The sequence below is a fragment of the Shinella sp. HY16 genome, assembly GCF_028534175.1.
Taxonomy (GTDB): domain Bacteria; phylum Pseudomonadota; class Alphaproteobacteria; order Rhizobiales; family Rhizobiaceae; genus Shinella.
In genome coordinates this window covers 220,907-332,807 of record NZ_JAHYXL010000001.1, presented here as the reverse complement: position 1 = coordinate 332,807, position 111,901 = coordinate 220,907, and the positions used below count along the sequence as shown (strand labels likewise).

105 protein-coding genes, 3 tRNA genes, 1 other RNA gene and 1 pseudogene (2 of these 110 cut by a window edge) are annotated in these 111,901 nt (G+C 64.5%); 40 read left to right on the top strand and 70 right to left on the bottom strand.

Features of this window, described 5'->3' with window-relative positions:
* From cheB to K0P03_RS01625, 14 genes are all read right to left on the bottom strand, one after another.
* Positions 1-1,014, bottom strand: partial view of a protein-glutamate O-methylesterase CheB gene (gene cheB / locus K0P03_RS01690; protein WP_037407012.1) — the 5' portion only. The gene continues 45 nt to the left of window position 1, outside the view; 1,014 of the gene's 1,059 nt are visible here — the first part of the coding sequence; its start codon is at positions 1,012-1,014; its stop codon lies off the left edge, out of view.
* Positions 1,011-1,916 (bottom strand): protein-glutamate O-methyltransferase CheR, encoded by a 906-nt coding sequence (gene cheR, locus K0P03_RS01685; RefSeq protein WP_023513412.1) that lies wholly within the window; start codon positions 1,914-1,916, stop codon positions 1,011-1,013. Before cheR ends, cheB begins: the two co-directional genes overlap by 4 nt.
* Complete coding sequence (locus K0P03_RS01680; protein ID WP_023513411.1) at positions 1,913-2,380, bottom strand: chemotaxis protein CheW; 468 nt, start codon at positions 2,378-2,380, stop codon at positions 1,913-1,915. Before K0P03_RS01680 ends, cheR begins: the two co-directional genes overlap by 4 nt.
* 6 nt (positions 2,381-2,386) lie before the next feature.
* A complete protein-coding gene (locus tag K0P03_RS01675) occupies positions 2,387-4,666 on the bottom strand; it encodes a chemotaxis protein CheA (RefSeq protein WP_130516311.1) in 2,280 nt (759 codons plus the stop codon).
* 25 nt (positions 4,667-4,691) lie between these two features.
* Positions 4,692-5,057: a chemotaxis response regulator CheY1 gene (cheY1, locus tag K0P03_RS01670; protein ID WP_024270516.1), complete on the bottom strand. Its 366-nt coding sequence runs from the start codon at positions 5,055-5,057 to the stop codon at positions 4,692-4,694.
* Positions 5,054-5,353: an STAS domain-containing protein gene (locus tag K0P03_RS01665; RefSeq protein ID WP_272788742.1), complete on the bottom strand. Its 300-nt coding sequence runs from the start codon at positions 5,351-5,353 to the stop codon at positions 5,054-5,056. Before K0P03_RS01665 ends, cheY1 begins: the two co-directional genes overlap by 4 nt.
* 141 nt (positions 5,354-5,494) lie before the next feature.
* Positions 5,495-7,096: a globin-coupled sensor protein gene (locus tag K0P03_RS01660; protein WP_272790437.1), complete on the bottom strand. Its 1,602-nt coding sequence runs from the start codon at positions 7,094-7,096 to the stop codon at positions 5,495-5,497.
* A 493-nt stretch (positions 7,097-7,589) separates the two neighbouring features.
* Positions 7,590-8,951, bottom strand: coding sequence for an FGGY-family carbohydrate kinase (locus K0P03_RS01655; RefSeq protein ID WP_272788741.1), 1,362 nt, complete (start codon positions 8,949-8,951; stop codon positions 7,590-7,592).
* 4 nt (positions 8,952-8,955) lie between these two features.
* The gene (gene rhaM / locus K0P03_RS01650) at positions 8,956-9,270 is read right to left on the bottom strand and encodes an L-rhamnose mutarotase (protein WP_272788740.1); all 315 of its coding nucleotides are present in this window, start codon (positions 9,268-9,270) and stop codon (positions 8,956-8,958) included.
* A 3-nt stretch (positions 9,271-9,273) separates the two neighbouring features.
* Positions 9,274-10,272: an ABC transporter permease gene (locus tag K0P03_RS01645; protein ID WP_272788739.1), complete on the bottom strand. Its 999-nt coding sequence runs from the start codon at positions 10,270-10,272 to the stop codon at positions 9,274-9,276.
* Positions 10,265-11,251, bottom strand: coding sequence for an ABC transporter permease (locus tag K0P03_RS01640; protein WP_272788738.1), 987 nt, complete (start codon positions 11,249-11,251; stop codon positions 10,265-10,267). The genes K0P03_RS01645 and K0P03_RS01640 overlap by 8 nt, the downstream gene beginning before the upstream one ends.
* Positions 11,248-12,744, bottom strand: coding sequence for a sugar ABC transporter ATP-binding protein (locus K0P03_RS01635; protein WP_272790436.1), 1,497 nt, complete (start codon positions 12,742-12,744; stop codon positions 11,248-11,250). Before K0P03_RS01635 ends, K0P03_RS01640 begins: the two co-directional genes overlap by 4 nt.
* A 217-nt stretch (positions 12,745-12,961) precedes the next feature.
* Entirely contained in the window at positions 12,962-13,951 is a 990-nt protein-coding gene (gene rhaS, locus K0P03_RS01630) for a rhamnose ABC transporter substrate-binding protein (RefSeq protein WP_272788737.1), read from the bottom strand.
* 34 nt (positions 13,952-13,985) lie between these two features.
* Positions 13,986-14,798, bottom strand: a complete 813-nt coding sequence (locus tag K0P03_RS01625; RefSeq protein WP_272788736.1) for a DeoR/GlpR family DNA-binding transcription regulator — start codon at positions 14,796-14,798, stop codon at positions 13,986-13,988.
* A gap of 200 nt (positions 14,799-14,998) precedes the next feature.
* On the opposite strand from K0P03_RS01625, the gene K0P03_RS01620 reads away from it, so the two are divergent.
* The 3 genes from K0P03_RS01620 (at position 14,999) to K0P03_RS01610 (ending at position 18,744) form a co-directional block, all read left to right on the top strand.
* On the top strand, positions 14,999-17,092 hold the full coding sequence (locus K0P03_RS01620) for a bifunctional rhamnulose-1-phosphate aldolase/short-chain dehydrogenase (protein WP_272788735.1): 2,094 nt from the start codon (positions 14,999-15,001) through the stop codon (positions 17,090-17,092).
* A gap of 12 nt (positions 17,093-17,104) precedes the next feature.
* On the top strand, positions 17,105-18,394 hold the full coding sequence (gene rhaI, locus K0P03_RS01615; protein ID WP_272788734.1) for an L-rhamnose catabolism isomerase: 1,290 nt from the start codon (positions 17,105-17,107) through the stop codon (positions 18,392-18,394).
* A 95-nt stretch (positions 18,395-18,489) separates the two neighbouring features.
* Complete coding sequence (locus K0P03_RS01610) at positions 18,490-18,744, top strand: GlsB/YeaQ/YmgE family stress response membrane protein (protein ID WP_024270520.1); 255 nt, start codon at positions 18,490-18,492, stop codon at positions 18,742-18,744.
* A 56-nt stretch (positions 18,745-18,800) separates the two neighbouring features.
* On the opposite strand, the gene K0P03_RS01605 is transcribed toward K0P03_RS01610, so the two are convergent.
* Both K0P03_RS01605 and K0P03_RS01600 read right to left on the bottom strand, forming a co-directional pair.
* Entirely contained in the window at positions 18,801-19,832 is a 1,032-nt protein-coding gene (locus K0P03_RS01605; RefSeq protein WP_050745472.1) for a hydroxyacid dehydrogenase, read from the bottom strand.
* Positions 19,833-19,886: 54 nt separating this feature from the next.
* Entirely contained in the window at positions 19,887-20,165 is a 279-nt protein-coding gene (locus K0P03_RS01600; protein WP_130516329.1) for a hypothetical protein, read from the bottom strand.
* A gap of 111 nt (positions 20,166-20,276) precedes the next feature.
* Between K0P03_RS01600 and K0P03_RS01595 the strand changes: the two genes are divergently transcribed.
* From K0P03_RS01595 to K0P03_RS01585, 3 genes are read left to right on the top strand one after another with little or no spacing between them, the layout of a single operon-like run.
* Entirely contained in the window at positions 20,277-20,903 is a 627-nt protein-coding gene (locus K0P03_RS01595) for a ribonuclease D (RefSeq protein WP_272788733.1), read from the top strand.
* 43 nt (positions 20,904-20,946) lie between these two features.
* Positions 20,947-21,783 carry a DUF817 domain-containing protein gene (locus tag K0P03_RS01590; RefSeq protein WP_272790435.1) on the top strand — a complete coding sequence of 279 codons (837 nt, stop codon included), beginning with the start codon at positions 20,947-20,949 and terminating at the stop codon, positions 21,781-21,783.
* 51 nt (positions 21,784-21,834) lie between these two features.
* Positions 21,835-23,082: a hypothetical protein gene (locus K0P03_RS01585; protein ID WP_272788732.1), complete on the top strand. Its 1,248-nt coding sequence runs from the start codon at positions 21,835-21,837 to the stop codon at positions 23,080-23,082.
* A 3-nt stretch (positions 23,083-23,085) separates the two neighbouring features.
* Here K0P03_RS01585 and K0P03_RS01580 read toward each other — a convergent pair whose 3' ends face one another.
* Both K0P03_RS01580 and K0P03_RS01575 read right to left on the bottom strand, forming a co-directional pair.
* Positions 23,086-23,421: a DUF6665 family protein gene (locus tag K0P03_RS01580; RefSeq protein ID WP_272788731.1), complete on the bottom strand. Its 336-nt coding sequence runs from the start codon at positions 23,419-23,421 to the stop codon at positions 23,086-23,088.
* Positions 23,422-23,478: 57 nt separating this feature from the next.
* The gene (locus tag K0P03_RS01575) at positions 23,479-24,861 is read right to left on the bottom strand and encodes a nicotinate phosphoribosyltransferase (RefSeq protein WP_272788730.1); all 1,383 of its coding nucleotides are present in this window, start codon (positions 24,859-24,861) and stop codon (positions 23,479-23,481) included.
* Positions 24,862-25,268: 407 nt separating this feature from the next.
* Here K0P03_RS01575 and K0P03_RS01570 point away from each other — a divergent pair, with 407 nt between their 5' ends.
* Positions 25,269-26,819 (top strand): hypothetical protein, encoded by a 1,551-nt coding sequence (locus K0P03_RS01570; RefSeq protein ID WP_272788729.1) that lies wholly within the window; start codon positions 25,269-25,271, stop codon positions 26,817-26,819.
* A 70-nt stretch (positions 26,820-26,889) separates the two neighbouring features.
* On the opposite strand, the gene rpsA is transcribed toward K0P03_RS01570, so the two are convergent.
* The 3 genes from rpsA to aroA all read right to left on the bottom strand — a co-directional run bounded on the left by rpsA (position 26,890) and on the right by aroA (position 30,809).
* On the bottom strand, positions 26,890-28,596 hold the full coding sequence (rpsA, locus tag K0P03_RS01565; protein WP_024270000.1) for a 30S ribosomal protein S1: 1,707 nt from the start codon (positions 28,594-28,596) through the stop codon (positions 26,890-26,892).
* Positions 28,597-28,738: 142 nt separating this feature from the next.
* The gene (gene cmk, locus K0P03_RS01560; RefSeq protein ID WP_272788728.1) at positions 28,739-29,368 is read right to left on the bottom strand and encodes a (d)CMP kinase; all 630 of its coding nucleotides are present in this window, start codon (positions 29,366-29,368) and stop codon (positions 28,739-28,741) included.
* 85 nt (positions 29,369-29,453) lie between these two features.
* Positions 29,454-30,809, bottom strand: coding sequence for a 3-phosphoshikimate 1-carboxyvinyltransferase (aroA, locus tag K0P03_RS01555; RefSeq protein ID WP_272790434.1), 1,356 nt, complete (start codon positions 30,807-30,809; stop codon positions 29,454-29,456).
* Between the two features lie 270 nt (positions 30,810-31,079).
* On the opposite strand from aroA, the gene K0P03_RS01550 reads away from it, so the two are divergent.
* Together K0P03_RS01550 and K0P03_RS01545 are read left to right on the top strand one after the other, a co-directional pair.
* Positions 31,080-31,469 carry a TIGR02300 family protein gene (locus K0P03_RS01550; RefSeq protein ID WP_023513807.1) on the top strand — a complete coding sequence of 130 codons (390 nt, stop codon included), beginning with the start codon at positions 31,080-31,082 and terminating at the stop codon, positions 31,467-31,469.
* Between the two features lie 146 nt (positions 31,470-31,615).
* A tRNA-Ala gene (locus tag K0P03_RS01545) sits at positions 31,616-31,691 on the top strand.
* Positions 31,692-31,719: 28 nt separating this feature from the next.
* Here the strand turns inward: K0P03_RS01545 and K0P03_RS01540 are convergent.
* Positions 31,720-31,974 (bottom strand): annotated as a pseudogene (locus tag K0P03_RS01540) (DUF2934 domain-containing protein); the annotation flags it as partial.
* 181 nt (positions 31,975-32,155) lie between these two features.
* On the opposite strand from K0P03_RS01540, the gene K0P03_RS01535 reads away from it, so the two are divergent.
* Both K0P03_RS01535 and K0P03_RS01530 read left to right on the top strand, forming a co-directional pair.
* Positions 32,156-33,331, top strand: a complete 1,176-nt coding sequence (locus K0P03_RS01535) for a TMEM43 family protein (protein ID WP_272788727.1) — start codon at positions 32,156-32,158, stop codon at positions 33,329-33,331.
* Positions 33,332-33,368: 37 nt separating this feature from the next.
* Positions 33,369-34,160: a YdcF family protein gene (locus tag K0P03_RS01530; RefSeq protein ID WP_272788726.1), complete on the top strand. Its 792-nt coding sequence runs from the start codon at positions 33,369-33,371 to the stop codon at positions 34,158-34,160.
* A gap of 3 nt (positions 34,161-34,163) precedes the next feature.
* Here the strand turns inward: K0P03_RS01530 and K0P03_RS01525 are convergent, their stop codons facing one another.
* The gene (locus K0P03_RS01525) at positions 34,164-34,637 is read right to left on the bottom strand and encodes a hypothetical protein (protein ID WP_023513600.1); all 474 of its coding nucleotides are present in this window, start codon (positions 34,635-34,637) and stop codon (positions 34,164-34,166) included.
* 137 nt (positions 34,638-34,774) lie between these two features.
* Between K0P03_RS01525 and K0P03_RS01520 the strand changes: the two genes are divergently transcribed.
* Positions 34,775-35,410 (top strand): trimeric intracellular cation channel family protein, encoded by a 636-nt coding sequence (locus K0P03_RS01520; protein ID WP_023513601.1) that lies wholly within the window; start codon positions 34,775-34,777, stop codon positions 35,408-35,410.
* A 15-nt stretch (positions 35,411-35,425) separates the two neighbouring features.
* Here K0P03_RS01520 and irrA read toward each other — a convergent pair whose 3' ends face one another.
* Entirely contained in the window at positions 35,426-35,845 is a 420-nt protein-coding gene (irrA, locus tag K0P03_RS01515; RefSeq protein WP_024270001.1) for an iron response transcriptional regulator IrrA, read from the bottom strand.
* A 316-nt stretch (positions 35,846-36,161) separates the two neighbouring features.
* On the opposite strand from irrA, the gene fabA reads away from it, so the two are divergent.
* The 3 genes from fabA (at position 36,162) to fabI (ending at position 38,793) form a co-directional block, all read left to right on the top strand.
* The gene (gene fabA, locus K0P03_RS01510; RefSeq protein WP_023512507.1) at positions 36,162-36,677 is read left to right on the top strand and encodes a 3-hydroxyacyl-[acyl-carrier-protein] dehydratase FabA; all 516 of its coding nucleotides are present in this window, start codon (positions 36,162-36,164) and stop codon (positions 36,675-36,677) included.
* A gap of 80 nt (positions 36,678-36,757) precedes the next feature.
* The gene (gene fabB, locus K0P03_RS01505; protein ID WP_023512506.1) at positions 36,758-37,981 is read left to right on the top strand and encodes a beta-ketoacyl-ACP synthase I; all 1,224 of its coding nucleotides are present in this window, start codon (positions 36,758-36,760) and stop codon (positions 37,979-37,981) included.
* A gap of 5 nt (positions 37,982-37,986) precedes the next feature.
* Complete coding sequence (gene fabI / locus K0P03_RS01500) at positions 37,987-38,793, top strand: enoyl-ACP reductase FabI (RefSeq protein WP_023512505.1); 807 nt, start codon at positions 37,987-37,989, stop codon at positions 38,791-38,793.
* Between the two features lie 44 nt (positions 38,794-38,837).
* Here fabI and K0P03_RS01495 read toward each other — a convergent pair whose 3' ends face one another.
* A complete protein-coding gene (locus K0P03_RS01495; protein ID WP_023512504.1) occupies positions 38,838-39,065 on the bottom strand; it encodes a hypothetical protein in 228 nt (75 codons plus the stop codon).
* A 66-nt stretch (positions 39,066-39,131) separates the two neighbouring features.
* On the bottom strand, positions 39,132-39,731 hold the full coding sequence (locus K0P03_RS01490) for a LysE family translocator (RefSeq protein WP_023512503.1): 600 nt from the start codon (positions 39,729-39,731) through the stop codon (positions 39,132-39,134).
* A 129-nt stretch (positions 39,732-39,860) separates the two neighbouring features.
* Between K0P03_RS01490 and K0P03_RS01485 the strand changes: the two genes are divergently transcribed.
* Positions 39,861-40,319, top strand: a complete 459-nt coding sequence (locus tag K0P03_RS01485; protein WP_023512502.1) for an Lrp/AsnC family transcriptional regulator — start codon at positions 39,861-39,863, stop codon at positions 40,317-40,319.
* A 3-nt stretch (positions 40,320-40,322) separates the two neighbouring features.
* Here K0P03_RS01485 and K0P03_RS01480 read toward each other — a convergent pair whose 3' ends face one another.
* From K0P03_RS01480 to rimP, 11 genes are all read right to left on the bottom strand, one after another.
* The gene (locus K0P03_RS01480; protein ID WP_037405168.1) at positions 40,323-41,339 is read right to left on the bottom strand and encodes a class I SAM-dependent methyltransferase; all 1,017 of its coding nucleotides are present in this window, start codon (positions 41,337-41,339) and stop codon (positions 40,323-40,325) included.
* Between the two features lie 138 nt (positions 41,340-41,477).
* Positions 41,478-43,619: a polyribonucleotide nucleotidyltransferase gene (gene pnp, locus K0P03_RS01475; protein WP_272788725.1), complete on the bottom strand. Its 2,142-nt coding sequence runs from the start codon at positions 43,617-43,619 to the stop codon at positions 41,478-41,480.
* A 352-nt stretch (positions 43,620-43,971) separates the two neighbouring features.
* Positions 43,972-44,241 (bottom strand): 30S ribosomal protein S15, encoded by a 270-nt coding sequence (gene rpsO / locus K0P03_RS01470; RefSeq protein ID WP_024270002.1) that lies wholly within the window; start codon positions 44,239-44,241, stop codon positions 43,972-43,974.
* Positions 44,242-44,392: 151 nt separating this feature from the next.
* Positions 44,393-44,722: an SH3 domain-containing protein gene (locus tag K0P03_RS01465; RefSeq protein WP_272788724.1), complete on the bottom strand. Its 330-nt coding sequence runs from the start codon at positions 44,720-44,722 to the stop codon at positions 44,393-44,395.
* Between the two features lie 43 nt (positions 44,723-44,765).
* Positions 44,766-46,502 carry a sensor histidine kinase gene (locus tag K0P03_RS01460; RefSeq protein ID WP_272788723.1) on the bottom strand — a complete coding sequence of 579 codons (1,737 nt, stop codon included), beginning with the start codon at positions 46,500-46,502 and terminating at the stop codon, positions 44,766-44,768.
* 144 nt (positions 46,503-46,646) lie between these two features.
* A complete protein-coding gene (gene truB / locus K0P03_RS01455; RefSeq protein WP_050742547.1) occupies positions 46,647-47,582 on the bottom strand; it encodes a tRNA pseudouridine(55) synthase TruB in 936 nt (311 codons plus the stop codon).
* Positions 47,583-47,594: 12 nt separating this feature from the next.
* Entirely contained in the window at positions 47,595-48,005 is a 411-nt protein-coding gene (gene rbfA, locus K0P03_RS01450) for a 30S ribosome-binding factor RbfA (protein WP_023513549.1), read from the bottom strand.
* A gap of 72 nt (positions 48,006-48,077) precedes the next feature.
* The gene (gene infB / locus K0P03_RS01445; protein WP_024270003.1) at positions 48,078-50,738 is read right to left on the bottom strand and encodes a translation initiation factor IF-2; all 2,661 of its coding nucleotides are present in this window, start codon (positions 50,736-50,738) and stop codon (positions 48,078-48,080) included.
* A 104-nt stretch (positions 50,739-50,842) separates the two neighbouring features.
* A complete protein-coding gene (locus K0P03_RS01440; protein ID WP_023512370.1) occupies positions 50,843-51,499 on the bottom strand; it encodes an RNA-binding protein in 657 nt (218 codons plus the stop codon).
* A 75-nt stretch (positions 51,500-51,574) separates the two neighbouring features.
* Positions 51,575-53,173, bottom strand: a complete 1,599-nt coding sequence (gene nusA, locus K0P03_RS01435; RefSeq protein WP_023512371.1) for a transcription termination factor NusA — start codon at positions 53,171-53,173, stop codon at positions 51,575-51,577.
* 133 nt (positions 53,174-53,306) lie between these two features.
* Positions 53,307-53,918 (bottom strand): ribosome maturation factor RimP, encoded by a 612-nt coding sequence (rimP, locus tag K0P03_RS01430; RefSeq protein WP_272788722.1) that lies wholly within the window; start codon positions 53,916-53,918, stop codon positions 53,307-53,309.
* Between the two features lie 257 nt (positions 53,919-54,175).
* Here rimP and K0P03_RS01425 point away from each other — a divergent pair, with 257 nt between their 5' ends.
* Positions 54,176-55,804, top strand: a complete 1,629-nt coding sequence (locus K0P03_RS01425; protein WP_272788721.1) for an MFS transporter — start codon at positions 54,176-54,178, stop codon at positions 55,802-55,804.
* 57 nt (positions 55,805-55,861) lie between these two features.
* Here K0P03_RS01425 and K0P03_RS01420 read toward each other — a convergent pair whose 3' ends face one another.
* Entirely contained in the window at positions 55,862-57,118 is a 1,257-nt protein-coding gene (locus K0P03_RS01420; protein WP_272788720.1) for a lytic murein transglycosylase, read from the bottom strand.
* A gap of 9 nt (positions 57,119-57,127) precedes the next feature.
* Complete coding sequence (gene recR / locus K0P03_RS01415) at positions 57,128-57,733, bottom strand: recombination mediator RecR (RefSeq protein WP_023512375.1); 606 nt, start codon at positions 57,731-57,733, stop codon at positions 57,128-57,130.
* Between the two features lie 60 nt (positions 57,734-57,793).
* Here recR and K0P03_RS01410 point away from each other — a divergent pair, with 60 nt between their 5' ends.
* Entirely contained in the window at positions 57,794-58,405 is a 612-nt protein-coding gene (locus K0P03_RS01410; RefSeq protein ID WP_272790433.1) for an MOSC domain-containing protein, read from the top strand.
* Here K0P03_RS01410 and K0P03_RS01405 read toward each other — a convergent pair whose 3' ends face one another.
* The 4 genes from K0P03_RS01405 to ffs all read right to left on the bottom strand — a co-directional run bounded on the left by K0P03_RS01405 (position 58,406) and on the right by ffs (position 61,493).
* Positions 58,406-59,017: a LysE family translocator gene (locus K0P03_RS01405; protein ID WP_023512377.1), complete on the bottom strand. Its 612-nt coding sequence runs from the start codon at positions 59,015-59,017 to the stop codon at positions 58,406-58,408.
* 34 nt (positions 59,018-59,051) lie between these two features.
* A complete protein-coding gene (locus K0P03_RS01400) occupies positions 59,052-59,375 on the bottom strand; it encodes a YbaB/EbfC family nucleoid-associated protein (RefSeq protein WP_023512378.1) in 324 nt (107 codons plus the stop codon).
* A 76-nt stretch (positions 59,376-59,451) separates the two neighbouring features.
* Entirely contained in the window at positions 59,452-61,335 is a 1,884-nt protein-coding gene (locus tag K0P03_RS01395; protein WP_272788719.1) for a DNA polymerase III subunit gamma/tau, read from the bottom strand.
* Positions 61,336-61,395: 60 nt separating this feature from the next.
* Positions 61,396-61,493: signal recognition particle sRNA small type (ffs, locus tag K0P03_RS01390), an RNA gene on the bottom strand.
* Positions 61,494-61,564: 71 nt separating this feature from the next.
* Here ffs and K0P03_RS01385 point away from each other — a divergent pair.
* Together K0P03_RS01385 and nudC are read left to right on the top strand one after the other, a co-directional pair.
* Positions 61,565-62,020 carry an HIT domain-containing protein gene (locus tag K0P03_RS01385; protein WP_050742552.1) on the top strand — a complete coding sequence of 152 codons (456 nt, stop codon included), beginning with the start codon at positions 61,565-61,567 and terminating at the stop codon, positions 62,018-62,020.
* Positions 62,017-62,991 carry an NAD(+) diphosphatase gene (gene nudC, locus K0P03_RS01380; protein WP_050742553.1) on the top strand — a complete coding sequence of 325 codons (975 nt, stop codon included), beginning with the start codon at positions 62,017-62,019 and terminating at the stop codon, positions 62,989-62,991. Before K0P03_RS01385 ends, nudC begins: the two co-directional genes overlap by 4 nt.
* A gap of 4 nt (positions 62,992-62,995) precedes the next feature.
* Here the strand turns inward: nudC and K0P03_RS01375 are convergent, their stop codons facing one another.
* From K0P03_RS01375 to K0P03_RS01365, 3 genes are all read right to left on the bottom strand, one after another.
* Complete coding sequence (locus tag K0P03_RS01375) at positions 62,996-63,262, bottom strand: hypothetical protein (protein WP_272788718.1); 267 nt, start codon at positions 63,260-63,262, stop codon at positions 62,996-62,998.
* Between the two features lie 70 nt (positions 63,263-63,332).
* On the bottom strand, positions 63,333-64,184 hold the full coding sequence (locus K0P03_RS01370) for a prephenate dehydratase (RefSeq protein WP_272788717.1): 852 nt from the start codon (positions 64,182-64,184) through the stop codon (positions 63,333-63,335).
* Positions 64,185-64,196: 12 nt separating this feature from the next.
* Positions 64,197-64,952, bottom strand: coding sequence for a 3-deoxy-manno-octulosonate cytidylyltransferase (locus K0P03_RS01365; protein ID WP_272788716.1), 756 nt, complete (start codon positions 64,950-64,952; stop codon positions 64,197-64,199).
* A gap of 151 nt (positions 64,953-65,103) precedes the next feature.
* On the opposite strand from K0P03_RS01365, the gene K0P03_RS01360 reads away from it, so the two are divergent.
* Positions 65,104-65,856: a c-type cytochrome gene (locus K0P03_RS01360; RefSeq protein WP_272788715.1), complete on the top strand. Its 753-nt coding sequence runs from the start codon at positions 65,104-65,106 to the stop codon at positions 65,854-65,856.
* A 71-nt stretch (positions 65,857-65,927) separates the two neighbouring features.
* Here the strand turns inward: K0P03_RS01360 and K0P03_RS01355 are convergent, their stop codons facing one another.
* Entirely contained in the window at positions 65,928-66,872 is a 945-nt protein-coding gene (locus tag K0P03_RS01355) for an AEC family transporter (protein ID WP_272788714.1), read from the bottom strand.
* A 514-nt stretch (positions 66,873-67,386) separates the two neighbouring features.
* Here K0P03_RS01355 and K0P03_RS01350 point away from each other — a divergent pair.
* Positions 67,387-72,837 carry an alpha-2-macroglobulin family protein gene (locus tag K0P03_RS01350; RefSeq protein WP_272790432.1) on the top strand — a complete coding sequence of 1,817 codons (5,451 nt, stop codon included), beginning with the start codon at positions 67,387-67,389 and terminating at the stop codon, positions 72,835-72,837.
* A 24-nt stretch (positions 72,838-72,861) separates the two neighbouring features.
* A complete protein-coding gene (gene pbpC / locus K0P03_RS01345) occupies positions 72,862-74,946 on the top strand; it encodes a penicillin-binding protein 1C (protein WP_272788713.1) in 2,085 nt (694 codons plus the stop codon).
* Between the two features lie 169 nt (positions 74,947-75,115).
* On the opposite strand, the gene K0P03_RS01340 is transcribed toward pbpC, so the two are convergent.
* From K0P03_RS01340 to K0P03_RS01295, 10 genes are all read right to left on the bottom strand, one after another.
* Entirely contained in the window at positions 75,116-75,916 is an 801-nt protein-coding gene (locus tag K0P03_RS01340) for a crotonase/enoyl-CoA hydratase family protein (RefSeq protein WP_272788712.1), read from the bottom strand.
* Between the two features lie 35 nt (positions 75,917-75,951).
* Positions 75,952-76,812: a hydroxymethylglutaryl-CoA lyase gene (locus K0P03_RS01335; protein ID WP_272788711.1), complete on the bottom strand. Its 861-nt coding sequence runs from the start codon at positions 76,810-76,812 to the stop codon at positions 75,952-75,954.
* A complete protein-coding gene (locus tag K0P03_RS01330) occupies positions 76,809-78,794 on the bottom strand; it encodes an acetyl/propionyl/methylcrotonyl-CoA carboxylase subunit alpha (protein ID WP_272788710.1) in 1,986 nt (661 codons plus the stop codon). The genes K0P03_RS01335 and K0P03_RS01330 overlap by 4 nt, the downstream gene beginning before the upstream one ends.
* Before the next feature lie 49 nt (positions 78,795-78,843).
* The gene (locus K0P03_RS01325; RefSeq protein WP_023515558.1) at positions 78,844-79,227 is read right to left on the bottom strand and encodes a RidA family protein; all 384 of its coding nucleotides are present in this window, start codon (positions 79,225-79,227) and stop codon (positions 78,844-78,846) included.
* Positions 79,228-79,240: 13 nt separating this feature from the next.
* Positions 79,241-80,848 carry a carboxyl transferase domain-containing protein gene (locus K0P03_RS01320; RefSeq protein WP_272788709.1) on the bottom strand — a complete coding sequence of 536 codons (1,608 nt, stop codon included), beginning with the start codon at positions 80,846-80,848 and terminating at the stop codon, positions 79,241-79,243.
* On the bottom strand, positions 80,848-81,996 hold the full coding sequence (locus K0P03_RS01315; protein WP_272790431.1) for an isovaleryl-CoA dehydrogenase: 1,149 nt from the start codon (positions 81,994-81,996) through the stop codon (positions 80,848-80,850). The genes K0P03_RS01320 and K0P03_RS01315 overlap by 1 nt, the downstream gene beginning before the upstream one ends.
* A gap of 96 nt (positions 81,997-82,092) precedes the next feature.
* Complete coding sequence (locus tag K0P03_RS01310; protein ID WP_272788708.1) at positions 82,093-85,554, bottom strand: indolepyruvate ferredoxin oxidoreductase family protein; 3,462 nt, start codon at positions 85,552-85,554, stop codon at positions 82,093-82,095.
* Positions 85,555-85,718: 164 nt separating this feature from the next.
* The gene (locus K0P03_RS01305; protein ID WP_024270192.1) at positions 85,719-86,171 is read right to left on the bottom strand and encodes an Lrp/AsnC family transcriptional regulator; all 453 of its coding nucleotides are present in this window, start codon (positions 86,169-86,171) and stop codon (positions 85,719-85,721) included.
* A 16-nt stretch (positions 86,172-86,187) separates the two neighbouring features.
* Positions 86,188-87,345, bottom strand: a complete 1,158-nt coding sequence (locus tag K0P03_RS01300) for a fumarylacetoacetate hydrolase family protein (RefSeq protein WP_272788707.1) — start codon at positions 87,343-87,345, stop codon at positions 86,188-86,190.
* 128 nt (positions 87,346-87,473) lie between these two features.
* Complete coding sequence (locus K0P03_RS01295) at positions 87,474-88,664, bottom strand: MFS transporter (protein ID WP_272788706.1); 1,191 nt, start codon at positions 88,662-88,664, stop codon at positions 87,474-87,476.
* Positions 88,665-88,743: 79 nt separating this feature from the next.
* Between K0P03_RS01295 and K0P03_RS01290 the strand changes: the two genes are divergently transcribed.
* Positions 88,744-89,772, top strand: a complete 1,029-nt coding sequence (locus K0P03_RS01290; protein ID WP_272788705.1) for an AraC family transcriptional regulator — start codon at positions 88,744-88,746, stop codon at positions 89,770-89,772.
* On the opposite strand, the gene K0P03_RS01285 is transcribed toward K0P03_RS01290, so the two are convergent.
* Positions 89,751-89,825, bottom strand: a tRNA-Thr gene (locus tag K0P03_RS01285). The two genes, K0P03_RS01290 and K0P03_RS01285, sit on opposite strands and share 22 nt — an antisense overlap.
* A 149-nt stretch (positions 89,826-89,974) precedes the next feature.
* Between K0P03_RS01285 and K0P03_RS01280 the strand changes: the two genes are divergently transcribed.
* From K0P03_RS01280 to K0P03_RS35665, 12 genes are all read left to right on the top strand, one after another.
* Complete coding sequence (locus tag K0P03_RS01280) at positions 89,975-90,175, top strand: hypothetical protein (protein ID WP_023514846.1); 201 nt, start codon at positions 89,975-89,977, stop codon at positions 90,173-90,175.
* 168 nt (positions 90,176-90,343) lie between these two features.
* A complete protein-coding gene (gene murA / locus K0P03_RS01275) occupies positions 90,344-91,636 on the top strand; it encodes a UDP-N-acetylglucosamine 1-carboxyvinyltransferase (RefSeq protein WP_023514847.1) in 1,293 nt (430 codons plus the stop codon).
* A gap of 161 nt (positions 91,637-91,797) precedes the next feature.
* The gene (locus K0P03_RS01270) at positions 91,798-92,235 is read left to right on the top strand and encodes a DUF2948 family protein (RefSeq protein WP_272788704.1); all 438 of its coding nucleotides are present in this window, start codon (positions 91,798-91,800) and stop codon (positions 92,233-92,235) included.
* A gap of 46 nt (positions 92,236-92,281) precedes the next feature.
* On the top strand, positions 92,282-93,580 hold the full coding sequence (hisD, locus tag K0P03_RS01265; RefSeq protein ID WP_272788703.1) for a histidinol dehydrogenase: 1,299 nt from the start codon (positions 92,282-92,284) through the stop codon (positions 93,578-93,580).
* 3 nt (positions 93,581-93,583) lie between these two features.
* A complete protein-coding gene (locus K0P03_RS01260; RefSeq protein WP_023514850.1) occupies positions 93,584-94,060 on the top strand; it encodes a UPF0262 family protein in 477 nt (158 codons plus the stop codon).
* Positions 94,061-94,064: 4 nt separating this feature from the next.
* The gene (locus tag K0P03_RS01255) at positions 94,065-94,526 is read left to right on the top strand and encodes an arsenate-mycothiol transferase ArsC (RefSeq protein WP_037405840.1); all 462 of its coding nucleotides are present in this window, start codon (positions 94,065-94,067) and stop codon (positions 94,524-94,526) included.
* Between the two features lie 145 nt (positions 94,527-94,671).
* On the top strand, positions 94,672-94,890 hold the full coding sequence (gene infA, locus K0P03_RS01250) for a translation initiation factor IF-1 (protein WP_004435948.1): 219 nt from the start codon (positions 94,672-94,674) through the stop codon (positions 94,888-94,890).
* Between the two features lie 81 nt (positions 94,891-94,971).
* On the top strand, positions 94,972-95,592 hold the full coding sequence (locus K0P03_RS01245) for a Maf-like protein (RefSeq protein WP_130516373.1): 621 nt from the start codon (positions 94,972-94,974) through the stop codon (positions 95,590-95,592).
* Between the two features lies 1 nt (position 95,593).
* Positions 95,594-95,803, top strand: a complete 210-nt coding sequence (yacG, locus tag K0P03_RS01240; RefSeq protein WP_272788702.1) for a DNA gyrase inhibitor YacG — start codon at positions 95,594-95,596, stop codon at positions 95,801-95,803.
* A gap of 174 nt (positions 95,804-95,977) precedes the next feature.
* A tRNA-Phe gene (locus K0P03_RS01235) sits at positions 95,978-96,053 on the top strand.
* A 302-nt stretch (positions 96,054-96,355) separates the two neighbouring features.
* On the top strand, positions 96,356-96,949 hold the full coding sequence (locus K0P03_RS01230; RefSeq protein ID WP_272788701.1) for an alpha-ketoglutarate-dependent dioxygenase AlkB: 594 nt from the start codon (positions 96,356-96,358) through the stop codon (positions 96,947-96,949).
* Between the two features lie 824 nt (positions 96,950-97,773).
* Complete coding sequence (locus K0P03_RS35665) at positions 97,774-98,070, top strand: transposase (protein WP_367182553.1); 297 nt, start codon at positions 97,774-97,776, stop codon at positions 98,068-98,070.
* Here K0P03_RS35665 and K0P03_RS01225 read toward each other — a convergent pair.
* Positions 98,067-98,630, bottom strand: coding sequence for a dual specificity protein phosphatase family protein (locus K0P03_RS01225; protein WP_272788700.1), 564 nt, complete (start codon positions 98,628-98,630; stop codon positions 98,067-98,069). The genes K0P03_RS35665 and K0P03_RS01225 overlap by 4 nt on opposite strands.
* A gap of 210 nt (positions 98,631-98,840) precedes the next feature.
* Here K0P03_RS01225 and K0P03_RS01220 point away from each other — a divergent pair, with 210 nt between their 5' ends.
* Positions 98,841-100,007, top strand: a complete 1,167-nt coding sequence (locus K0P03_RS01220; protein ID WP_272788699.1) for a pyridoxal phosphate-dependent aminotransferase — start codon at positions 98,841-98,843, stop codon at positions 100,005-100,007.
* 6 nt (positions 100,008-100,013) lie between these two features.
* Here K0P03_RS01220 and K0P03_RS01215 read toward each other — a convergent pair whose 3' ends face one another.
* The gene (locus K0P03_RS01215; RefSeq protein WP_272788698.1) at positions 100,014-100,541 is read right to left on the bottom strand and encodes an AAA family ATPase; all 528 of its coding nucleotides are present in this window, start codon (positions 100,539-100,541) and stop codon (positions 100,014-100,016) included.
* A gap of 113 nt (positions 100,542-100,654) precedes the next feature.
* Between K0P03_RS01215 and galE the strand changes: the two genes are divergently transcribed.
* On the top strand, positions 100,655-101,647 hold the full coding sequence (gene galE / locus K0P03_RS01210) for a UDP-glucose 4-epimerase GalE (RefSeq protein ID WP_023515460.1): 993 nt from the start codon (positions 100,655-100,657) through the stop codon (positions 101,645-101,647).
* A 3-nt stretch (positions 101,648-101,650) separates the two neighbouring features.
* On the opposite strand, the gene K0P03_RS01205 is transcribed toward galE, so the two are convergent.
* The 10 genes from K0P03_RS01205 to K0P03_RS01160 all read right to left on the bottom strand — a co-directional run bounded on the left by K0P03_RS01205 (position 101,651) and on the right by K0P03_RS01160 (position 110,524).
* The gene (locus K0P03_RS01205; RefSeq protein ID WP_050742571.1) at positions 101,651-101,950 is read right to left on the bottom strand and encodes a chorismate mutase family protein; all 300 of its coding nucleotides are present in this window, start codon (positions 101,948-101,950) and stop codon (positions 101,651-101,653) included.
* Positions 101,951-102,316: 366 nt separating this feature from the next.
* Positions 102,317-103,321 (bottom strand): cytochrome d ubiquinol oxidase subunit II, encoded by a 1,005-nt coding sequence (cydB, locus tag K0P03_RS01200; RefSeq protein ID WP_272788696.1) that lies wholly within the window; start codon positions 103,319-103,321, stop codon positions 102,317-102,319.
* Positions 103,311-104,729: a cytochrome ubiquinol oxidase subunit I gene (locus tag K0P03_RS01195; RefSeq protein WP_272788695.1), complete on the bottom strand. Its 1,419-nt coding sequence runs from the start codon at positions 104,727-104,729 to the stop codon at positions 103,311-103,313. Before K0P03_RS01195 ends, cydB begins: the two co-directional genes overlap by 11 nt.
* 226 nt (positions 104,730-104,955) lie before the next feature.
* Positions 104,956-105,216: a hypothetical protein gene (locus tag K0P03_RS01190; RefSeq protein WP_023514984.1), complete on the bottom strand. Its 261-nt coding sequence runs from the start codon at positions 105,214-105,216 to the stop codon at positions 104,956-104,958.
* 55 nt (positions 105,217-105,271) lie between these two features.
* The gene (locus K0P03_RS01185) at positions 105,272-105,526 is read right to left on the bottom strand and encodes a hypothetical protein (protein ID WP_272788694.1); all 255 of its coding nucleotides are present in this window, start codon (positions 105,524-105,526) and stop codon (positions 105,272-105,274) included.
* Positions 105,527-106,159: 633 nt separating this feature from the next.
* A complete protein-coding gene (locus K0P03_RS01180; RefSeq protein ID WP_272788693.1) occupies positions 106,160-107,329 on the bottom strand; it encodes a M20 aminoacylase family protein in 1,170 nt (389 codons plus the stop codon).
* A gap of 1 nt (position 107,330) precedes the next feature.
* On the bottom strand, positions 107,331-108,149 hold the full coding sequence (locus K0P03_RS01175) for an ABC transporter permease subunit (RefSeq protein ID WP_272788692.1): 819 nt from the start codon (positions 108,147-108,149) through the stop codon (positions 107,331-107,333).
* Positions 108,149-108,877 carry an ABC transporter permease gene (locus tag K0P03_RS01170; RefSeq protein WP_023513577.1) on the bottom strand — a complete coding sequence of 243 codons (729 nt, stop codon included), beginning with the start codon at positions 108,875-108,877 and terminating at the stop codon, positions 108,149-108,151. The genes K0P03_RS01175 and K0P03_RS01170 overlap by 1 nt, the downstream gene beginning before the upstream one ends.
* A gap of 62 nt (positions 108,878-108,939) precedes the next feature.
* Positions 108,940-109,722, bottom strand: coding sequence for a transporter substrate-binding domain-containing protein (locus tag K0P03_RS01165; RefSeq protein ID WP_023513576.1), 783 nt, complete (start codon positions 109,720-109,722; stop codon positions 108,940-108,942).
* 28 nt (positions 109,723-109,750) lie between these two features.
* Positions 109,751-110,524, bottom strand: a complete 774-nt coding sequence (locus tag K0P03_RS01160) for an ABC transporter ATP-binding protein (protein WP_023513575.1) — start codon at positions 110,522-110,524, stop codon at positions 109,751-109,753.
* Between the two features lie 212 nt (positions 110,525-110,736).
* On the opposite strand from K0P03_RS01160, the gene K0P03_RS01155 reads away from it, so the two are divergent.
* Both K0P03_RS01155 and K0P03_RS01150 read left to right on the top strand, forming a co-directional pair.
* A complete protein-coding gene (locus K0P03_RS01155; RefSeq protein ID WP_023513574.1) occupies positions 110,737-111,615 on the top strand; it encodes a dimethylarginine dimethylaminohydrolase family protein in 879 nt (292 codons plus the stop codon).
* 10 nt (positions 111,616-111,625) lie between these two features.
* On the top strand, positions 111,626-111,901 hold the 5' end (the start) of the coding sequence (locus K0P03_RS01150; RefSeq protein WP_023513573.1) for a TetR family transcriptional regulator C-terminal domain-containing protein. The gene runs 363 nt beyond the window's last position; 276 of the gene's 639 nt are visible here — the first part of the coding sequence; the start codon lies at positions 111,626-111,628; the stop codon falls past the right edge of the window.

Sequence of the window (111,901 nt, the reverse complement as noted above, 5' to 3'; positions counted from 1 at the left end):
CTCCCCGATGGAGGAGAGCGGAAACTGGTGTTCTACGGCGCCAAGCTCGAAAGCCACTCTCGGCATTCCATATACGACGCAGGTTTTTTCGTTCTGGCCGATGGTCCGCGCCCCTGCATGACGCATTTTCAACAGGCCGCTTGCCCCGTCCCGGCCCATGCCGGTGAGGATGACGCCGACGGCGTTCCGGCCGGCAAGCTCGGCCACCGAATCGAACAGCACATCCACCGAAGGGCGGTGGCCGTTGACCGGATCCCGTTCCACCAGCCGGCAGCAGGGCGCATGCGGGTTGGCGATCTGGAGATGGCGTTCACCACCGGGAGCCAGATAGATTTTGCCGATCTCGAGCCGCGCACCGTCCGTCGCTTCCTGCACCACGGGAGCGCAGAGCCGGTTCAGCCGGTCGGCGAAGCTCTTGGTGAAGGTCGGCGGCATGTGCTGCGTGATCACCGTCGGCGGGCAGTTGACCGGGAACTTCTGCAGCACCGCGATCAGTGCCTCCACACCACCCGTCGATGCACCGATGGCGATCACACGCCGGCCGGGCTTGTAGGCGGCGACCGGATTGACGTTGGCAGCGGTCGGCGCGAGCGGCGGCACATCCGTACGGACCTGGCGGCGCTGCGAGCGGGCGGCGGCCTTCACCTTTTCGGCAAGGTCGCCGAAGGGACGGGCATCGCCCGGCTGCGGCTTGCCGACGCAATCGAACGCACCGATCTCCAGCGCCATCAGCGAGGCTTCGGCACCGCGATGGGTGAGCGTCGAGACCATGATGACCGGCATGGGCCGGAGCTTCATGATCTTGTCGAGGAATTCGAGCCCGTTCATGTTCGGCATCTCGATATCCAGCGTCACAACGTCGGGATTGAGCTGCTTGATCGCGTTGCGGGCTTCCATGGCGTCGCCGGCCTGCCCGATGACGTTAACGTCCGGGTCGGCATTGAGCACGGCCGTGATCAGGCCGCGCATGGTCGGCGAATCGTCGACAACGAGTACGCGCGCGGGTGCCATCATACGCTCCTCCTGTGCTTGCCGGTGTAGCGGTAGGTTGTGATACCGATATTGTCGAACTGGTTCTTCGCCTCGCCCGAGACGCGCTCGGAATGGCCGATATAGAGGTGGCCGTTGTCGCCCAGCATGCCGGCGAAGCGCGACCAGATCTTCATCTGTGTCGGCTCGTCGAAATAAATGACGACGTTGCGGCAGAAGATGACGTCGAACGGCCCCTTGAACGGCCATTGGGCCATCAGGTTCAGCTCGTTGAAGGTGATGAGCCGCTTGACGCGGTCGTCGATCTGCCACTTCTGCCGGCCGGCCGCATCCGTTTCGCGGAAGAACTGCTTGCGCATGGCGGGGTTGACCGTTTCCAGCGCATTGGCGTCGTAGGCGCCGGCCCGGGCAATGGCGAGGATCTTCGGATCGATGTCCGTCGCGAGGATGCGGAAATCGTAGTCGGCGACGTTCGGCATCAGCGAGAGCACGGTAAGTGCGATCGAATAGGGCTCCTGCCCATCCGAACAGGCCGCCGACCAGATGCGCACGCGGCCGCCATTTCGGGCGCGGGCAAGAAGATCCGGCAGGACCTCGCTCTTCAGATGGTCGAAATGGTGGTTCTCGCGAAAGAAGCGCGTGAAGTTGGTCGTCAGGTGCGACAGCATTTCCTTGCGCGGACCGGCACCGGCCGGCGAGGAAACAAGCGCGCAATATTCCCGGAAACCCTTCAGGCCGAGCTGGCGAATATGCTTCGACAGGCGCGAATAGACGAGCGAGGCCTTGGTCTCGTTGAGGTAGATGCCGGCGTCCGCATAAATCATCGCCGCAATCTCGGAAAGGTCCTTGCGCGTCAGCGGGTATTCGCCGCTTGCCAGGCACTCATCGGGAGACTGCCGCGTGTCGATGGCCGAAGAATAGGTCATGCGGCTTCACTTTCCGTATGCGGGAACAGGGCGTCGAGTTCGATGAGGCAGATCATGCGCCCCTCGATGGCGAGGATGCCGCGGGCATAGGCCTTTGCCGCCTCGTTGGCGATGTCGGGCGTCGGCTGCATGTTTTCGTCGGTCACAGTCAGGATGTCGGAGACCGCATCCACGAGCAGGCCCACCACCCTCGCCCCGACCTGGGCGACGATGATGACATGCCGCACGGTCGGCTCGGCCGCCTTCATGCCAAGACGCAGCGACAGATCGACGATCGGCAGCACGGCGCCGCGCAGGTTGATGACGCCAAGCACATAGGACGGCGCATGCGGCATCGACGTCGCCGGGGTCCATCCACGGATCTCCCGGACAGACATGATGTTTACACAGAACTCCTGGTCACCGATCCTGAAGGCGATCAGTTCACGTCCGTGCGAAAGGTTCTTTACCGCGTACGTCGTCATGGCGTCTTAACCGGTGGCAGCAAGCGAGATGTCTTGTCTCAAGGACTGGCCGCGCGAGGCGGCAACCACCGCATCGACGTCCAGGATGAGGGCCACGCGGCCGTCGCCGAGAATGGTGGCGGCGGCGATGCCGGGCACGTGGGTGTAGTTGGCCTCCAGGCTCTTGATGACCACCTGACGCTGGCCCTGGATGGCATCGACCATGAGGGCGCGCTGGCCGCCGCCTTCCGATTCGACGAGCAGAGCGACGCCCTCGATCGGATTGGCCTGCGTGGCGCGGAAATTGAGAATCCGGCCGACATCCACCAGCGGGCAGAAGGAATTGCGGATCGAGATGAGCCGCTGCGAGGCGCCGAAGGAGTGGATGGCCGAGGCTTCCGGCTGCAGTGTCTCGACGATGGCCGTCAGCGGCACGACGAGCGTCTGGCCGGCGACCGTGACCACCATGCCATCGAGCACGGCGAGCGTCAGTGGCAGGCTCATGGTGAAGACGGAGCCCTGCCCCGGCTTCGAGGAGATCGAGATGCGGCCGCCGAGCGCCTGGATGGAGCGCTTGACGACGTCCATGCCGACGCCGCGGCCGGACAGGTCCGATACCTTGTCGGCGGTCGAGAAACCGGCGTGGAAGATCAGGTTGTCGATTTCCTCGTCCGAGAGATTTGCATCGGCGGCGATCAGGTCGTTGTCGATGGCCTTCTGGCGCACCTTCTCACGGTTGATGCCGGCGCCGTCGTCGGCAAGCTCGATGACGATGCGGCCCGAGCGGTGTTTTGCCGTGAGGCGAACCGTGCCTTCCGGGTTCTTGCCGAGCGCTTCACGCTTCTCCGGCATTTCGAGGCCGTGATCGACCGCGTTGCGGATCATGTGCGTCAACGGTTCCGCCAGCTTGTCGATGACGGTCTTGTCGACTTCGGTGTTCTCGCCCTCGGTGATAAGGCGGACCGACTTTCCGGTGATGTCGGCGATTTCGCGGACGGTACGCGCCATGCGCTGGAAGACCGGCTTCACCGGCTGCGCGCGGATGGCCATCACCGAATCCTGGATCTCGCGGGTGAGCTGCTGCAGCTCCTCGAGACCCATATTGATGGAGGACGTGCCGTTGGTGTCGTTCTCCACGACGCTCTGCGAGAGCATCGCCTGGTTGATGACGAGTTCGCCGACGAGGTTGATCAGGCGGTCGACGCGGTCGAGATCGACGCGGATCGTCTGGCCGGCAGCGGCGGCCTGATTGGCTTGCGCAGCGCTGGCTGCCGACGCGGCGGCTGCCTTGGCGTTTTCGGCGGCGCGGCTAGCGACCTGCGAGACCTTGGTTGCGGTCTCTGCGGCGGCAACAGCGGCGGCGGCATCGCTTTCCATCACGGCCGGCTCTTCGGTAGCGGCAGAGCCACTTTCGTCGAGGATCGAGAGATCGAAGGGAACCGGCTGCATCGGCAGTTCTTCGTCGTCGGCGGCATCGCCGACCATTTCTTCCTCGATCGTGTGGATGTCGAGGTCGCAATCCCATTCGGCGAATTCGAAGACAGAGCGCACACCGTCTTCACCCTTGTCCGTCGTGACCGAGATCTTCCAGGAGAAGTAGGCTTCCTCCGGGTTCATCTTGTCGAGCGGCGGCAGGCTGTCCATGTCGCAATAGACACTCATCTCGCCGAGGCGGGAGACGTCGCGCAGGAGGAGCACGGCCTCGTTGCCCTTGGCGTAGAGATCCTTCTTCGGCTTGAAGACGACCTGGCAGGTCGGCACGTAGTGATCGGCCGGCTCGTCGTCGAAATCACCGAAGGAGAAGGGGATCGGCTGGAAACCTTCGTCGTTGACCGCCGGCTTTTCGACGACCGGCGCCGGCGCGGCCGCCCTGGGAGCAGCGGCTGCGGGTTTTGGCGCAGGCGCTTCGGCAGCGGCCGGGGCTTCGCCATGGGCAAGCGCCTCGAGTTCGCGGATGAGGGTCCGGCTGCGGGCCTCGTCGACGCTTCCGCCGTCACGCGCCGCATTGGTCAGGTCCGCCAGGACATCGGCGGACTTCAGCATGACCTTCAGGACGTCCTGGGTGGGCTCCAGCTTGTTGGATCGAACGCAATCCAGTGTCGTCTCGAACACATGGGCGAAGGAGACGAGATCGTCGAGGCCGAAGGCACCGGCACCGCCCTTGATCGAGTGCACGGCGCGGAACACGGCATTCACCGTTTCCGGGTCGCGGTCGCCGTCGTTCAGCTTCAAGAGGCCTGATTCCAGTTCCGCGAGCTGCTCCTCGCACTCCTGGAAAAAGATCTCTTTGATTTCGTTCATATCCATCGGGAGCAATCCTGGATTCGTGAATTTAGGCGGTTACGCGCTCAATTGCGTCGATCAGCTTGGTCGGATCGAAAGGCTTGACGATCCAGCCCGTGGCACCGGCCTGGCGTGCGCGGTTCTTCTTCTCGGCATCGCTTTCGGTGGTCAGCACGAGGATCGGGATCGCCCGGTACTTCTCGTTGCGGCGCACACCCTCGATGAAGCCGAAACCGTCGAGGCGCGGCATGTTGATGTCGGTGACGATGACGTCTGGGTTGGCGTTTTCCAGCACTTCCAGACCCTCGACGCCGTCTTCGGCCTGGATGGTCTCGAAGCCTGCATTGTTGAGCGTGACCAGAAGCATGTTCCGGATCGTCCGGGAATCATCCACGGTCAGGACTTTTTTCTTCATTGCCTAGCCTCCTGTGCCAGCAAGTGATCAATACTTACACCGATAAGTTGCATTGTCTTCATGAAAGGGTCGGACACCTTGCCGAAGGTGAAAGGCTGCCTGTCCTCTTCCCAGCTCTTGGCGCCAGCCATCAGCACCTGGGCGCAGAGCGCGCCGACGCGCTCGACCGCCGAGGCGTCGATGACGAGCGGACTGCCCTTGAGGCCCATGAGCTGCTGGTGCAGCGCCGTCGCCTCGTTGAGATCGAGAACGGGGGCAAGGCTTAAACTTTTCTGAGCGGCTTTCTTGCTCGCCATTACCGTGTTCCTTGTTTGAAACAGTCTCTGCGTCTCACCAAAATCGCCGCTCCGCTGTCCGGAGCGACGGGCGGATGACTTCCTTCCGAAATCCGGCTGCGCGCCGTCGAAAACCAGTGCCGTGGCCGTCTTGCCGCCATCTCAACCTCCAAAGCCGACGGCGCGGGCCGTCAGAAATTCGAGGGGAGAGGTCTCCGTCTCGCCGCGTTCCGGTACCGCGCGCGTTTGCGCGGAAACAGGCTGTACCGGACGGCGCAGATCACGCTGCGCGGAAACGTGGAACTCGCGGACCGTGCGGCCGAGTTCGAGAATGACCTTGTGCAGGTCGCCACCGGCGTTGCCGACGCGGCCCGCATCCGCGGCATCCGCCTCAAGCGCGCGGCCGGCACGACCGATATCGGCCGTTACGCCGTCGAGCCCTTCGGCATCGGCCGCACTTTCACGCACGATGCCGGTAATGGCTTCGTTGATGCCCTCGACCTGGCGCACGATGTTGCCGATCGCATCCTGGGTGCGATGTACATGCTCGACGCCAGTTTCGACCTGCGCCTTGGTGCCTGTCACGAGCTGCTTGATCTCGCGCGCCGCATCCGCCGAACGCTGGGCAAGCGCCCGCACTTCCTGTGCGACGACGGCAAAGCCGCGGCCGCTGTCGCCGGCGCGCGCGGCCTCGATGCCGGCATTGAGCGCCAGAAGATTGGTCTGGAAGGCGATCTCGTCGATGACGCCGATGATCTGGCCGATCTTTTCCGCCGAAGCCTCGATATCCGCCATGGCCGACATCGCCTCGCCGACGATGCTGCCGGAAAGGGCCACTGAAGCCTGCGTGGAGGCGGCGGCGGACTGCGCCTTGCGCGTCTCGCCGAGCGTCTGGCGCACGCGCTCGACGATGGTGCCGAGCGCATTGGCCGTCTCGATCAGGTTCGCCGACTGCTCAGCCGAGCGAGCCGAGAGCGCGCCGGCACCGGAGGCGAGCGTGCCGACGAGACGATCGCTTTCGCTCGCCCGGTCGGCGGCGGACGTGAGGCGGGACTGGATCTCGTCGAGCGCGCCGTTCAGCGTCTCGGCCATGTCGCGCCAGGCATCCGGCATCTCGCCGGAAACGCGGGCGGAGAAATCAAGTGCGGAAAGGCTGCGGATCGTCTCGCCGAAGACGCGGTCGAGTTCGGCGCGGTCCTGCTGTCTTTGTTCACCGAGGGCGCGGTGGTGGGCGTGGCGCAGCTCGTTGAAACGCAGCGAAACGCCGATCTCCGCATCGACCATCGCCGTGCGGAGAAAAGCGGAGATGAGGTCGGTCAATTCCTGCCGGCGGGCTTTTCCCGCACCGGGCAGGATGGATTTCGGCCAATATTCCTCGATGAGGCCGTTGACGACCGTCTCGACGACGATCGAATGGCCGGCGATGCGCCAGCGCGGGTCAAGGCCCATCTGGCTTTCGCTGTCAGCGAGGACTTTCACACGCTCTGCATAGAGGCCGTCGAACCGCGCGTCGGTCAGGACGCTCCAGTGGGAACTCTGGAGGTCATGCAGCCGGTCGATCTGGCGCTCGCTCTGGAAATGGCGGGCGGCATCGGGAAAGGTCTGGAAACGCTGGAAGAGGTCGCGGAGCGCCGTTTCGACATGCCGTTCGAGCGTCTGGCGATGGCGGCGGAGGGTATCGCCCTGGGCGGCCTCGACGCCAGCAAAGCGCAAACGGTCGCGCAGGCTGGCCGCCTGTCCCGTTCGAGCCTGTTCTGCCGGCATTTCCTGCACGCGTATGCTCCCAAACCCATGACGCCCGGCAGCCCTTGGGGCAGCCGCTGAACTTTCGCATGGAGAGGCGGTGGCCGAAGCCGTGGCCAGCCGACGATCCATGATCGAATTCTGTGAAACTCGAATACCGGCTCAGATCCGGTACGGCGGTTCGGCATCATGCCTGGGTGAGAAACGGCGAATTTCCCATTCCGACGTGTAGTCCCAATGTTTATGGTTAATTCCTTGCCTGAAGGTTAATGGTTCATGGCCTGCTTATGGCTTTGCTAAAATTAAAACGATCCGACGTAGCGTCAGACTCACGCAAGCTCGCGCGCGTAGGGTGGAAGCATAGACTGACAATGACGTCAGGAGGAACGGACAATGATTGTTCTGGCACTGGGCGCCATCGTGATTGCTTCCGCAACGCTCGCCGCCATCTACCTGCTGCTCGATATCGATGCGGGCCGCGCGCCGGCCAAGGTCCGGGTTTTCTGAGCGGTCTTCACCCTTCGCAAGCGAGCCTGCGCCAGCGCGCCGCATAATCCCCCGCGCCCTCGGGCAAATTGTCCTCTGCCGACGCCAGTGCGGACTCCGGCGCCCTGCCCGCGGCAAGGCAGGCCGCGCCGACACTCGTGCCCGTCGCGCTGCCGCCGGAGAGCACCGCGCGCCCCGTTGCCACCTTCAGCATCACCAGGAACGCCCGGTTGGCCGCAAACGGCCCCTCGACGATGACAGGGCCTTCCGCGCCGATCAGGTCGAGGCAGGTCGCCGTCATCAGGGCGAGGTGAAAGGCGATGACGGCCTGGGCCGCATCCTCGCCCAGATCCTCGCGCGGCACGGTCCAGGTTGCCTTGCGGCCGCGGAACGGGCCGGATTCCTCCGGCAGCGACGGCAGCAGCATGGCGCCGCGCCGGAAAACCTCGGCGATGGCAGCGGGCGGCAGATCGCCCAACTTGCCGCCGAGCAGGGAGAACGCCCGGCCGCCCATGAAGCGGGCGGACGGCACCGGATCGCCGAGTGCGTTGACGTTGATCAGCGTATCGCGTGCCTCGTCCAGCACGACCGGCCGCGCGCCGATCGCCATCACCACCACCCAGGTGCCGGTGGAGACGACGGCATAGGGCCCCTTGCGGGTCAGCACGTAGGGCAGCAGCGAGGCGTTGGAATCATGGATGCCGCAATGAACGGGCACATCCGGCCGAAGCCCCGTCGCCACCGCGATCTCCGGAAGGATCGGGCCGAGCACATCGCCGGCTCTGCGTACCGCCGGCATCAAGCGCGTCCAGCCCTGGCTTTCCACAAGGCTGGAGAAGCGGCCGTTCCGCGGTTCCCAGAGATCGGCGTGGCAGCCGAGCGACGTTACCTCGCTGGCAGCGATGCCGGTGAGGCGGAAGGACCAGTATTGCGCATACATCAGCAGCCAGCGCGTTTTGGCAAAAGCGTCCGGAAACGCCTTCGACTGCCAATAGACTTGCAGGCCGGCGTTGAGCCCAACGGGCAGGACAGGCGTCCCGCTGTCTTCGAAGCGCGGGCGGATGGCGCGGTAGTCCTCTGCCATCGCCTGCGGGCCGTCATGCTCGTAGTCCAGCACCGGCAGGACGAGGTCGCCGTCCTCCCCGACCAGCGCGACGGTCGCGCCATGCGTGGTGACCGAGATGGCGTCGACCGGGCGCTCGCGGCCCAGCGCGGCAAAACTTTCCAGAAGAAAGGCCCAGAGCTTTTCCGTGTCGAAATGCGGATAGGGCGCGGCGTTCACCACGCCGTTCGGCATGGTGCGGGCAGCGACCTCGCGAAAATCCGCGCCATCGACGAGCACCACCTTGGCGTTCGTCTTGCCAATATCAACGACGGCGATGGTCTTCATCGGCTCATTCCATGTGGAAAACGGTGACGAGCGGCACGGCGACGGGCTCGTTGTCCGGCCTCGTCTCCATGATATCGGCCATGTGCGCCCACCAGCGCTGCATGACGGGATGGTTGGGCAAGTCCGCCATCGCGTGGTCGTCGCGCCGCCAGAGCACGCCGAAGAGCAGGTTCGTCTCCTCATCGAGGTGGATGGAATAGTCGGAGACGCCAGCCTCCTTCAAAAGCGCTGACAGTTCCGGCCAGATCGCATCGTGCCGCGCCCTGTATTCGGCTGCCATGCCGGGGTTCAGCCGCATGCGAAACGCATATTTCTCCATGGCTCAACGGCTCCCGCGAAAACGCCGGTAGAGGATCGGCAGCGCGATGACGGAGATCAAGAGCAGGCCGATGAAGATCGACATGACGATGCCGGGCACATTGAGCAGGCCGAAGCCGAAGGTGACCATGCCCATGATCAGCGCCGCCAGCACCACGCCGGGGATGGTGCCCGAGCCGCCAAGGATGTTGACACCGCCGAGCACGACCATCGTCACCACCTCCAGCTCCCAGCCGAGCGCGATGGAGGGGCGCGTCGAGCCGAGGCGCGCGGTGAGGCAGATCGAGGCGATCGCCGCCATCAGGCCGGTCAACAGGAAGAGCACGAACTTCACCCGGCCGACGCGCACACCGGAGAACAGCGCAGCCGTCTGGTTGTTGCCGATGGCGTAGACGGCGCGGCCGAAATTCGTCTTGTGCAGCACCACGCCATAGATGACGGCAAGTGCCGCGAAGAGGCAGAATTCGAAGGAGAAGACCCACCAGACATAGCCTTGCCCGAACCAAGAGAAACCCGCCGGATAGCCCGTAAAGGCCTGGTCGCCGAGGATGACGAAGGAGAGGCCGCGAAAGAGGCTCATCGTGCCGATGGTCACGACGATGGAGGGCAGGCCGAGGCCGGTGACGAGCAGGCCGTTGAACGCGCCGCAGAGAAGGCCCGTCGTAAGGCCGACCAGAACCAGGGCGGGCGTATCGAAGCCGAGCTGCACGGCATAGCCCATCACGGTGGAGGTGAGCGCGATGATCGAGGCGACGGAGAGGTCGATCTCGCCCGAGATGATGACCAGCGCCATGGCGAAGGCGATAATCGCCTTTTCGGTGAAGTTGAAGGTCGCGTCGGACAGGTTCCACGGATCGAGGAAATAGGGCGAGGCGAAGGAATTGACGAGGAAGATCGCCAGTGCCACGGCGACGAGCAGCGTTTCCCAGCTTTTCACCAGCCGCGCGCCGCGGCCTTCCAGCCGGTCGGGGATGTGGCGCGCGATCATCTGCGTCTCAGCCATGGGCCGCCTCCGCTTTCCTGAGGATCACCCGGCCCTTGCGCTTTTCGGCGCGGGCGTTCACGGCGACGGCGATGATGATGACCGTGCCTGAAATCGCCATCTGGGCGAAGGGCGAGATGTTGATGACGGGCAGCGCATTCTTGATGACGCCGAGGAACAGCGCGCCGAGCACCGCCCCGCCGACCGAGCCGATGCCGCCGGCAATCGACACGCCGCCGATGACGCAGGCCGCGATGATATCGAGCTCGAAGCCGGCTGCGATATCGACATAGGCGACCGCATAACGCGAGACCCAGAGATAGCCGGACAGGCCGGCGAGCGTGCCGGACAGGCAATAGGCGAAGAAGCGCGTGCGGCCGACATCGATGCCGGTATAGACCGCCGCATGCGGATTGCCGCCGACGGCGAAGAAGGCGCGGCCGAGCGGCGTCAGGCGCATCACCACGAGCATCAGCGCGACGATGACCAGCGACAGCCAGGAGAGCAGCGGAAAGCCGAGCAGCGCCGTGCGCGGCAGCGCCTTGAAGGCGTCGCTCATCTGGTGCGCATTGATCCAGGCGCCGCCGGAGAGGAGGAAGATCAGGCCGCGATAGATGGTCAGCGTGCCGAGCGTGACGACGATCGGCGGGATGTCGAGCTTCCAGACGAGCAGGCCGTTGATCGAGCCGAGCAGTGCGCCGAGCATCATCGCGATGAGGATGATCAGCGGGATCGGCAGGCCGGGCATGGCGGCGTTGAGCATGGCTGCAACCATGCCGGACAGGGCAAGGTTCGCCGCCATGGAGAGGTCGATGCAGCGCGTCAGGATGACGGCCATCTGGCCGAGCGCCAGGATGATCAGGATCGACGTGTCATTATAGACATTGGCAAGATTGCCCGGCGTCACGAAGGGCGGGAAACGGAGGGCGATCAGCGTCACCAGCGCGAGGATCGCGACGACCAGCAGCATTTCGCGGTTCTTCAGCAAAAGCTTCATCACGCGGCCTCCTCGATGCCGGCGGCGGCGCGCACCAGCTTTTCCGCCGTCAGGTCCGCGCGCTCGAAACGGCCGGCGATGCGACCCTCGCGCATGACGATAACCCGGTCCGCCATGCCCATGATCTCCGGGATTTCCGAGGAGACCATGATGACGCTGAGGCCCGAGGCGGCCAGTTCGCTCATGAAGGAGTGTACGGCGGCCTTGGAGCCGATGTCGATGCCCTTGGTTGGCTCGTCGAGGATGATGACTTTCGGCCGCGTGGCGAGCCACTTGGCGATCACCACCTTCTGCTGGTTGCCGCCGGAGAGCGTGCCGACATCCTGGTCGAGCGAGGCGGCGCGCAGATCGAGCCGCGCGGTGTATTCCCGCGCCAGGGCGAATTCCGCCGCCATGCGCAAAAAACCGGAGCGCGAGGTGCGCGAGAGCGAGGGCAGCGTGACGTTCTGGAAGATCGGCAGGCCGATGATCGCACCCTGCCGGCCGCGCTCCTCCGGCACATAGACGATGCCGGCTTCGATCGCTTCGGCCGGCGAGCGGATGACCTTGATCTCGCCATGCAGTCTTATCGCGCCGGCCGACGGTTTCGTGACGCCGATCAGCGCCTGCATGAATTCCGAACGGCCCGCCCCGACAAGACCGTAGAAGCCAAGGATCTCGCCGCGACGCAGCTCGAAATTGATGTCCTCGAATTCGGTCGGGTGGCGGTAGCCGGAAACGGTGAGAACAGGCTCGCCTATGGCGACATCCTGCTTCGGGAAAACCTGGCCGACGTCGCGGCCGACCATCTGGCGCACCAGATCGTCCTGCGTCACCTCCGAAATCAGCCCCTCGCCCACCATGCAGCCATCTCGAAACACCGTGTAGCGATCGGCGATGCGGAAAATCTCGTCGAACTTGTGGCTGATGAAGAGGATCGCCTTGCCGTCGGCCTTCAGCCGGTCGACCAGGTCGTAGAGTTCGTGGATTTCCTTGTGCGAAAGGGCCGCCGTCGGCTCGTCCATAATGACGACGCGGGCGTCGATGGAAAGCGCGCGGGCGATGGCGACGAGGTGCTTGCTGGCGATGCCGAGATCGCGCAGGCGGATCGACGGGTCGAGATCGGCGCCGACACGGGCAAGCAGCGCGCGGGCGTTCGCGTTCATCGTCTTCCAGTCGATGAGGCCGAAGCGGGTGCGGGGGGCATGGCCCAAAAAGATGTTCTCGGCGACCGACAGTTCGTCGAACAGCACGGTTTCCTGATGGATGGCGGTGACGCCGGCTTTCGCCGCCGCGTTGGCGGTCGGGAAATGGGTTTCCGCGCCGTCGACGCGGATGGTGCCCTCATCGGGCTGGTAGATGCCGGTGAGGATCTTGACCAGCGTCGACTTGCCCGCCCCGTTCTCGCCGACGAGCGCGGTCACCGAGCCCGGATAGAGCGACAGCGAAACCTCGGCGAGCGCGCGCACGCCGGGGAAGGATTTCGAAATCCCCTCCAGGGCGATGGCGGGCTTCATCCGCGATGTGGTCGTGTCCTGCAGCAAGTCTCGGTCCACCGGTTGGGTTATGGGCTCGATCGCGAGTGATGCGGGCGGGGCTGCCCCTCACCCTAGCCCTCTCCCCGCCTGCGGGGAGAGGGAACAGAGGCGTTGCGGCTCGGTTTCCTTCTCCCCGTTTACGGGGAGAAGGTGGCCGGCAGGCCGGATGAGGGGCGCATTCAATTGAGACGCCAGATCAAAAGATCTTGGCGAATTCCTCGACGTTCTTGGCATCATAGACGAACGGGTCGGCCATGGCGCCTTCGTTGTTGTCGTCGAGCTTGACGGCGCCCATGCGGCCCATCTTCAGTTCCGCGCCGGGCTTGGCTTCCGCGCCGCCGATCAGGTCATAGGCGATCATCGTCGCGGAATAGCCGAGATCGATCGGGTTCCAGATCGCGAAGGATTTGGAGGCGCCGGATTTCACATGGCCGGCCATTTCCGAGGGCAGGCCGAGGCCGGTGACGTTGATCTGGCCGATCTTGCCGGCATCGGTGACAGCCTGTGCGGCGGCGACGATGCCGACGGAGGTCGGCGCGATGATCGCCTTCAGGTTCGGATGCGACTGGATGAGGCCTTGAGTCTCGCGATAGGACTTGTCGGCAAGGTCGTCGCCATAGACGGTGGCGACCACGTTGATGCCCTTGTAGTTGCCGAGCACCTTGTTCATCTCGGCGATCCAGGTGTTCTGGTTCGTCGAGGTGGCGGTCGCCGAGAGCACGGCGACATCGCCGCCCTCGGGCAGGTTGTCGGCGGCGAGCTTGATGATCATGTTGCCGATCAGCGGGTTCGACGACGGGTTGAGGTGCATCGAGCGGCCCTCGGGCGCGACGCCCGAATCCCAGGAGATGACTTTGATACCGCGGTCCATCGCCTTCTTGAGGGCGGGCACCAGCGCATTGGTGTCGTTGGCCGAAACGGCGATGGCGTCGACCTTCTGGGCGATCAGCGAATTGATCACCTCGATCTGGCCTTCCGCGGTCGTCGTCGTCGGGCCGGTATAGATGACCTCGACGTCGCCGAGTTCCTTGGCGGCTTCCTGGGCGCCCTTGTTGGCCGCCTCGAAGAAGCCGATGCCGAGCGCCTTGACGACGAGGGCGATCTTTTTCGTTTCCGCCTGCGCGGTGTTGGCGATCAGCGCGACCGAAACGGCCGCCGTCACGAGCAATGTCTTCAGAATTTTCACGACTTCTCCTCCCAGTGAAATCAAAACTCCGGCCTCACGCCGAAGAGGGTGCATTCCCAGTCTTGGTGTCGGCCTGGACATTCGCAACGATCAGGTTGACGCCGGCCTGCTCCAGCATCGCGGCGTCCCTGTCCTCGATGCCCGAATCCGTGATAATGGTGGCGATGCGCTTCAGCCCGCACAGGATGAGGCTGGAGCGTTTTCGGAATTTCGTGGAGTCGACCAGCACGACCAGCTCGTCCGCCTGGTCGATCAGTTTCTGCTCCGCCTGGATGAGCAGCGGGTCGGCCTCCATCAGGCCGAGAGGCCCGAGGCCCTGCGCGCCCATGAACATGCGGCGCGCATAGAAATTGCGCGTCACATCGTTGTCGAAGGGGCTGAGCACGATGTTCTGCTCGCGGTAGATCGTGCCGCCGGACAGCATGATCGTGTTCTTCGAGTGTTTCAGCAGGTGTTCGGCGATGTTGAACGAGTTGGTGAAGACCTGCATGCGGCGGTTGGTCAGGAAATGCACCATCTGGAACGTGGTGGTGCCGCCGTTGATGATGATCGGATCGCCGTCCTCGCAGAGCGCCATCGCCTCTTTCGCGATCGCCTGCTTCTGGCGGGTGTTGAGCGTCTCGTTGACCGTGAAGGGACGACCGGCGAGACCGACGAACTGCGGGGGATGCAACGCCTCCGCCCCGCCGCGCACCCGGCGAAGCTTCTTCTGCACATGCAGCGCCGCGATGTCGCGCCGGATCGTCGCCTCGGAACTGTCGGTGAGGTCCACCAGCTCGGGCACGGTGACCACAGGCTTTTCCTGAACCGCGGACAGAATGATCCGATGTCTTTCCTTCTCGTGCATGGCTCCTCCAGTGCTGGCAATGCTTCCATCAGGAACGCGCATTGTCAATCACGATCGATCATAATTTTTCATTGTGCAGCGCAGTATGATTGTTTTTGATCGTTTCTGATTGACATCGGCGACGCTCTCATGTGATCTGAAAGCACGCCTTCAAGCGCGGCGATAGCCATGCGCATAGGAAATACCGGGAGGAAATGCCGATGCTGGAGAAGAACCAGGGCGCACGCCTTGCAAACCTGTGGGATGACGCCAAGGCGTCGGCGATGAGCGAATCCGAACGGTTGCTCTATCGCTCCAACCTGCTCGGCTCCGACAAGCGCATCACCAATTACGGCGGCGGCAACACCTCGGCGAAGGTGACGGAGACGGATCCGCTCGGTGCCGGCGCAGTCGAGGTGCTCTGGGTCAAGGGGTCGGGCGGCGATGTCGGCACGATCAGGATGGATGGGTTTGCAACGCTCTACATGCAAAAACTCCATGCGCTGAAGGGGCTTTACCGCGGCGTCGAGCATGAGGACGAGATGGTGGGCTACCTCCCCCACTGCACCTTCAACCTCAACCCGCGCGCCGCCTCCATCGATACGCCGCTGCATGCCTATGTGCCGAAGAAACATGTCGACCACATGCATCCGGACGCGATCATCGCCATCGCCGCCGCGAAAAACAGCCGCGAGCTGACGCGAAAAATCTTTGGCGACGACATCGGCTGGCTGCCCTGGAAGCGGCCGGGCTACGAGCTTGGCCTGTGGCTCGAAAAATTCTGCCTGGAAAATCCGGGCGCGCGCGGCGTGGTGCTGGAAAGCCATGGCCTTTTCACCTGGGGCGATACGGCCCGGGAATGCTACGAGACGACGGTCGAGATCATCAACAAGGCGATCGGCTGGTTCGAGGAAAACAACGTGGCTCCCGCCTTCGGCGGCGCGGTGAAGCCGGTGCTTCCCGCCACGGAACGCCGTGCGATTGCGGAAAAGCTGATGCCGGTCATCCGCGGCATGATCGGCCGGGACGAGAAGAAGGTCGGCCATTTCGACGACGGCGAGGCCGTGCTCGATTTCGTGACCTCGAAAAACCTTGCGCCGCTCGCGGCCCTCGGCACGAGCTGCCCGGATCATTTTTTGCGCACGAAGATTCGCCCGCTGGTCGTCGATTTCGACCCGGCAGAGCCGGATATCGACAGGACGCTTGCCGGCCTTGCCGATGCGATTGCCGCCTACCGCGCCGACTACGCGGCCTACTATGAGCGCTGCAAGCGGGACAACAGCCCGGCGATGCGCGATCCGAATGCCGTGGTCTATCTGGTGCCCGGCGTCGGCATGATCACCTTTGCCAAGGACAAGGCGACGGCGCGCATTTCCGGCGAATTCTACGTCAACGCCATCAATGTGATGCGCGGCGCTTCCGGCGTTTCCGATTATGTCGGCCTGCCGGAGCAGGAGGCCTTCGACATCGAATACTGGCTGCTGGAGGAGGCGAAACTCCAGCGCATGCCGAAGCCCAAGAGCCTGGCCGGCCGCATCGCGCTCGTCACGGGCGGGGCCGGCGGCATCGGCAAGGCGACCGCGGAGCGGCTGATGGCGGAGGGCGCCTGCGTGGTGCTTGCCGATATCGACGAGACGGCGCTCGCCGCGGCGGAAAACGAGCTTGCCGGCCGCTACGGCAGGGATGTCGTGCGCTCGGTTTCGATGAACGTCACCGACGAAGCGCTCGTCGCAAAAAGTTTTGCCGATACTCTGGTGGAATTCGGCGGCCTCGACATCCTCGTCTCCAATGCCGGCCTCGCCTCCTCGGCAGTCATAGAGGACACGACGCTGGAACTGTGGAACAAGAACATCGGTATTCTCGCGACGGGCTATTTCCTCGTCTCGCGCGAGGCGTTCCGCATCTTCCGCCGGCAGAAGGCGGGCGGCAACGTGGTCTTCGTCGCCTCCAAGAACGGCCTTGCCGCCTCCCCCGGCGCATCGGCCTATTGCACCGCCAAGGCCGCCGAAATCCACCTCGCCCGGTGCCTGGCGCTGGAAGGCGCCGCCGAGCAGATCCGCGTCAACGTGGTGAACCCGGACGCCGTGCTGCGCGGCTCGAAGATCTGGACCGGCGAATGGAAGGAACAGCGCGCCGCGACCTACAAGACGGACGATCTCGAAGCGCATTACCGCGAGCGGTCCATGCTGAAGCTCTCGGTCTTTCCGGAGGATATCGCGGAAGCCATCTATTTCCTCGCCTCCGACATGTCGGCGAAATCGACCGGCAACATCATCAATGTCGACGCGGGCAATGCCCAGTCCTTCACGCGCTGAGGAATTTTGCCGATGACGATGATTTCCGAAGATGTGGTCGCCCACGAGAACCAGAAACGTCTTGCCGATCTCAAGAGCGACTACGAGCATCTCGGCACACAGCTTGCCCGCCGCGGTGTCGATATCGATACCGTGAAGCGCAAGGTCGCGGCCTATGCGGTCGCCGTGCCCTCGTGGGGCGTCGGCACCGGCGGCACGCGTTTTGCGCGGTTCCCCGGCGAGGGCGAGCCGCGCAACATTTTTGACAAGCTGGAGGATTGCGCCGTCATCCATCAACTGACCCGCGCCACGCCGACCGTCTCGCTGCACATCCCCTGGGACAAGGTGACGGACCTCAAGGCGTTGAAAGAAAGGGGCCATGCCCTCGGCCTCGGCTTCGACGCGATGAACTCCAACACCTTTTCCGATGCGCCGCAGCAGGAGCATTCCTACAAATACGGCTCGCTGTCGCACGCCAATGCCGCGACGCGCCAGCAGGCCGTCGAGCACAATCTCGAATGCATCGCCATCGGCAATGCGCTCGGCTCCAAGGCGCTGACGGTGTGGATCGGCGACGGCACGAACTTTCCGGGGCAGGCGAATTTCACGAGGAGTTTCGAGCGTTATCTCGATGCGATGAAGGCCATCTATGAAGCGCTGCCGGAGGATTGGCGGCTTTTTACCGAGCACAAGATGTACGAGCCGGCCTTCTATTCGACGGTCGTGCAGGACTGGGGCAGCAATTACCTGATCGCGCAGGAACTCGGCCCGAAAGCCCATTGCCTCGTCGACCTCGGCCACCATGCGCCGAACGTCAATATCGAGATGATCGTCGCCCGGCTCATCCAGTTCAGGAAGCTCGGCGGCTTCCATTTCAACGATTCGAAATATGGCGACGACGACCTCGACACCGGCTCGATCGATCCCTACCGTCTGTTCCTCGTCTTCAACGAGCTGGTGGATGCGGAAGTGCGGCAGGCCGAGGGGTTTTCGCCGGCGCATATGCTCGACCAGAGCCACAATGTCACCGACCCGATCGAGAGCCTGATGCGCAGCGCCATGGAGGTCTGCCGCGCCTATGCGCAGGGCCTCATCGTCGATCGCGCGGCGCTCGCCGGTTACCAGGAGACGAACGACGCGCTGATGGCCTCAGAGACGCTGAAGGCCGGTTTTCGCACCGATGTCGAGCCGATCCTCGCCATGGCGCGGCTGGAGACGGGCGGCGCGATCGATCCGGTCGCAACGTTTCGCGCCGCCGGTTACCGGGCGAAGGTGGCGAGCGAACGGCCGGCGGTGGCAGGCGGCGGCGGCGGCATCGTCTGACACCGCGGAAGAGAAGTTTTCAGCCCCTCTTGCTTTCCGGAAAACGGCTGCCAGATTGAACAGGGACAGAATGAGACTGTCTAAGGGAGCATCGTATGGGCATTGAAAGCATTCTCGTTTTCCTCATCGTCGGCGCGATTGCTGGCTGGCTGGCCGGCCTCATCGTTTCGGGCTTCGGCTTCGGCCTGATCGGCAACATCGTCGTCGGCATCGTCGGCGCCTTCATCGCCGGCTATCTCTTTCCGGCCATCGGCGTCAGCCTCGGCAGCGGCATCATCGCCGCGATCATTCATTCCACGATCGGCGCGGTGATCCTGCTCGTGCTCATCAAGGTCATCAAGCGCGCCTGATCGCACGCCATTAAAGCGAAAAGGCCGTGGCGGTTCCCCGCCACGGCCTTTTCGTTTCAGTTAACGCTCACCGGCTTGGAGCGCATGCGCGAGACCGTCTCACGCTCGGCCCGCTTGCAGCGCATCGGCGGCAGGCTGCGATCCATCAGCGCCATATCCTCCAAGACCATGTCACCCATCTTCTTGAAAGCGCTGTCCAGCGCACCCGCGCGGTGGGCCGAGCGGACGAAGCCCTTCAGCCGGCGCACGGGATGGTCCGCCGGCAGCGGCTCCTCCGGATAAACGTCGCTTGCCGCAACGATATGGCCGGTCTCGACCGCCGCCATCAGCGCCGGGAAATCGACGACGTCTGCCCGGCTGAGCAGGATGAAGGCCGCGCCCTTGCGCATCGAGGCAAAGGCCTCCGCCCCGAGAAAACCCTTGTTCTCGCTTGTCACGGAGGCGACGACGAAAACAAAGTCGCTCATGGCCAGCACCTCGGAAAGCGAGGCGGGCTCGACCCCGACATCCCGCAGCATCGAGGGCGGCAGCCAGGGATCGAAGACACGGATTTTCGCGCGGAAGCCCGAGAGCACGCGGTTCAGCGCCCGGCCGAGATCACCGAAGCCGACGATGCCGATCTCGGAGCCAGAGAGGAGGCGCGCGGACCGGTTGCCGTCCCCGCCCCACAATTCCGTCCCCTCGCGGAAGGCGACATCGGCGTCGATCACGCCGCGGGCAAGGTTCAGCGCCATGGCAAGGCCGAGTTCGGCCACCGGCTCGGCAAAGACCTGGCCAGTGGTGACGACATGGATGCCGCGCTCGAACAGAACCTCATAGGGCATGTTGTTGAGGAGATTGCTCTCGACATTGAGGATCGCGCGCAGGTTCGGCATGCGCGCCAGCGTTTCGGCGGAAAGCGGCGGCTGTCCGAGGATATAGCGCGCCTGGCCGAGCACCGCGTCGCCAAGCCCGGCTATGTCTTCGGGATCAGCCTCGACAATACGATAGGCCCGGCGCAAAGCGGCCTCTGCCGCGGGGGTGAAGATGAGGTCCAGCGTGCGCGGTTCGGGCGCGCTGATCACCAGCGGCAGGCTTTCGTCGGTCATGGCTCCTCCGGATGAACGACCCCGGCCGGAACGGTCGGGGCATGAAAGGGCGCGCTACCAGTCGTAGCCGCGCAGGCTCCGCTCGCGCGACAGCGGCAGATAGCTGCCGCTCGAGGTCACACCGCCACGCGTACAGTTGTAGACCGTATGGCCCCATTGGCGTTTCGTGCTGTTTTCCGGCGGCGGCACATAGTGCGGGGAGCAGGAGACCGCTTCCTCGGCCTCGTCCTGCTCGGTCGTCACGACGCCAGGCAGATCATGGAAAACCTGTGCGCTGGCTACGGGCGCAAGCAGCATCGCGGCAAGAGCGGCAAGGACCAATCGTTTCGTCATATCATCTTTCGGCAGCGGGGCCGATCCTTCGCAATCCATAAAGAAGTACCGCAGGCCGGAAACATGCGCTATAGGCCTGCGGACACAGAGACAGCTTAGATGGGGTTTTTCATGGCAAGTGCAATCCGGTATCACGAAGGTGATATCTCGGCGGCGGATGCGGCCCGTTATACCGGCGCGATCGCGATCGACACCGAAACGCTCGGCCTCATCCCGCGTCGCGATCGGCTGTGCGTCGTGCAGCTTTCGCCGGGCGATGGCAGCGCCGATGTCATCCGCATTGCCGCGGGCCAGAAGGAAGCACCGAACCTTGTCGCGATGCTGGAAGACCCGGCCCGCCAGAAGATCTTTCACTACGGCCGCTTCGATATCGCCGTTCTGTTCCACACCTTCGGCGTGACGACGACTCCGGTCTTCTGCACCAAGATCGCCTCGCGCCTGACGCGGACCTATACGGACCGGCATGGTCTGAAGGACAATCTGAAGGAAATGCTGGAAGTCGACATTTCCAAGCAGCAGCAGTCTTCCGACTGGGCGGCCGAGACTTTGTCGCCGGCGCAGCTCGAATATGCCGCATCCGACGTGCTGCATCTCCATGCCCTGCGCGACAAGCTGATGGCGCGCCTCGTGCGGGACGGCAGGCTGGCGCACGCGGAGGCCTGCTTCACGTTCCTGCCGACCCGCGCCAAGCTCGACCTGCTCGGCTGGGAGGAAACCGACATCTTCGCCCATAGCTGAGCCGCCCGTGCAGAACGGATGGCAACACCAGACCGGGCCGACGCTGGAACCGCTGCGCCGCCTGATCCGCGGCCGGCTTGAGACGCTCCCGCCCGGTCTTGCGGAATTCATCCTCTTCGGGCTGAAGCAGGCCTGGGCCTGCCTGTTCGGCGGGCTCATGCTGGGGCTGATCATCCTGACGAAACTCGTCTGGCAGCCCGACTGGCCGATCCATCGGTACGACGCGCTCTTCGTGATGGCGCTCGCCATCCAGGTGACGTTCCTCACGCTGAAGATGGAGACCTTCGAGGAAGCGAAGGTCATCCTCATCTATCACTTCGTCGGCACGGCCATGGAGATCTTCAAGGTCCATATGGGCTCCTGGGTCTACCCGGAGGAGGCGATCATCCGTGTCGGTGGCGTGCCGCTGTTTTCCGGTTTCATGTATGCCTCGGTCGGCAGCTACATGGCGCGTGCCATCCGCATCTTCGACATGCGCTTCACCCATTATCCGCCCTTCTGGATGACGGCGCTGCTGGCGATCGCCATCTACGTCAATTTCTACCTGCATCACTTCATCATCGACATCCGCCTGGGGCTCTTCGCCGCGACGGTGCTGCTCTTCTGGCGCGTGCGCATCTGTTACACCGTGGAGCAGAAGCTGCGCTGGATGCCGCTCGTCGTCGCGGCCTTCCTCACCTCCATCTTTCTCTGGATCGCCGAAAACATCGGCACGGCGACGGGGGTGTGGCTCTATCCGGGCCAGACGACCTGGCACATGGTGCCCTTCACCAAGCTCGGCTCGTGGTATCTCCTGCTCTATGTCAGCTTCGTTCTGGTGACGATCGTCTGCCGGCCGCAGCCGCCCGATACCCCCAAAAAGCCGCAGGCGCAGGCTTAACGCGCGGTTAATCCCCTGCAGCCTATTCTTCCGGCGAGACCGGAGGTTGCCATGTTGACACCCCTGCAAAGCGCGCAATCGACCGCCGCCGTCTCGGCGATGCAGTCGATCGTCGAAACGCTTGAGGAGCGCCGCCGCGAAGAGGCCGAGAAGGCCAGCGGACAGCCGAAAGACGACGCCCAGAAACAGGCGCATCTTCGCTCCGACGATACGACGCGGCAAGCCAATGCGCGCATCAACGAACATTTCTTCGGCAGCAATGCCCGCGGCGAGGAAACGCTCGCCAAGCTTATTTCCCGCTTCAGCGACACACTCGGCGTCACGCAGCAGGACGGCGAAGGCGCCCGCGCCTTTGCCCAGCGCCTGGCCGACCGGCTGGCGCTCGTCGATCAGATATCGCTTCCCGCCAGGGGCAGCACACTCGATGTCACGCTTCGCGGCCTCGGGACAACCCTCACGGCCGTCAAGCAGGCCATGGCAGGCCCGTCCGACGATGCGGCCGCCAACCTCGTCGCCCGCCTCGCGCTTACCGCCGGCGTCACGCAGGGCGAAGGCGAAGCGGATGCCGACTTCGAGCAGCGCCTCTCCGGCATGCTGACGCGTCTTCGCGGCGAGCTGCCGGAAGACGTGGCGACGCTCGAGAAGAAATCAGGCCTTGCCGATCTCGGCCTCAAGGCGGCCGATCTCATCGCGGCGATCCGCAACCCCTACGGCACGGAGGCCGAACGGGTGAAGGAGGCACTTACCGAAAAGGCCGAGACCGAAAAGGCGCTGACGCCGGAGATGCGCAAGGTGCTCGCCCGTCTGGAGGACGCGGCGAACCCGAAAACCATCGAGGAGCTGAAGCTCGACCGGACCCGGCGCGATCCGACCCGCATCGAGGATGCGGAAACGCGCAAGGAGCGCGAGGAGACGATCCGTTCGCTGGAAGCCGGCGAGAAGCTGGAGGACGTCCAGGAACTTCAGGACGCCGTCGGCCGCGCCCATACCGACGCCAACCGCATACGGGAAGACAAGCGGCGGGGTGACCCGGCCGCGGCCGCGCTCGACACCATTCAGCTTCTCGCTGCCGGCGCAGAGACGACCCAGCTTGCCGGCAAGGCTCCCGCAAAGCAGATAGAAACCGGCGACGCCGACGAAATCCCCGCACAAACCACAGGCGAAGCGGTCCGCAATCTCGATGCCGCCGGCGTGCGCGAGCAGGAAGAACGCGACGCAGCGCGCAAGGAAATCTTCGCACTGCGCGTCGACGACAACGGCATCTACGATCTCATCACCCGCCAGATCATCGCCCTGTAGCCGTCAGGTCTTGCGCCGCACGATGCCGAGCCGGGCAATCACTTCCGGCGGAATGCCGTAGCGGCGGATCGCGTCCTTCTGGCTTCGCAGGCCACACATTTCCCGCTGAATGAAGAAGGCCCAGACCTTGTCGGCCGCATCGTTGATGAGGTCTTCCCGTTCCGCCTCGCCACAGCCCGCAGCAAGGCGCGCGGCCAGCAGTTCCAGCGCCTTCTCCACCTTGAGCCCGTGCCGGCCGAGCGCATCAGCCCGCTCCGACATCAGTTCGTATTCGAGAATATTGAGCCCCGTCTCCTTGCTGAAGGAGGGAGCGAGCGCTTGCGGCGGGCGAACGGTCATCTTTCGTCTCCAGTCACAGGACTCAAGATGGCGCGGCGAAAGCCTTGCCGCAAGGCCTCAGGCGGCGCGGGCGCGCACCGCCTCGAAGGTCCAGTCGACGAGGAGCTTGCCGTCGCGCCAGACGGGCTGCAGCAGGTTCTCGCGGCCAGCAAGCTGGTCGATGCGAGCGGCCTCAAGACCGCTGATACCCGCCACCACGGCCTGGCGCCCTGCCTTCGAAGCCTTGAGGTTCATCGTCGCCGGACGCTTGTAGACATCGTGCCAGGCGCCGTCGGTACCCTGCCTTGCATTGGCCTTCATGGCGAAGGAATAGGTGTCGCGGTTGACCTTCTGCAGCAACCCTGCCCCCATGCCGAAGGCGATGTTTTCCGCCGAGAAACCAAAGGCTTCCAGCCGGCCGAGGATGAGGCCGATATCGGCGGGCGAGATGCCGTCCCCCTGGATGACGCGCACGCTGTTGTCCAGCACCTTGTAGCCCTTGGCGTTGAGATGCGTGCCGAAGGCATAGGCAAGCTGGCGCACGACCTGAACCGGTGTTTCCACCGGATCGCCGCTGTCCGGCCTGACGACGAGCGTGCCGCCGGCGGCCTGCACCCGATCCTTCAGTTGCTTGCCCCAGATCTCCGTGACGGCATGGTTGATGTCATAGCTGTCGGACACGACCGCATAGAGGCCCTTGTCGCCGAAGCGGTCGATCATGTTGCCATAGGCCTCGGCTTCGCACTCCTGGCCCCACGAGGTCATGGTCGAATGCTCGGAGGCGGGAATGGAGAAACCGGCCATTTCGGCGCCGTAGTAGCGGCGCGCGAAGAGCACGGCGCTTACCGTATCGGTCCCCATGAAATTGACGAGATGCGCTGCCCCGCCAATGCCCGCCTGCTCGAAGCTGGTCGTGCCGCGCGCGCCAAAATCGTGCAGGCGGAAGGGAAGCACGGCGGCGGGATCGTCGCAGGTCTTTTCCAGGATCGGCTGGATGATCTGCTTCACCTTGCGGGAATTGGAGGCGACCGTGCTCGGATACCAGATGGCGCGCAGCAGCGCCGTCTCGATGTAGGAGGTCAGCCAGTAGCAGTCGGGGTCGGTGTTCACCACCTGCGCGACCGGCACGCCGCGACGCACCAGCGTGCCCTCGGGCAGCGCCTCGATGAGCAGCGGCAGGAAGCCTCCATGTTTCGTGACGATATGCGTCCAGCCCGCGCGATTGAACGGCAGGCCATGCGCCGTGACGATGCCTTCGGCCTCGTCCACATCCGCCATCGTCACCGGTTTCGACAGGTACTCCTTGAGAAACATCTGGAGGCCGAAGAACAGCACTTCCGCGTGCTCGGAATGGCCGCGCGCCTCGACATAGGAGGAAATGGCGCGCGTTTCCGGCGGATATTGCAGATAGTGACTGAACTTGTAGCTGTCGGTGTTGAGGATGAGGTTGGTGAGGTTCATCAAGGGTCTCCGCCGCATCCGCGGCCGACGAACGGGCGGCGGCGCAACAGTGCCGCGAAGATTTACGCGAGCTGAGCATAAGGGGCAAGGGCCGCCGCGCGGGACAATTCGAGGTGGGCAATGCTGCATCGCGAAGCACGACTCCACGCATTAGCAATTCGTTAACCATAAAATGCCAATTGTAATTTATGGAAAGTTGTTCGGAGTTTCGGGCTCGCCCGTCCGGCACAGCCGTGTGGTTCCGTGCCTGCCGGGTTGCGTCCCGCCTCCCTCGTACCTGCCCGGCTCGTCCGGGCCGAAAGCTCACCAGCTCGCAGCGTCGCGCATGATGCGCCATCCGAAGGAAGATGGATCATTGGCAGACCTTGCGATGCGGATGACATCGGCAGGGAGAACAGGAGGCAGGCATGCTGCCGCGTATGGCAACGACGACCGATACCGTGCAGCCCTCCCTTGCCGTTCCGGCAGGCGCATCGGTCGAGGCCGCCGCCAGGCCGCAGCTTTCTGCCGCTGCCCTTGCCAACCTCAGGGCGGAAGTGCTGTTGCGCCTCATCGAAACCATGCTGAAGCATATGCCGCGCACCGGGGAGGCAAACCCGGGCCGCGATCTTCTCGAAACCCTGCTTGCCGTGCTGAAGGCGCTGCCCGGCCGGGAGGCAGAAGGGGGCCGAAAGCTCGCCGATCTTCTCGCCAAGCTGCCGCCGGAGCTTCGTCCGAGCGTCGAAAAGCTCATCAGCACCGTGCTCTCGTCCATGCCAACGCGCAGCCTCGTCGAGGTGTTGCGCAACCCGAACGGTCCGGAGGCGCAGAAACTTGCCACCCTGCTTTCCGCAAGCCTCAAGGCCGACACGCCGGCTCCCCGGCCCATGGAAAGCCAGCAGAAGCCACTTGGGCTGAACGCCCAGCAGCTTGCCGCAGTCGGGCGTCATAGCCCGCAGCAAGCCGGCCAGCCGGCACAGATTCTCGGCGACGCCCGTGCCCTGCAGACGATGTTGAAGCGCATCTTCGACTTCGACGGCGGCAAATCGCGCCCGGCAACGGCCCGGGCGCTCGAGACCGCCGCCGGCCGTCTCGCGCTTGACGGCCCTACCCCGCTGCCCGCTGGGGAAAACGCCACGGCGCGCAGCGCTCAGCCCGCGTCGACACCGACGGGCAAGGCTGGCCATCCGCTGCCCGTCGAGGCCACGGAAGCGGCGCTGCGCCACGAGGACGTCGAGGGAAGCGAGAAGGCAACACCAGCCGCAAAGCGGGAAGACGTCCCGGTCAAGGCGCAGGTCGCCAATGCAGCCGGACAGGCCCTGGCCCGCAGCATTTTGCAGGCCGTCGCCCGCGATATGACGCCGGCCTTGCTGATGCCGGCCGTCGCGCAGATGCTGGAGAACCTGACGCCGGAAGAGGCGAATTTCATCCGCTCCCTCCTGGAACGCCCGCTCGGCCCCGCGGACGACCCGGCTCCTGCCCTCTTCGGGACCGACGGCAGCGAAGAAGCCCAAGCGGTCGCCGAGGCCGGCAAGGCCCGTACCACACCGTCCCAAGCGACACCCACCCAGCCGGTGCAGACCGCAGAGCCGGACGACACCCTTGCGATGCCGCAGGCCCGCGAGGCGCTGCATGCCCTTCAGGCGGCGCTGGCCGATATGACGCCGGAAAGGCTGCTTTCGGCCGCCATCCTGCGCGAAGGCATACCGCTCGCCTTCGTGCCCTATCTGCCGGCCGAGGAGGACCTCGACTGGCCCGAGGGCCGCGAACGGGGCGAGGAGGACGAAAGCGCGAACGAAGAGCATGGCGACGAGGAGCAAGCCGGCGGCGAGGCGGGCGAGGACACCACCTTCGACGCCGACGGCGAAGAACCCGAGGCGGCCGACATGGCGAAGCGCCGCGAAAAGACCGCTGAAATGGTCGGCGTCATCGAGCCGGGCCTCGTCTTCTACCAGAAGCTCGGCGACTACTGGACCTGAGCAAAGCTCAAAAGAAAAACCCGCGGAGATCACTCTCCGCGGGTTCTTGATGTCGAGATAAGCGAAAGGCTTATTCGGCGTTGTTGCGGTTCTTCAGAGCCGCGCCGAGGATGTCGCCGAGCGAAGCGCCCGAGTCGGACGAACCGAACTGTGCGACGGCTTCCTTCTCTTCGGCGATTTCGAGCGCCTTGATCGAAAGCTGGATCTTGCGATCCTTCTTCGAGAAGTTCAGGACGCGCGCATCGACGGTCTGGCCGACCGAGAAACGCTCCGGACGCTGTTCGTCACGGTCACGCGACAGGTCGCCACGGCGGATGAACGACGTGATGTCCTCGTGGTTGACGAGCTTCACTTCGATGCCGCCATCGTTGATCGCGATGACTTCAGCCGAAACGACGGCGTTCTTGCGCAGATCGCCGGACGCAGCGGCGTCGCCGACCGAGTCCTTGCCGAGCTGCTTGATGCCGAGCGAGATGCGCTCCTTGTCGACGTCCACATCCAGAACGACAGCCTTGACGACGTCGCCCTTGTTGAACTCCTCGATGACCTGCTCGCCCGGACGGTTCCAGTCGAGGTCGGAGAGGTGCACCATGCCGTCCACGTCGCCGTCGAGGCCGATGAACAGGCCGAATTCGGTCTTGTTCTTGACTTCGCCTTCGACTTCCGTGCCAGCCGGGTGGCTGTGCGCGAAGGCCTGCCACGGGTTCTCGAGGGTCTGCTTGAGACCGAGCGAGATGCGGCGCTTCGTCGGATCGACTTCGAGAACGACCACGTCGACTTCCTGGCTCGTGGACAGGATCTTGCCGGGGTGAACGTTCTTCTTCGTCCAGGACATTTCGGAGATGTGGATCAGGCCTTCGATGCCCGGCTCCAGCTCGACGAACGCACCGTAGTCGGTGATGTTCGTGACCGTACCGGAGATCTTCTTGCCGGTCGGGTACTTGGTGCCGATGCCATCCCACGGATCCGACTCGAGCTGCTTCATGCCGAGCGAGATGCGGTGGGTTTCCTGGTTGATGCGGATGATCTGAACCTTGACCTGCTGGCCGATGGACAGGATTTCCGACGGATGGTTGACGCGGCGCCAGGCCATGTCGGTGACGTGCAGCAGGCCGTCGATGCCGCCGAGGTCAACGAACGCACCGTAATCGGTGATGTTCTTGACGACGCCGTCAACAACCTGGCCTTCTTCGAGGTTCTGAACGATTTCAGAACGCTGCTCGGCGCGCGACTCTTCGAGAACCGTACGGCGCGAAACGACGATGTTGCCGCGACGCTTGTCCATCTTGAGGATTTCGAAGGGCTGCGGGTTGTGCATGAGCGGCGTGACGTCGCGGATCGGACGGATGTCGACCTGCGAACGCGGCAGGAAGGCAACGGCGCCGTCGAGATCGACGGTGAAGCCACCCTTGACCTGGTTGAAGATGACGCCTTCGACGCGCTCGCCGGCTTCGAACTTGACTTCGAGCTTGGCCCAGCTTTCTTCGCGGCGAGCCTTTTCGCGCGAAAGAACAGCTTCGCCGAGAGCGTTTTCGATGCGCTCGACGTAAACTTCGACTTCGTCGCCGACCTTCAGCGTGCCGTCCTTCGACTTCGCGCCGAATTCCTTCAGCGGGACGCGGCCTTCAACCTTGAGGCCGACGTCGACGATGGCAACGTCCTTTTCGATCGCGGTAACGATGCCCTTGGCGACATAGCCTTCGGCGAGATCGTTAGCGGCGAAGGATTCCTGCAGAAGGGCTGCGAAATCTTCGCGCGTGGGGTTTGCTTGAGACATTGAAACTCCTGGTGTGCCTGTGGGCACGGGCGCCGGGGGTTAGCGTTGATGAGGAACGAGGCTATGCCCGCTGCCCTTGAGGCAGCAAATCCGGCGCGGGGACAGGCCTTGTTCTATGCTGGTGCAATTCCGGAAGGAAAAGCTAGTGCTTCAATGCGGCGTCGATGATCGACTTGGCCGCCGAAAACGCCGCCTCTATACCCATTTCCGAGGTATCAAGCAAGTGCGCATCATCGGCCGGTTTCAACGGGCTGTCCGCCCGGCCCATGTCGCGCGCGTCCCGCCGGCGGATGTCGTCGAGGATCGTCTCGAAATCGGCCACCCCACCATTGCCGAGGATTTCGTCATGGCGGCGCCTGGCGCGCACCTCCGGCGAAGCCGTGACATAGAGCTTCACTGCTGCATCCGGGCAGACGACCGTGCCGATATCGCGCCCATCGAGCACCGTGCCCGGCTCGCGCGCCGCAAAGCCGCGCTGCGCCTCGACCAACGCGCGGCGCACGGATGGCATGACCGCGATCTTGGAGGCCGCCTCACCGATATCGTGAGCGGACAGCACCGCCCGGTCGAGCCCGCCGAGATCAAGCGTGCGCGCCACCTCGGCCGCGACAGCCTCGTCATCGAGCGGCAGACCACGATCGATGAGCGCCTTGGCCGTCGCGCGATAGGTCAGGCCCGTATCGAGGTGATGAAAGCCATAATCCTCCGCAATCCGGCGCGACAGCGTACCCTTGCCCGCGGCAGCCGGTCCGTCGATGGCGATCGTCTTCATTTCGCACCCATGCGTCACAAACTTTTCACAAAAGCTGTTACCGGAAGACAAGGCGCGATGCCAAGGGGCAAGGCGTCTTCCAACCTCACGCGCTAAGTTCGATCCTCGCGCCCAGTCCCGCCATCAGGTCCATGAACTCCGGAAAGCTCGTGGCGATCATCGTCGCGTCGTCCACCGTAACGGGGTTTTCCGAGACGAGGCCCATGACGAGGAAGCTCATGGCGATGCGGTGGTCGAGATGGGTGGCAACGGCGGCGCCCGAGGCGTTGCCGAGGCCCTTTCCATCCGGGCGGCCGCGCACGATCAGCGAGGTTTCGCCCTCGTCGCAATCGACGCCGTTGAGCTTCAGGCCGACCGCGACGGCCGAGAGACGGTCGCTTTCCTTGACGCGAAGCTCTTCCAGGCCGTTCATGACCGTCATGCCTTCGGCGAAGGCGGCGGCGACGGCAAGGACGGGATATTCGTCGATCATCGACGGCGCGCGGTCTTCCGGCACCGTCACGCCCTTGAGCTCAGAAGAGCGCACGCGCAGGTCCGCGACGTCCTCGCCGCCGGCAAGGCGCGGGTTCAAGACTTCGATGTTTGCGCCCATTTCCTGCAGCGTCAGGATGAGGCCGGTGCGGGTCGGGTTCATCAGCACGTTGAGAATGGTGACATCAGAGCCCGGCACAAGCAGCGCCGCGACCAGCGGGAAGGCTGTAGAGGACGGGTCGCCCGGCACATCGATGACCTGACCGGTGAGTTTTCCCTGGCCTTCGAGGCGGATCGTGCGCACGCCGTCCGTATCCGTCTCGACGGTGAGGTTGGCGCCAAATCCCTGCAGCATCTTTTCGGTATGATCACGTGTCATGATAGGCTCGATGACCGTGGTGATGCCGGGCGTGTTGAGGCCGGCGAGCAGCACGGCGGATTTGACCTGCGCGGAGGCCATCGGCACGCGATAGGTGATCGGCGTCGGCGTCTTCGGCCCGCGCAGCGTGACCGGCAGGCGGTCGCCGTCGGCGGACGTCACCTGCACCCCCATTTCGCGCAGCGGATTGAGGACGCGGCCCATCGGGCGCTTGGTCAGCGAGGCGTCGCCGATGAAGGTGGAATCGAAATCATAGACGCCGACGAGGCCCATGGTGAGGCGGCAGCCGGTGCCGGCATTGCCGAAATCAAGCGGCGCCTCGGGCGCAAGCAACGCGCCGTTGCCGACGCCGTTGATGATCCAGGTGTCGCCCTCCTTGCGGATCTTGGCGCCCATGGCCTGCATGGCCTTGCCCGTATTGATCACGTCCTCGCCTTCGAGCAGGCCCGTGATGCGCGTCTCGCCGCTGGCAAGGCCGCCGAACATGAAGGAGCGGTGGGAAATCGACTTGTCGCCGGGGATGCGGACGGTCCCGGACAGGCCGGAGGATTTGCGGGCGGTTGCGGGCCGTGCACTGGCGCCATGCGACATGGTCGTCTTCCTTATATACATCCACGGCTCCCCGGAGAGGATCGCCCGGGGAGAACGCGGGCTTGCTATCACAAACGATTTAAAGCGTCATCATCCCGGCGAAAAACATTCGTCGCACCGCCCCCTCAGCGCCTGCTCCATGTCCGGCCCAAAGTTAGGCTTTGACAGGATTGCCCAAGACGATTAAGGGGACCGGCTAATCATTTTACCGTTCAACGCGCCGGAACCCCGGCCCCGCCGGAAACATACGGCACAGAGAAGGCTTTGATTGTGGCAAAAGCGGAACTCGGAACCAAACGCATCGACCCGGAAACCGGCAGGAAATTCTACGACCTGAACCGCGACCCGATCGTTTCCCCCTACACGGGCAAGTCCTATCCGCTCTCCTTCTTCGAGGAAACGTCGGCAGCCGCCGTCCTTGAGAAGGACGAGGACGAGGACGTGAACGAAGTCGATACCGAGAACACGGAAGTCGAGCTCGTTTCGCTTGAGGATGCCGACGAGGATGCAGCAGGCGGCGACGACCTGCCGGACCTCGGCGACGACGACGTCGAGATCGACGGCGACGAGGACGACACGTTCCTCGAACAGGACGAAGACGACGACGATGACGACATGTCCGGCCTCATCGGCGTGACGGGCGACGAAGACGAAGCATAAGAGTTTGATTTTCCGGCCGGTTTCAAAAAAATCGGCCGGATTTCATTTTTCGGCTTGCCATCTCCGAAACCCGGAAGTAATAAGCCGCCACACCGAACGGCAACGCCGCTTCGGTTCCCGGAAACCGGCTCTGCCGGACCCGTTATGGGGCTATAGCTCAGCTGGGAGAGCGCTTGCATGGCATGCAAGAGGTCAGCGGTTCGATCCCGCTTAGCTCCACCAAACCTTCCTCAGGATTGACAGGCTGAACCTAAGGCTGCTCGCGCGTGCCTGGCACTTCGCGCTGGTCGGCATCCTCCAGGTCCGTCTTTACCAGGAAGGCATCCGTGTGTTCGCGGACGGCTTCGCGCAGGGCGGCGAGGTTCGGAACGTCGTCACCCTCGATCTCTCCGTCCCCTTGGTCGATTTCCCGTTCCGCCTGGTACCAGTGGTCATCACGCTTGCCCTCAGGCCGCCCCTGCTGCAGCCAGAGCTCGTGGGCACGCTTGCGGATTTTCTCTTCGCGATCGTCGGTCATGGACTGGCTCCCTTCCGTTTTTGCGACAACGGCGGAGGGGAGAAGATGTTCCGGGGCTCCGCCCTCGCCTCCGGCTCATTATGTCCCCGCTTGCGCAGTTCAGGAAGCGCGAATAAGCATGTCCTGCCGCGCGTCTCTGGCATGACGCACGCCTTGCCGGGGGACAATCATGAGCTTTACGGAAACGACGACCACGTCCTGGTTCTCCAGGCTGAAGGGGGCGCTGATCAAGATCGTGGTCGGCTTCATCCTTCTCATCGCCTGCATCTGGCTCCTGTTCTGGAACGAAGGCCGGTCGGTGAAGACCTATCGGGCGCTCGTCGAGGGCGCGGGTCTCGTCATCTCCGTCGACAATGGCAGCGTGGATCCGGCGAATGACGGCAAGCTCGTGCACATTTCCGGACCGGTGAAGCCGGTCGGCGTGCCGGAGGACGACGTGCTCGGCATTTCAGCCGATGGGGCGGCCGGGCTCGAACGCATCGTCGAGATGTACCAGTGGGTGGAGACCTCGAAATCGGAGACGCGCAAGCAGCTCGGCGGCAGCGAGGAGACGGTCACCACCTATTCCTACCACAAGGAATGGAAGCGCAACGAGGTCAGCTCCGGCAGCTTCCGCCAGTCGGGCCACGACAACCCGCAAAAGCCGATCGACGATGCAAGCTTCCCGGTGGAATCGGCAACCATCGGCGCCTTCAGCGTGGACGGTCGCGCCGTTGCGCGTCTTGGCGATGAACGGCCCGTGCCGCTCACCGCGCTGGACGTGAACCGGATGGGCGAGGCCGTGGCACTCGGCAAGCCCGTCTCGACGATCGCCGGCCAGGCCGTCTTCTCGTTCAATCCCGAGGATCCGCAGGTCGGCGACATCCGCATCCGCTTCGAGCGTTCCGACATTGCCGAGGCGAGTTTCGTCGGCGCCCAGCGCGGCAGCGGCCTGACACCCTACAAGACGACCAACGGACGCGACCTCTTCCTCAGCGATGCCGGTCTCGTCGATGCGACCACCATGTTCGATGCGGCGCAGAGCGAGAACACGATCATCACCTGGCTGGTGCGGGTCGGCGGGCTTGTCGGCATCTTCATCGGCTTCGCCTTCATCCTGTCGATCCTCGGCGTCATCGCGGACGTCGTGCCCTTCGTCGGCTCCATCGTACGCTTCGGCACGACGGCGATCGCGCTTGTTCTCACGCTGCTGATCGGGCCGGCGGTCATCGCCATTGCCTGGATCGCCTACCGCCCGCTGATCGCCATCGCGGTTCTCGCGGCCGGCGTTGCGTTGGCGGCAGGCATCCTCTATCTGCGGCGCGGCAAGGCGGCGGCGACGGCACCTGCCCTCGGGCGGGCCTGAGACCGGCGCGGACACGGCAACGAACAGTGGGTAGCGCGTGACCTATTACGCCTCGAAGATCTTCTGGCTGGCAGCCCAGCCCCTGTCGCTTGCGCTTCTGTTGCTTGCTTTCGGCCTTCTGGCCGGGTTTTTGAAATGGAACCGTCTGCGGGCGGCGGCGAGCGGGCTCGCCGCTCTCGTGCTTTTCGTGACGCTGTTCACCACGACGGGCTCTGTCCTCCTGCAAGTGCTGGAAGATCGTATTCCAAGGGCGGAATTGCCCGCCGGCGGCCCTACCTGCATCATCATGCTCGGCGGCGGCATCGAGGCGGAGGTGATTGCGGCACGCGGCGGCTTCGAGATGAACCAGGCGGCTGACCGCTTCATCGAAACGCTGCGGCTGGCGCGGGAATTTCCGGCTTCGCGGATCCTCATTTCCGGCGGTGACGGCTCGCTGAGCGGCAGCTACGAGGGCGATGCGGCAGTGGCAACGCGCTTCTTCGAAGCCTTCGGTGTGCCCGCAGACCGGCTCATCCGCGAGACCGAATCCCGCACGACCTTCGAGAATGTCGCGAACACGAAAGACCTGCTCGCCGTAAACGGGCTGGATCGCTGCCTGCTGGTGACCTCAGCCTTCCATATGCCGCGCTCGGTCGGCCTGTTCAGCAAGCTCGGTCTCGAGGTTCTGCCCTGGCCGACGGATTTCCGCACGACGGGCCATGCCGGCCTGGCACTCGATTTCACCCAGCCCTCAACCAACAGCCAGCTGACAACGACGGCGCTCCGGGAATGGACGGGGCTGCTGCTCTACTATTTCGCCGGCCGCACCCACGCGCTCTTCCCGCAATAGGCCCTATTTCTTCGAGATCGTATCGAACTGGGCGCCGCGCACGCGGATGGTCATGATGCAATACTCTGAATCGTCCCGCCCGCAGCTTGCGGCATTGGCCTTCAGCTCCAGCACCATGTTGCCGTAGCGCTTCTTCATCTCGTAGCCGTAGAGATCGGCATTGGCGGCGAGGAAATAGCCGCCTTCCGCGACCTGGATGTAGAACTCATGGGGGCAGCCGACATTGCCGCAGAGGCCACCCGGCGTGCCGTCGCAATTGACGGCGCCGAGATTGAAGATCGCGTCGACGATGCCGTCATTGTTGAAATCGACGTTGTCGGCAAAATCCTCGCCGAAGATCGGCGCCTTGCAGCGCTTGGCGACCTCTGCCTCGACGGCCGCATGCGCATCCGGCACGATCTCCGCCGCACGGACCGGCAGGATGGTCGAAACCAGCGCGGCGGCGAGAAGTGCAAGGGTTCTGATGCGGATGGCCATCTGTCAAACCTTTCCATGGCGGGCGATTCGGTCAATATGCGGACGGGCCGGCGCCGCGCCTGATTCTGCCCGGGCGTACGGGCGCGCACTCTAGCGCAGGAAAGCTGTCGCGAGGCTTGGCGGCGAAGGAGGAATGCGTGTCGATCCTGGAACTGCTCGACTACACGGGCGTCGCCGTCTTTGCCGCCACCGGCGCGCTCTCGGCCTCGCGCAAGCAGCTCGACATCATCGGTTTCCTCTTCCTTGCCGCTGCGACGGGCATCGGCGGCGGCACGTTCCGCGACGTCATCCTCGGCGCGACACCGGTCTTCTGGGTGGTGAACCCGACCTATCTCATCGTCTGCATCGCAGTTGCGCTTGTCGTCTTCGTGCTGGCGCACCGTATCGAGTCGCGCTACCGCCTGCTGCTCTGGCTCGATGCCATGGGTGTCTCGGCCTATTGCGTGATGGGCGCGGCAAAGGGCCTTGCGGCCACCGGCTCGCCGACGGTGGCTATCACGACGGGCGTGCTCACCGCCAGCTTCGGCGGCATCCTGCGCGATCTTCTGGCGGGCGAGCCCTCCGTGCTGCTGCGGCCGGAAATCTACATCACCGCGGCGCTGATCGGCGCGGCGGGCTTTACGGCGGCGAGCGTAGCGGGCGCACCTCTCTGGATCGCGTCCGCCATCGGCATCGGCGCCGCCTTCATCGTGCGCGGCGGGGCGCTGCGCTTCGGCTGGTGCTTTCCGGTCTACAAGCCGCGGCCGGGGCGGCATCCGGACGACGTGATGTGAGGCGCAATCCCGCGATCAGGCCTTCTTCGGGCGCAGGCGGATGATCACGTCAACGTGAGCGATCTCCATGCCCTCGGGCGGCTCCGGCAGGTTGCCGATGGCGATGTTGCTCACGGGAATGTCGAGCACGTGGTTCTCGCCCTCGACGAAGAAATGGTGATGGTCCGACACGTTGGTGTCGAAGTAGGTCTTCGAGCTTTCGACCGCCAGAACCCGGATGAGACCGGCCTCGGTGAACTGGTGCAGCGTGTTGTAGACGGTCGCCAACGATACCGGAACGCCGGCCGTGACGGCCTCTTCGTGCAGCTCTTCCACCGTCAGGTGACGGTCGCCCTTGGCGAAGAGCAGGTCCCCGAGTGCCACACGCTGGCGCGTCGGGCGCAGGCCGCAATGGCGCAGGCGCTCTTCGATGGGCATCTCGTGTGCATGCGTCATGGGCGACGGATCCGCTTGTCTGGCCTTGAACAACAATCTTGAACTTTCGATATAACTTTACGAGCGTCGGGATTCAATAGGATTACGGCGGCCTGAAGGCCCTCAACATGCGGAAAAACCGGGGCCTTTGCTATTGTCACGGCAATTTGCGCTGGCTGTCACCGCTGGCATCATGTATGCGGACAGCTGAATGAACGTCCCGCCCGAAGAAGGCGGGGCGACAAAAAGGAGAAGGGCCGGGTGCTTCAATTCGTGCCACACCTTCTCTAAATCTAACGCAGATCAAGCGTTGTTCAGACCGGGGATGAAACATTCGATGACGACCAGGCAATCCAGCTACAACTACGAGGAAATTCTGCGCTGCGGCCGCGGTGAGCTGTTCGGCCCCGGCAATGCCCAGCTTCCTCTGCCACCCATGCTGATGGTCCACCGCATCACCGATATTTCCGAGACCGGCGGCGCCTTCGACAAGGGCTATATCCGCGCCGCATACGACGTGAAGCCCGATGACTGGTATTTCCCCTGTCACTTTCAGGGCAACCCGATCATGCCCGGCTGCCTCGGCCTCGACGGCATGTGGCAGCTGACCGGCTTCTTCCTCGGCTGGTTGGGCGAACCCGGCCGCGGCATGGCGCTGTCGACCGGCGAAGTGAAGTTCAAGGGTATGGTCCGCCCCCACACGAAGCTGCTCGAATACGGCATCGACTTCAAGCGTGTCATGCGTGGCCGCCTCGTGCTCGGCACGGCGGACGGCTGGCTGAAGGCCGACGGCGAGACCATCTATCAGGCGACCGACCTGCGCGTCGGCCTGTCGAAAGACAAGGAAGCTTAAGGCGGCGCGAAAGCCACCGAAAGCCTGAGGGCGGCGCAAAGCCGCCTTCACAACGAGACGTTCTAGAAAAGGTCGGAAACATGAGACGGGTAGTTGTCACGGGTCTGGGGATCGTATCCTCCATCGGGAACAATGCGGACGAAGTGACGGCGTCGCTGCGCGATGCGCGCTCGGGCATCAGCTTCTCGCAGGATTTCGCCGACCATGGCTTCAAGTGCCAGGTCTGGGGCGCGCCCAACATCGACACGAGCGAGCTTGTCGATCGCCGCGCTGCCCGCTTCCTCTCGCAGGGCGGTTCATGGAACCACGTTGCCATGAAGCAGGCGATCGCCGATTCCGGCCTGGAAGAGGCGGACTACGCCGCCAACGAGCGCGCCGGTATCATCATGGGTTCGGGCGGTCCTTCCACCCGTACGCTGATCGAGGCTGCCGAGATCACGCTGAAGAACAATTCGCCCAAGCGCATCGGCCCGTTCGCCGTGCCGAAGGCGATGTCCTCGACGGCATCGGCGACACTCGCCACCTGGTTCAAGATCCACGGCGTCAACTACTCGATCTCGTCGGCCTGCTCGACCTCTGCGCATTGCATCGGCAATGCCGCGGAAATGATCCAGTGGGGCAAGCAGGACATCATGTTCGCCGGCGGCCACGAAGACCTCGACTGGACCATGTCGAACCTCTTCGACGCCATGGGCGCCATGTCCTCCAAGTACAACGACACGCCCGCGACGGCCTCGCGCGCCTATGACGTCAGCCGCGACGGCTTCGTCATCGCCGGTGGCGCCGGCGTGCTGGTGCTGGAAGAATACGAGCGTGCGAAGGCCCGCGGCGCAAAGATCTATGCGGAAATCGTCGGCTACGGCGCAACCTCCGACGGCTACGACATGGTTGCCCCGTCAGGCGAAGGTGCGATCCGCTGCATGCGTCAGGCGCTTTCCACCGTGAAGGGCGATGTCGATTACATCAACACGCACGGCACTTCGACGCCTGTCGGCGATTCCAAGGAGATTGGTGCGATCCGCGAAGTCTTCGGCGACAGGATCCCGCATATCCAGTCGACAAAGTCGCTGACCGGCCACTCGCTGGGCGCGGCCGGCGTGCAGGAATCGATCTACGGTCTGCTGATGATGCAGGCCGGCTTCATCGGCGAAAGCGCGCATATCACCGAGCTCGACCCGGAATTCGACGGCGTGCCGATCGTGCGCAAGCGCATCGACAACGCCAAGATCGACACGGTTCTTTCCAACTCCTTCGGCTTCGGCGGCACGAACGCCACGCTGGTCTTCCAGCGCCACAACGGATGACGTCAATGACGGGGATCATGAACGGCAAGCGCGGCCTCATCATGGGGGTCGCGAACAACCATTCCATCGCGTGGGGGATCGCGCAGAAACTGGCCGATCAGGGCGCGGAACTCGCCTTCACCTATCAGGGCGAAGCGCTCGGCAAGCGCGTCAAGCCGCTCGCCGCCGAACTCGGCTCGGATTTCGTCATTCCCTGCGACGTCGAGGACATCGCTTCGGTGGATGCGACGATCGAGGCGATCAAGGAGAAGTGGGGCAAGCTCGATTTCGTCGTGCACGCCATCGGCTTTTCCGACAAAAACGAACTGAAGGGCCTCTACGCCGATACCTCGCGCGACAACTTCTCGCGCACGATGGTCATCTCATGCTTCTCCTTCACGGAGATCGCCAAGCGCGCGGCTGAGCTGATGACGGACGGCGGCGCGATGCTGACGCTGACCTATGGCGGCTCCACGCGCATCATGCCGAACTACAACGTCATGGGCGTCGCGAAGGCAGCGCTCGAAGCCTCCGTACGCTATCTGGCCGGCGACTATGGGCCGCAGGGCATTCGCGTCAACGCCATCTCGGCCGGCCCGATCCGCACGCTCGCCGGCGCCGGCATTTCGGACGCTCGCGCCATGCTGTCCTGGCAGCAGAAGAACGCGCCGCTGCGCCGCACCGTCACCATCGAGGATGTCGGCAATTCGGCGCTGTATCTGCTTTCGGACCTGTCGAGCGGTGTTACCGGTGAGATCCACTACGTGGACTCCGGCTACAACATCACCTCCATGCCGACGCTGGAGCGTCTGGCAAAGGCCGACAGCGAGTAACCAAAGACGGCGCGATGTCTCGGACTTCGCGCCGTTTTCCTTCGTCAGAGCACCATCAGCACGACGACGAGCAGGAGCACGGCGGCCAGAACGCCGAGGAACAGCGCCTGCACGCGGTTGTTCATTTCCAGTGGCTTTCTCTCGGCTCCACGCTTCAGGAACGCCAGCGGCACCTCGGAGGTCGGCGTATGCCCCTCCCCTTCCTTCACATCCTTGGCGATGACTTCCGCCACATCTTCGGTAATTGGTGGCCTTGCAGGTCCAAAAGCCATTGCGGGTCTCCTGAACTGAAACGGTTCGGGAATGGTGAACCTGTTTCGGCCAATTGGCAATGCGACCTATTCTCCCAAGACGGGCAGCAGCGACAGCACCAGAAGCAGCGCCATCACCCGGTTGAACACCCTCAGGCTGCGCGCGCTGGCAAGGAACCGGCCCGCACCGACGCCGATGCCGGCCCAGGCCAATGTGCTCGCCAGCGTCGCACCGCCGAAAATAACGGCAAAGGCGGCGGGTACGGCGAGGCCTTGAGCAGCGCTACCGCCATAGGTGACGACAGCGCCGGCCACCATCACCCAGAGCTTCGGATTGACGAGTTGCAGCAGCGCGCCCTCGACGAAGGTAAACGGCCGACGCCGATCACCCTCCCCCGTCACCCCGACCGGCGCGGTGGCGATGCGCCAGGCGAGCCACAGCAGATAGGCGACGCCGACCCATTTCAGCACCAGGTGCACACGCGGCTCGGAGACGATGGTTCCCCCTGCCGCGGCGACAGCGAAGATGATGGCCGCCACGCCGGCACCCATTCCGACGGCCACCGGCAACGTCCGGCGAAAACCATGGTTGGCCCCCGAGGCTGTCACCATCGTATTGTTCGGCCCCGGCGTGCCTGCCATGGCGAATGCGAAACCCGTGGCCGCCAGTATCCAGGCCCAATCCATGCTGCTCTCCCGTCAAACCTGACAAAGCCTAGCAGCCGTTCCGCGCAAGCGGGTTGCCAAGATGCCAAGACTGGGGGAGATTTTGGTATTTGATGCCGGGATCCGGCTTGAACGTTTGTGAGAATTTCAATGCAACTGGACGAGATAGACCGCCGTATCCTGCGCGAACTGCAGCAGAATGGCCGGCTGCAGAATATCGAGCTGGCCAAACGCGTCGGCCTGTCGCCGTCGCCCTGCCTGCGGCGCGTGAAGCTTCTGGAGGAGGCCGGCATCATCAGCCGCTACGTGGCGGTGGTCGACCAGGCGAGGGTCGGCCTCACCCTCTCCCTGTTCGCCCGCGTCTCGCTGACGGCACAGGACGCAGAAACGATCGACCATTTCATCGCGGCGATGAAGCGACTGCCCGAAGTGGTGGAGTGTTACATCATGCTCGGCGAGAGCGACGCGCTGCTGCGCGTCGTCGTCTCGGATCTGGAAGACTATCGTCGCTTCCAGTCGACCCATCTCACCCGCAGGAACGGCATCCAGACCGTCAAGACGGACGTGCCGAGCGAGACGATCAAACAGACTTTCGCGCTTCCCTTGTAGGGTTCAGCGCTTGCCCCAGAGAACCTTGAAGCGGGCGTTGCGGCAGACTTCACCGCTCTCCTTGAAGGCTTCCTTCAGCACGGGCTCGTAGGGCAGGCCGCGGTTGGCGACCATCAGCAGGCGTCCGCCGGCCTTCAGCGATTTTGCCGCCATGCGGATCATGCCGGCGCCGAGCGAGTGATCGGCGGCATGGCCTTCGTGGAAGGGCGGGTTCATCACGATGAGGTCGTAGTGGTCGCGCGGCGTCTCGGCCGTCAGGTCGAACCAGTAGTAGCGGGCGGGAATGTTCGGGCAGTTCTCCGCCATGTTCTCCTTGGCGGCTTCCAGCGCCTCGTAGTGCGCCTCGAAGAGGTCGATGCCCTTCACCTGCGGCGCGCGACCGCCGAACATGACGGAGAGATAGCCCCAGCCCGCACCGAAATCGGCGGCGTGGCCGTGGAAATCTTCCGGGATACGGGTCGCGAGCAGTTCCGAACCCTCGTCGATCCGGTCATGCGAGAACATGCCCGGCGCCGCAGTGAAACGGCCGACGATGCGCACCGGCTTGGCGGCGAGCTTGGAAATGGCCTCGGACGGGTCTTCCGGACGGGCGAACCAGATGGCAAGGCCATGGTACTTCGGCATGTAGTCGCCGGAAAGGCCGAGCTGGTCGAGACGCTTGCGCATCGACTGCACGCCGTCTTCCTTGCTGCCGGCAACGACGATGAGGCCGCCTGTGCGCACCCGGCGCAGCGCCTCGGCGATGCGGTTCTCGTTCTCGCCCTTGTGCTTGTTGATCAGGATGAGCGCGCCGTCGAAATCCTCGCCCTCGATGACCGGCTTGACCGGCACGCGCACGGCCTCCAGCCCGCGGTGGAGCGCCCGTTGCGGCTGCACGGCTTCCAGTGTCGCGGCAAAACCTTCCGGCGGGCGCTGACCGGCTTCAGCGCCGAGAAAGAGATAGCGTTCGCCCTCTTCCGGCATGGCAAGCGTGCCGGCGGCAAAGGGATGAAACAGGGTCTTGAGGGCTTCGCGGGTCATGGCGGGCTTTCGGCGGTCGAGCAATTCCAGCAAGGCTCAAGGCGGTTTGCGTTCAGAATTGCGAAACTAATGGGTCTGTCAAAGGAAAGGGGCGCGGAACATTCCGCTCCGCGCCCCTTCTAAAGGTAGAGGGTCCGATTACTCGGCGGCTTCGCCGTCGCCCTTCTTGTCGGCAGCGACTTCCTTGCCGGTCGCCTGGTCGACAACCTTCATGGAGAGGCGAACCTTGCCGCGCTCGTCGAAGCCCATCAGCTTGACCCAGACTTTGTCGCCTTCCTTGACGACGTCGGAGGTCTTGGCAACGCGCTCCTGGGCGAGCTGCGAGATGTGCACGAGGCCGTCGCGCGGGCCGAAGAAGTTGACGAAGGCGCCGAAATCGGCGGTCTTCACGACCGTGCCTTCGTAGATCATGCCGACTTCCGGTTCCGCGACGATCGAGTGGATCCACTTGCGGGCCGCTTCGATCTCCTTGCCGGAGGACGATGCGATCTTGATCGTGCCGTCGTCTTCGATGTTGATCTTGGCGCCGGTCTTCTCGACGATTTCGCGGATGACCTTGCCGCCCGTGCCGATGACTTCACGGATCTTGTCGACCGGGATGTTCATGACTTCGATGCGCGGTGCGAATTCGCCGAGCTGCGAGCGGCCTTCGGAGATGGCATTGGCCATTTCGCCGAGGATGTGCTTGCGGCCGCCCTGCGCCTGGCTGAGCGCGACCTTCATGATCTCTTCGGTGATGCCGGCGATCTTGATGTCCATCTGCAGCGAGGTGATGCCGTCGGCGGTGCCGGCGACCTTGAAGTCCATGTCGCCGAGGTGGTCTTCGTCACCGAGGATGTCGGAGAGAACGGCGAAACGATCGCCTTCGAGGATCAGGCCCATGGCGATGCCGGCAACCGGCTTGGCCAGCGGAACGCCGGCGTCCATCAGTGCGAGCGAGGTGCCGCAAACCGTTGCCATCGAGGACGAGCCGTTCGACTCGGTGATCTCGGAAACGACGCGCAGCGTGTAGGGGAACTGTTCCGCCGTCGGCAGCATCGGGCGGATAGCGCGCCAGGCGAGCTTGCCGTGGCCGATTTCGCGGCGGCCCGGGGAGCCCATGCGGCCCGTTTCACCGACCGAGTAGGGCGGGAAGTTGTAGTGCAGCAGGAAGCGTTCCTTGTACATGCCGGTCAGGCTGTCGACATACTGCTCGTCTTCGCCGGTGCCCAGCGTCGCAACGACGACGGCCTGGGTTTCACCGCGGGTGAAGAGCGCCGAACCGTGCGTGCGCGGCAGGATGCCGACTTCCGAGACGATGGCGCGAACGGTGTCGAGGTCGCGGCCGTCGATGCGGCTCTTGGTGTCGAGGATGTTCCAGCGAACGATCTTAGCCTGGAGGTGCTTGAAGACGGCGCCGATGACTTCGGCCGTGTACTTCGGCTCGACGCCTTCCGGGAAGAAGTGGGCCTTCACCTTGGCCTTGACGGCGTCGACGGCGGCGTAGCGGTCGGCCTTCTGGGTGATCTTGTAGGCAGCGCGCAGTTCGGTTTCGGCGAGGCCCAGCATTTCGGCTTCGAGCGCGGAATGATCTTCCGGGCTGAAGTCGCGCGGTTCCTTGGCAGCCACTTCAGCGAGCTTGATGATCGCGTCGATGACCGGCTGGAAGCCCTTGTGGCCGAACATGACGGCGCCGAGCATGACGTCTTCGTTCAGTTCCTTGGCTTCGGATTCGACCATCAGGACGGCGTCCTGCGTGCCGGCGACGACGAGGTCGAGAACGGACTCGTCCATCTCGTCGAGATGCGGGTTCAGGACGTATTCGCCGTTGATGTAGCCGACGCGCGCACCGCCGACCGGGCCCATGAAGGGTACGCCGGAGATCGTGAGCGCTGCGGAAGCGGCAACCATCGACAGGACGTCGGGATCGTTTTCGAGGTCATGCTGGACGACCGTGACGACGACCTGCGTGTCGTTCTTGTAGCCTTCCGGGAAGAGCGGGCGGATCGGACGGTCGATCAGGCGGGAAACCAGCGTTTCCTTTTCCGACGGACGGCCTTCGCGCTTGAAGTAGCCACCCGGGATCTTGCCGGCGGCGTAGGTCTTTTCCTGGTAGTTGACGGTCAGCGGGAAGAAATCCTGGCCCGGCTTCGGCGCCTTGGCGGAAACGACGGTGGCGAGAACGACGGTTTCGCCGTAGGTCGCGAGAACCGCGCCATCAGCCTGACGGGCGATCTTGCCGGTTTCCAGCTTGAGCGGACGGCCCGCCCATTCGATTTCAACCGTATGGGTATCGAACATGTCTTGTCCTTCTTGGCAGATACGCGCACCGCCGCCCGAAAAGGCGCAGGTGGTCTATCCGCTTTCATGACGCATCATGGGCAAGACAACGGGAGGCTTCCGGGGGTGGCTCGCGAACTCTGCGGGCGAAGGCTCTTTGAGCCCGGCCGACGACAGGCGCGCGCCTGAAGCATCCTGCAATCCTGCCCCATGACAGGTCATCGGTTGGTTCCGCAGGACCGGCCCATCCGGCCTGCTGGAGAATTCCGTTTCACGAGGCGGTCGCAACCGGCACAGGGGGAACGGTCTGGCGAAGCGTCTGCTCCGCAAAAGAAAGCGGCGGGCGCTCACGAAGAACGCCCGCCGAAATTGCTTAGCGGCGAATACCGAGGGCAGCAATCAGCTTGCTGTAACGGGCATCGTCCTTCTTCTTGAGGTAGTCAAGAAGCGAGCGGCGGCTGGAAACCATGGTCAGAAGGCCGCGACGGGAGTGGTTGTCCTTCTTGTGGCCCTTGAAGTGTTCCGTCAGGTTGTTGATACGCTCGGTCAGGATCGCAACCTGGACTTCCGGAGAACCGGTATCGCCTTCGACGGTAGCGTATTCCTTGATCAGCGCAGCCTTGCGCTCAGCAGTGATCGACATCGTATGTCCTTTCATGAATGGGAACAAAGGTCGCCAAAAGCCGGGATGTCGTCCAGCGATGGCCGTGAAGGCAAGCGGGGAAGGCCCCGCATTGCTGGCGGTGCCTATAAACCATTCCCTCATGAAAGGAAAGAGCCGTCATCAACGCCTCTCAGCGCTGCTCGGCCGGTTGACTGGGTGCGGCCTCGCGTGCGTCGCCGGGCTGCTTGCATACGATATAGGCGCCGAACACCCAGCCGAGCCGTTCGCCTTGCCGCGCGACGAAAAGCCAGTGCTTAGCACCGATCTTCATCTCGTCGACGATGTCGACCTGCGTACCGTTGACAAGCGTCGTCAGGATCGCACCGTTCGGAGCCGAGCGCACATTGAGCGGCGTGCCGGTCGGGTCGTCGACCGAGCACTGACCATAGGCGGCGAAGGCGGGAGAAGCCGAAAGGGCAAGGAACGCCGCGACGGCGCCTCCGTGCAGGAATGACGTCATGAAAAACACCTGTGGTCGATGTGTCTGAAAAGGACAGGGTTCCTCATTGCGCTGCACCCTGCTGCTGGTGAACGTCCTCGTCCCGCAGCCGCGCAAGCGGGATCCTCACCCGCCATTCGATACCGTCGTCATGCACGGCGAAATCGAGCTTCGCATCGAGCGCCATGCCAAGCATGCGCTCCAGCACGACGCTGCCGAAACCCTTGCGGCTTGCGGCAATGGCGTCCTTGTCGATCGCCGCCTGGCTCTCGCGCCAGACGAGGTTCAGGTCCTCGCCGCTCGCTACCCAGCTCAACGACACGATCCCCGTTTCGTTGGCGAGCGCACCGTATTTCGTGGCATTGGTCGACAGTTCGTGCAGGGCCATGCCCAGCGTCTGCGAGGCCTGAGGATCGAGGAGCACGGCGGGGCCGGTGATGCGCACACGCTCCGCATCCGCAGGCGTGAAAGGCTTCAGCTGATTTTTCGCCAGTTCCATCAGGTTCACACCCTGTGTGGCATTGGCGATCATCAGGTCTGTCGAGCGGGCAAGACCGGCCACGCGCTTGCGGAACGTTTCGGCGAAATCGCTGGCATTTTCCGCGCTCGCCGCCGACTGGTTGAGCATCGCCTGGATGACGGTGAGCTGGTTCTTGGAGCGGTGCGCCACCTCCCGCATCAGGAAGCGCACCTCGTTTTCCGACTTCACCCGTGCATCCGCAGCCTCGGCAAGCGCGCGGGAGACGGTCTCCAGCTCGGAAATGGCATAGGGGCGCGGAGCGACCCGCTCTCCCTGGCCGAGCCGGCGCGCGTCATGTGCGAGCAGCCGCACGTCGCGCGACAGCACGCGGGCGATGCCGACGGCGCTGATGGCGGCGAGTGCGGCAAAGACAGCCCCGCCGATCGTCAGCCAGAGGAAGGAAGAGACGGCGGGCGCCTGCACATCCGACGATTTCGCCCAGGCGATCATCCGCCAGCCGGCAAGCGAGGAGAATTCAGTGACGACCTGATAGTCCACACCGTCCCCCTTCATGGTGCTGACGCCGAGGCGCAGCGACGGCACGACACGCAGGAAGAAGGGTTGGCCGGTTTTCTGTTTCTCATCGGTCGATGCGATGACTGTGCCGGCGGAATCCAGCACCGCCGCATTCCAGCCGGGCGAAAGCACATCCGGATTGACAGCGCGCCGCAGCGCATCGGCATTCTTTGTCAGCGTCAGCAGGACCGGCTCACCATTGGCAAGCCGCACCGGCATATAGACGTTGAACACCCATTGCTGCGCGGTGCGGCCGAAGAACAGGTCGGAAACCATACGCTCGCCCCGCGACAGCGCCAGGCGTGCCGAAACCGGCTCCGAGGCGACATTGAGCGGCATGCCGTAGGGAACGCGCGTGTTGAGGCGCTGCTTCATCGCCTGATCGATGACGAGGAAATAGATGTCCGTACCCTGCAGCGTCTTGCTTGCCTGGGCATGCAGGGTGGCATAATCGCCCTTCGGCAGGCTTTCCGACGTGGACAGGAAATTGAGCGTCGAGAACATACCCGTGATTTCACGCTCGACGGCGCGATTGACGGCGCTTGTCGAAGTGCGCAGCAGCGATTCGAAGATGCGCTCCTGCGCCTCGGTGGTGCGCTTCAGCACGACGATGGAGAACAGGAAGGCGGGAATGACGACGACGAGGATGAGGCAGACGAGATAGAATGCGACGGGATGGTGCATACGCCGGCGGCTTTCGGCAGGGCCAGCGCCCTCCACCGTATCCTCGGCGGATACCGTTCTGTCAGTCGGCGCAATCGTCAACGGCCAGCCCTTTCACCCCTCGCCCGCAGGCAGCCAGGACGGCAACGCACCGCCCGGCCCGCCCTCGAACGAACCTCGCCGGCCCATAAAGCCCATAGCTTGTGGTGAAATCAAGTCGGCGGCGATTGGTTCCGCCGACCTTGTTCAGCCGCCGAAGACGCGCTTCGGCCGGAACTCGCCGCCACCGATCTCGCCGATCGCGACCAGCTTGCCACGGGCCGTGGCATAGGCTTCATCGGCAGAAACCGGGGCATCCCGGCCGCGCAGGATGATCGGATTGCCCATACGCAGGCGGTGCGCCTGGTCGTCGTTGATGACGATCTGCGGCAGGCTGGAAAGCGCTTCGCCCGTGTCGATCAGGAAAGCATCAAGTGCCGCCAGCCGTTCGGCCTCGTCAGCGATCTCCTCGAGTGCTGTCAGGTCGGCGAGCGGCACCATGCTGTCCTCGCCGAAAGGCGCGACGAAGGTGCGGCGCAAGGCCGAGATATGGCCGAAGCAGCCGAGCTGGCGGCCAAAATCACGGGCGAGCGCCCGCACGTAGGTGCCCTTGCCGCATTCCACCTCGAATTCGGCCGTGTTCTCATCCGGGCAGCCGATCAGCGTCAGGCGGTGGATCTCCACCTCGCGCGAGGGGATTTCGACAATCTCGCCTTCGCGGGCAAGATCGTAGGCGCGTTCGCCTGCGATCTTGATGGCGGAGAACTGCGGCGGGATCTGCTGGATGACGCCGGTATACTCGCCGAGGATCGCCCGGATCGCCTCGGCGGCAGGCCGCTTTTCGGAACTCTGCGTTACCTCGCCCTCAAGGTCATCCGTCGTGCGTTCTTCGCCCCAGGTCACCGTGAATTCGTAGATCTTGCGGCCGTCCATCACATAGGGCACGGTCTTGGTCGCATCGCCGAGCGCGATCGGCAGCATGCCGGAGGCCAGCGGATCGAGCGTACCGGCATGGCCGGCCTTCTGGGCCTTGAGCAGCCATTTGATCTTGGCGACGGCTTCGGTGGAGCCGAAATCGAACGGCTTATCGAGGATGAGCCAGCCGGAAACCGGCCGGCCCTTGGGTTTGCGGGGTCTGGACATATTCTACCTGGATTACTTGTCGTCGTCGCCGTCTTCGGCCGAAAGATCGCGAGCGACTTCCGGCGAACGCAGGAGATCGTCGATCTTCTTGTAGTTGTCGAAGCTCGTATCGTCACGGAAACGAACGTCCGGCATGTACTTCATCTGGCGAAGCTGCGGGCCGAGGCGGCCGCGAATGAACTTCGAATTGCGGTTCAGCGCGTCGATCACCGCCTCATGGTCCTTCACGCCGAGCGGCGTGACATAGGCCGTCGCGTGTTTGAGATCGGGCGACATGCGCACTTCCGAAATCGAGATCACGGTCTTTTCGAGAAGCGGGTCGCGCACTTCACCGCGCTGGAGGACCTGGGTGATCGCCGCGCGCACCTGCTCGCCTACGCGCAGCATGCGTTGCGACGGCGCCGAGGATGTTGCTCTGGTCATGGTCGTCACCTTCAAAAAAATGCGAGCGCCGAAACGGTCCGGCGCTCGCACGATGGTCTATTCGCCGGACGCTTACAGCGTGCGGGTGATGTGCTCCACGCGGAAGCACTCGATCGTGTCGCCGGCGCGGATGTCTTCGTAGTTCTCGAAGGCCATGCCGCACTCCTGGCCCATCGGCACTTCGGCGACTTCGTCCTTGAAGCGCTTGAGCGTCTTGAGCTTGCCTTCGTGGATGACGACGTTGTCGCGCACCAGACGGACACCGGCGCCACGCTCGACCTTGCCTTCGATGACGCGGCAACCCGCGACCTTGCCGACCTTCGTGATGTTGAACACCTCGAGGATTTCGGCATTGCCGAGGAAGGTTTCGCGACGTTCCGGCGAAAGCAGGCCCGACATCGCTGCCTTCACGTCATCCACCAGATCGTAGATGATGTTGTAGTAGCGGATTTCGAGACCGGCCCGCTCGGCAGCCGTACGGGCCTGTGCATTGGCACGGACGTTGAAGCCGATGATGGCGGCGTTCGAAGCTTCGGCAAGCGAGATATCGGATTCCGTGATGCCACCGGCACCGGAATGAACGATACGGGCGCGGACTTCGTCCGTGCCGAGCTTTTCCAGCGCGCCGGCAATGGCTTCGATCGAGCCCTGCACGTCACCCTTGATGAGCAGCGGGAACTCCTTGAGGCCGGTGTTCTGCAGCTGGCTCATCATCTGCTCGAGCGAGCCACGCGAACCGGCCTGGCGTGCCACCTGCTTTTCGCGGGCGAGGCGCTGGCGGTATTCCGAGATCTCGCGGGCGCGGGCTTCGTTCTCGACCACGGCGAACTTGTCGCCGGCAGCCGGGGTACCCGAAAGGCCGAGCACTTCGACCGGCATGGACGGGCCGGCTTCCTTGACGTGTTCGCCCTTGTCGTTGACGAGGGCGCGTACGCGGCCCCACTGGTCGCCGGCAACGACGATCTGGCCCGGGCGCAGCGTGCCGGTCTGCACGAGAACGGTGGCAACGGCGCCGCGACCACGATCGAGCTGGGCTTCGACGACGACGCCCTCTGCCGTGCGGTTCGGGTTCGCCTTAAGGTCGAGAATTTCGGCCTGCAGCAGGACGGCCTCGAGCAGCTTGTCCAGGTTCAGCCGGTTCTTGGCCGAAACTTCCACATCGAGCGTTTCACCGCCCATGGATTCGACAAAGACCTCGTGCTGGAGGAGCTGGTTGCGCACCTTCTGCGGATCGGCTTCGTGCTTGTCGATCTTGTTGATCGCCACGATGATCGGAACACCCGCCGCCTTGGCGTGATTGATGGACTCGATCGTCTGCGGCATCACGCTGTCGTCGGCCGCGACCACGAGGATCGCAATGTCCGTCGCCTGCGCACCACGGGCACGCATGGCGGTGAACGCCGCGTGACCGGGGGTGTCGATGAAGGTGATCTTGTGGCCGTTGTGCTCGACCTGGTAGGCGCCGATATGCTGCGTGATGCCGCCGGCTTCGCCAGCAACCACGTTTGCATGCCGGATGGCGTCGAGCAGCGAGGTCTTGCCGTGGTCGACGTGGCCCATGATGGTCACGATCGGTGGGCGCGATTCCAGATCGCCAGCATCGTCGGAAACGTTGAAGATGCCTTCTTCGACGTCGGATTCCGAAACGCGCTTGACGGTGTGGCCGAATTCGCCGGCGATGATTTCAGCAAGGTCGGCGTCGATCAGATCGCCGGGCTTCATCATCTGCCCTTCCTTCATCAGGTACTTGATGACGTCGACGGCACGTTCGGACATGCGCTGCGACAGTTCCTGAATGGTGATCGTCTCCGGCAGGATGACTTCGCGCATGACCTTTTCGCGCGTCTCCTGCATCATGGAGCGCTTGAACTTCTCCTGGCGGCGGCGCATGGCCGAGAGCGAGCGACCGCGCTGTGCGCCATCCTCGTCGCTCGATGCCGTCGTCAGCGTCAGCTTGCCCTGGCGACGGCCGTCATCGGCCTTCGGGCGGGCCGGAGCCTTGGCCGGTTCCGGGCGCTTGACGGCGCCGCGGTTGACAGGCGCGCCACCGCGCGGGCGCTTGTCGCCTTCATCTTCGGCTTCATGGCGGCCACGACCGGCAACCGGCGTGGAAGCCGGAGCGGGCGTGCGGCCGGGCTGCGGGCGAGCTTCGGCAGCCGCCGGAGCGGGCCTTGCGACCGGCTGCGCGACGACCTCTTCCACGACGGGTGCGGGTGCGGCGGCCTCAGCGGCACGGCGCTCGGCTTCTTCCTTCTCGCGGACGAGGCGTGCTTCTTCCTCCGCAACGCGGCGAGCTTCGTCCTCAACCTTGCGACGGGCTTCGTCCTCGGCGCGCTGGCGGGCTTCGGCGGCGTCGCGGATCTGCGCTTCTGCAAGCGCGCGGCGACGGGCCTCGACTTCGTCAGGCGAAAGCTGGTTCAGCACAACGCCGCGCGGACGGTTCTGTTCGACCGGGCGGGAGGGCTGCTGGTGTACGGGGCGCGAAGGCTGCGGCGCGGGACGCGTCTGCTGCGGCTCCGGCTGGCGCTGCACGGGCGCGACGGGCGTCGATGCCTGGCGCTCTTCACCCGGGCGGCTGAAGTGGCGCTTCGTGCGGGTCTCGACCACGACGGCCTTGGTGCGGCCACGACCCATGTCCTGGCGCACGGTTCCCTGCTGAACCCCCGAGGGCTTCAGGCTAAGGGTCTTCTTGCCAGCCACATTGATCGTCTTGTCGTCTTCGTTGTCGGTCATTCCGTTCCGTTCCTAAGATCAGAGCCGGATGCGTATCACCTGGCCCTGTCGTTCAAATGTGTTCATCCAATGCGATTTCGGCCGGCCGAATGCCGGTAACCGCGTCATTGGTTTGTCTGGCGAGCGCCACCCTGTGCCATCATTTGGCTGTCGCCCCGGTATTTCTCGAGCATGATTGCGCGCTTCACTACACCCTCACCCGCCTGCCCTGCAAGCGCTGCGGCATGGATAAAAGCATTACTTCCCAAAAGGCCCTCCAATTCGCTCTCCGAAAAGAGCTTGAAGGAGGGTATTTCCGTTTCGTCGTCCGTCAGAAAGCTCGCAGCCTTCCGCGCCTGGTCTATTTTCCGCACACCATCGGCCGCCGCGTCCGTCGCATGGAAGACGGCAAGAGCAGCCAATGCGCGCACCGCCTGGTCGACCTTCGAGGAGCCGGTGATGAACTGGCCCGCCTTGCGCGCCATGTTCATCATGCCGCCGAGCTGGGCGGCGATAAGCCGGTCCACCTCGGCGCCGAGTTCCGGCCCGGCCTTGGCTTCCGTCTTCAGCGCACGCCCGAAAAGCTTCCTGGCGACCGCCTTGTCGACAATCGCCCGTTCCGCCTTCACCCAGCATCCGCGCCCGGGAAGTTGACGCTTCAGGTCCGGCACGACGCTGCCGTCGGGACCTGCAACGAAGCGGATCAGGTCGTCCGCCTCGCCCTTTTCGCGCGTCACGATGCACATGCGGTCGTTCACGCCATCCTCGTCCTTCTTGCCCATATAGGTTTCCGTTTCCGTCAACGCAAACCGCTGTGCAAGTCAGCGGGCGACATGTCCAACTCTGGAGGACGCCGATCAGGCGTCCTGTTCGCCGCCCTCGACGACCGGCTCTTCCTTGGCGAGATCCTCTTCCGTGATCCAGCCGGCCGCGAGGCGCGCCTGGACGATCATGGCTTCGGCTTCGGCGCGCGAGAGTTCGAACTTCGAGAACAGACCCTCGAACTTCTTCGTCTCGCCATCCTTGCGTTCCGACCAGCCGACGAGGTCGTCGGCAGCGCAGCCGGCGAAGTCTTCCATGGTCTTGATACCGTCCTCGCCGAGCGCGACGAGCATCTGGCCCGTCATGCCGTCGATCTGGCGCAGGTCATCGGAAACGCCGAGTTCCTTGCGCTTGGCGTCCATCTCGGCCTCGATGCGGTCGAGATATTCGCGGGCGCGGGTCTGGATTTCCTGGGCCGTGTCCTCGTCGAAACCGTCGATCGAAGCGATTTCGTCGAGATCGACGTAGGCCAGCTCCTCGACGGCGGCAAAGCCTTCGGAAGCCAGAACCTGGCCGACCATCTCGTCGACGTCGAGCGAATCCATGAACAGGTTGGTGCGTTCGTTGAATTCCTTCTGGCGGCGCTCGGACTCCTCGGCTTCCGTCAGGATGTCGATGTCCCAGCCGGTCAGCTGCGAGGCGAGGCGGACGTTCTGACCGCGACGGCCGATGGCGAGCGAGAGCTGCTCATCCGGCACAACCACTTCGATACGCTCGGCATCCTCGTCGAGAACCACCTTGGCGACTTCCGCCGGCTGCAGGGCGTTGACGATGAAGGAGGCCGGATCCTGCGACCACGGAATGATGTCGATCTTCTCGCCCTGCAGTTCGCCGACGACGGCCTGAACGCGCGAGCCGCGCATACCGACGCAGGCGCCGACCGGGTCGATCGACGAATCGTTCGAGATGACGGCGATCTTGGCGCGCGAGCCCGGGTCACGGGCGACGGACTTGATCTGGATGACACCGTCGTAGATCTCGGGCACTTCCATGGTGAAGAGCTTCACCATGAACTGCGGATGGGTGCGCGACAGGAAGATCTGCGGGCCGCGCTGCTCGCGGCGCACGTCGTAGACGAAGGCGCGGACACGGTCGCCGTAGCGCATGTTCTCGCGCGGGATCATCTCATCGCGGCGGATGATGCCTTCGCCGCGGCCGAGGTCGACGATGACGTTGCCGTATTCGACACGCTTGACCGTGCCGTTGACGATCTCGCCGATGCGGTCCTTGTATTCGTCGTACTGGCGGTCACGCTCGGCTTCGCGCACCTTCTGCACGATGACCTGCTTGGCCGACTGCGCGGCGATGCGGCCGAAATCCATCGGCGGCAGCGGATCGGCGATGAAATCGCCGAGCTTGGCGTCCGGGTTGCGGTCGCGCGCCAGCTCCAGCGGGATCTGGGTCGAATAGTCCTCGGCGTGCTCGACGACTTCCAGCAGGCGCTGGAGGCGGATTTCGCCGGTCTTGGAGTTGATGTCGGCGCGAATGTTCGATTCCGTGCCGTAACGCGAGCGGGCCGCCTTCTGGATGGCGTCGGCCATCGCGGCAAGCACGATCTCGCGGTCGATGACCTTTTCACGGGCCACGGCATCCGCGATCTGCAGAAGCTCAAGCCGGTTCGCACTGACTGCCATTGTCTCAGGTCTCCATGGTCAGGCCGGGGCCTTGGCCTCCGGCATCGTGGAGCGGCGCACCGCTCCGGTTCCGTCCTCTCCATCCCGCCCGCAAGGAGGGCAAACACCCCCGGGACGGAACGTACTCACAAACTCAATCGTCGCCGTCTTCGTCGTTCTGGTTCGCAGCCTGCGCGGCCTTGGCCTTCTTGTCGGCTGCCAGCGCATCACGAATCAGGTCGTCGGTCAGGATCAGCCGGCCCTCGGCAAGCGCCGTGAAGGGAATGACGACCGTCGGCTCGTCGCCGGCGGCGGGCTGATCCCGCTCCAGGGTGAAGCCGTTCTCGTCAGCCGCGACGATCTTGCCGCGAAAGCGCTTGCGGCTGTCGACGAGGATCGACGTCTCGCATTTCAGCAGATGGCCGAGCCAACGCGAAAAATCCGACTTGCGGACCATCGGCCGGTCGATGCCGGGCGACGAGACCTCCAGATGATACGCCTTGTCGATCGGATCCTCAACGTCGAGCACGGGCGAGACGGCCATCGAGACCTTCTCGCAATCCTCTACCGTCATCGTGCCGTCCGGCCGCTCGCACATGATCTGCAGCGTCGCGCCGTTCTGCGCCGAGAGGCGTACGCGCACCAGCTGGTAACCGATCTGCTCGATGGTCGGCTCGATGATGTCGGCGACGCGCCGGTCGATACCGGTCTCGACGATCAGCCGCGGCTCGATGACCGCATTTCCTGTTTCACTCGTGTCGGACATGACATGCCCTCCCGGGATAGTCGTTATCATGCACTCGATCGGAGCAATAAAAAAGAGCGGGTCCTCGCGGGCCCACTCTTCATCTGACGATCAAGAATTTGCGGCTGATATAGACCGTGTTTGTCACAATTGCAAGGTCGGCCGGCCTGCTTGCCTGTGGGCGGCCTGATCGCGTAGCTTTTGCCGCCACCGGCTTGCCCCTTTTGTCCTATGGACTAGATTGTCGACAACGCTGCATCGAGAATGAGTGCCTGCCCGTGCCAGACCGGAGATCCTCCCTCGCCCCTTTCAGGAACGAAACCTTTCGGGTGATCTGGGCGGCGAGCCTGATCTCCAATTTCGGCGGGCTCATCCAGTCCGTGGGTGCAGCCTGGATGATGGCCTCGATCACCTCCTCGGCCAACATGGTGGCGCTGGTGCAGGCCTCGACCTCACTGCCGATCATGCTGTTCTCCGTCGCCGCCGGCGCGCTTGCCGACAATTTCGACCGGCGCAAGCTGATGCTGACGGCCCAGTGTTTCATGCTCGCCGTCGCAATCGGCCTGACGCTCTGTACGTGGTACGGCGTCATCACGCCCTGGCTGCTCTTGACCTTCACTTTCCTGCTCGGCTGCGGCACGGCGCTCAACAATCCGGCCTGGCAGGCCTCCGTCGGCGACATGGTGCCGCGCGAGGACCTTCCCGCCGCCGTCTCGCTCAACAGCATGGGCTTCAACCTCACCCGCAGCGTCGGCCCGGCCATCGGCGGCGCGATTGTCGCTGCGGCGGGAGCGGCGGCGGCCTTCGCCGCCAATGCGCTCAGCTATTTCGCCCTTCTCTATGCCCTCTTCCGCTGGAAGCCGAACATCTCGCCGAGCGGCCTGCCGCGCGAGGATTTCGGCCGCGCCATCTCGGCGGGCCTGCGCTACGTATCCATGTCGCCGAACCTCGGCAAGGTGCTGCTGCGCGGCTTCGCTTTCGGCCTTGCGACGAGTTCCATCCTCTCGCTCCTGCCCTTGATCGCCCGCGACCTCGTTTCGGGCGGGCCACTGACCTACGGCATCCTGCTCGGCTGTTTCGGGCTCGGCGCGATCGGCGGCGCCCTGATGAACGCACGGGTGCGCGAACGCCTGACGACGGAAACCATCGCCCGCCTCGCCTTTACCGGCTTTGCCGTCAGCGCCGGCGTTTCCGCGGTCAGCTCCTCCGCGCTTTTGACCGGGGCCGTGCTGCTGATCGCCGGCGCCTCCTGGGTCATGGCGCTCTCGCTCTTCAACACGACGGTGCAGCTTTCGACGCCGCGTTGGGTCGTCGCCCGGGCACTCTCGCTCTATCAGACGACCACCTTCGGCGGCATAGCCGCCGGGAGCTGGATCTGGGGCACAACGGCCGACACCCACGGCGCCGAAGCCGCACTCCTCGCCTCGGCTGTGGTAATGATCGCCGGCGCGGCGCTCGGCCTTCGCTTCAAGCTCCCCGAATTGCAGAGTCTCAATGTCGACCCGCTCAACCGCTTCAGCGAGCCGGACCTGCCACTCGACCTGAAACCGCGCAGCGGCCCGATCGTCGTCCTGATCGACTACGAGATCGCGGAAAATGACATACCGGAATTCCTGGAGGCGATGACCGAGCGGCGCCGCATCCGCATCCGCGACGGCGCCGGCCAGTGGGCGCTGATGCGCGATCTCGAGAACCCGACGATCTGGACGGAGACCTACCATGTGCCGACCTGGGTGGAATATGTGCGCCACAACCAGCGCCGCACCCATGCCGATGCCGCCAACGGCGAGAAGCTGCGCCTGCTGCACAGCGGCGCCGAGCCGCCCCGGGTCCACCGCATGATCGAGCGGCAGACGATCGTGCCGCATGAGTATGAGCGCTTCAAACGGCAGGCGGATATCCATTGACGCCAAGCACCATCCCGTTCGAAGGGAACGGGATCGGCCTCGGCCTTCCTCAAGGATCTACCGCAGTTTCGTCTTGAGCGAGGCATCCGGATAGCAGGTGGGCGTCAGGCCGCTCTTGGCCTGCCAGTCGCCGAGCGAGCGGCGGGTCTTGTAGCCCGGCAGGCCGTCGACCTTGCCGACATCGTAGCCCTTGGCGACGAGCGCCTTCTGCATGGCGAGCACATCCGAGCGCAACATCTTGCCGACATCGCCCCACGCCCCCTTGAACGACCCGCTGCCATAGGCGATGCGGTCACCAAGATTGCCGATGAAAAGGGCGTAGAGGTCGGAGTTGTTGTATTCCTTGAGCACGTAGAAATTGGGCGTGACGATGAACTCCGGACCGTGCGTTCCGGCCGGAACCAGCATCATGCCGGACGCCTTGGCCTCACCGGAAGGAAAACCCTTGCCGGAAATGCGGGTAATGCCGCTCGATGCCCAGGCGGAGATGGGCTTTGCCAGATCCGGTCCCTCCTGCGCGCAGGAAACGCCCGCCGGGATCGAGACCTCGTAGCCCCAGCCGCGCCCCGCCTGCCAGCCCTTCTTGGCGAGGTAGTTGGCGATCGATGCAAGGCTGTCAGGCACCGAACCCCAGATGTCGCGCACGCCGTCACCGTCGAAATCGACGGCATATTGCAGGAAGCTGGTCGGCATGAACTGCGGCTGGCCGAGCGCGCCGGCCCAGGAGCCCTTGAGCTGATCGACGGTCCGGTCGCCGCCATCGACGATATGCAGCGCCGCGATCAGCTCCTTGCGGAACATGTCCTTGCGCGTCGACATGAAGGCCTTTGTGGCGAGCACCTCCACGGCAGAATAAGGGATCTTCGCGCTGCCGAAGCCGGATTCCCGGCCCCAGACGGCAACGACGATCTCGCCCGGCACGCCGAAGCGCTGCTCGATCCTGCGCAGGGTCGCCGCATGGGTCTTGGCAAGTCGGCTGCCCGTTCCCGCCAGCCCCTGCAGGCGCTTCTCGGAGAAATAGGCGCCGGGTGAAGAGAACTCCGCCTGGCTCTGCGCCTGCTCCTTCTTCGGCTTGGAGCCGGGCGGCACGAGGTCGGGCAGATCCCAGTTGAGCGCCACGCCCTGCATCGCCGCGCGAAACGTCCTTTCGCTGACGCCGGTCTTCTGCGCCGCCGGCCAGAGGTCGTTGTCGATCCAGGCGCGAAACATCTTCTCGACCTCCGCCTTGGAGGCAGCCTCGGCGGGTGCCAGAAGGCCAAGCGAGATCAGCGCGGCGCCGAGGACGCCCTTGATGGTTTTGCGGATGATCGGCATGAAGCCTCCTCAGATCGCCGTGCGGGCGCGCAAGGCGGCCGTCAGGGTTCCTTCGTCGAGATAATCGAGCTCGCCGCCGACCGGCACGCCATGGGCGAGCCGGGTGATCTTCACCTCGAGGCCGGAGAGCTGGTCGGTGATGTAATGCGCCGTCGTCTGCCCCTCGACGGTGGCGTTCACGGCGATGATCAGCTCGCGCACGCCGCCCTTCGCCACGCGATCGACGAGGCCGCGGATGTTGAGATCGTCAGGCCCCACGCCGTCGAGCGGCGAGAGCGTGCCGCCGAGTACATGGTACGCCGCGTTCATCGCGCCGGCACGCTCCAGCGCCCAGAGGTCGGACACGTCCTCGACGACGATGATGACCGCATGGTCGCGCCGTACATCCGTGCAGACGGTGCAGGGATCGCTCGTATCGACATTGCCGCAGCACGAGCAGATGCGCACCTTACGGTGCGCCTCGCCCATCGCGTCGGCAAGCGGGCCGAGCAGCTGGTCCTTCTTCTTGACGAGATGCAGCGCGGCGCGGCGCGCCGAGCGCGGCCCGAGGCCCGGCACCTTCGCCAGAAGCTGGATGAGTTTTTCGATTTCGGGGCCAGTGACTCGTTTTGCCATTGCCGGTATCTAGCTCATATCCGGGGGAAACGGAATCCACCTTGCTGGAGGCAGCGCTTGATCAGAATTCTCGCCGTTTGCACGGGTCTTGCCCGTCCGCTTCCGGGCAAAAGCTACAAGACGGGCATTTTCAAGACACCGACCGATGCGGCTGTCGTCGTCGACCGCGAGGGGTTGCTGGGCGACACGATCTGCGACCGGAAACACCATGGCGGGCCGGAACAGGCGGTCTACGGCCTCGGCGGGATTGACCTTGCCTGGTGGTCGAAGGAACTCGGCCGCACGCTGGAACCGGGAACCTTCGGCGAGAACCTCGTCATCGAAGGCCTCGACAGCCGCAGCGTCTCGGTCGGCGACCGGATCGAGACGGAGAGCGTGCTCCTCGAAGTGACATCCACCCGCATTCCCTGCAACACGCTGACCGCCCGCATGGGCGATCCGGCCTTCGCGAAACGCTTCATGCAGGCCGGTCGGTCGGGTTTTTACTGCCGCGTGCTGCAGGACGGCGTGATCCAGGCCGGCGACGCCGCAACCTACACGCCCTTCGACGGCGAGCCTGTGACCATGCCGGAGCTGCTGCGCACCTACGGCAAGAACGTCTCCGAAGAAGACCGGCTGCGCTATCTCGCCGCGCCGATCAACGACAAGCTGCGCGCGGCCCTCACCGGGTGATCAGCGGGTGGCGATGGCCGCCGCGGCACCGGCCATGGTGCCAGCGCTGAGACGGTTGGCGATGCGCACGGCGCGCGGGCTCTTCAGGAACAGACGGGCGCGCGAGGCGAGGAAGACCCACGCAAGGTCGATCGCGACGAGCACGACGAACATGGTGACGACCAGCTCGGCCCAGCCGACGAGGGTGACGGCGCCGAGATCGATGATCGCCGGCAGGAGCGCGACGTAGAACATCATGATCTTCGGATTGCCGAGCGTCACGGTCAGGCCGGCGAAGAACAGCTTTACACCCGAGCGCGCCTCCGGCAGGGCACTGTCACCGGTTTCCGTCGGCGCGAACCACATCTTCCAGGCGAGATAGAGCAGGTAGGCGACGCCCAGCCACTTGATGGCGACGAAGGCGGCATGAAAGGTCTCAGCGATTGCGGCGAGCCCCAGCACGGCGCAGGTGAGCCAGATGCCCTCGCCGATCCACATGGCGGCGAGGAAGGGCAGCACATCCCTTGCCCCGCGCGACAGCACGCGGGCGACCAGCGCCGCAATGCTCGGGCCGGGCGAACCGGCCGCCATCATCAGCGCGCCGGCAAAGACAAGCAGGGTCATCAGGCTCATCGGGTTCCTCCTCGAAAAACCCGAGCCTACAGGATCAGAACGGCAGTTTGAAGCCGGGCGGGATCGGCAGGCCGGCGGTCAGCGCCTTGGTCTTTTCGGCAGCCTGCGCCTCGGCCTTGTCCTTGGCGTCCTTGTGGGCCGCAACGATCAGGTCCTCGAGGATCTCCACGTCGTCTTCCTTGAAGAGCGAAGGATCGATTTTCAGGCCCTTGAGATTGCCCTTGCCGTCGAGCGTGACAGAGACGAGGCCTCCGCCGGAGGTGCCGTTCACCTCGAGGGCGGCGATCTCCTCCTGCATCTTCTCCATCTTGGCCTGCATTTCCTTGACCTTGCCCATCATGCCCATGATGTCGCGCATCGGTCTCTCCTCTTTCTGAATGGATGTTGGAACGTTTGTTTTCACGCAATTCCGCTCCGCATCTCGGCCGGAACTGCTAGTGTTCGATATCGTCGCCGGGCAGGATGTCGCCCTCGGCGGATTCCGCGACGGCCGCAGCCTCCACGGTCTCCGGCCCGTCTTCCGTTTCCTGAACCTTGATGCGCACGTCCATGATCTTGGCGCCCGGAAAGCGCTGCAGGATGGCGGCCACATCGGGGTCCTGGCGCGCATCGGCGACGCGGGCCTCCTGCGCCATCGTTTCGGCCTCGGCCAGGGTCGGCCCGCCCGGTTCGCGCGACAGGATCACCATCCAGCGGATGCCGGTCCATTCCTGCAGCCGGCTCGACAGGTCGTTGACGAGCGATTTCGGCGCATCGTTGGCAAGGCCGATCTCCAGACGCCCGGCCTCGACGCTGACCGGCCGTACGAAGGCGCGCACGAGGGCACGCAGGCGGATGTCGCGGTTTTTCGTGCAGAGCTCAGCAATATCGGCGACCGACTTCACCGGCACCTTCGGTTCGGCCGTCGGCTGCGCGGCCGGGGCAGTCTCGATACGGCCAACCGGCAGGGATGCGGGCTCGGCCTGCGGCACGGGTCGCAGCATCGTCACCGTCCCGCCACCCGACTGGACGCGCTGGACCGGGGCTTCGGGTGTGCGCGCGACGGCGGAAAGCGCGGCTTGCGCCGTCGGCTGGCCGCCATTGCCGCCATATTGCGGCGCGCGGGTACCATTGCCACTACCCTCGCCGCCCGACAGCTCCGCGAGGCGGCGGGCCGCCTCTTCCGGCGAAGGCAGGTTGGCGGCGTGGGCGAGGCGGATGATGACCATCTCGGCGGCGCCCGCCGGACGGCTGGAGGCTTCCGTCTCCGGAATGCCCTTCAGGAGCATCTGCCACATGCGCGACAGCGCGGTGACCGCGATGGAATTGGCGAACTCGACGCCGCGCACGCGCTCGACCTCGCTCAGCGACTGGTCGCCGGCAGCATCGGGCACATATTTCATGCGGGTGACGAGATGGGTGAAATCGGCCAGGTCCGTCAGCACCACGAGCGGGCTGGCACCGGCCTCGTATTGCGCGGAAAATTCGGCGAGCGCGGCTGCGGCATCGCCCTTCACGACATGTTCGAAGAGGTCGACGATGCGCGCGCGGTCGGCAAGACCGAGCATGCCGCGCACGGCATTCACCTCGACGCGACCGCCGCCATGGGCGATCGCCTGGTCGAGCAGCGACAGGCCGTCACGGGCCGAGCCTTCGGCGGCGCGGGCGATCATGGCGAGCGCATCCGGCTCGAATTCCACGCCTTCCTTGCCCAGGATGGTGGTGAAGAGGCCGACGAGATCGGAGGCGCCGATCCGGCGCAGGTCGAAACGCTGGCAGCGCGACAGGACGGTGATCGGGACCTTGCGGATCTCCGTCGTGGCGAAGATGAACTTGACGTGCTCCGGCGGCTCCTCGAGCGTCTTCAACAGGCCGTTGAAGGCCTGCGTCGAGAGCATGTGCACTTCGTCGATGATGTAGACTTTATAACGTGCCGAAACCGGACGATAGCGCACCTGCTCGATGATCTCTCTGATATCGTCGATGCCGGTGTGGGAGGCGGCGTCCATCTCGATGACGTCGACATGCCGGCCCTCCATGATGGCCTGGCAATGCTCGCCGGGCACGCGAAGGTCGATCGTCGGGCGGTCGATTTCGGCTGTCTTGTAATTCAGCGCGCGGGCGAGAATGCGGGCGGTCGTCGTCTTGCCGACGCCGCGAACGCCGGTCAGCATGTAGGCCTGCGCGATACGACCGGTCTCGAACGCGTTGGTCAGCGTGCGGACCATCGGTTCCTGGCCGACCATCAGGTCGGAGAAATCCTTCGGGCGGTATTTTCGCGCGAGAACCCGGTAGGCTGCGGGTTTTTCGCTGGACGGATTGGGGGTTACGTCGCTCATAGACCCTGCCGCTAATCGAACTCTCAGTCCCGACAGGACGGCCAGGATCAGGACGGTAAGGTGGGAGGCTGGCACGATGACCCGTGCCGGGGCTCGTTAGGGCTGCTTCCTTCCGGACCTGACCCGGTTGGCGAGTGGCTCGTCCACCACCAACCTCCCGACCCCCATATCGGCAATATTCCATCCGAATGCAAGCGCGGCTGATAAAAAACTGTTGGAGGGAATTTGGATGCCGTGGCATGACTCTAGGAAACAGGCATGCCGGGAGAATCCCTTGAGCGACTTTCAACTCGACGAACGGATCGTACGCGACAGCGATCTTCTCACCAAGATCGGCCTTTGCGAGCTGCGCCTGATGAAAGACAGCCGCTGGCCCTGGCTGATGCTGGTGCCGCAGCGGCCCGGCGCCTGCGAGATTTTCGACCTGACGCCCCTCGACCAGACCATGCTGACCTTCGAGACGACGCTTGTCGCCGAAGCGCTGAAGACGGTGACGGGAGCGACGAAGATCAATGTCGCCGCGCTCGGCAACATCGTCCGCCAGCTGCATGTTCATGTCATCGCACGCAGCGAGGGGGATGCGAACTGGCCCGGCCCCGTCTGGGGCTTCGGCACCGCCGAGCCACGCACGGCCGACGAAACCAAGGCCTTCTCGGCCAAAATCCTGGACGCGCTGACACCATGAAGCCATCGCTCTTCGATCTCTACCGCCCGCACCCCGAACCCAGCACCATGGTGGCGTTCGCGGAGAACAGCCTCGACCGCCAGTCGGAGCACCGCGCGCCAGACTGCCTGGAACAAGCCTTCAAGGCCGAGACTGTGCATGCCTTCGCGATCGCCGGGGGAAAACTCGTCGTCAAACACGACGAGAAGATCATCGACCCGCTGTTTGCGCCCTACGAGCTCGCCGAGCTCGGCCCCGTGCCGGAGGAAGCCATCCTGCTCGGCTACCTGAAGAACGGCGAGCCACGGCTGGCGATCCCCGTCGGAGCCGATCCCGAGACCCTGCAGGAGCCGCTGAAGGCGGCGGACGGGCGCACACTCTACCGCCAGCAGATGCTCGACGACGACCTGCTCGGACAGTTCGCCCAGGCCTCCAGCCTGATGACCTGGAACGGCAACAACCGTTTCTGCGGCAAGTGCGGCGCGCCGACCCGCTCGGAGATCGGCGGCTACCGCCGCGTCTGCGAGGCCTGCAGCCACACGATCTTTCCGCGCACCGATCCGGTCGCGATCATGCTGGTCATCGACATCGAGCGGGATCTCTGCCTGCTCGGCCGCTCGCCGCATTTCCCCGAGGGCATGTATTCCTGCCTCGCGGGCTTCCTCGAGCCCGGCGAAACGATCGAGCACACGGTGCGCCGCGAGACGCTGGAGGAATCCGGTATCAAGGTGGGGCGCGTGCGCTACCATGCCTCGCAGCCCTGGCCTATGCCGCATTCGCTGATGATCGGCTGCTACGGCGAGGCGATTTCCTTCGACATCCGCCGCGATGAGCAGGAGCTGGAGGATTGCCGCTGGTTCACCCGTGAGGAGACGGCGGCGATGATCGCGCGCAGTGCCACGTCAGGGGTTGCGCCCGGCACCACCACTCCGCCGCCCAAGGGTGCCATCGCGCACCGCCTGATGCGCGACTGGCTGGACTGGACGGTCTGAACCGTCAGCGCAAACCGACATGCGGCCGGTCGCCGGGGTATTCGCGCAGCCGGACGCGCGGTGCCAGAAGACGGGCGATGACGGGGCTTATGACAACGGTGAGGGCGATCCAGGCCGGCAGCGGGTATTTGGCCTGCGCATCGAGTGACGGTATCGCCAGAATGGCAACGGCGCCAACGCCGAAGACGACGGCATTCACCATCAACGAGACGAGGATCGTTATGTGGCAATCGTGCGCATGAGCATCTCCTTTCTCGGAAAGGGCCGCCACCTGCGGCCCGTTCCCTTTGGAAATGCCCCTGCAACGGGCCGGTTCCGGCCCGCCTGACGATCGTCAAGTCTCAGAACGCACTGCGCATCGGATGGGCGCGATAGGTGCCGAGGATGCGGACCTTTTCAGAAAAGAAGCGAAGCTCCTCCAGCGCCCGGCGCACCGGCAGATCGTCCGGGTGGCCTTCGATATCGGCATAGAACTGCGTGGCGTAGAACTTGCCGCCGATCTGGTAGCTTTCCAGCTTCGTCATGTTGATGCCATTCGTCGCGAAACCGCCGAGCGCCTTGTAGAGCGCAGCCGGGATATTGCGCACATTGAAGACGAAAGTGGTGACGATGATCTCGTCTCCATCCCGCTCCACCGGCGCCGTCTCGCGCGACAGCACGACGAAGCGGGTGACGTTGCTTTCCGTATCCTCGACATTCTCCGCGACGATGGAGAGGCCGTAGAGATCGGCCGCAAGGCGCGGGGCGAGTGCAGCCATGGTGCGGTCGCCGGTTTCCGAGACGAGCTTGGCCGCGCCCGCCGTGTCACCCGCGATCACCGGCTTCCAGCCGTTGAGGCGGACGATCTTGCGGCACTGGCCGAGTGCGTGGATATGGCTGTGCACCGTGCGGATCTCGTCCTTCACCACACCCGGCAACACCATGAGCTGGAAGCGGATCGGCATGAAATATTCGCCGATGATATGCAGCCGCGATTCCGGCAGCAGGTGATGGATGTCGGCGACGCGGCCGGCGATCGTGTTCTCGATCGGAATCATCCCGAGGTCGGCGTCACCGTTCTCGATGGCCAGGAACGCGTCCTCGAAGGTCTGGCAGGGCAGCGGCTCCATGTTCGGGAACATATCGCGGCTGGCCATGTCGGAATTGGCGCCAAACTCGCCCTGGAAGGCGATCCTGTTGGTCTTCATGATCATGGCGGGGTCCGGTCAGAGAGGGGTGGCCGCGAGCATGGCGCGGGCTTTTTCGAGGTCGGCCGGAGTATCGACACCCAGCGGAACGGTGTCAACGATCTCCGCATCGATCCGCATACCCGCTTCGAGGGCGCGCAACTGCTCCAGCGATTCCCGCTTTTCGAGCGTCGAGGGCTTCAGCGCGACGAAGGCTTCCAGCGCCTTGCGACGGTAGGCGTAGAGGCCGATATGATGGTAGAGCGGACCCGTGCCGTGCGGCGCCGTCGCGCGCGTGAAATAAAGAGCGCGCAGGCGACTGTCGCTGAGCGGCGAGCCGACGACCTTCACGACATTCGGATTGGTCTTTTCTTCTTCGTCGCGAATCTCGGTGGTCAGGGTGGCGATGTCGGTCGCCGCATTTTCCAGCGGGCGAAGGGCGGCGCGGATCGTCTCCGGATCGATCGTCGGCAGGTCGCCCTGCACGTTGATGATGATTTCGGCCCGCCCCTCGGGATCGCTCTTGGTCAGCGCCTCATGGATGCGGTCGGAACCGGACTGGTGGTCGACACGGGTCATCACGGCCTCGAAGCCGGCGGCCACCACCGCGTCAAAGATATCCTGGTGATCGACGGCAACGACGATCCGTCCGACATTGGCCTCGGCCGCGCGGCGCGCAACCTGCACGATCATCGGCAGGCCCGCAATGTCGGCGAGCGGCTTGCCCGGAAGCCGGGTCGAGGCCATGCGCGCGGGAATGAGAACGAGGGTCTTGTCAAAATTGGCGGAATTCATCTGCAGCCCTTCAAAACCCCCGGGAAAAGTGTCAAAAAGTCTCAGTGCGGGGGCTACAATCACTGTTGCAACGAAGCAGCAAAAGACATAGGTTCCGCGCGATTTCAAGACTGGCCGGCGTGTGTCCGCCGGTTCCTAGGGGAGCGTTTGGATGAACTCTTATGTGAACATGGGCGTAGGTGCCCTGCTCGGCACCGTTTTCGTACTGATGTCCGTGTCGATCGCTTCTGAAGGCATTTTCCATTCGGGCGCTCCCGAGAAGGAAGGCTTCGCGATCGTGGCAGAGGAAACCGGCGGCGAGGCAGCCGGCGGCGGCGAAGCCGCTGCAGTCGTCCCGATCGCCACGCTGCTCGCGACCGCCGACGCGGCAGCCGGCGAAACCGTCTTCAAGAAATGTGCGAGCTGTCACACCACGGAGAAGGGCGGACCGAACAAGGTCGGACCCGGTCTCTGGGACATCGTGAACCGCCCGGTCGCCTCGCATGAGGGCTTCAGCTACTCTGCTGGCATGACCACCTTCTCCGAAGGCCACAAGATCATCTGGGACTACGACCACCTCAGCTTCTTCCTGGAGGCGCCGAAGAAGCACGTTCCCGGCACCGCCATGGGCTTTGCCGGCCTGAAGAAGAACGACGAACGCGCCAACCTGATCGCCTATCTGCGCACGCTCTCCGACAACCCGGCTCCGCTGCCGACCGCTTCCAGCGAAGGTGCGGATGCAGGCGCGGCGGCTCCGGCAGACGGTGCGACGGCAACCGAAGGCGCAGCTCCTGCTGATGGCGCTGCCACCACGACGGAAGGCGCAGCACCCGCAGAAGGCGGCGCAACGACGACCGAGGGCGCAGCCCCGGCAGAAGGCGGCACCGCAACGCAGGGCACCACCACGGAACAGCCGGCTCAGTAAGACGCCAGCGCACAAGACGAAAAACCCGGCCATCGCGCCGGGTTTTTTATTGCCGCCACAAGGAAACAGCCTCACCCCAGGAGCCAGGCCCAGAAGGAAACCGTGAAGACGCCGAGCGCCGTCGTCATTGTTATCGTCGATGAGGCAAGCGCGTGGCCGACGCCGAAATGGTTGGCGAGCAGCCACGCATTGATGCCCGTCGGCACCGAGGAGCAAAGCACCATTGCCGCCGTCCATTCCGGGCTGAGGCCGAGCAGCCGGCAGGCGACATAGACCGAGCCCGGCAGCAGCACGAGCTTGAGGCTGGTCATCGCAAGCGCGATGCCGGCATTCCCGCCGACCTTGTACTTGTTGAGCGCCATGCCGATCGAGATCAGCGCTGCCGGCGCCGCCGCCCCCGCCAGCTGGTCGACCACCACCTTGACGGGCCCGGCCAGTGGCACGCCCCCGGTATGGAACAGCGCTCCGGCGACGAGGCCGATCACCAGCGGATTGCGCACCAGGCTCTTGCCGATACCGAGAAGGAGCATGCCGATACTCTGCGGCTCGCGCGTGCCGTCCTTGCGCTCTGCCCGCTCCATCAGGATCGTGCCGGCGATCATCATGACCGGCAGGTGTACGGAAAGCAGCACCGAGATCGCCACCAGCCCCTCCTCGCCGACGATGCGCGAGACCAGCGGCAAGCCGATGAAGACCGTGTTGGCGAAGGCGGAGGAAACGCCGGCAAGCACGCCGATCCGGCGGTCGCGCTTGAAGCCGAGCGTGGCGATGAGATGCGCGACCGTCCAGGTGAGGGCAACACCGGCGAAATAGCCGATCCAGATGCGCAGGGGCGATTCGCCGGCGAAATCGGCCTCCGCGATAGTGCGGAACAAGAGGACGGGCACGGCGACCCGGAAGACGAACTCTCCCAGCCCCTCCCCCAGTGCCTCGCGCAGGTAACCGGTGCGCACGAGCAGCCAGCCGATGAAAATCAGCGCGAAGATGGGCAGAACATTGAGGGCGACGTCGGACATGAAACCGTCCCGGGGAGCAGGGAAAAATTGGCAGGACGAGTACCCTGCAGGCCTCATGGGTATGGCAAAGCCCGGGGAGGGTCCAGCGCGAAAGGGCAGCGCGCAAATGAAAAAAGCGAGGGTTATCCCCCCGCTTCCTCATCCCGGCCTGGCCGGGGAAGTGTTTCACACGGGGTGCCAGTACATCCGTGGTCACCGCGCTTGCGAAACACGACTTTCGTGTCTGACGATGCTTCTATCGGCCCGCTGTTACAGCGATATGACAGAAACGGTTCGTCCGTGATTTGAAGTCTGCGCCGATATGGTTAACAAAAGATTAACGCGGCGCCTTGCCAAAAAATTTCGCATTTCCGGCGATTGAACAGCGACGCTGAAACGTCTTCCCCCTGGTTCCATGCGCCACCCCCTTTTCCGGCCCCCCCGACGCGCTCCGTCTTTCGATTGACAAGCCGTATCCGGGTCTGGACAGTGGCGGCGGCAACGAGACGGGCAGCGTTAGGAGGACTTCATGTCTATGCGCGCATTCTTCGGTTTCTCGGCACTTCTTCTGGCTGCCGTCGCCTCCCCTCCCCTCCCTGCAGGCGCGCAGGAAACGCGCACCGTGGTCACGAGCGAGAACAGCGATTATTTCGGCTTCGACCTGCGCACCGTGCAGGACGTCACGCTCGACCAGTGCAAGACCGATTGCGTCGACGACCTGTCCTGCCGCGCCTTCACCTATAATCCCAAGGTGAAGTGGTGCTTCCTGAAGAGCGACTTCAACCAGCTCAACCATTTCCAGGGCGCTGTCGCCGGCAAGATCGTGCGTGCGGACGCCGCCGCCGATATCGGCGCACCGCCGGCCATGGCCTTCATCAGCGACTACATGATGAGCGACGCCCGCTCCTTCCGCAATTCGATGTCGCTCGCCGCCGAGCATACCGGCCAGGGTGCGGAAAGCCTTGCCTCGCTCGGCCGCATCGAGACCGCGTCTGGCCGCTTCGACCAGGCGCTGATCGCCTTCAAGGGTGCGCTTTCGCTGACGCCGGACGACTACTATCTCTGGATCGAGACCGCCGAATCCATGTCTCGCGCCTACAACAACAGCTACCTCGCCGGCCAGGGTGCGCTTGCGGCGATCAATGCCTATGACCTCTCGCGCACGACGGAAACCCGCGCCCGGGCGCTGGCGGTGCTTGCCGACACGCTCGACAAGTCGGGCAACTATCGCGCCGGTATCAATGCCTACAAGGCAAGTCTGGAGTTGAAGGAGGACGTCGCCGTGCGTTCGGCCTATCTCGGCCTCCGCGCCCGCCAGGGCTTCCGCGTCGTCAACCACACCATCGATTCCGACAGCGCGACACCACGGGCCTGCGTCGAGTTCTCCGAACCGCTCGTCAAGTCCGGCGCGGACTATGCATCGTTCGTGACGCTGGACGGCGCGGCACCGAAAGCCGTGGAGGCGAAGGACCGGCAGATCTGCGTCGAGGGACTGAACCACGGCCAGCGTTACAAGATCGCCTTCCGCCCTGGCCTGCCGTCGGCGGTCGACGAACCGCTGGAATCGGTCGTCGACCTCGACATCTATGTGCAGGACCGCGCCGCCATGGTGCGCTTCACCGGCGACGGCTTCGTGCTGCCGGGAAGCGTGCGCCGCGGCATCCCGATCGTTTCCGTCAACACCGACAGCGCCGACCTGAAGCTCTACCGCGTCGGTGACCGTGCCATCACCTCGCTGCTTTCCGAAAGCCGCTTCCTCACCCAGCTCGACGGTTACTCCGCCAGCCGCATCGAAAACGACAACGGCGAACTCGTCTGGCAGGGCAAGATCGATATCTCGCCCGAGCTCAACAAGGACGTCGTCACCAGCTTCCCGGTCGACGAGGCGCTGCCGGAGCGCAAGCCCGGCGTCTATGTCCTGACCGCCGCCGCCTCGAACGGCCGCTCCAACGAATGGGATGCCAAGGCGACACAGTGGTTCGTCGTCTCGGATGTCGGCCTCACCACCTATGCCGGCACGGATGGCCTCAACGTCTTCGCCCGCTCGCTCGACAGCGCTGGCCCGCTCGACGGCGTCGAGCTTCAGCTGATCGCCAAGAACAACGAGGTGCTCGGCACCGCGACGACCGATGCGGACGGCCGCGCGACCTTCACCGCCGGCCTGATGCGCGGCACCGCCGCCAACACGCCAGCCGTGATCCTCGCAAAGAAGGGCACGTCCGACTTCGTTTTCCTCGACATGACACGCGCCGGCTTCGACCTCTCGGACCGCGGCGTCACCGGCCGGCCGGCACCAGGTGCCATCGACGTGCTCGCCTGGACCGAGCGCGGCATCTACCGTGCCGGCGAGACCGTGCACGCGACGGCGCTCGCCCGCGACATCGAAGCCAATGCCGTCGAAAAACTGCCGCTCACCTTCGTCTTCAATCGCCCTGATGGCGTAGAGGATCGCCGCATCGTCAGCGACGGTGCCGCGCTCGGCGGCCATGCCGTCGACCTGCCGCTGCAGGAAAACAGCATGCGCGGCACCTGGACCATGCAGATCTTCACCGATCCCAAGGGGAGCGCGATCGGCGAAAAGCAGTTTCTCGTCGACGATTTCGTGCCCGACCGCATCGAATTCGACATGGCGAGCGAAACGAAGGCCATCGAGACCGGCGTTCCCGCGGAGGTCTCCGTCGAAGGCCGCTACCTCTACGGCGCGCCGGGCGCGGGCCTTGAAATCGAGGGCGACGTCGCCCTGAAACCGACCCGCCAGGACGCCGCCTTCCCCGGCTACGTCTTCGGTCTTGCCGACGAGGAGGCCCTTGAGGAAAGCACCACGCCGCTCGAAGGCCTCGACGTTCTCGACGACGACGGCAAGACGACCTTCGAGGTGAACATCGCCGACCTTCCCTCGACCACTCAGCGCCTCGAAGCGCTGGTCACGCTGCGCATGATGGAAGAGGGCGGCCGCGCCGTCGAGCGCAACCTGACCCTCCCGGTCAAGGCGGCCGGTGCGATGATCGGCGTAAAGCCGGAATTTTCCGATGGACTTGCGGAAAACAGCGTTGCCAACTTCACCGTCGTCGCTGTGGCGCCGGATGGCTCTCGGCAGGCGATGCAGGGCATGCCCTGGAAGCTGCTCGCCGTCGAGCGGAACTACCAATGGTATCGCGACGGCAGCTCGTGGCGTTACGAGCCGGTGCTTTCGACCAAGCAGATCGCCGACGGCACGGTCGATGCCGGTAAGGATGGCGGGCGCATATCGGTGCCTGTCACCTGGGGCCGCTATCGCCTGGAAGTGGAAAGCGCGGAGCCCGAAGGCCCGGCGACCAGCATCGAGTTCGACGCCGGCTGGTATGTCGCCGCAACCTCGACGGAAACGCCCGACGCGCTCGAAATCTCGCTCGACAAGGAAAACTATGCGGTCGGCGACACGGCCAAACTGAAGATCTCGTCGCGCCATGCCGGCCAGGTGCTGATCACCATCGGCGCCGAAAGCCTGATCGCCACCCAGACCGCCGCCATCGGCGCCGAGGGCGGCGAGGTGGAAATACCGATTACCAGGGAATGGGGTCCCGGTTCCTACGTCACTGCGACGCTCTTCCGTCCGGGGACGGACCAGGAAAGCCGCATGCCGATGCGCGCCATCGGCATCACCTGGCTGAAGGTCGATCCGGCCGACCGCAAGCTGAATGTCGCACTCGACGTTCCGGAAAAGACGCTGCCGCGCCAGCCGCTCGATATCGCGCTTACCCTCGCCGGCGCAGGCGCCAACGAGGAGGCCTATATCACGGTCGCCGCCGTCGATGTCGGCATCCTCAACCTCACCCGCTACGAAGCGCCCGATCCGGCCGGCTGGTATTTCGGCCAGCGTCGGCTCGGCATGGAGATTCGCGACCTCTACGGCCGGCTGATCGACGGCTCGCTCGGCGCCACCGGGCGGCTGCGCACCGGCGGCGACGGCGGCGAAGGGGCGCTTTCCGGCAATCCACCGACCGAAAAGCTCGTTGCCTTCTTCGCCGGCCCTGTGAAGCTCGATGCGGAAGGCAAGGCCAAGGTCGGCTTCGACATTCCGCAATTCAACGGAACGGCCCGCATCATGGCCGTCGGCTGGACGAAGACCGGCGTCGGCAGCGCGTCGAAGGACGTCGTCATCCGCGATCCGGTCGTGGTGACCGCGAGCCTGCCGAAATTCCTCGCTCCCGGGGACCGCGCCGACCTGAGGCTCGACATCACCAACACCGATGCCCCGGCCGGTGACTACATGGTCGAAGTCACCCACAACGCCTCCGTTATGGTCGAGCAGACCGGTGCGGGCCAGACGCTGCGGCTCGAGCCAGGCGGCAAGACGGCGCTCACCCTGCCGTTGATCGGCGGCGAGGCCGGCGACGGCGTCGTGACGGTCAAGCTCTCGAACGGTTCCGGCATGTCGCTGGAGCAGGCGCTCAACGTGCCGGTGCGCCCGGCCGCCATGCCGATCACCACGCGCCGGCCGATCGAGATCGCCGCCAATGGCAGCCTGACGATCGACGACCAACTCCTGGCCGACAGCCAGCTTGCCGGCGCCTCCGTCAGCCTCAGCGTTTCGCGCGCCGCCGCCTTCGACATCCCGGCACTCTTGATGGCCCTCGACCGCTATCCCTATGGCTGCACGGAGCAGACGACCAGCCGTGCGTTGCCGCTGCTCTATCTCAGCGAGCTCTCCAAACAGTCCGGCCTTGCCGAGGACACGGAAACGCAGAAGCGCGTGCAGGACGCGATCTATCGCGTGCTGGCCAACCAGTCCTCCTCCGGCAGCTTCGGCCTCTGGGGACCGAGCTACGGCGACCTGTGGCTCGACGCCTTCGTCACGGACTTCCTGACGCGGGCCCGCGAGCAGAAGTTCGACGTGCCGGAACAGGCCATGCTGCAGGCGCTTTCCAACCTGCAGAACGCCATCTCCTACGACGTCAACGTCTCCAGCCAGGGCAACGAGATCGCCTATGCGCTCTATGTGCTCGCCCGCAACCGCAAGGCCGCGATCAGCGACCTGCGCTACTATGCCGACACGAAGCTCTCGGAGTTCTCCTCGCCGCTCTCCCGCGCGCACCTTGCCGCCGCGCTCGGGCTCTACGGCGATGCGCAACGCTCGATGACGATCTTCTCCAATGCACTCGGCCTGTCGCGCGACAGCGTGCTGAATGCCAGCCTCTCGCGTACCGACTACGGTTCGTCGCTGCGTGACGGGGCCGCCATTCTGGCGCTTGCCGCCGAAGCCCGCCCGGTTCCGACCATCATTCCGGACCTGACGAAGCTCGTCGCCAAGCAGTGGGAAGACAAGCGCTGGACCAGCACGCAGGAACAGACCTGGATGCTGCTGGCCGCCCGTTCCGTGAAGGATGCCGACAAGGGCCTGGAGCTCGAGATCAACGGCGCCGCGCATTCCGGCGGCTACGCCGCGCAGATGACGGGCAAGGCGCTGATGGAGAACCCGCTGACGGTTGCCAACCGTACCGGCGAGCCGGTCTCGGCCATGCTGACGACGGTGGCAGCCCCGGCCGACCCGCTGCCGGCCGGCGGCGACGGCTTTGCCATCGAGCGCAGCTACTACACGCTGGACGGCGAGGAGGCGAACGTCTCCGAGGCAACGCAGAACGAGCGCTACGTCGTGGTGCTGAAAGTGACGGAGCACAATGACTGGCCGTCGCGCATCATCATAACCGACCTCCTGCCCGCCGGCTTCGAGATCGACAATCCGAGCCTCGTCGACAGCGCGAAGCTGGCGAATTTCGACTGGATCGGCGAGATCGAGCCTGCCCATACGGAGTTCCGCTACGACCGCTTCGTCGCAGCCTTCAACCGCAGCGCAGGCGACAATCGCGAGGTGACGCTCGCCTACGTCGTGCGCGCCGTGACACCGGGCACCTACGACCACCCGGCCGCACAGGTGGAGGACATGTACCGTCCGCAATACTCCGCCCGCACGGCGACCGGCCGCATGCAGGTCGTCAAGGCCGAGTAAGGGGCTGAGCGAGAGGACAGGCCAATGGCGCTCTGGCGCAAGCTCCTGATAGGCTCCCTCGGCGGGGCGGCGTTCATCGCCGCCCTCGCCGCCGGGCTCGACTATGCCGATCGCGCCTATCCGCCGCCGGTCACCGTGGCGGACACCGTTTCAAAGGAAGTGCTCGACCGCGACGGCCGCCTGCTGCGGGCCTTCGCGACGCCGGACGGGCTCTGGCGGCTGAAGACCACGGCTGCCGATGTCGATCCGCAGTTTCTGCGCATGCTTGTGGCCTATGAGGACCGGCGTTTTCACGAGCATGCGGGTATCGACCCGCTGGCGCTGCTGCGTGCGGCCGGGCAGTTCGTCACGAATGGCCGCATCGTCTCCGGCGCCTCCACGCTTTCCATGCAGGTCGCCCGGCTGATCGAGCCGCGCGAGAACCGCTCGATGCTAGCCAAGCTGCGCCAGATGGCCCGCGCGGTCCAGCTCGAACGGCGCCTCTCCAAGGCCGAGATCCTCGACCTCTACCTGACGCTCGCTCCTTATGGCGGCAATCTGGAGGGTGTACGCGCGGCCAGCCTCGCCTGGTTCGGCAAGGAGCCGAAGCGTCTTTCCGTCGCCCAAGCCGCCCTTCTCGTCGCCCTGCCGCAGCTTCCCGAAAAGCGCCGGCCGGACCGGCACCGCGCCGTGGCGGAGAAGGCGCGCGAGCGCGTGCTCGCCCGCATGGCCGTTTCCGAGATCATCGGCGAGGGCGAGGCGGAGCGCGCCAGTGCGGAAGCGGTGCCCGACCGCCGCCGCCAGCTTCCCGCCTATGCCGCGCACCTTTCGGAGCTTGCGCTGCGCAAGGATGCCAAGGCCACCGAACACAGGACGACGCTCGACCGCACCGTGCAGGACGGGCTGGAGACGGTGGCGCGCGAGGCGGCCGAGCGGCTCGGCCCAAAGGTCTCGATCGCCATGGTAATGGCCGATGCCCGCACCGGCGAGATCCTCGGCGAGGTCGGCTCGGCGGACTACTTCGACGGCAGCCGTGCCGGCTGGATCGACATGACGCGCATCCGCCGCTCGCCCGGCTCGGCGCTGAAACCCTTCATCTACGGCCTTGCCTTCGAGGAAGGCCTCGTCGCGCAGGAAACCATCGTCGAGGATCGGCCTGCCGACTTCTCCGGCTATCGTCCGCGCAATTTCGACATGACCTATCAGGGGGACGTCAGCGTGCGCAAGGCACTGCAGCTGTCGCTGAACGTGCCCGCCGTGCGCCTGCTGGAGGCGGTCGGTCCGACGCGGCTGATGGTGCGCTTCCGCCGCGCGGAGGTGCATCCCGAGCTGCCGCCGGGCGAAACGCCCGGCCTTGCCATCGGCCTTGGCGGCGTCGGTGTCACGCTGCGCGACCTCACCCAGCTCTACGCGGCGCTTGCCAATCGCGGCCTGCCGGTGCGCCTTGGCGATGGCATCGTGCGCGACGCGGCGGTGATAACGGGCGATCCGCTGCTCGACCCCGTCGCCGTCTGGCATGTCTCGGATGTGCTTTCCGGCGTCACGCCGCCCACCGGCAGCCGCCGCCTCGGCATCGCCTACAAGACCGGCACGAGCTACGGCTATCGCGATGCCTGGTCCGTCGGGTATGATGGCCGCCATGTGCTGGGCGTCTGGGTTGGCCGGGCCGACAACGGCGCGGTGCCGGGCCTCACCGGCTACGGCGCCGCCGCGCCCATCCTGTTCGAAGCCTTCGCCCGGTCCGGCCTCGCCATCACCGCACTGCCGCGCGCACCAGCCGGCGCGGTGCGCATTGCGCAATCCGAGCTTCCCGCAAGCCTTCGCCGCTTCTCGACCACGGCAAGCGGCCTTGTGGCCACGACCGCACGCGAACCGGCACCGGAAATCGTCTATCCGCCGGAAGGCGCCCATGTGGAACTCGGCGCGACAGCCGGCAAAGACATCTCACCGCTCGTGCTGAAACTCCAGGGCGGACGGGCGCCCTTCCGCTGGCTTGCCAACGGCAAGGTCCTGCCCGATGCCGCGCGCCGGCGCACGACGCAGTGGATGCCGGAGGGGGCTGGTTTCTCGACGCTGACCGTCATCGACGCCGCCGGGCGGGCAGCCAGCGTCAGGGTGTTCATCGAGTAGCGGGGGTTGCCCCTCATCCGCCTGCCGGCACCTTCTCCCCACAAGCGGGGCGAAGGAGATATGCCGCACCGATTTCCCCAACCATTACCCATTGGCAGGGCGCGTCCCCCGCATGCGGGGAGAGGGCTAGCGTCAGGGGTAACGCCAGAGCCGCGACGTCACCGGGACGCTACTTTGCCGTATCCGTCAGCACCCATCCCGGCTTGCGCTTTTCCAGAAACGCCGTGACCCCCTCCGCCGCTTCCGGCGTCTCCCAGGTGTCGGCCAGGCGCGTCAGGGTCATGTCGATGACCTTGTCGTCGATCGGCGGGGCAAGCGCGTGGGCAAGCGCCTTCGCCGCCGCGACCGCCTCCGGCGAGGCCGCGAAATAGGGGGCGATCTCGGCCTCGACCGCCGCGTCCAGTGCCTCGGCCGGAACGACGGCGCTGAGGAGGCCGATATCGCGTGCGGTCGGCGCATCGAACAGGCGAGCGGACGTAGCGAAGCGCAGGAAGGCGGCGGGGCCGATACGGGCGGCGACATAGGGGCTGATCGTCGCCGGGATGAGGCCGAGGCGGGTTTCCGTCAGGCCGAAGCGCGCACCTTCCACCGCGATCGCCGCATCGCAGACGCTGACGAGCCCGACGCCTCCGCCATAGGCCTGGCCGTTGACCCGGGCAACGAGCGGCTTGGACAGGTCGCGCAGCGCCTTCAGCATCACCGCAAGCCGGCGTGCCTCCACGATGCGCACCTCGCGCGTGGCCGCGATCTGCTCCTTCATCCAGTTGAGATCACCGCCGGCACAGAAGCTTTCGCCCTCGCCGGTGAGCACGACGAGGCGCACGGCCCTGTCCTCGCCGAGAAGGCCGGCGACCCCCGTCAGTTCACGGATCATCGGGCCGGACAGCGCATTGTGCTGCGCATGGCGGCGCAGCGTGAGCATAGCCACGCCGCGCCGGTCGACGGATACGGAAATCGTCTCGAAATTCATGGCTTCACCTCCTCGCCCCGCAAGGGCGCAAAATGCTAGGCGCCCTTGCCGGAGATCCGGCGCGCGAAAACGGCGGCCAGCGCCAGCTTCTCCCGGTCGAGGCCCGTCTCGAACCCCGCCGCCGCTAGCATGTCGGCGACGGCAAGCGTATCCACATTGCCGCGCGCACCCGGCGCATAGGGGCAGCCGCCGAGCCCACCGACCGAGGCATCGAAGACGGCAAGTCCATGATCCAGCGCGACGCGGATATTGTCGAGCGCCATCCCGCCCGTATCGTGAAAATGGCCGGCGAGCCTTTCCGGCGCGGCAATCGTCAGCACGACATCCAGCATGGCCGCGACCTCTTCCGGCCGGGCGCGGCCGATCGTGTCGCCAAGGCTCACCTCGTGGCAACCAAGAGCCAGCAACTGCCCGACCACCCATGCCGCGGCGGCGGGAGCCACCGGGCCGTCATAGGGGCATTGCACGACGCAGCTGACATAGCCGCGCAGCGGAATGCCATCCGCTTTCGCCGCTTGCGCGACCGGCCGGGCCCGCTCGATGCTCTCGGCGATCGAGCAGTTGAGGTTGGCCTGCGAAAAGCCTTCGGAGGCGGAGAGGAAGACGGCGACCTCATCGACACCGGCGGCTTTCGCCGCCTCGTAACCCTTCATGTTGGGCACCAGCGCCGCATAGGAAACACCTGGCCGGCGCGCGATACCGGCCATCACCTCGGCTCCGTCGGCAAGCTGCGGCACCCATTTCGGGCTGACGAAGCTCGTCACCTCGATGCGGCGGAATCCGCAATCCGAGAGGCGATCGATCAGCGCAATCTTGTCCGCGGCGGGGATGATCGCCTTCTCGTTCTGCAGGCCGTCGCGGGCGGCCATCTCGACGATTTCGATGCGGCGACTCATGTTGCCTCCTCCGGCTCCAGCGCCAAAAGCAAGGCGCCTTCGGCCACCTGATCGCCAACGGCGACGGGCACCACGGCCACTACCCCGTCACGTGGGGCTGCCAGCACCAGCTCCATCTTCATCGCCTCCATGGTCACCAGCGCATCGCCGCGGGTGACACGCGCGCCCGGCGCGACGGAAACGATGCGCACGAGCCCCGGCATGGGGGCAGAGAGCCGGTCACCACCCGCCGCTGCCTCGCCCTGGTGGCCAGCCTCCTCGGCAAGCGAAAAGGCATGGGCATGACCGCCGAGGAAGACGATGGTATCGGCACCCTCGCGATGAACGGTAGCAGACAGGATGCGGCCATCGACATCCGCGCGCACGGACCGGCCGTCGCTCGCCAGCAGGCCGATCTCGGTAGCAATGCCAGCGTGCTCGACGCGGAAACGGTTGCCGCCGCGGAAGGTGATCCGCAGCGCATGCTCCGCACCGCCATGGTCGAGAAAGACGCTCCGGGTCGCCTCGCTCCACAGCCGGAAACCGCGGACCTGGCTCCATGGATCAGGGTCGGCCGGTGCGTCAAGAAAACCGAGCGCCGAGAGGGCGGCAAGCGAAAAAACCTCCTCGGCTGCTTCGGGATCGGCCAGCAACCCCTCGCCTGCCCGACCGATCAGGCCCGTATCGACATCGCCCGCAGCAAAGGCCGGCAGGCGGCAGAGACGGGCGAGAAAACCGGCATTGGTCGTCAGCCCGCCGACGCGGCAGGCTTCGAGCGCCGCTTCCAGCCGCGCCAGCGCCTCCCTGCGGTTGCGACCATGGGTGATCACCTTGGCGATCATCGGATCGTAGTATGGGGTGATGATATCCCCGACGCGCACGCCGGAATCGATGCGCGCTTCACCCGGCAGGTCGAAGACCGTAAGGCGGCCGGTCGCCGGCAGGAAGTCGCGCGCCGGGTTTTCCGCGTAGAGCCGGGCCTCGAAGGCCCAGCCGTCGATGACAAGCTCGTCCTGCCGCCTCGGCAGGGGTTCGCCTGCGGCGACGCGAAGCTGCCATTCGACGAGATCGAGACCGGTGATCGCCTCCGTCACCGGGTGCTCGACCTGCAGGCGCGTGTTCATTTCCATGAAGTAGAAGCGATCCTGCCGCAGGCCTTCGGAAACGTCCGCGATGAACTCGACGGTGCCGGCGCCGCTATAGCCGATAGCCGCGGCCGCACGCACCGCGGCCTCCCCCATCACGACCCGCATCTCCGCCGTCATACCGGGTGCCGGCGCTTCCTCGATGACCTTCTGGTGGCGGCGCTGGAGCGAGCAATCGCGCTCGAAGAGATGCACGACATTGCCGTGCCCGTCGCCGAAGACCTGCACCTCGATATGACGGGGTTTGGCCATGTATTTTTCGACCAGCACGCGGCCGTCGCCGAATGCGCTTTCCGCCTCGCGCCGGGCGCTTTCGAGCGCGGCGGTAAAATCGGCGGGCCGCTCCACCCGCCGCATGCCCTTGCCTCCGCCGCCGGCGCGGGCCTTGATCAGCACCGGATAGCCGATCGCCTCCGCCTCGCCGGCAAGGAAATCGGCCTCCTGCCGTTCACCATGATAGCCCGGCACGACCGGCACGCCGGCCTTTTCCATCAGCGCCTTTGCGGCGTCCTTCAACCCCATGGCGCGGATCGCGCTCGCCGAAGGGCCGATGAAGACGAGGCCCGCCGCCTCCACCGCCTCGACGAAATCGGGGTTCTCCGAGAGGAAGCCGTAGCCGGGATGCACCGCTTCGGCACCGCTCGCCTTCGCGGCCGCAATAATGGCCGCACTGTTCAGGTAGCTGCCGGCCGCCTCTGCCGGGCCGATGCGGATGGCCTCGTCGGCCATCGCAGCATGCAGGGCCTGGCGATCCGCGTCGGAGTAGACAGCGACCGTCGCAACGCCCATGCGGCGGGCGGTGCCGATGACGCGGCAGGCGATTTCGCCGCGGTTGGCGATGAGGATCTTTCTGAACATCCTGCCTCCGGCAAACGGATAGGGAGACGCGGGACCGGGGTCCCGCGCGTTATCGTGCGGCAATGGCCTCGACCTCGAGCATCCACTTCTCGTCGAAGATGGCACAGACCACGACGCTCATCGCCGGGGCGATGGCGCCGAGATAGTCGCTGCGGATCTCGCGGTTGGCGGTCGCGTGGTGCCGGTCGGAGAGGAACGTCGTCACCTTGACGAGGTCGGCCTTGGACATGCCCGCCGCCTTCAGCTGCGCGTCGATGTTGCGCCAGACGAGGCGGGCCTGTTCCTCGAAGGTTTCCGGCAACTTGTCGTCGTCCGACACGGGGATCTGGCCGCTGATGAACAGCAGCGTCTTGAAATCCTCGATCTTCACGGCCTGCGAATAGCCGCCGCGCGGGGCGGGTGCGTTCTTGGCATTGATGGTTTCGCGGTTCATGGCATTGCCTCCTCTACATCCTGAAGACGCCGAAACGAGTGGGCTCGACCGGCGCATTGAGCGCCGCCGAGAGCGAGAGCGCCAGCACGTCGCGCGTCTTGCGCGGATCGACGATGCCGTCGTCCCAAAGCCGTGCCGAGGCATAGAGCGGATGGCTCTGCCGGGCGAACATGTCGATGGTCGGCTGCTTGAAGGCGGCCTCCTCCTCGGTGCTCCAGCTGCCGCCCGTGCGCTCGATGCCCTCGCGCCGGACGGTTGCGAGCACTCCCGCCGCCTGCTCGCCGCCCATGACGGCGATGCGGCTGTTCGGCCAGGTCCAGAGGAACCGCGGCGAATAGGCCCGGCCGCACATGCCGTAATTGCCCGCGCCGTAAGAACCGCCGATCAGGACGGTGATCTTCGGCACCTTCGCCGTCGCCACGGCGGTGACAAGCTTGGCGCCATGTTTGGCGATGCCCTCGGCCTCGTATTTGCGGCCGACCATGAAACCGGTGATGTTCTGCAGGAAAAGCAGCGGAATGCCGCGCTGGGCGCAGAGTTCGATGAAATGCGCGCCCTTGAGGGCGGCCTCGGAGAAGAGCACGCCATTGTTGGCGATGATGCCGACCGGAAGACCATGCAGCGCGGCAAAGCCGCAGACGAGCGTGGTGCCGAAGCGTGCCTTGAACTCGTCGAAGCGGGAACCGTCCACCACGCGGGCGATCACCTCGCGCACATCGTAGGGCGTGCGCGTGTCGGCCGGCACAATGCCGAGCAACTCTTCCGGGTCGTAAAGCGGTGCGTCGCCTTCGCCGGATTTCGCGAGCGGCGGCTTGTGCGTGTTGAGATTGGCGGCGATCTGGCGGGCGATGGCAAGCGCATGGCGGTCGTCACGCGCGAGGTGGTCGGCGACGCCGGAAAGACGGGTGTGCACGTCGCCGCCGCCGAGATCCTCGGCCGTCACCACCTCGCCCGTCGCGGCCTTCACCAGGGGCGGGCCGGCAAGGAAGATCGTGCCCTGATTCTCGACGATGACGGTCTCGTCGCTCATGGCCGGCACATAGGCGCCGCCGGCCGTGCAGCTGCCCATGACGACGGCGACCTGCGGGATACCGGCGGCCGACATCTGCGCCTGATTGTAGAAGATGCGGCCGAAATGATCGCGATCGGGGAAGACCTCGTCCTGGTTCGGCAGGTTGGCGCCGCCCGAGTCGACGAGATAGATGCAGGGCAGCCGGTTCTCCGCGGCGATCTCCTGCGCGCGCAGATGTTTTTTCACCGTGATGGGATAATAGGTGCCGCCCTTCACCGTCGCATCGTTGCAGACGATCATGCATTCGCGGCCGGAGACGCGGCCGATGCCCGATATCATACCGCCGGATGGCGAGGCGCCGTCATAGAGGCCATGTCCGGCCGTGAGGCCGATTTCGAGGAAGGGAGAGCCGGGGTCGAGCAATTGCGCGACACGGTCGCGCGGCAGGAGCTTGCCGCGGGAAACATGGCGCTCGCGCGCCTTCGCCCCGCCGCCATCCATGGCAAGGCCGGCTGCCTCCTCCACCAGGGCGAGCGCCTCGAGCATGGCCTTGCGGTTCGCCGCAAAGGTCTCGCTGCGGGTGTTCACGGCCGAAGGGATGGCCGGCATCACAGCGTCTCCTGGAAGATTTCGCGGCCGATGAGCATGCGGCGGATTTCCGAAGTGCCGGCGCCGATCTCGTAGAGCTTCGCATCGCGCAGCAGGCGGCCCGTCGGATAATCGTTGATGTAGCCGTTGCCGCCCAGGGCCTGGATGGCTTCGAGGGCCAGCTTCGTGGCGTTCTCGGCGGAAAGCAGGATGCAGCCGGCGGCGTCCTTGCGCGTCGTCTCGCCCCGGTCGCAGGCAGCGGCCACGGCATAGACATAGGCCCGCGCGGCGTTGAAGGCGACATACATGTCCGCCACCTTGCCCTGCATCAGCTGGAATTCGCCGATCGGCCGATCGAACTGCTTGCGCTCGTGAAGATAGGGGATGACGACATCGAGGCAGGCGGCCATGATGCCGAGCGGGCCGCCAGAGAGCACGACGCGCTCGTAATCGAGGCCGGACATCAGCACGTTGACGCCGCGCCCGACGGTGCCCATCACGTTCTCCTCCGGCACCTCGCAATCGGTAAAGACGAGTTCGCAGGTGTTGGAACCGCGCATGCCGAGCTTGTCGAGCTTCTGCGCCGTCGAGAAGCCCTTGAACCCCTTTTCGACGAGGAAGGCGGTGATGCCGCGCGAGCCGGCTTCCGGGTCCGTCTTGGCATAGACGACCAGCACGTCCGCATCCGGCCCGTTGGTGATCCACATCTTGTTGCCGTTCAGAACGTAACGGTCGCCGCGCTTTTCGGCACGCAGCTTCATCGAGACGACGTCGGAGCCGGCCCCCGGCTCCGACATGGCGAGCGCGCCGATATGTTCGCCGGAAATCAGCTTCGGCAGGTATTTTTCCCGCTGCGCGGCGCTGGCATTGCGCACGATCTGGTTGACGCAGAGGTTGGAGTGGGCGCCATAGCTGAGGCCCACCGAGGCCGAGGCGCGGCTGATCTCCTCCATCGCCACACAATGGGCAAGATAGCCCATGCCGGATCCGCCAAAACTTTCCGGCGCGGTGATGCCGAGCAGGCCAAGGTCACCCAGCTCACGCCAGAGCGGCATGGGAAAGGTGTTGCTGCGGTCGATTTCCGCCGCCTGCGGGGCGATACGGTCGCCCGCAAAACGCCGCACGCTCTCTCTCAGCGCGTCGATTTCCTCACCAAGCCCGAAGCTCATTGCAGCATCATACATGTCCGTCCTCCCCGGCCGGATGCCCCGGCATCCGCCTGCTTCCTCAAATCGCGGAACCGAACGACCGGCTCCATCGCGGCCTCAGGCGGCCGCTCTGTCTTGTCCTGCCATGTCGAAGACCAGGCGCATCTCCGCCTCGCGCGCCCGCACCCGCTTCACCGCCGCCTCTTTCACCGGGCCGTAACCACGAATTTCGCCGTAAAGCGACATGAGCGCAACGGCGGCATCGAGATTCTCGCGGCGAAGATTGTGCAACACGTGCTCGACCAGTGCCACGTAGTCGGCGATGAGCTGGCGCTCCATGCGCCGCTCCGCCGTGCGGCCGAACGGGTCGAAGGCGGTGCCGCGCAGGCCCTTCAGGCCGGCGAGCAGGCCGAAGGCCGGCAGCATCCAGCGGCCAAAGCGGCGTTTCCGCGGACGGCCGTTCGCATCCTCGCCTTTCAGGAAGGGCGGTGCGAGGTTGAAGGCGATGCTGTATTTGCCCTCGAACTGCTCCGCCAACCCGGCCTTGAAGGCAGGATCGGTGAAGAGTCGCGCCACCTCGTATTCGTCCTTGTAGGCGAGCAGCTGGGCATAGACATGCGCGACGGCGCGGACAAGCCGGTCGTCCGGCCCGAGGGCCCGTTCCGCCTCGCGCACACGCTCGACCAGCGCCTTGTAACGATCGGCAAGAGCGGCGTTCTGGTAGGCCGTCAGGTGTTTCACGCGATGAGCGACCAGTTCGTCCGGCGCCATGGTCTCCAGCGTCGCGACCGGCTTGCCGGTATGCAGCAGGCGTTCGGCGCGGGCCGGTTCGGCGGCGATCAACCGGCCCCAGCCGAAGGCGGCGAGCGTGGCGTCGACGGCAACGCCGTTCAGCACGATCGCCTGCTCGATCGACTGGCGCGTCAGCGGGATGAGGCCTTTCTGCCAGGCGAAGCCGGTCATCAGGATGTTCGTCGCCATGGCATTGCCGGCCACCTTCTCGGCGATCGTCGTGAAATCGAGAAGATGGGAGGGATCGCGCAGTGCGGTGCGCACCGTGCCCTCGACATCGCGGCGGCGGAAATCGAAGTCGCGCTGGCGCACGAAATCGGCGACCGGCGTCAGCTTGGTGTTGACGACGCCGGTCGTGCGGTGCTGGTCGCACAGCGTCGCGGCATCCTTCGAGGCGGCCACAACGTCGTCGGTAGCGAGGAGGAGATCCGCACCGCCCGTGACGATGCGCGGCGAGGAGACGTCCTCGTCGGCCAGGCCGATGCGCAGGTGGCTCATCACGGCGCCGCCCTTCTGGGCAAGTCCGGCCATGTCGAGGATCATCGGCGACTTGCCGTCGAGATGGGCGGCCATACCGAGGATGGCGCTGATCGTCAGGATGCCGGTACCGCCGATGCCAGCAATGGCGATGTTGTAGGAACGGTCGCCGATCGCAACGATGTCGGGCTCGACAACGCCCGACATGTCGGGATTGGCGCGCGCGGCCTTGCGCAGCCGGCCGCCTTCCACCGTCACGAAGGACGGGCAGAAGCCCTTGAGGCAGGAGTAATCCTTGTTGCAGGCCGACTGGTTGATCCTGCGCTTACGGCCGAACGCTGTGTCGAGCGGTTCGACGGAGACGCAGTTCGACTGCGTGGAACAGTCACCGCAGCCTTCGCAGACGGCGGGATTGATCAGCAGGCGAACAGGCGGGTCTTCCATCAGGCCGCGGGAGCGGCGGCGACGCTTCTCCGCCGCGCAGGTCTGCACATAGACGATGGCGGAGCAGCCGAGCGCCTCGCGGATATCGCGCATCACCCGGTCCATCTCGTCGCGATGCCGCACGATGACGCCGGGCGCAAGCATCGCCGGCGAATAGGCGTCCGGATGATCGGAAACGAGGTAGATTGGCGCCACACCCTCGTCATGCAGCTGCCGTGTCATCACTTCGGGGCTGAGGGGGCCATCGACAGGCTGGCCGCCGGTCATGGCCACCGCATCGTTGTAGAGCAGCTTGTAGGTGATGTTGACGCTGGCGGCGACGGACTGGCGGATCGCCAGGATGCCGGAATGATAATAGGTGCCGTCACCGAGATTGACGAAGATATGCTTCTCATCGCTGAAGGGCGCGATGCCCGACCACGGCACGCCCTCGGCACCCATATGGGTGAAGGTCGTGGTATCGCGGTCCATCCACTGCACCATGTAGTGGCAACCGATGCCGGCCGTCGCCCGGCTCCCCTCCGGCACCTTCGTCGAGGTGTTGTGCGGACAGCCGGAGCAGAAATAGGGCACGCGCTCGACCGGCGCCATGTGCGCCTTGCGGATCTTCTCGCGCTCCAGGAGATAGGCGAGTTCATTGGAAATGACCGTCTTCAGGCCGGCGTCGAAGTCGAACTGCAGGAGGCGGGCGGCGATCGCCCGCGCCACCATGCCGACGGACAGTGCCTCCGACAGCGGCAGGAACGGCTTGTCCTGATGATCGAACTTGCCGACGATGCGCAGCCGCTCGCCGTGGTGCCAGTTGAAGAGCTGCTGCTTGATCTGGTTCTCGATGATCTCGCGGCGCTCCTCGACGACCAGCACCTCCTCGAGGCCCTGCGAGAACTCGCGCACGCCTTCCGGCTCCAGCGGCCAGGGCATGCGGACCTTGTAGATGCGCATGCCGATCTCGGCCATCTCGGCCGGACCGAGCGAAAGCTCCTTCAGCGCCTGGAGCACATCCTCATAGGCCTTGCCCGACGCGATGATACCGAAGCGGGCGCGCGGCACGTCGTGCGTCACCTCGTCCACCCGGTTGGCGCGGGCAAAGGCAATGGCGGCATACCCCTTGTAGGTCTGGAGGCGCTCGTCCTGCGGCAGCGGCGGATCGGGCCAGCGCAGGCTGAGGCCATCCCGCGGCAACTCGAAATTGTCCGGGATGACGAACTGGCGGCGTTCGCCCGCAAGATCGACGGAAGCCGTCGTTTCGACCGTGTCGGCGATGAACTTCATGCCGACCCAACAGCCGGAATAGCGCGACATGGCGGTGCCGAGCAGGCCGTATTCGATGAATTCATGAATCGAAGACGGATAGAGCACCGGGATCAGCGCCGACATGAAGGCATGGTCCGACTGGTGCGGAATGGAGGACGACTTTGCCGAATGGTCGTCGCCGGCAAAACAGAGCACGCCGCCATGTTTCGCGGTGCCGGCGGCATTGGCGTGCTTCAGCACATCGCCACAGCGATCGACGCCCGGCCCCTTGCCATACCAGTAACCGGCGACGCCATCATAGCGCGCGCCCGGGGAAAGGTGGAGCTGCTGCGTGCCCCAGACGGCGGTGGCCGCCAGATCTTCGTTGACGCCCGGCCGGAACACGATGTCATGCGCCGCCAGGTGCTTCTTCGCTTTTGCAAGCTGCTGGTCGTAGCCGCCGAGCGGCGATCCACGATAACCCGAGATGAATGCGGCGGTGTTCAGCCCCGCAGCACGGTCGCGCCGCATCTGAACGATGGGCAGGCGCACGAGGGCCTGCGTGCCGGAAAGGAAGATCCTTCCCTCCTCCGCCATATACTTGTCCTCGAGAGAAAAGCTCTGCTTGAGCATGACTTCCTCCTCGATGGCTCTCCTCCATGAAAGCCATCCTCCATATGTAGGAGCCTACCCATGGATTGGGAGGAGCGGGTCCTTATTTTCGCGGCGGAGAATCACGGTTTGAGGACGGCATCCGCAAAGAATGCCCTCCGGCGCAAAGCCATCCTCATTTCCCGTCAGATCGGAACGCGATGCGTGTTCTTCAGCTCATCGAGCGCGAAGCTGGAATTGACGAAGCCGACGCCGGGCAGCCGCAGAAGCGCCTTCTTCAGGATCTCTTCGTACTGGCGCACGCTGCTCGTCAGGACACGCAGCACATAGTCGTGGTCGCCGGTCATGGAGTAACACTGCACGACCTCGGGCATGTGCTTCACCGCCTTCTCGAATTCCAGCAGCGTCGCCTCGTCGTGCTGCTTCAGCCGCACGAAGCAGAACACCGACACCTCGAATCCGACACGCTTCGGATCGACGGCGACGATGCGGCCGCGGATGATGCCCTGCCGTTCCATCTCCTTGATGCGCCGCCAGCAGGGCGTGTGGCTGAGGCCGACGCGCTCGCCGATCTCGGCGACCGTGAGCTCCGGCTCGCTCTGCAGCAGCCGCAGGATCTTGCGGCTCGTCTCGTCCATGCCGCCTTCGCCCATCTCACAGGAGCCCACGGGTAGAGAGGTTGCGCATCAGCGCCGTGATGCCGAAGGTCCAAGGCGGGCATTCGGTGGAAAGGCGCACCGTGTTGGTGAGGGCGCCGAGCTCGGCATTGGAGATCGTCACCCGGTCGCCGGTCTTATGGGTAAACCCCTGGCCAGGCGTGTCGCGGTCCTCGACGGGCGCGAAAAGCGTGCCCATGAACAGCAGGAAACCGTCGGGGTATTGATGGTGCTTGCCGATCGTCTGGGCGACGAGATCGAGAGGATCGCGGCTGATCTCGCGCATCGTGCTGCGCCCCTTCAGGACAAACCCGTCCTCGCCCTCGATCAGAAGGTCGAGATCGGCCTTGCGCACGTCGTCGATCGAATAGGTCGCGTCGAAGAGGCGGATGAACGGGCCGATGGCGGCGGAGGCATTGTTGTCCTTCGCCTTGCCGAGCAGCAGCGCCGAGCGCCCTTCGACGTCACGCAGGTTCACGTCGTTGCCGAGCGTCGCCCCCTTGACGCGACCCCGGCTGTCGACAGCAAGCACGATTTCCGGCTCCGGATTGTTCCACTTGGAGATCGGGTGCAGCCCGACCGAGGCGCCCCAGCCGACGGCGGCCAGAACCGGCGCCTTGGTGAAGACCTCGGCATCCGGCCCGATCCCGACTTCGAGATATTGCGACCAGACGCCCTCCTCGATCAGCGCCGCCTTGACCCTTGCCGCTGCGTCCGAGCCCGCCTTCAGGTCGCGCAGGCTGTCGCCGATGATGGCGATGACACGGCCGCGCACCTTCTCCGCCAGCGCCGGATTGCCCGCCGCCTTCTCCTCGATCACACGCTCGATCATCGAGCGGGCGAAGGTGACCCCGCAGGCCTTGACCGCCTGGAGGTCGCAGGGCGCGAGCAGGTGGGGCCGGGAGAAATTGCCGGCACCCTCGATGGAGTTCTCCAGCACCGCGTCGAGTGCACCGAGGTTCTCACCGGGCGCGGCATGGGCAACAGCGGCCGGATCGTCTTTCTCCAGCAGGGCCTGCATGGTGGGAATCTCGGAAGACGTAATGTCGCGCAGCCTGCCGTCCTGCAGCACCACGATCGCCGGACCCTGCACATCCGGCCGCCAGATGCGCCCGACAAAAGTCCCTTGCGAAAAATCTCCTGCCGTCACCGTCACGCGCCGCTCCTCCCGAAAACCTCGACTGGAGTTCTAGACCGAAAAGCATGACGGGGAACAGGGTAGAGACAGGCGTGCACAAACGAAAATAAGGGGATGGCGGGCGAGACCGCCGCCATCCCGTCCTGTCAGGCTGGCCGGGTGCGTACAGCCGAGACGATGGTGAGTGCTGCCAGCAACAGAACAGCGCCGCTGGCCACGAAGACGCTCGTCACGCCGCTTGCATCGAACAAGGCTCCGCCTGCGGCGGCGCCGGTGGCGATGGCGAAGTTGATGGCGGCAACGAAGAGGCCGCCTGCGCTCTCGGCCTCATCCGGCACCGCGCGGGTGATCCACGTCGACCAGGCGACCGGCACGGCACCGAAGGCAAGGCCCCAGAGGGCGACCATGGCCGCATCGCCGGCAAGGCTGCCGCCGAAGGTGGAGAGCGAGAGAGCGAGCACCCCCATCACGACGGGCATGATCGTCAACGTGAAGCGCATGGAGCGCTCCAGCAGCACAGCGCCAAGATAGTTGCCGAAGAAGGTGGCAATGCCGAAGCCGAGGAGAACAGCCGAGAAACCCTCGACACCGAGACCGGTCACCGTTTCAAGGAACGGCCTGATATAGGTAAAGAAGGCAAAATGACCGGTGAAGACGAGCAGGATCGCGAACATTGCGAAGCCGACGCCCGGCCGTGCCAAGACCTCGACGAGCGTGCCGAAGCGCGAATGGCCGCGCGGCGGAAGCGAAGGCAGCGTCGCAAGCTGCACGACGAGCGCCAATGCGCCGAGTACGGCAGCGCCCAGAAAGACATTCCGCCAGCCGACGATATCACCGACATAGCTGCCAACGGGCGCCGCGAAGACCGTGGCCGCCGAAACGCCGAGGAACATGACCGACAAGGCCTTCGGTACGACGGCCTCCGGCACCAGCCGCATCATGGTGGCCGCCGAAAGCGTCCAGAAACCGCCGAGCGCCATGCCGAGCAGCACCCGCCCAGCCAGCAGCATGGCGAGGTTGGACGCCATCGCCACCAGGAGGTTCGAGAAGATCAGGAGGACAGAAAGGCCAAGCAGCACGAGCCGCCGGTCGATCCTGCGCGTCACCACCGTGATCAGCAGGCTCGTCACCAGTGCGACCGCCGCCGTCGCCGTCACCGCCTGGCCGGCCATGCCCTCGGAAATCCGGAGATCTGCCGCCATCGGCGTCAGCAGGCTTGCGGGGAGGAACTCCGCCCCCACCAGCCCGAACACGCCGAACGTCATTGATATCACGGCCCCCCAGGCCGGCCGCGCGTCCGCTTCGCTTTGCGGCGCTGCGATTGTTGCATCCGTCATCTGCCATCCCTTTCCTGTTGCAGTGCGTGCTGCAAAAGGTGGGTTGAAACGCGAGACGCACAATGTCATTTTATCCGCAATGCTTGATCAATCGTCCGGCCTTCAAAAAAACAAACATGATCCCGTCAGCGAACTCCTGATGGGCATGCGCCTGCGCGGTGCCAGCTACGGCCGGCTCCAGCTCAGCCCACCCTTCGGCATCCGCTTTCCGGCGGGGCCGGAAGCCCGCTTCCATTTCGTCGCCCGCGGCAAGGTCCTGCTGCGCGCGCCGGGCGAGGTCGGGCGCGAACTCGCCTGCGGTGATGCCGTGCTTCTGCCGCGCGGCGAAGTGCACGAGATCGTCACCGGATCGCACGTCCAGATCCGTGACTACGAAAGTTACACGCGAAAGCCGCTCTGCGCCGATGTGGCAGCGGTGGAGGCCTGTATCAAGACCGCCGACCGGGAAAACGATACGCTGATCTTCACCGGCCGCATGGAGTTCGAACTCGACACGTTGCACCCGCTGGTCGGCCTCATGCCGCCGATCATGTCGGTCGGCGCGCTGATCGGCCGGCAGCCCGAACTGATGCCGCTGCTCGATGCCATGGAACGGGAAATGGGGGAGGAGCGTGTGGGCTCGGCCGGCATCCTCGCGCGCCTTGCCGACGTGATCGCCGCGTCCATCGTGCGTGGCTGGGTGGAGTGCGGCTGCGGCGATGCGACGGGTTGGATCGAGGCGCTGCGCGACCCGCGCCTCGGCCGCGTCATCGCCGCATTGCACCGCGAGCCCGGCAGGAACTGGACGCTTGCCGACATGGCCGGGGAAATGGGCAGCTCCCGCTCGGTCTTCGCAAAACGCTTCGTCGAGGTGACGGGCGTCACGCCGCAACGCTACGTCCTTGCCCTGCGCATGCGCCTTGCCGAGCAATGGTTCCGCCGCGACAAGCTCTCGATCGACACCGCCGCCCGCCGCCTCGGCTTCGGCTCCCAAGCGGCCTTCGCCCGTGCCTTCAAACGCGTCGTCGGCGAACCACCGGGACACACGCGCAAGAAGACGGCGGCGGCGAGCGCTTTGGAAAATGGGACGACGGGGAGGAGAAAGAATGGTGCTGCTAGAGAGATTTGAACTCTCGGCCTCTCCCTTACCAAGGGAGTGCTCTACCCCTGAGCTATAGCAGCATCCGGCGAAACGAAGGTCTGTTCCGCGTGAGCGAGGGCCTATTGCCATAGGTCATCCGGCAGTGCAAGCGGCGATTTCGCGATTGTTGCAACAAATCTGGTGATGGCGGTGCTTTTTTGCCGGGATGGATTTCGATAAGAGGACGGAGATGAACGGCAAAGACGAGACAAAAAGCGGGAAGATCAGGACCGAAGCGGAGATTCGCGCGGAGCGGCTGGCCAAGACGTTGCGCGACAATCTCCAGCGGCGAAAACAGCAGGCGCGCGCCCGCCGGGCCGGCGCGGCGGACGAAACGACCGGACTTCCCGGAGGCAATCCTGCCGCAAAAAAAGACGAATCGGACGGTTAGTCGGGCATGTCTTCAGCCGAAGACGACGGGGGTGGTTTTCCAACCGGCGCGCGCAAAAGGGCGGGCGGCCGGCATGGTCTTCATTTTTCGATCGCGATGCTCTAAAGAGGCCGCCATCTCCGAAAGCCGAAATTCTTTGAGAAAGGCGGGCCCGGCCCGTAATCGCACATGGATCGTATCCGAATTGTAGGCGGCAACGAACTTCGGGGCACCATCCCGATTTCCGGCGCCAAGAATGCCGCGCTGCCGCTGATGATCGCCTCGCTTCTCACCGACGACACGCTGACGTTGGAAAACGTGCCGCACCTTGCCGACGTCGAGCAGCTCATCCGCATCCTCGGCAACCACGGCGCCGACATTTCCGTCAATGGCCGCCGCGAGCGCCAGGGCGAAGGCTATTCGCGCACGATACACTTCACCTCGCGCAACATCGTCGACACCACGGCGCCCTACGAGCTCGTCTCGAAGATGCGCGCCTCCTTCTGGGTCATCGGCCCGCTGCTTGCCCGCGAAGGCAAGGCCCGCGTCTCGCTGCCGGGCGGCTGCGCCATCGGCACGCGCCCGGTCGACCTCTTCATCGAGGCGCTTGCCGCGCTTGGCGCGAAGATCGAGATCGACGGCGGCTACATCGAGGCGACGGCGCCGGACGGCGGTCTTATCGGTGCGCGCTACACCTTCCCGAAGGTCTCCGTCGGTGCGACGCACGTCCTGATGATGGCGGCGACGCTCGCCAAGGGCACGACGGTCATCGGCAATGCCGCCCGCGAGCCGGAAGTGCAGGACCTCGCCAAGTGCCTCAACGCCATGGGCGCCAAGATATCCGGTGCAGGCACCGCGACGATCACCATCGAGGGCGTCACCCAGCTGTCCGGCGCGCGCCACCGCGTGCTGCCCGACCGCATCGAAACCGGCACCTATGCCATGGCGGTCGCCATGACGGGCGGTGACGTGACGCTCGAAGGCACCGATGCTGCGCTGCTCGATACCGCACTCGAAGCGATCCGCCGGTCCGGCGCCGAGATCACCTCGACGGAAAGCGGCATCCGCATCGTGCGCAATGGCGGTGGCATCAAGCCGGTCGACGTGGTCACCGATCCCTTCCCGGGCTTCCCGACCGATCTGCAGGCACAGTTCATGGGCCTGATGACCAAGTCGAGCGGCATTTCGCACATCACCGAGACGATCTTCGAGAACCGCTTCATGCATGTGCAGGAGCTGGCCCGCCTCGGCGCGAAGATCTCGCTCTCCGGCCAGACGGCCAAGATCGAAGGCGTCGAGCGGCTGCGCGGCGCCCCGGTCATGGCAACGGACCTGCGCGCCTCGGTCTCGCTGGTCATCGCCGGCCTTGCCGCCGAAGGCGAGACCATGGTCTCGCGCGTCTACCACCTCGACCGCGGTTTCGAGCGGCTCGAGGAGAAGCTCACCCGTTGCGGCGCCGTCGTCGAACGCGTCAGCGACTGATCTTCCTTGCGCGGCAGGCGTTGCAGTCTGCCGCGCGCCGTCCTATCTCGTGGGAAAGACCGGGATGCTGCAAACCGCGGCGTTCCCAAGCATTTTCCCGCAATGCCGCTTGCGAAGGCGCTTTCCCGCCCCTTCGCCGGATTGCCCCTGAAGGACGCACCATGGACAGCCTGAAACTGCTCGCTCTCGATACGGAAGACCTTTCCGTCGTTTCCACCCATCTGCAGGACGCCGTCTTCAAGACCGACGGCCTCTCCTATGACGCCCGCCACGACATCTTTTCCGTCGTCGTCAACCGCTTCGTCTGGGAAAAGGCGGCCGGCCGCGGCAAGGCCTTCGAGCGCCGCCGCGCCGTCGTCGCCTTCAAGCGTGTCAACGCCGTGCGCTCGCTCGGTATCGACCGCAAGGACCAGGACGCCGTCTTCTCCCTGCTCGCCGTGAATTTCACCCAGAAGGGCGAAGGCCCGGACGGCACGCTGGAACTCGTACTCTCCGGCAGCGCCTCCATCGCGCTCGATGTGGAATGCGTCGAAGTTCAGCTTGCAGATACCGGCGGGGCATGGGAAACCAGCTTGAAGCCCCGCCATCCGGCGGTTTGAAGGATTTTTGCCGGCGCTTTGGCCGGAAGACGACAGGACGGACGACTTGGCGATCAGACTTGACTACCAGAGCAGTGATTTCGAAAGCCGGTTCGCTGCCTTCCTGACCACCAAGCGCGAGGTCTCCGAAGACGTCAATGCCGTCGTGCGCACGATCATCGAGGACGTGCGCGCCCGCGGCGACGCGGCGCTGGCCGACTATTCGAAGAAATTCGACGGCCTCGATTTTTCCGTCACCTCCATGCGCGTCTCGCTGGAAGAGATCGAGACGGCCTATGACGCGGTCGATCCGAAGATCATCGCCGCGCTCGAGCTTGCCGCCCAGCGTATCGAAAAACACCATGCCCGCCAGCGGCCGAAGGACGACATCTACGAGGATGACATCGGCGTCGGCCTTGGCTCTCGCTGGACGGCAATCGACGCCGTCGGCCTCTATGTGCCGGGCGGCACCGCGAGCTATCCGAGCTCCGTGCTGATGAATGCCGTACCGGCCAAGGTCGCCGGCGTGCCGCGCCTCGTCATGGTCGTGCCGGCGAAGGACGGCGAGATCAACCCGGCGGTGCTCGCCGCCGCGCGCATCGCCGGCATCGACGAAATCTATCGCATCGGCGGCGCGCAGGCTGTCGCGGCCCTTGCCTACGGCACGCAGACGATCGCCCCTGTCGCCAAGATCACCGGACCGGGCAACGCCTTCGTCGCAGCCGCCAAGCGCCAGGTCTTCGGCACGGTCGGCATCGACATGATCGCCGGTCCCTCCGAAGTGCTCGTCATTGCCGATGGCGACAACGATCCGGACTGGCTCGCCGCAGACCTTCTCGCCCAGGCCGAACACGATGTCGGCGCGCAGTCGATCCTCGTCACCGACAGCATGGTGCTTGCCGATGCGGTCGAGGCCGCCGTCGAGCGGCAGTTGAAGACGCTGGAGCGTGCCGAGACCGCCGCCGCGAGCTGGCGGGATTTCGGCGCCATCATCCTCGTGCCGGACCTTGCCAGGGCCGTGCCGCTCGCCAACCGCATCGCGGCCGAGCACCTGGAGATCGCCACCGCCGATCCCGACGCGCTGATGTCCAAAATCCGCAATGCCGGCGCCATCTTCGTCGGCCGCCACACGCCCGAGGTCATCGGCGACTATGTCGGCGGCTCGAACCATGTGCTGCCGACAGCCCGGTCCGCGCGCTTCTCCTCCGGCCTCTCGGTGCTCGACTACATGAAGCGGACCTCGATCCTCCGGCTCGGCGCCGACCAGCTGCGGGCCCTCGGCCCTGCCGCCGTCACGCTTGCCGAGGCCGAAGGGCTCGGCGCGCATGCCCGTTCCGTCGCCATCCGGCTCAACCTGGAGACATAGGGCATGGGCCAAAAGGGCAGCTTCCGCCTCTGCGACGTGGTGCTGGACGACACGATCGGCCGCGCCACGCCGGATGTGGAGCATGAGCGTGCCGTTGCCATCTTCGACCTTATCGAGGAGAATTCGTTCGAGCCGATCGGCCATGCGGGCGGCCCCTACCGCCTCAACATCTCGCTGCTCGATTCCAAGCTGGTCTTCGCCATCCGCACCGAAGCGGGCGAGGCCGTGGCCACCCATATCCTCTCGCTGACGCCCTTCCGGCGCATCGTGAAGGACTATTTCCTGATCTGCGAGAGCTACTACCAGGCGATCCGCTCGGCAACGCCCAGCCAGATCGAGGCGATCGACATGGGCCGGCGCGGTATCCACAACGAGGGCTCGCAGACGCTGATGGACCGGCTTTCGGGAAAGATCCGCTTCGACTTCGATACCGCGCGCCGGCTTTTCACGCTCGTCTGCGTTCTCTACTGGCGCGGGTGAGTGGATGGAGGGCGTCTTCCCGGCACCACAGGAAGCCCGGTCGCGAACGCCCCGTTCGATACTCTTCATGTGCCGCATGAATGCGGTGCGCTCGCCGATGGCCGAGACGATCGCCCGCAGCGTGCTGCCTGGCACCTATGTCGCCTCGGCCGGCGTGCGTCCCGGCGAACGCGATCCGTTCGTCGATGCCGTGCTCGGCGAAGTGGGCCTCTCGCTCGGCCGCCATGCGCCGCACTCGCTCGACGAACTGGAGGACGATTATTTCGACCTCATCGTGACGCTCGCCCCGGAAGCGCACCACGCCGCGCTCGAGCTCACCCGCTCCATGGCCGTCGACGTCATGTACTGGCCGACGCCCGATCCGACAGTGGCGACCGGCACCCGCGAGCAGATTCTCAGCTCCTACCGCGAGGTTCGCGAGTTCCTGAAGATGCTGATAGAGAAGCGTTTGAAGGCCCCCGGCTAGGCGCATAGCTGCCCTGTTTCCGGCAAATGCAGAAAGCCGGCGCTTCGGTGTTCACAAAGCACTGGGGATTGTGTAGTTTCCGGCAACTTTTTCGAGGCGGGCATCCGGCCTCCCCGAATCCACCGTACAGGAATATCGCTCAAAGATGGCAAAAGAAGAAGTCCTCGAATTTCCCGGCGTCGTGACGGAACTGCTCCCGAACGCCACCTTCCGCGTCAAGCTCGAAAACGAGCATGAGATCATCGCGCACACCGCAGGCCGCATGCGCAAGAACCGCATCCGCGTTCTCGCCGGCGACAAGGTACTGGTCGAGATGACGCCCTATGACCTCACCAAGGGCCGCATCACCTATCGTTTCAAGTAAGCTCCTCCCAACGGGATGTGCGGCCGCGCCTCTGCCCGGCCTGCAGCCCGAGAGCTGAAACCGGCGCACCCCGGAGATCCCATGGCGCAGACCGACACGCTCATCCTGGCATCCGGCTCGCCGCGCCGCGTCGAACTTCTCGCGCAGGCGGGCATTGAACCCGCACGCCTGATGCCCATGGACATCGACGAGACGCCGAAGCGCTCCGAGCATCCCCGCTCGCTGGCGCGCCGGCTCTCCACGGGCAAGGCACAGGCGGCGCTCGCTGCCATCAAGGGTGATCCCGCCTTTGCCGGCAGCTATATCCTGGCGGCCGATACGGTCGTCTCCGTCGGCCGGCGCATCCTGCCGAAGACGGAGATGATAGACGAGGCCTCCAGCGCCCTGCACCTGCTCTCCGGCCGCAGCCACCGTGTCTTCACCGGCGTGTGCCTCGTCACGCCGGACCGGACCGTGCGCCAGAAGGTCATCGACACGAAGGTCCGCTTCAAGCGGCTCTCGACCACCGACATCGAGGCCTATCTCGCCTCCGGCCAATGGCGCGGCAAGGCAGGCGGCTACGCAATCCAGGGCATTGCCGGCAGCTTCGTCGTCAAGCTGGCTGGCTCCTACACCAACGTGGTCGGCCTGCCGCTGTACGAAACCCTCGCCCTGCTTTCCGGCGAAGGCTTCGACGTGCATGCCGGCTGGACGGACGCCTGACGTGGCGAACGAGAGCGAAAAACCGACGGCCACCGTCGCCCCCTTGCGCAAGGCCGTACCCTGCCCGATCTGCAAGCGCCCTTCGGCGCGCGAGCACTATCCCTTCTGCTCGAACCGCTGCCGCGACGTCGATCTCAACCGCTGGCTCTCCGGCTCCTACGCCATTCCCGTCGCCGACGACGAAACGAAAGCCGACGAGGACGATATGTGACGCTCCTGTCACACACCGAAAACACAATCTTTTCCACAGCTTGCAAAGCCAGCCATTTTTCCCGCAAAAAACACCCGAGAGGGCTGGACACATTTTTGCAAGATGCTATAACCCCGCTCGCTTCCGGGGCGAAACCAAGCGCCCCACGGGTTTCCAAGTGAAATCCAACCAGATGCCCGGATAGCTCAGTTGGTAGAGCAGCGGATTGAAAATCCGCGTGTCGGTGGTTCAAATCCGCCTCCGGGCACCATTAAGCCCTTAAAATCATTGAATTTTTGAAAAGCTCTTTGGGCCAGCATGTGCTGGAAATACGCTAGCACACGTCTAGCACACCCCGCAAAATTGCTCTTTTCCTTCAAGGCCCGGCATGCCTGCCACGGTCATGCGTTCGCACAGTTTTAGCGCAGGCGTGCTAGCAGCGTATCCGTTCCACTTTTCGGACTGTGCCGGTTACTCGCATGTAAAGACGAAGGACGACGGCGTTGGAGCCGTCGACGAGAGCGACGAATTTGTGACCTACGTGTTTCGGTTAAAGGAGAGGATTAGCCGCAAATGGATCACGCCTTAGATGCGGCGACCCTGCCTCCGGGTGCCACATACATTCCCGAATTCCTTTCCCGAGAGGAGGAGGCAATCAAAGATCCGCTCGACGCCGGAGAATGGAGCAATATGCTCAAGCGCCGCGTGCTGCATTTTGGCTATCTCTATGACTATAGAGCGCGTGCCGTTTTGGCAGACGCTTATCTAGGTAAGCTACCTCCATGGCTTGAAACGTTTGCAGAACGATTGGTCACGCGGGGCTATTTCGTTGATTTGCCAGATCAAGTGATCGCGAATGAGTATTTGCCGGGTCAAGGCATAAGCGCCCACGTCGATTGTGCGCCGTGTTTCGATGACACGATCATTTCGATAAGCCTTTTGTCCCAATGCGAGATGAATTTTCGGGAACGATCCAGTTCCAGATCACTTGCAGTTTTGCTCCATCCACACTCAGGCATATTGCTGAAGGGGGTGAGCCAATATGACTGGACGCATGAAATTCCAGCCCGAAAGTCAGATGTCGTGGACGATACGAAAGTGAATCGCGGCAGAAGGATATCTCTGACGTTTCGAAAGGTTATTCAGGCTACTGGAAAACCTCTTTAAAGCATCCCTCAGCTCCTTGGGGGTCGAGGGATGCTGTCAGTTTAGCCAACCAGCCGCTTAGCCACACGGGGAAAGCATTTTGCTGGGGGCCGTAAAATGCTTAGTGAGAATTCGCGTTGCTCATCCCCGCGAATTTCGAGGCGTCCCCAGAGCGCCTTTACGCCTCGATTGATAGCTCCAAAATTCGGATATTTGCTGCGGTAGCCGCGGGTTTGAAAGCATCTTTTCGTTCCGGCTTCCTCGTCGAAGTCGCGCATGGCCTAACCTATATCATAACAACGGCTTCGACTTTGATCGAGCGAGATAATGCCGGTGATCTTGTAAGGCTTTTTCTTTCGACGATAACCGTAATAGCGGGCAGCTGACTGGATTTTCGCCAGTCCACCCCGGGGAAGACCTCGCAGATTTCCTCTTTTCTAGCCTCCGGATAGAGTTTCCGTAGTTGTTGTCTCGCTGACCAGTGCCAGGGAGGCACCAAACCTAGTTTTTGGCAACGTGTTTGGAATACCTTTTTTGATCGCGTACCCGACCTGCGTGAATCGCTTCAATCGCTGGTGGCGAGCGGGTCATTGGACACACATTCTACAAGCTGTCTCAAAGGCTTACGACGGCGACATCCAGGTGGTCGCAGTTCTTCGATCCGGGCTCACCGGCATGGGCGAACGGCTCGAAAAGGGAGCGATCCCATTGCATGGGTCATTCACGCGGTGGGCTGACCACCAAGATGCATGTGCTCTTCAATGTCCCCGGTCGGTCCGATCCGGGTGAAACTGACCGAAGGCCAGGCGCATGACGGGCGCTCGGCGGCTGACATGTAGGGGTCGATCGGTGCGGGCCAGACGCTGCTCGCTAATCGCGCCTACGACAGCGACGCATTGCGTGATACTCTCACTGCCTGCGGCGCGGTGGCCAACAGCCGCCCCATGCCGACGCAAAGGCGTTTTCCGGCCTTTGACGCTGTGCTCTATAGCAGACGCAACCGCGTCGAACGCTTCTTCAGCAAGATCAAACACTTCCGAGCCGTTGCAACCCGATACGACAAACGCAACGACACCTTCCTGGCATCCATCCAACTCGGCGCACTACGAATATGGCTGCGGACTTGTGAGCCAGTGACCTAGCCGGCCGAGCGCGCCGCTTCTTCCATTTCCTCCCAGCTTTCGTCCATCGCGTAGGTCGGCGAGAGGAAGGGGATGCCGATGTGGCCGAAACGAATGGAGAGCTGGCGTTCGGCGGTTTCCTCGTCGATCCGGGCGATGCGGGCGAGGTAGATGACGGAGGCAAGGCCCGTGCGGTCGGAGCCCGAACGGCAATGGATGAGGATCGGGCGGGGCGCGTCCTTTAGGAGCGTGGCGAGTTCGTCCGCCGCCTTGGGGTCGAGACGCCGGTCGGCCTGCATGGGGAAATCAATGAGGGTGAGGCCGAGACGCTTGGCTGCGGCGACCTCGTCCCTGTACCAGGCCGCCCGCTCGTTCCGCCCCCTCAAGTTGACGATGGTTCGGATCTTGTAGCGCGCGGCATAGGCTGCGATCTCGGCCGGCGTGGGCTGGTTCGAGCGGTAGACCTCTCCGGGCACCACGGTGGCGAAATTGCCGGTGAGCTGGATCGCCACGAGATAGATGCCGAGCACGACGCCTGCCGCGCCATAGGTAAGCGCAACCCACTTCAAGAACCGCTTCATGCCTGCCTTCCCTGCCAATCGTGGCAGCAGGATCGGCCGTGCGCCTGACAGGAGCCTGAACGTCAGCCAGCGGCACAAATCCGCACTCTTCCATCACCGATTTCGATGGGTATGTCAGCGAAACTGGCGTGAATGACGGGCAGAAACCGGCTAGGTCTTGGGCCCGTCATCGTCGTGAAACGTGTTCCAATCCTGCCGGAGTGATCTTCCATGTCCCTCATCGAAAGCCTCAGCCCGCGCTCGCTCCGCGCCCCGGAAAGCGGGATCGTCGAAGTGGTCAACTATGCGCGCGGGCGCGACGGGCTGATCCCGCTCTGGGTTGGCGAAGGGGACCTGCCGACGCCGGACTTCATTGCCCGGCCCGCAGCCGAGGCGCTGCTGCGCGGCGAGACCTTCTACACCTGGCAGCGCGGGATTCCGGAGTTGCGCGCCGCCCTTTCGCGCTACTATGCCCGGCGCTTCGGTGCGGCGTTGCCGGCCGAGCATTTCTATGTCGTCGGCTCGGGCATGCAGGCGATCAAGCTGGCGATCGAGGCGCTCGTCTCGCCGGGCGACGACATGGTCTACCTGACACCAGCCTGGCCGAATTTCGCCGCGGCAGCCGAGCTTTCGGGCGCCAATCCCATCGCCGTTCCGCTCGCCTTTGCCGGCGGGCGCTGGCAGATCGACCTTGAACGCGTGGAGGCGGCGATCACCCCGAAGACCCGCGTTCTGTTCGTCAACACACCCTCCAATCCGACCGGCTGGACGGCGACGCGCGATGACCTTGCCAGCCTGCTGGCCATCGCACGGCGCCATGGCCTCTGGATCATGGCCGACGAGATCTATGCGCTGTACCACTATGCCGGCGGTCGGGCGCCCTCCTTCCTCGACGTGATGGAGGACGGCGACAAGGTCGTCTTCGTCAATTCTTTCTCCAAGAACTGGTCGATGACCGGCTGGCGCGTCGGCTGGATCGTCGCCCCACCCGAAATCGGCCAGGTGCTGGAAAACCTCATCCAGTATTCCACCTCGGGTGTGCCGCAGTTCCTGCAGCAGGGCGCCATCGTGGCGCTCGACGAGGGCGATGCCTTCGTGCAGGCGAATATCGACAAGGCCACGAAGAACCGCGACGTCTTCTGTGACGCGCTGATCGCCACCAACCGCGTCGAGACGCTGAAGCCGGACGGGGCGCTCTATGCCTTCCTGAAGATCGATGGCGTGACGGATTCGCGCCATGCCGCGCTCGACATCGTCGACCGCACCAATGTCGGGCTTGCACCGGGCACGGCTTTCGGGTCGGGCGGCGAACTCTTCATGCGTGCCTGTTTCCTGCGCGATCCCGTGCAGGTCGCGGAGGCGGCCGACCGGCTTGCCCGCTACATCGCCGCGCGCTGACGGCGATCAAAGACGGCCGAGCACGAAATCAGCGCGCTCGACCACCGGCATTTTCGGCACGACCGCAACCTCGTAGCCGAGCGCGGGATAGGCCTTTTCCAACCGCGCGTATTCGGCAAGCGCGGCCGCAAGATCATGCCGGCGCTCCGGATCGGCGGCGTAGATTTCCGGCCAGGGCGGCGTGAGGAAGACCTGCCTGTTGTAGCGATGCGCCGCAGCCAGCGCAGGCAGAGCCGGCTGCCCGCCCTCCGCATCGAGAGCGACGGCCGCGTCGATCAGACCACGATCGAAGAAGACAAAGCCGGAATGGTGCTGCATTGCCGCCCGATCGGCGAGCGCCATCGCAATGGCCTGCCTGGCAAAGGCGGCGAGATCCAGCCAGGGCAAGGCAGTACCGCCACCCGTCAGCTCCGCCTGCACGATACGGCGGCCGGGCTCCTCGACAACGGCGTGGCCGCGCCGGCGAAGCTCTTCCAGAAGCGTGGACTTCCCTCCGCCGGAACAGCCGGAAAGTACGACGAAGCGATCGGACATGATGGTCTTCCTTGTGTTGGGCAGGAGCGGCCCGCAAATGCGCCGCAATTGCGGTTGCGTCTTGCCGGCCGGCAGGGTGATATGCCGGCAATTCAGTCGATTCGGGGAATAACATGGCGGTTCTGGTTACGGGCGGTGCGGGTTACATCGGCAGCCACATGGTCTGGGCGCTCATCGATGCCGGCGAGGAGGTCGTTGTGCTCGACCGGCTCTCGACCGGCTTCCGCTGGGCCGTGGCGCCCGAGGCGCGCTTCTACGAGGGCGACCTCGCCGATGCCGCGCTGCTGGCGCAGATCTTCTCCGAAAACAGCATCGACGCGATCATCCATTTTGCCGGGTCGATCATCGTGCCGGAATCGGTTGCCGATCCCCTCTCCTACTACGACAACAACACGGCCAAGTCACGGGCGCTGATCGCCGCGGCCGTCACGGCGAAGATCCCGCATTTCGTCTTCTCCTCCACCGCCGCCGTCTACGGCACGCCCGACGGCACGGAACCGGTGCTGGAAAGCGCGGCGCTGCGACCGGAATCGCCCTATGGTTCGTCCAAGCTGATGACCGAGATCATGCTGCGCGACACGGCCGCCGCGCACGACTTCACCTATACGGCGCTGCGCTACTTCAACGTCGCCGGCGCAGATCCGCGTGGACGCACCGGCCAGTCGACGGCAGGAGCCACGCATCTCATCAAGGTGGCGAGCGAGGCGGCCCTCGGCAAGCGCGCCGGCATGGATGTCTTCGGCACCGACTATCCGACGCCTGACGGCACCTGCGTGCGCGACTATATCCACGTCAGCGACCTCGCCAATGCGCATCTGAAGGCACTTCAGCGCATGCGGGCAGGCGGTGGTTCGATCGTCGCCAATTGCGGCTATGGCCGCGGCTTCTCCGTGCTGGAAGTGCTGGAACAGGTGAAAACCGTTTCCGGCAGGGACTTTCCGGTGCGCTTCGCCCCCCGCCGGCCGGGCGATGCGGTGCTGATCGTCGCCAACCCCTCCGTTGCGATGCGGGAATTGGGCTGGACGCCGGAGCATGACAATCTCGGCTTCATCGTGCGCACAGCGCTCGACTGGGAAGAGCACCTCGGCAAGCGCAACCAGATCTGACGGCTATTTTTCGCCGAGCAGCGCCTTTTCGTGGGCGATGGCGCGGTCGATAAGCCGCGCCCAGATCTCTTCGTAGAAGGCACCGTCGAGGCCAAGGACCTCGGCATTGCGGTGCGCGTTGTCGCGCACTTCCCGGACGCGCTCCGGCACGTCGGCGGGGATGTCGAGCCCGGCCTTGATCTCGGCCGCCCGGCCGATGAAGCTCCAGCGCTCGGCAAAGAGCGCCATGAGCGCCCGGTCGACCCGATCGATGTTTTCCCGGATGTCCGCCATCGTCGTGCAGTCTGCGGCCGTCTTCGCCATTGCGGTCTCCCTTGTCGGGACCCCGATAGCAGAGGAATGTTTGGGGGGGAAGCCGGCAGCGTCTCCTGAGACGCAAGGCCACATGCAGGCCCGGGGGTTAAGCGGAAGGAGGGTGCGGTCCTGTCTTCCACTTGCGGGCCTGCATGCTGGCCGAGGCGGAACCTAGGCAAGCAAGCTGGCGCGAGGCTGGACGCTTTTACGTAACGTGAGCCGTTGTTTTTCCTCGACCATGCGGGGCGTTTTCGAGAGCCGGCTACGTGCCGATGGCAAGCTTGATGGCAAAGCCAAGGATCGTCACCGCCAGCACGCCGCCCGCCCAGAGGCCGACGAACCAGAGCAGTTTACGGCCGGTCGAACCCTCCGTCATCAGTGGTAACCCTCCTCGGGATCGACCTTGCCGCGGAAGACCCAATAGGCATAGGCGGTGTAGCCAAGGATCATGGGAATGAGCACCAGCGCGCCGACCAGCAGGAAGGCAAGGCTCTCCTCCGGTGCGGCGGCCTGCCAGATCGTCAGTGCGGTCGGCACGATGTAGGGATAAAAGCTGATGCCGATACCGGCGAAGCCGAGAACAAAAAGGCCGAGCGCGGCAATGAAGGGCCGCGAATCGTGCCCCGTCCTGAGGCCCTGGACCAGCAAAGCAAAGCAACCGAGCACGAGCAGCGGCACCAGCAGGCTGAAGAGAAGCGTCGGCCAGTGGAACCAGCGGTCGAAGTAGAGCGGCTCCAGGAAAGGCGTCCACAGGCTGAAGACCCCCATGGCCAAGAGCGTGCCGATACCGGCCTTCAGGGCGTAGCCGCGGGCACGCTCGGCAAGCGGACCACGCGTCTTCATCACCAGCCAGGTGGCGCCGAGCAACGCGTAGCCGACGAGGAGCGCAAACCCCGTGGCAACGGAGAAAGGCGTCAGCCAGTCCCACCAGCCGCCGACATAGGCACGGTTTTCCACCGGAATGCCCTGTACCAGGGCGCCGAGCGCCACCCCTTGCGTGAAGGCGGCAACCATGGAGCCGCCGGAAAAGGCGATATCCCAGAGGAATTCGCCGCGCCGGGTGCGCCAGCGATATTCGAAAGCGACGCCGCGGAAGATGAGGCCGAGCACCATGAGGAGCAGCGGCACGTAGAGCGCCGGCAGGATGGTGGCATAAGCAAGCGGGAAGACGGCCATCAGTCCGCCACCGCCCAGCACCAGCCAGGTCTCGTTGCCGTCCCAGACGGGCGCGACGGAATTCATCATCACGTCGCGATCGTGTTTCTCCTTGAAGAAGGGAAAGAGGATGCCGACGCCGAGATCGAAGCCGTCGAGGATGACATAGGCGAGCACCGCGAAGGCGATGATGGCGGCCCAGATGAAGGGAAGATCAATGGCCATGGTGATGGCTCCCGGACTTGGTGGCGACGGCGGCGGCGGGCGTGATGCCGGCCGAACGGAGAGGACCTTCCGCAAGATCCGGCATGGGGTCGCGCGGCAGGCGGCCCATCAGGCGCAGGATGTAGAAGGTGCCGGCGCCGAAGACGAGGAAATAGACCACAATGAACGCGATCAACGAAGTGGCGACGGCCGGCGCATCGATGGGCGCGACGGAATTGGCGGTGAGGAGATGGCCGTAGACGGTATAGGGCTGGCGGCCGACCTCCGTCGTTACCCAGCCGGCCAGAACGGCGAGGAAGCCGGCGGGGCCCATCAGGACGGCGGCGCGGTGCAGCCAGCGGTTCTCGCCGAGCGTCCCGCGCCACCGACACCACAACGACCACAGCCCTATACCCAGCATGGCAAAGCCGATGGCGACCATGATGCGGAAGGACCAGAAGACGATAGCGACCGGCGGCTGCAGCTCCTTCGGTATCGTATCGAGCCCGGCAAGCGGTGCATTGAGGTCATGCTTCAGGATGAGGCTCGACAGTTTCGGGATCTCGATGGCGTAATCGACGCGCTGTTCGGCCGAATTCGGAATACCGAACAGAATGAGCGGCGCACCGTCGGGATGGCTCTGGTAGTGCCCCTCCATCGCCATGACCTTGGCCGGCTGATGCTCCAGCGTGTTGAGGCCATGCATGTCTCCCGCGAAGATCTGGATCGGTGCGACGATGGCCGCCATCCACATCGCCATGGAGAACATCTTCCTCGCACGCTTCGGCGCATCGCCGCGCAGGAGATGGTACGCGCCGACACCACCGACCACGAAGGCCGTGGTGAGATAGGCAGCCAGCACCATGTGCACGAGGCGATAGGGGAAGGACGGGTTGAAGATCACGGCCCACCAGTCAACGGGCACGAACTGGCCGACGTCGTTGATGGAAAAGCCAGCCGGCGTCTGCATCCAGGAATTGGCGGCGAGGATCCAGGTGGCCGAGATCAGTGTGCCGACGGCAACCATGAGCGTGGCGAAGAAGTGCAGTTTCGGGCCGACGCGGTTGAGGCCGAACAGCATGACGCCGAGGAAGCCAGCCTCCAGGAAGAAGGCGGTCAGCACCTCATAGCCCATCAGCGGGCCGATGACCGGCCCCGCCTTGTCGGAAAAGACGCTCCAGTTCGTGCCGAACTGGTAGGACATGACGATGCCGGAGACGACGCCCATGCCGAAGGCGAGCGCGAAGATCGTCTTCCAGAAATTGAAGAGCGTGAAATAGACCTCGTCCTTCGTCCAGAGCCACAGCCCTTCCAGCACGGCGAGATAGCTCGCCAGACCGATCGAGAAGGCGGGGAAAATGATGTGGAACGACACCGTAAAGGCAAACTGGAATCGGGCGAGCAGTGTTGCGTCCAACGATTCGAACATTGGCCACGTCCTTTCGTAAGGCTGGCGCGGGCCTCGACAGGCCGCGGTCGCAGAAAAGAATGTGGTCCAAAACAGGCAAAGGTCAATTCTGCCCCTCCGCCCACGTTGCCGCACCGCGACAATCGCCCGCGTGCGGCATTTCGGCCGGCGCTGCCTTTGCCAAAAACGAACAAAGCTCCCGGGGCGGAACCGGGAGCCTTGGCGGCGGTTGGGAGAACTCTCTTCGCTAGTTGGCGACCGCTGTACGGTCGAGGCCAGGATAGTAGTCGCCGTTGGCGGGACCGACCCGGCGGGTTGTGGTTTCCGTCCGGGGATAGACGTAGCCGTTTGCCATGCGGGCCTGGCGCTTGGCTTCGATCATCCGGTCTTGCTTGGCACTGGGCCAGGTGCCTTCGTAGTAGCTGCCGCCGGCAAGGGCGGCCGAGCCGCCGAACAGCGAGGCTGCGAGCAACGAGACGGCGAAGGTTGTGGTGAGAGACTTGCTCATCGTTTCATTCCTTGATCAGTCTTGGGAGGTGGTCTGGTTGTCACACGATCGGCGTTCAGCGGTCGTCCCGGTCAAGGCCCTTGTAGTAGTCGCCCTTGGCCGGGCCGACGGCTACCTCGATCGACGCGGACGCTGCATCGCCGTTGCCGACGCTCTGCGTGGTGACGGGGTCGATGGTCTGGCTCTGCGCCTGGTCGCGCTCGACGCTACGATAATAATCACCGTCACCGCCTGCGAGCGCTGCGGTGCTGCCGTAAACGGATGCGGCGAGGAGGGCGGTTACAAAGGTCGTGCTCAAGGTTTTGGTCATTGTCTTGTTCCTTTCCATATAGGCATCGTGAAACTGCGGGTCGGTTTCACCGTGGCTGCGCAGATCGCCTGCCATCGGCGGCGATGGGGACGATCCGGCGGATTGCCGCAGGGCGCGCCCGGGTGGCGCTCGCCGGGTTCTTTCCTTCAATAGGGTTCGGCATCGTCATGTCCTTCCGTCTTCCAGAAGCAGCTCCGCCGCCTCCGTGAAACAAAGATGGTCCCTCAATTTGCGGGATGGAAGGGTCTTAAATTGGAAACAGCCGTCAACGTTTTTTGAACAATCAAAACGGCAGCGGCGACGCACAACCAAATAGGTAAAAAACGACAAAACCGTCCAATCGGACGGTTTTGCATCGAAAAATTCTTACGGCCTAAACATTTGATTGATATGGAAAATAATCGCGCACCTTCTCCTGGAAGGGCGGAGGCACACGCGAAGGCTGCGGCAGAAAAAGACTGCATTCACAATTGCGGCATGGAAAACCGCTGCACTGATTTCAAGAGTTTCACGAATGTGTGAGGAGCAAAAAACCGCGCCGAAATCACTTCCAGCGCGGCTTGAACTGTGTCGAGATTGTGTCCGACAGCCGGACCTTGCGGCCGCGTCACAAGCCGAATCCGTCGATCGGACCTAGCCGGCGCGTAGATAATGTTCGACCAGTTCCGTCCAGAAGGCCGCGCCGACTGGCAGGAGGTCGTCGTTGAAATTGTAGCCGGGGTGATGCAGTGACTTGTCGTTTTCGCCCCCCTTGCCGCCAAGGAAGAAATAGGTACCCGGTCGTTCCTTCAACATATAGGCAAAGTCTTCGCTGCCCATGAAGGGGCGGGCGAGATCGATGACCTTGTCGGCACCGGCAAAGCGGATGGCGAGGTCGCGCACGAGATCTGTCTCGGCCTTGTGGTTGACCGTCGCATCGTAGAAGCGCTGGTAGTTCACCATGGCGCTCATGCCATAGCTCTCGGCCTGACGTCCGGCGATCAGGTGGATGCGGCGTTCCAGCTCGTCGCGCACATCAGGATCGAAGGAGCGGATGCCCACGACGATCTCGGCCCGGCTCGGGATGATGTTGCTCGCAGAGCCCGCATGGAACGAGCCGACCGTCACGACCGTCGGGTCGAGCGGATGGATGTTGCGCGAGACGATGGTCTGCAACGCCATGACGATCGACGCGCCGCAGACGATCGGGTCGAGCGTCTCCTGCGGCTCCGCGCCGTGGCCGCCGACACCGTTCAGCGTGATGCGCGCCTCATCGACCGCCGCCATGATCGGGCCTTCGCGCAGCGCGAACTGGCCGAAAGGCAGACCCGGCTCGTTGTGCAGGGCAAAGACGGCATCGCAGGGAAACCTGTCGAACAGCCCCTCCTCCACCATGATCTTCGCACCGCCGAAATTCTCCTCCGCCGGCTGGAAGATCAGATGCACGGTGCCATCGAAATTGCGCCGCTCGGCAACCGCCTTGGCCGCCCCGAGCAGCATGGCCGTGTGCCCGTCATGGCCGCAGGCGTGCATTTTCCCCGGCGTCTTGCTGGCATAGGGAAGACCGGTTTCCTCGAAGATCGGCAGCGCATCGATATCGGCGCGGATGCCGATCGACTTGCGGCCGGTGCCGTTCACCAACGTCGCGACGAGGCCGGTTTTCGCAAGACCGCGCGTAACCTTGTAGCCGTAGCCTTCGAGGTGGCGTGCAATGACATCGGAGGTGCGGACCTCTTCCAGGCCCAGTTCCGGATGTTCGTGCAGGTCGCGGCGGATCGCCACCATTTCCGGCATGGAATTCTTGAGGGTCGTATGGATCGTCATGTCAGGCACCACGCGAAGGGATTTTGCTTTCGAAGTAGCGGAACGCCATCACCAGGATGGCGGTGAGGCAGAGATAGATGAGCGCCAGCAGCAAGAGCGGCTCATAGGTGAGATAGGTCGCCTGTCGCACCTTGGAGATGACGGCATAGGCGTCGATCACGGTGATCGTCGCGACGAGCGGCGTCGATTTCAGCTGCAAAACCGTTTCACCGTTCAGCGTCGGCAGCGCGCGGTAGACGGCGCGGGGCAGCCAGATGCGGCGGAACAGGGTGAAGCGGCTCATGCCAAAGGCGCGCGCAGCCTCGAGTTCGCCCGGCGGTACGCCAGCGAAGGCACCGCGCATCACCTCGCCCTCATAGGCAGCGAAGGAGAGGGTCAGCGCAGCGACGCCATAGGGCCAGGACTCGCGCAGATAGGGCCAGAGGAAGGAGTTGCGGATTTCCGGAAACTGCGGAAACAACGAGCCGAGGCCGTAATAGAGCAGCCAGAGCTGCAGCAGCAGCGGCGTGCCGCGGATGATGGTGCAAAAGCCCTTTGCCAGCATTTTCAGCAGCCATGGTCCCGTCACCTGCACAAGGCCGATCGGCACGGCGAGGAGAAAGCCGAGGATCGAGGTCGAGAACAGCATCAGCAACGTGACGCCGACGCCATAGGCGAGCGCCCTGGAATAGTTCGGCACCCATTCCCAGCGCATGAACCAGACGATGCAGAAAACGAAGATTGCGGCGATCGCCATCAACACGATGCGATGGGGCTTGAAGAAGCTCTGCTTGCTCGGCAGCGCAGTGAGCGCCATGGCGGAGACGGTCTCGTCGGCCATCACGCAGCCCTCACCATGCCGCGCCGATAGTGGCGCTCGATAAGGCCGATCAGCACGTTCGAGACCAGCGTGATGATGAGGTACAGCACACCGGCAGCGCAGAAGAAGAGCAGGTAGGACTTGGTGCTTCCCGCCGCCTGGCGCGTCACCAGCGTCAGCTCGGAGAAGCCGACGACGGCGAGCAAGGCGGTGTCCTTGGTGGCGATGAGCCAGAGGTTGGAGAGACCCGGAATGGCATGCGGCAGCATCGCCGGCAGCGTGATGCGGCGCATGATCTGCACCGGCGGCATGCCATAGGCACGCGCCGCCTCGATCTGTCCTGCCGGCACCGCCTTGATCGCGCCGCGGATGACCTCGGTGGAATAGGCACCCTGCACGACACCAATGACGAAAATGCCCGCCGCAAGGCCGCTGATATCCACCTGCCCCCAACCCAGAGCGGCGGAGATCTGGCTCAGCACGTCCGTACCGGCATAATAGAGGATAAGGATCAGCACGAGCTCGGGCACGGCGCGCACGAGCGTCGTGTAGACTTCGAGCAGATCCTTGGTAACCGGCCCGCCATAGAGTTTACCCATGGCGCCGCCCGTGCCGAGGACGAGGCCGAGCCCGTAGCCGCCGATAGCGATCTGGATGGAATTCCAGAGCCCCGCCAACATCACGCCGCCCCAGCCGGGCGGTTCAAGAGCGAGCAGGCTCCAGTTGATCAGCGATCCGGCATCGGCCATGAGACTACGTCCCTTCGAGAAAAACGCCGGCGGCTCGCGCCGCCGGCTCAGCAAGAGGACGATCAGCCGCCGTAGATGTCGAAGTCGAAATACTTCTTGGAGAAGGTGTCGTAGGTGCCGTTCTCGCGGATCGCCTTGATGGCGGCGTTGATCTTGTCCTTCAGCTCCGTCTCGCCCTTGCGCAGGCCGACGCCGACGCCGAGACCGAGAACTTCGGGATCATCCTTGACCATGCCCTTCATATCGCAGCAGGCAGCACCCTGCTCGGACTTGAGGAATTCCAGCATCGCGACGGAATCGGCCTGCACCGCATCGATACGGCCGGCGGCGAGGTCGTTGTTGGCCTCATCCTGCGTCTGGTACTCCTTGATCGTCGCGCCGGCGGGCGCGAAATACTTGTTGGCATAGACCTGGTGGATGGTTGCCACCTGCACGCCGAGCGTCTTGCCGGCAAGGCCCTCCGGCGTCGGCTCAAACTTGGCATCCTTCGGGCCGATGACACCCGGCAACGAGTTGTAGTACTTGTCGGAGAAGTCGATGGTCTGCTGGCGCTCAGCAGTGACCGACATCGAGCCGATGATCATGTCGATCTTGTTGGTGGTCAGCGCCGGGATGATGCCGTCCCAGGCGACCGGCGTGACGACGCAGTCGAGCTTGGCCTCGGCGCAGATCGCCTTCATGAAGTCCACTTCCCAGCCTTCCCAGTTGCCCGAGGCGTCGGGCGAGGTGAAGGGCGGATAAGGCTCGGCGGCAAAACCGACGCGGACCTGCTGGGCTGCAGCGCCCGAGATGGCGGCAAGCCCGATCGCGGCGGCAAGGGCGATTGTCTTTACGGCACTCTTCATGATCTTCCCTCTGTTGGTTTTTTGCTTCTCAGTGGATGGAGCTGATGAACTTCTTCAGCCGCTCCGATTTAGGCGATCCGAACAACTCGTCCGGCGGGCCCTGTTCCTCGATGACCCCGTTCGCCAGGAAGACGACGTGGCTCGCCACGTTCCGGGCGAACTTCATCTCGTGCGTGACGAGGATCATCGTACGCTTTTCCTTGGCGAGGTCGCCGATGACGGACAGCACCTCACCGACGAGTTCGGGATCGAGCGCGGAGGTGGGCTCGTCGAAGAGCATGACATGGGGCTGGATGGCGAGAGCGCGGGCGATGGCCGCACGCTGCTGCTGGCCGCCGGAAAGGAAGGCGGGATAGGCATCGCGCTTCTCATACAGCCCGACACGGCGCAGCAGCGTCTCGGCGCGGTCGATCGCCTCGTCCTTCCTCACGCCCAGCACATGGACCGGCGCCTCGATGACGTTTTCCAGGATGGTCATGTGCTGCCAGAGATTGAAGCTCTGGAACACCATGCCGAGACGCGAGCGCAGGCGCTGTACCTGCTTGCGATCAGCCGGCATCATGCCGCCGTGGCCGTCGTTCTTCATCGCGATCGTCTCGCCATGGATAGTGACCGAACCGGCGCTCGGCAGCTCCAGCATGTTGATGCAGCGAAGGAAGGTGGACTTGCCCGAACCCGAACCGCCGATGATGGCGATGACGTCGCCCTCATGCGCGGTCAGTGAAACACCCTTGAGAACTTCAAGCGGCCCGAAGCGCTTGTGCAGGTCCCTGACCGCGATTGCCTCGGCGCGTTCCGTCATCGCGGAGCGGTCTCCGGCGCACGGAAAATCGATGCATGACCCATGCCAAATTCCCCTGTTTTTCAGCGTTCCCGCGGGCATCTTCGGCCCGTCGTGTCCTCTTGTGGAAAGCATCGTGGCACTTGTTAAGAAATTATTCAAGCGTATAATAGGCTGATCGCTGACTTTTCTGGCAGCGCCTGTCCACGATGATTTTCTCCCGGGAGTATTGAATGACCGCCTACGGTTCGCAGGAAATGTCGGCCCCCCTGATGCGTGTTCTGATGCGCCGCCCCGGCGCCAGCCTGAAAGGTGCCGATGCCGCCAAGTGGCATTACGGCCCGACCTTCGACGGCGCCCGTGCGGTCCACCAGTACAAGGCCTTCGCAGCGCTTGTGGAGAAATCCGGCACCGAGATCATCTGGCTGGAGGATGAAGGCGACGGGCTCGCCGACGCCATGTTCACCCATGATCCCTCGCTGATGTCGGACCACGGCGCGATCCTCCTGCGCATGGGCAAGCCGCTGCGTGTCGCCGAAACCGCACTGCACGAAAAGGCCTATGCCGAGCGCCAGATCCCGATCCTCGGCCGTATCGAAGGCGAAGGCACCGTGGAAGGCGGCGACTGCATCTGGCTCGATGCGAAGACCCTCGTCATCGGCCGCGGCGTGCGAACCAATCAGGAAGGCATCGACCAGATCACGAAGATCCTCGCCCCCCACGGCGTCACGGTTCTCGCCTACGACCTGCCGCTCTGGCAGGGCGAGGAAGCCTGCCTCCACCTGATGAGCGTGATGAGCCCGCTGGCGGACGACCTTGCCCTCGTCTTCGCCCCGCTGCTACCGGCCGCCTTCTACCAGCTCCTCAAGAAGCGCGGCATCCGCCTCATCGAGGCACCGGCCGACGAATTCCATGCCAGCAACGGCCTGTCGCTCAACGTGCTGCCGACCCGGCCCTACGAGGTCATCATGGTCGAAGGCTTTCCGGCCACCAAGGCGGCGATGGAAGCGGCAGGCTGCACGGTGGAGACCTTCGAGGCCGACGCATTGTGCATTGCCTGCGAAGGCGGCCCGACCTGCCTGACGCGGCCGGTGCTGCGCCGCGCCGCATAACGAGGAAATCATGGCCCGCCGGACCTTCCATCGCGCCCCCGAGGCCGAACGCCGCCACGACCTGATCGAGGCGACGCTCGACTGCATCGCGGAGTATGGCCTTGAAGGCGCGACGGTCCGGCAGATCGCCATCAAGGCGGGCGTGACGGCGGGTCTCATCCGGCATTATTTCCAGTCGAAGGAGCATATCCTTCAGGAGGCCTACCGGATCGTCATCGGCCGGCTCACCGAAAAGGCCGAGCGGGTGACGGGTGATCCGGAAACGCGGCTGCGCGACTTCATCGTC

What these genes read in the sequence shown, in the direction of transcription:
- nusA (WP_023512371.1), bottom strand. Translation starts at nt 53,173, where the DNA reads ATGGCAGTCAGTGCGAACCGGCTTGAGCTTCTGCAGATCGCGGATGCC.
- cheY1 (WP_024270516.1), bottom strand. Translation starts at nt 5,057, where the DNA reads ATGAAGAAAAAAGTCCTGACCGTGGATGATTCCCGGACGATCCGGAAC.
- fabI (WP_023512505.1), top strand. Translation starts at nt 37,987, where the DNA reads ATGACGGGGATCATGAACGGCAAGCGCGGCCTCATCATGGGGGTCGCG.
- K0P03_RS01480 (WP_037405168.1), bottom strand. Translation starts at nt 41,339, where the DNA reads ATGACCCGCGAAGCCCTCAAGACCCTGTTTCATCCCTTTGCCGCCGGC.
- K0P03_RS01570 (WP_272788729.1), top strand. Translation starts at nt 25,269, where the DNA reads ATGCTGCCGCGTATGGCAACGACGACCGATACCGTGCAGCCCTCCCTT.
- K0P03_RS01400 (WP_023512378.1), bottom strand. Translation starts at nt 59,375, where the DNA reads ATGCGCGACATCATGGGCATGATGGGCAAGGTCAAGGAAATGCAGGCC.
- K0P03_RS01490 (WP_023512503.1), bottom strand. Translation starts at nt 39,731, where the DNA reads ATGGATTGGGCCTGGATACTGGCGGCCACGGGTTTCGCATTCGCCATG.
- cmk (WP_272788728.1), bottom strand. Translation starts at nt 29,368, where the DNA reads ATGAAGACGATCGCCATCGACGGACCGGCTGCCGCGGGCAAGGGTACG.
- K0P03_RS01305 (WP_024270192.1), bottom strand. Translation starts at nt 86,171, where the DNA reads ATGGACGAGACGAGCCGCAAGATCCTGCGGCTGCTGCAGAGCGAGCCG.
- K0P03_RS01485 (WP_023512502.1), top strand. Translation starts at nt 39,861, where the DNA reads ATGCAACTGGACGAGATAGACCGCCGTATCCTGCGCGAACTGCAGCAG.
- K0P03_RS01660 (WP_272790437.1), bottom strand. Translation starts at nt 7,096, where the DNA reads ATGCCGGCAGAACAGGCTCGAACGGGACAGGCGGCCAGCCTGCGCGAC.
- K0P03_RS01495 (WP_023512504.1), bottom strand. Translation starts at nt 39,065, where the DNA reads ATGGCTTTTGGACCTGCAAGGCCACCAATTACCGAAGATGTGGCGGAA.
- rhaM (WP_272788740.1), bottom strand. Translation starts at nt 9,270, where the DNA reads ATGGAGAAATATGCGTTTCGCATGCGGCTGAACCCCGGCATGGCAGCC.
- K0P03_RS01355 (WP_272788714.1), bottom strand. Translation starts at nt 66,872, where the DNA reads ATGTCCGACGTCGCCCTCAATGTTCTGCCCATCTTCGCGCTGATTTTC.
- rbfA (WP_023513549.1), bottom strand. Translation starts at nt 48,005, where the DNA reads ATGACCAGAGCAACATCCTCGGCGCCGTCGCAACGCATGCTGCGCGTA.
- murA (WP_023514847.1), top strand. Translation starts at nt 90,344, where the DNA reads ATGGATCGTATCCGAATTGTAGGCGGCAACGAACTTCGGGGCACCATC.
- fabB (WP_023512506.1), top strand. Translation starts at nt 36,758, where the DNA reads ATGAGACGGGTAGTTGTCACGGGTCTGGGGATCGTATCCTCCATCGGG.
- irrA (WP_024270001.1), bottom strand. Translation starts at nt 35,845, where the DNA reads ATGACGCATGCACACGAGATGCCCATCGAAGAGCGCCTGCGCCATTGC.
- K0P03_RS01655 (WP_272788741.1), bottom strand. Translation starts at nt 8,951, where the DNA reads ATGAAGACCATCGCCGTCGTTGATATTGGCAAGACGAACGCCAAGGTG.
- K0P03_RS01290 (WP_272788705.1), top strand. Translation starts at nt 88,744, where the DNA reads ATGCTTGATCAATCGTCCGGCCTTCAAAAAAACAAACATGATCCCGTC.
- K0P03_RS01340 (WP_272788712.1), bottom strand. Translation starts at nt 75,916, where the DNA reads ATGAATTTCGAGACGATTTCCGTATCCGTCGACCGGCGCGGCGTGGCT.
- rpsO (WP_024270002.1), bottom strand. Translation starts at nt 44,241, where the DNA reads ATGTCGATCACTGCTGAGCGCAAGGCTGCGCTGATCAAGGAATACGCT.
- K0P03_RS01175 (WP_272788692.1), bottom strand. Translation starts at nt 108,149, where the DNA reads ATGGCCGACGAGACCGTCTCCGCCATGGCGCTCACTGCGCTGCCGAGC.
- K0P03_RS01270 (WP_272788704.1), top strand. Translation starts at nt 91,798, where the DNA reads ATGGACAGCCTGAAACTGCTCGCTCTCGATACGGAAGACCTTTCCGTC.
- K0P03_RS01635 (WP_272790436.1), bottom strand. Translation starts at nt 12,744, where the DNA reads ATGAAGCCCGCCATCGCCCTGGAGGGGATTTCGAAATCCTTCCCCGGC.
- K0P03_RS01585 (WP_272788732.1), top strand. Translation starts at nt 21,835, where the DNA reads ATGTTGACACCCCTGCAAAGCGCGCAATCGACCGCCGCCGTCTCGGCG.
- pnp (WP_272788725.1), bottom strand. Translation starts at nt 43,619, where the DNA reads ATGTTCGATACCCATACGGTTGAAATCGAATGGGCGGGCCGTCCGCTC.
- K0P03_RS01675 (WP_130516311.1), bottom strand. Translation starts at nt 4,666, where the DNA reads ATGGATATGAACGAAATCAAAGAGATCTTTTTCCAGGAGTGCGAGGAG.
- pbpC (WP_272788713.1), top strand. Translation starts at nt 72,862, where the DNA reads ATGGCGCTCTGGCGCAAGCTCCTGATAGGCTCCCTCGGCGGGGCGGCG.
- K0P03_RS01625 (WP_272788736.1), bottom strand. Translation starts at nt 14,798, where the DNA reads ATGCACGAGAAGGAAAGACATCGGATCATTCTGTCCGCGGTTCAGGAA.
- K0P03_RS01280 (WP_023514846.1), top strand. Translation starts at nt 89,975, where the DNA reads ATGAACGGCAAAGACGAGACAAAAAGCGGGAAGATCAGGACCGAAGCG.
- K0P03_RS01180 (WP_272788693.1), bottom strand. Translation starts at nt 107,329, where the DNA reads ATGACGATCCATACGACCCTCAAGAATTCCATGCCGGAAATGGTGGCG.
- K0P03_RS01225 (WP_272788700.1), bottom strand. Translation starts at nt 98,630, where the DNA reads ATGAAGCGGTTCTTGAAGTGGGTTGCGCTTACCTATGGCGCGGCAGGC.
- K0P03_RS01190 (WP_023514984.1), bottom strand. Translation starts at nt 105,216, where the DNA reads ATGAGCAAGTCTCTCACCACAACCTTCGCCGTCTCGTTGCTCGCAGCC.
- infB (WP_024270003.1), bottom strand. Translation starts at nt 50,738, where the DNA reads ATGACCGACAACGAAGACGACAAGACGATCAATGTGGCTGGCAAGAAG.
- K0P03_RS01255 (WP_037405840.1), top strand. Translation starts at nt 94,065, where the DNA reads ATGGAGGGCGTCTTCCCGGCACCACAGGAAGCCCGGTCGCGAACGCCC.
- K0P03_RS01595 (WP_272788733.1), top strand. Translation starts at nt 20,277, where the DNA reads ATGGCAAGTGCAATCCGGTATCACGAAGGTGATATCTCGGCGGCGGAT.
- K0P03_RS01230 (WP_272788701.1), top strand. Translation starts at nt 96,356, where the DNA reads ATGGATCACGCCTTAGATGCGGCGACCCTGCCTCCGGGTGCCACATAC.
- K0P03_RS01220 (WP_272788699.1), top strand. Translation starts at nt 98,841, where the DNA reads ATGTCCCTCATCGAAAGCCTCAGCCCGCGCTCGCTCCGCGCCCCGGAA.
- K0P03_RS01465 (WP_272788724.1), bottom strand. Translation starts at nt 44,722, where the DNA reads ATGACGTCATTCCTGCACGGAGGCGCCGTCGCGGCGTTCCTTGCCCTT.
- K0P03_RS01330 (WP_272788710.1), bottom strand. Translation starts at nt 78,794, where the DNA reads ATGTTCAGAAAGATCCTCATCGCCAACCGCGGCGAAATCGCCTGCCGC.
- K0P03_RS01295 (WP_272788706.1), bottom strand. Translation starts at nt 88,664, where the DNA reads ATGACGGATGCAACAATCGCAGCGCCGCAAAGCGAAGCGGACGCGCGG.
- K0P03_RS01610 (WP_024270520.1), top strand. Translation starts at nt 18,490, where the DNA reads ATGGGCATTGAAAGCATTCTCGTTTTCCTCATCGTCGGCGCGATTGCT.
- fabA (WP_023512507.1), top strand. Translation starts at nt 36,162, where the DNA reads ATGACGACCAGGCAATCCAGCTACAACTACGAGGAAATTCTGCGCTGC.
- recR (WP_023512375.1), bottom strand. Translation starts at nt 57,733, where the DNA reads ATGGCAAAACGAGTCACTGGCCCCGAAATCGAAAAACTCATCCAGCTT.
- galE (WP_023515460.1), top strand. Translation starts at nt 100,655, where the DNA reads ATGGCGGTTCTGGTTACGGGCGGTGCGGGTTACATCGGCAGCCACATG.
- K0P03_RS01185 (WP_272788694.1), bottom strand. Translation starts at nt 105,526, where the DNA reads ATGACCAAAACCTTGAGCACGACCTTTGTAACCGCCCTCCTCGCCGCA.
- K0P03_RS01315 (WP_272790431.1), bottom strand. Translation starts at nt 81,996, where the DNA reads ATGAGCTTCGGGCTTGGTGAGGAAATCGACGCGCTGAGAGAGAGCGTG.
- truB (WP_050742547.1), bottom strand. Translation starts at nt 47,582, where the DNA reads ATGTCCAGACCCCGCAAACCCAAGGGCCGGCCGGTTTCCGGCTGGCTC.
- K0P03_RS01440 (WP_023512370.1), bottom strand. Translation starts at nt 51,499, where the DNA reads ATGGGCAAGAAGGACGAGGATGGCGTGAACGACCGCATGTGCATCGTG.
- K0P03_RS01395 (WP_272788719.1), bottom strand. Translation starts at nt 61,335, where the DNA reads ATGAGCGACGTAACCCCCAATCCGTCCAGCGAAAAACCCGCAGCCTAC.
- K0P03_RS01160 (WP_023513575.1), bottom strand. Translation starts at nt 110,524, where the DNA reads ATGACGGAACGCGCCGAGGCAATCGCGGTCAGGGACCTGCACAAGCGC.
- K0P03_RS01665 (WP_272788742.1), bottom strand. Translation starts at nt 5,353, where the DNA reads ATGGCGAGCAAGAAAGCCGCTCAGAAAAGTTTAAGCCTTGCCCCCGTT.
- rhaI (WP_272788734.1), top strand. Translation starts at nt 17,105, where the DNA reads ATGACGATGATTTCCGAAGATGTGGTCGCCCACGAGAACCAGAAACGT.
- K0P03_RS01575 (WP_272788730.1), bottom strand. Translation starts at nt 24,861, where the DNA reads ATGAACCTCACCAACCTCATCCTCAACACCGACAGCTACAAGTTCAGT.
- K0P03_RS01350 (WP_272790432.1), top strand. Translation starts at nt 67,387, where the DNA reads ATGCGCGCATTCTTCGGTTTCTCGGCACTTCTTCTGGCTGCCGTCGCC.
- aroA (WP_272790434.1), bottom strand. Translation starts at nt 30,809, where the DNA reads ATGTCGCATGGCGCCAGTGCACGGCCCGCAACCGCCCGCAAATCCTCC.
- K0P03_RS01580 (WP_272788731.1), bottom strand. Translation starts at nt 23,421, where the DNA reads ATGACCGTTCGCCCGCCGCAAGCGCTCGCTCCCTCCTTCAGCAAGGAG.
- K0P03_RS01405 (WP_023512377.1), bottom strand. Translation starts at nt 59,017, where the DNA reads ATGAGCCTGATGACCCTGCTTGTCTTTGCCGGCGCGCTGATGATGGCG.
- K0P03_RS01260 (WP_023514850.1), top strand. Translation starts at nt 93,584, where the DNA reads ATGGGCCAAAAGGGCAGCTTCCGCCTCTGCGACGTGGTGCTGGACGAC.
- K0P03_RS01535 (WP_272788727.1), top strand. Translation starts at nt 32,156, where the DNA reads ATGAGCTTTACGGAAACGACGACCACGTCCTGGTTCTCCAGGCTGAAG.
- cydB (WP_272788696.1), bottom strand. Translation starts at nt 103,321, where the DNA reads ATGGCCATTGATCTTCCCTTCATCTGGGCCGCCATCATCGCCTTCGCG.
- K0P03_RS01385 (WP_050742552.1), top strand. Translation starts at nt 61,565, where the DNA reads ATGCCGTGGCATGACTCTAGGAAACAGGCATGCCGGGAGAATCCCTTG.
- K0P03_RS01335 (WP_272788711.1), bottom strand. Translation starts at nt 76,812, where the DNA reads ATGAGTCGCCGCATCGAAATCGTCGAGATGGCCGCCCGCGACGGCCTG.
- K0P03_RS01170 (WP_023513577.1), bottom strand. Translation starts at nt 108,877, where the DNA reads ATGGCCGATGCCGGATCGCTGATCAACTGGAGCCTGCTCGCTCTTGAA.
- K0P03_RS01195 (WP_272788695.1), bottom strand. Translation starts at nt 104,729, where the DNA reads ATGTTCGAATCGTTGGACGCAACACTGCTCGCCCGATTCCAGTTTGCC.
- K0P03_RS01310 (WP_272788708.1), bottom strand. Translation starts at nt 85,554, where the DNA reads ATGCTCAAGCAGAGCTTTTCTCTCGAGGACAAGTATATGGCGGAGGAG.
- K0P03_RS01165 (WP_023513576.1), bottom strand. Translation starts at nt 109,722, where the DNA reads ATGAAGAGTGCCGTAAAGACAATCGCCCTTGCCGCCGCGATCGGGCTT.
- K0P03_RS01245 (WP_130516373.1), top strand. Translation starts at nt 94,972, where the DNA reads ATGGCGCAGACCGACACGCTCATCCTGGCATCCGGCTCGCCGCGCCGC.
- K0P03_RS01420 (WP_272788720.1), bottom strand. Translation starts at nt 57,118, where the DNA reads ATGCCGATCATCCGCAAAACCATCAAGGGCGTCCTCGGCGCCGCGCTG.
- K0P03_RS01365 (WP_272788716.1), bottom strand. Translation starts at nt 64,952, where the DNA reads ATGAATTCCGCCAATTTTGACAAGACCCTCGTTCTCATTCCCGCGCGC.
- K0P03_RS01620 (WP_272788735.1), top strand. Translation starts at nt 14,999, where the DNA reads ATGCTGGAGAAGAACCAGGGCGCACGCCTTGCAAACCTGTGGGATGAC.
- K0P03_RS01680 (WP_023513411.1), bottom strand. Translation starts at nt 2,380, where the DNA reads ATGACGACGTACGCGGTAAAGAACCTTTCGCACGGACGTGAACTGATC.
- K0P03_RS01360 (WP_272788715.1), top strand. Translation starts at nt 65,104, where the DNA reads ATGAACTCTTATGTGAACATGGGCGTAGGTGCCCTGCTCGGCACCGTT.
- K0P03_RS01205 (WP_050742571.1), bottom strand. Translation starts at nt 101,950, where the DNA reads ATGGCGAAGACGGCCGCAGACTGCACGACGATGGCGGACATCCGGGAA.
- K0P03_RS01325 (WP_023515558.1), bottom strand. Translation starts at nt 79,227, where the DNA reads ATGAACCGCGAAACCATCAATGCCAAGAACGCACCCGCCCCGCGCGGC.
- K0P03_RS01600 (WP_130516329.1), bottom strand. Translation starts at nt 20,165, where the DNA reads ATGACGAAACGATTGGTCCTTGCCGCTCTTGCCGCGATGCTGCTTGCG.
- K0P03_RS01155 (WP_023513574.1), top strand. Translation starts at nt 110,737, where the DNA reads ATGACCGCCTACGGTTCGCAGGAAATGTCGGCCCCCCTGATGCGTGTT.
- K0P03_RS01370 (WP_272788717.1), bottom strand. Translation starts at nt 64,184, where the DNA reads ATGATCATGAAGACCAACAGGATCGCCTTCCAGGGCGAGTTTGGCGCC.
- K0P03_RS01605 (WP_050745472.1), bottom strand. Translation starts at nt 19,832, where the DNA reads ATGACCGACGAAAGCCTGCCGCTGGTGATCAGCGCGCCCGAACCGCGC.
- infA (WP_004435948.1), top strand. Translation starts at nt 94,672, where the DNA reads ATGGCAAAAGAAGAAGTCCTCGAATTTCCCGGCGTCGTGACGGAACTG.
- K0P03_RS01320 (WP_272788709.1), bottom strand. Translation starts at nt 80,848, where the DNA reads ATGCCGGCCATCCCTTCGGCCGTGAACACCCGCAGCGAGACCTTTGCG.
- cheR (WP_023513412.1), bottom strand. Translation starts at nt 1,916, where the DNA reads ATGACCTATTCTTCGGCCATCGACACGCGGCAGTCTCCCGATGAGTGC.
- nudC (WP_050742553.1), top strand. Translation starts at nt 62,017, where the DNA reads ATGAAGCCATCGCTCTTCGATCTCTACCGCCCGCACCCCGAACCCAGC.
- K0P03_RS01215 (WP_272788698.1), bottom strand. Translation starts at nt 100,541, where the DNA reads ATGTCCGATCGCTTCGTCGTACTTTCCGGCTGTTCCGGCGGAGGGAAG.
- K0P03_RS01645 (WP_272788739.1), bottom strand. Translation starts at nt 10,272, where the DNA reads ATGGCTGAGACGCAGATGATCGCGCGCCACATCCCCGACCGGCTGGAA.
- rimP (WP_272788722.1), bottom strand. Translation starts at nt 53,918, where the DNA reads ATGTCCGACACGAGTGAAACAGGAAATGCGGTCATCGAGCCGCGGCTG.
- K0P03_RS01525 (WP_023513600.1), bottom strand. Translation starts at nt 34,637, where the DNA reads ATGGCCATCCGCATCAGAACCCTTGCACTTCTCGCCGCCGCGCTGGTT.
- rpsA (WP_024270000.1), bottom strand. Translation starts at nt 28,596, where the DNA reads ATGTCTCAAGCAAACCCCACGCGCGAAGATTTCGCAGCCCTTCTGCAG.